General features: G+C 73.9%; 107 protein-coding genes, 2 tRNA genes and 1 other RNA gene (2 of these 110 running past the window's edge). 74 read left to right on the top strand and 36 right to left on the bottom strand.

What is annotated here, in order from left to right; all coding sequences use genetic code 11:
• Positions 1-843: the 5' portion of a trimethylamine methyltransferase family protein gene (locus ACYU8I_RS00850; protein ID WP_460836421.1), read on the bottom strand. The gene continues 618 nt to the left of window position 1, outside the view; the window shows 843 of its 1,461 coding nt (coding positions 1-843); the start codon lies at positions 841-843; its stop codon lies beyond the left edge, outside the window.
• Positions 844-991: 148 nt separating this feature from the next.
• Here ACYU8I_RS00850 and ACYU8I_RS00845 point away from each other — a divergent pair, with 148 nt between their 5' ends.
• From ACYU8I_RS00845 to ACYU8I_RS00810, 8 genes are all read left to right on the top strand, one after another.
• Positions 992-1,798 carry an IclR family transcriptional regulator gene (locus tag ACYU8I_RS00845; RefSeq protein WP_460836420.1) on the top strand — a complete coding sequence of 269 codons (807 nt, stop codon included), beginning with the start codon at positions 992-994 and terminating at the stop codon, positions 1,796-1,798.
• On the top strand, positions 1,795-2,460 hold the full coding sequence (locus tag ACYU8I_RS00840; RefSeq protein ID WP_460836419.1) for a corrinoid protein: 666 nt from the start codon (positions 1,795-1,797) through the stop codon (positions 2,458-2,460). The genes ACYU8I_RS00845 and ACYU8I_RS00840 overlap by 4 nt, the downstream gene beginning before the upstream one ends.
• On the top strand, positions 2,460-3,398 hold the full coding sequence (locus ACYU8I_RS00835; RefSeq protein WP_460836417.1) for a dihydropteroate synthase: 939 nt from the start codon (positions 2,460-2,462) through the stop codon (positions 3,396-3,398). Before ACYU8I_RS00840 ends, ACYU8I_RS00835 begins: the two co-directional genes overlap by 1 nt.
• Positions 3,395-5,401: an ASKHA domain-containing protein gene (locus tag ACYU8I_RS00830; protein WP_460836416.1), complete on the top strand. Its 2,007-nt coding sequence runs from the start codon at positions 3,395-3,397 to the stop codon at positions 5,399-5,401. The genes ACYU8I_RS00835 and ACYU8I_RS00830 overlap by 4 nt, the downstream gene beginning before the upstream one ends.
• 134 nt (positions 5,402-5,535) lie before the next feature.
• Positions 5,536-6,144 (top strand): DUF1638 domain-containing protein, encoded by a 609-nt coding sequence (locus ACYU8I_RS00825; RefSeq protein ID WP_460836415.1) that lies wholly within the window; start codon positions 5,536-5,538, stop codon positions 6,142-6,144.
• On the top strand, positions 6,132-7,019 hold the full coding sequence (locus ACYU8I_RS00820) for a methylenetetrahydrofolate reductase (RefSeq protein ID WP_460836414.1): 888 nt from the start codon (positions 6,132-6,134) through the stop codon (positions 7,017-7,019). Before ACYU8I_RS00825 ends, ACYU8I_RS00820 begins: the two co-directional genes overlap by 13 nt.
• A gap of 150 nt (positions 7,020-7,169) precedes the next feature.
• Positions 7,170-7,775, top strand: a complete 606-nt coding sequence (locus ACYU8I_RS00815) for a class I SAM-dependent methyltransferase (RefSeq protein ID WP_460836413.1) — start codon at positions 7,170-7,172, stop codon at positions 7,773-7,775.
• Positions 7,772-8,428, top strand: coding sequence for a hypothetical protein (locus tag ACYU8I_RS00810; protein ID WP_460836411.1), 657 nt, complete (start codon positions 7,772-7,774; stop codon positions 8,426-8,428). Before ACYU8I_RS00815 ends, ACYU8I_RS00810 begins: the two co-directional genes overlap by 4 nt.
• A gap of 465 nt (positions 8,429-8,893) precedes the next feature.
• Here the strand turns inward: ACYU8I_RS00810 and ACYU8I_RS00805 are convergent, their stop codons facing one another.
• On the bottom strand, positions 8,894-10,816 hold the full coding sequence (locus ACYU8I_RS00805; protein WP_460836596.1) for a M13 family metallopeptidase: 1,923 nt from the start codon (positions 10,814-10,816) through the stop codon (positions 8,894-8,896).
• A 109-nt stretch (positions 10,817-10,925) separates the two neighbouring features.
• Positions 10,926-11,414, bottom strand: coding sequence for a DUF4385 domain-containing protein (locus ACYU8I_RS00800; protein ID WP_460836409.1), 489 nt, complete (start codon positions 11,412-11,414; stop codon positions 10,926-10,928).
• Between the two features lie 232 nt (positions 11,415-11,646).
• Here ACYU8I_RS00800 and ACYU8I_RS00795 point away from each other — a divergent pair, with 232 nt between their 5' ends.
• The 11 genes from ACYU8I_RS00795 to ACYU8I_RS00745 all read left to right on the top strand — a co-directional run bounded on the left by ACYU8I_RS00795 (position 11,647) and on the right by ACYU8I_RS00745 (position 24,523).
• A complete protein-coding gene (locus ACYU8I_RS00795) occupies positions 11,647-12,258 on the top strand; it encodes a hypothetical protein (protein WP_460836408.1) in 612 nt (203 codons plus the stop codon).
• A gap of 140 nt (positions 12,259-12,398) precedes the next feature.
• Complete coding sequence (locus ACYU8I_RS00790) at positions 12,399-13,994, top strand: signal peptidase I (RefSeq protein WP_460836406.1); 1,596 nt, start codon at positions 12,399-12,401, stop codon at positions 13,992-13,994.
• Between the two features lie 51 nt (positions 13,995-14,045).
• Positions 14,046-14,645 carry a TetR/AcrR family transcriptional regulator gene (locus ACYU8I_RS00785; protein WP_460836405.1) on the top strand — a complete coding sequence of 200 codons (600 nt, stop codon included), beginning with the start codon at positions 14,046-14,048 and terminating at the stop codon, positions 14,643-14,645.
• Positions 14,642-15,433, top strand: coding sequence for a TIGR03084 family metal-binding protein (locus tag ACYU8I_RS00780; protein WP_460836404.1), 792 nt, complete (start codon positions 14,642-14,644; stop codon positions 15,431-15,433). Before ACYU8I_RS00785 ends, ACYU8I_RS00780 begins: the two co-directional genes overlap by 4 nt.
• Positions 15,430-17,268, top strand: a complete 1,839-nt coding sequence (locus ACYU8I_RS00775; RefSeq protein ID WP_460836403.1) for an acyclic terpene utilization AtuA family protein — start codon at positions 15,430-15,432, stop codon at positions 17,266-17,268. Before ACYU8I_RS00780 ends, ACYU8I_RS00775 begins: the two co-directional genes overlap by 4 nt.
• Positions 17,265-18,413, top strand: coding sequence for an acyl-CoA dehydrogenase family protein (locus ACYU8I_RS00770; RefSeq protein WP_460836402.1), 1,149 nt, complete (start codon positions 17,265-17,267; stop codon positions 18,411-18,413). Before ACYU8I_RS00775 ends, ACYU8I_RS00770 begins: the two co-directional genes overlap by 4 nt.
• On the top strand, positions 18,410-18,880 hold the full coding sequence (locus ACYU8I_RS00765; protein WP_460836401.1) for an SRPBCC family protein: 471 nt from the start codon (positions 18,410-18,412) through the stop codon (positions 18,878-18,880). The genes ACYU8I_RS00770 and ACYU8I_RS00765 overlap by 4 nt, the downstream gene beginning before the upstream one ends.
• Positions 18,877-20,643, top strand: a complete 1,767-nt coding sequence (locus ACYU8I_RS00760; protein ID WP_460836400.1) for an acyl-CoA carboxylase subunit beta — start codon at positions 18,877-18,879, stop codon at positions 20,641-20,643. Before ACYU8I_RS00765 ends, ACYU8I_RS00760 begins: the two co-directional genes overlap by 4 nt.
• On the top strand, positions 20,640-22,601 hold the full coding sequence (locus ACYU8I_RS00755; RefSeq protein WP_460836399.1) for an ATP-binding protein: 1,962 nt from the start codon (positions 20,640-20,642) through the stop codon (positions 22,599-22,601). Before ACYU8I_RS00760 ends, ACYU8I_RS00755 begins: the two co-directional genes overlap by 4 nt.
• Positions 22,598-23,758, top strand: coding sequence for an acyl-CoA dehydrogenase family protein (locus ACYU8I_RS00750; protein ID WP_460836398.1), 1,161 nt, complete (start codon positions 22,598-22,600; stop codon positions 23,756-23,758). The genes ACYU8I_RS00755 and ACYU8I_RS00750 overlap by 4 nt, the downstream gene beginning before the upstream one ends.
• Before the next feature lie 12 nt (positions 23,759-23,770).
• Positions 23,771-24,523: an enoyl-CoA hydratase family protein gene (locus ACYU8I_RS00745; protein ID WP_460836397.1), complete on the top strand. Its 753-nt coding sequence runs from the start codon at positions 23,771-23,773 to the stop codon at positions 24,521-24,523.
• A gap of 58 nt (positions 24,524-24,581) precedes the next feature.
• Here the strand turns inward: ACYU8I_RS00745 and ACYU8I_RS00740 are convergent, their stop codons facing one another.
• Entirely contained in the window at positions 24,582-26,018 is a 1,437-nt protein-coding gene (locus ACYU8I_RS00740) for an alkaline phosphatase PhoX (protein ID WP_460836395.1), read from the bottom strand.
• 195 nt (positions 26,019-26,213) lie between these two features.
• A complete protein-coding gene (locus ACYU8I_RS00735) occupies positions 26,214-27,386 on the bottom strand; it encodes a pyridoxal phosphate-dependent aminotransferase (protein ID WP_460836394.1) in 1,173 nt (390 codons plus the stop codon).
• A gap of 56 nt (positions 27,387-27,442) precedes the next feature.
• Between ACYU8I_RS00735 and ACYU8I_RS00730 the strand changes: the two genes are divergently transcribed.
• Positions 27,443-27,874 (top strand): hypothetical protein, encoded by a 432-nt coding sequence (locus ACYU8I_RS00730; protein WP_460836393.1) that lies wholly within the window; start codon positions 27,443-27,445, stop codon positions 27,872-27,874.
• A 4-nt stretch (positions 27,875-27,878) separates the two neighbouring features.
• Here ACYU8I_RS00730 and ACYU8I_RS00725 read toward each other — a convergent pair whose 3' ends face one another.
• A complete protein-coding gene (locus ACYU8I_RS00725; RefSeq protein ID WP_460836392.1) occupies positions 27,879-28,946 on the bottom strand; it encodes a GTP-binding protein in 1,068 nt (355 codons plus the stop codon).
• A gap of 59 nt (positions 28,947-29,005) precedes the next feature.
• Here ACYU8I_RS00725 and rpmG point away from each other — a divergent pair, with 59 nt between their 5' ends.
• Positions 29,006-29,170, top strand: a complete 165-nt coding sequence (gene rpmG, locus ACYU8I_RS00720; protein WP_460836390.1) for a 50S ribosomal protein L33 — start codon at positions 29,006-29,008, stop codon at positions 29,168-29,170.
• A gap of 12 nt (positions 29,171-29,182) precedes the next feature.
• Here the strand turns inward: rpmG and ACYU8I_RS00715 are convergent, their stop codons facing one another.
• Complete coding sequence (locus ACYU8I_RS00715) at positions 29,183-30,460, bottom strand: GNAT family N-acetyltransferase (protein ID WP_460836389.1); 1,278 nt, start codon at positions 30,458-30,460, stop codon at positions 29,183-29,185.
• A gap of 160 nt (positions 30,461-30,620) precedes the next feature.
• Between ACYU8I_RS00715 and ACYU8I_RS00710 the strand changes: the two genes are divergently transcribed.
• A complete protein-coding gene (locus ACYU8I_RS00710; protein ID WP_460836387.1) occupies positions 30,621-32,117 on the top strand; it encodes a potassium/proton antiporter in 1,497 nt (498 codons plus the stop codon).
• A 13-nt stretch (positions 32,118-32,130) separates the two neighbouring features.
• Here the strand turns inward: ACYU8I_RS00710 and ACYU8I_RS00705 are convergent, their stop codons facing one another.
• Positions 32,131-32,649, bottom strand: coding sequence for a LytR C-terminal domain-containing protein (locus ACYU8I_RS00705; protein WP_460836386.1), 519 nt, complete (start codon positions 32,647-32,649; stop codon positions 32,131-32,133).
• Positions 32,649-32,945 (bottom strand): type II toxin-antitoxin system VapB family antitoxin, encoded by a 297-nt coding sequence (locus ACYU8I_RS00700; RefSeq protein WP_460836384.1) that lies wholly within the window; start codon positions 32,943-32,945, stop codon positions 32,649-32,651. The genes ACYU8I_RS00705 and ACYU8I_RS00700 overlap by 1 nt, the downstream gene beginning before the upstream one ends.
• Before the next feature lie 43 nt (positions 32,946-32,988).
• Here ACYU8I_RS00700 and ACYU8I_RS00695 point away from each other — a divergent pair, with 43 nt between their 5' ends.
• Complete coding sequence (locus ACYU8I_RS00695) at positions 32,989-34,569, top strand: helicase HerA-like domain-containing protein (RefSeq protein ID WP_460836383.1); 1,581 nt, start codon at positions 32,989-32,991, stop codon at positions 34,567-34,569.
• A gap of 179 nt (positions 34,570-34,748) precedes the next feature.
• The gene (locus tag ACYU8I_RS00690; RefSeq protein ID WP_460836382.1) at positions 34,749-35,621 is read left to right on the top strand and encodes an oxygenase MpaB family protein; all 873 of its coding nucleotides are present in this window, start codon (positions 34,749-34,751) and stop codon (positions 35,619-35,621) included.
• A gap of 93 nt (positions 35,622-35,714) precedes the next feature.
• Here the strand turns inward: ACYU8I_RS00690 and ACYU8I_RS00685 are convergent, their stop codons facing one another.
• Entirely contained in the window at positions 35,715-37,220 is a 1,506-nt protein-coding gene (locus ACYU8I_RS00685) for a PucR family transcriptional regulator (protein WP_460836379.1), read from the bottom strand.
• 86 nt (positions 37,221-37,306) lie between these two features.
• Between ACYU8I_RS00685 and ACYU8I_RS00680 the strand changes: the two genes are divergently transcribed.
• Genes ACYU8I_RS00680 through ACYU8I_RS00670 form a run of 3 tightly spaced genes read left to right on the top strand, consistent with a single transcriptional unit; the run spans position 37,307 to position 41,542 of the window.
• The gene (locus ACYU8I_RS00680) at positions 37,307-38,809 is read left to right on the top strand and encodes a CoA-acylating methylmalonate-semialdehyde dehydrogenase (RefSeq protein ID WP_460836378.1); all 1,503 of its coding nucleotides are present in this window, start codon (positions 37,307-37,309) and stop codon (positions 38,807-38,809) included.
• 10 nt (positions 38,810-38,819) lie between these two features.
• On the top strand, positions 38,820-40,118 hold the full coding sequence (locus ACYU8I_RS00675) for an aminotransferase class III-fold pyridoxal phosphate-dependent enzyme (protein ID WP_460836377.1): 1,299 nt from the start codon (positions 38,820-38,822) through the stop codon (positions 40,116-40,118).
• Between the two features lie 47 nt (positions 40,119-40,165).
• Positions 40,166-41,542, top strand: a complete 1,377-nt coding sequence (locus ACYU8I_RS00670; RefSeq protein WP_460836376.1) for an NAD(P)/FAD-dependent oxidoreductase — start codon at positions 40,166-40,168, stop codon at positions 41,540-41,542.
• Positions 41,543-41,847: 305 nt separating this feature from the next.
• Here the strand turns inward: ACYU8I_RS00670 and ACYU8I_RS00665 are convergent, their stop codons facing one another.
• The gene (locus ACYU8I_RS00665; RefSeq protein ID WP_460836375.1) at positions 41,848-42,225 is read right to left on the bottom strand and encodes a DoxX family protein; all 378 of its coding nucleotides are present in this window, start codon (positions 42,223-42,225) and stop codon (positions 41,848-41,850) included.
• Between the two features lie 73 nt (positions 42,226-42,298).
• Between ACYU8I_RS00665 and ACYU8I_RS00660 the strand changes: the two genes are divergently transcribed.
• The 5 genes from ACYU8I_RS00660 (at position 42,299) to ACYU8I_RS00640 (ending at position 47,017) form a co-directional block, all read left to right on the top strand.
• Positions 42,299-42,760, top strand: a complete 462-nt coding sequence (locus tag ACYU8I_RS00660) for a MarR family winged helix-turn-helix transcriptional regulator (protein ID WP_460836374.1) — start codon at positions 42,299-42,301, stop codon at positions 42,758-42,760.
• 125 nt (positions 42,761-42,885) lie between these two features.
• On the top strand, positions 42,886-43,455 hold the full coding sequence (locus tag ACYU8I_RS00655; RefSeq protein ID WP_460836372.1) for a TetR/AcrR family transcriptional regulator: 570 nt from the start codon (positions 42,886-42,888) through the stop codon (positions 43,453-43,455).
• A gap of 4 nt (positions 43,456-43,459) precedes the next feature.
• Positions 43,460-44,950, top strand: a complete 1,491-nt coding sequence (locus tag ACYU8I_RS00650) for an MFS transporter (protein WP_460836370.1) — start codon at positions 43,460-43,462, stop codon at positions 44,948-44,950.
• A gap of 76 nt (positions 44,951-45,026) precedes the next feature.
• Positions 45,027-46,274 carry an ornithine--oxo-acid transaminase gene (gene rocD, locus ACYU8I_RS00645; protein ID WP_460836369.1) on the top strand — a complete coding sequence of 416 codons (1,248 nt, stop codon included), beginning with the start codon at positions 45,027-45,029 and terminating at the stop codon, positions 46,272-46,274.
• Positions 46,271-47,017: a serine aminopeptidase domain-containing protein gene (locus ACYU8I_RS00640; RefSeq protein ID WP_460836368.1), complete on the top strand. Its 747-nt coding sequence runs from the start codon at positions 46,271-46,273 to the stop codon at positions 47,015-47,017. The genes rocD and ACYU8I_RS00640 overlap by 4 nt, the downstream gene beginning before the upstream one ends.
• Positions 47,018-47,085: 68 nt before the next feature.
• On the opposite strand, the gene ACYU8I_RS00635 is transcribed toward ACYU8I_RS00640, so the two are convergent.
• Positions 47,086-47,170, bottom strand: a tRNA-Ser gene (locus ACYU8I_RS00635).
• 59 nt (positions 47,171-47,229) lie between these two features.
• Here ACYU8I_RS00635 and ffs point away from each other — a divergent pair.
• From ffs to ACYU8I_RS00600, 7 genes are all read left to right on the top strand, one after another.
• Positions 47,230-47,319: signal recognition particle sRNA small type (gene ffs, locus ACYU8I_RS00630), an RNA gene on the top strand.
• Between the two features lie 79 nt (positions 47,320-47,398).
• Positions 47,399-49,636, top strand: coding sequence for a DNA polymerase III subunit gamma and tau (locus tag ACYU8I_RS00625; RefSeq protein ID WP_460836367.1), 2,238 nt, complete (start codon positions 47,399-47,401; stop codon positions 49,634-49,636).
• Positions 49,637-49,653: 17 nt separating this feature from the next.
• The gene (locus tag ACYU8I_RS00620) at positions 49,654-50,127 is read left to right on the top strand and encodes a YbaB/EbfC family nucleoid-associated protein (protein ID WP_460836366.1); all 474 of its coding nucleotides are present in this window, start codon (positions 49,654-49,656) and stop codon (positions 50,125-50,127) included.
• An 11-nt stretch (positions 50,128-50,138) separates the two neighbouring features.
• The gene (gene recR, locus ACYU8I_RS00615) at positions 50,139-50,738 is read left to right on the top strand and encodes a recombination mediator RecR (protein WP_460836365.1); all 600 of its coding nucleotides are present in this window, start codon (positions 50,139-50,141) and stop codon (positions 50,736-50,738) included.
• Positions 50,731-51,396: a DUF5063 domain-containing protein gene (locus ACYU8I_RS00610; protein ID WP_460836364.1), complete on the top strand. Its 666-nt coding sequence runs from the start codon at positions 50,731-50,733 to the stop codon at positions 51,394-51,396. The genes recR and ACYU8I_RS00610 overlap by 8 nt, the downstream gene beginning before the upstream one ends.
• A gap of 113 nt (positions 51,397-51,509) precedes the next feature.
• Positions 51,510-52,787, top strand: coding sequence for an aspartate kinase (locus tag ACYU8I_RS00605; RefSeq protein WP_460836594.1), 1,278 nt, complete (start codon positions 51,510-51,512; stop codon positions 52,785-52,787).
• Between the two features lie 24 nt (positions 52,788-52,811).
• Positions 52,812-53,840, top strand: coding sequence for an aspartate-semialdehyde dehydrogenase (locus ACYU8I_RS00600; protein WP_460836363.1), 1,029 nt, complete (start codon positions 52,812-52,814; stop codon positions 53,838-53,840).
• 6 nt (positions 53,841-53,846) lie between these two features.
• On the opposite strand, the gene ACYU8I_RS00595 is transcribed toward ACYU8I_RS00600, so the two are convergent.
• Entirely contained in the window at positions 53,847-54,836 is a 990-nt protein-coding gene (locus ACYU8I_RS00595) for a hypothetical protein (RefSeq protein WP_460836362.1), read from the bottom strand.
• A 207-nt stretch (positions 54,837-55,043) separates the two neighbouring features.
• Between ACYU8I_RS00595 and ACYU8I_RS00590 the strand changes: the two genes are divergently transcribed.
• Positions 55,044-56,429: a sensor histidine kinase gene (locus ACYU8I_RS00590; protein WP_460836360.1), complete on the top strand. Its 1,386-nt coding sequence runs from the start codon at positions 55,044-55,046 to the stop codon at positions 56,427-56,429.
• Positions 56,430-56,472: 43 nt separating this feature from the next.
• A complete protein-coding gene (gene chrA, locus ACYU8I_RS00585) occupies positions 56,473-57,858 on the top strand; it encodes a chromate efflux transporter (protein WP_460836359.1) in 1,386 nt (461 codons plus the stop codon).
• 47 nt (positions 57,859-57,905) lie between these two features.
• Here the strand turns inward: chrA and ACYU8I_RS00580 are convergent.
• Both ACYU8I_RS00580 and ACYU8I_RS00575 read right to left on the bottom strand, forming a co-directional pair.
• Positions 57,906-57,982, bottom strand: a tRNA-Pro gene (locus ACYU8I_RS00580).
• A gap of 32 nt (positions 57,983-58,014) precedes the next feature.
• Positions 58,015-58,968, bottom strand: coding sequence for a metallophosphoesterase (locus tag ACYU8I_RS00575; protein WP_460836358.1), 954 nt, complete (start codon positions 58,966-58,968; stop codon positions 58,015-58,017).
• 17 nt (positions 58,969-58,985) lie between these two features.
• Between ACYU8I_RS00575 and ACYU8I_RS00570 the strand changes: the two genes are divergently transcribed.
• The gene (locus ACYU8I_RS00570; protein WP_460836357.1) at positions 58,986-59,456 is read left to right on the top strand and encodes a GatB/YqeY domain-containing protein; all 471 of its coding nucleotides are present in this window, start codon (positions 58,986-58,988) and stop codon (positions 59,454-59,456) included.
• 307 nt (positions 59,457-59,763) lie between these two features.
• On the opposite strand, the gene ACYU8I_RS00565 is transcribed toward ACYU8I_RS00570, so the two are convergent.
• Positions 59,764-61,995 carry a transglycosylase domain-containing protein gene (locus ACYU8I_RS00565; protein ID WP_460836356.1) on the bottom strand — a complete coding sequence of 744 codons (2,232 nt, stop codon included), beginning with the start codon at positions 61,993-61,995 and terminating at the stop codon, positions 59,764-59,766.
• 194 nt (positions 61,996-62,189) lie between these two features.
• On the opposite strand from ACYU8I_RS00565, the gene ACYU8I_RS00560 reads away from it, so the two are divergent.
• Positions 62,190-62,498, top strand: coding sequence for a WhiB family transcriptional regulator (locus ACYU8I_RS00560; RefSeq protein WP_460836355.1), 309 nt, complete (start codon positions 62,190-62,192; stop codon positions 62,496-62,498).
• Between the two features lie 204 nt (positions 62,499-62,702).
• On the opposite strand, the gene ACYU8I_RS00555 is transcribed toward ACYU8I_RS00560, so the two are convergent.
• Entirely contained in the window at positions 62,703-63,902 is a 1,200-nt protein-coding gene (locus ACYU8I_RS00555; protein ID WP_460836354.1) for an ArsA family ATPase, read from the bottom strand.
• Positions 63,899-64,885, bottom strand: a complete 987-nt coding sequence (locus tag ACYU8I_RS00550; RefSeq protein WP_460836352.1) for an ArsA family ATPase — start codon at positions 64,883-64,885, stop codon at positions 63,899-63,901. The genes ACYU8I_RS00555 and ACYU8I_RS00550 overlap by 4 nt, the downstream gene beginning before the upstream one ends.
• A 138-nt stretch (positions 64,886-65,023) precedes the next feature.
• Between ACYU8I_RS00550 and ACYU8I_RS00545 the strand changes: the two genes are divergently transcribed.
• From ACYU8I_RS00545 to ACYU8I_RS00535, 3 genes are all read left to right on the top strand, one after another.
• Positions 65,024-65,830 (top strand): CoA transferase subunit A, encoded by an 807-nt coding sequence (locus ACYU8I_RS00545; RefSeq protein WP_460836351.1) that lies wholly within the window; start codon positions 65,024-65,026, stop codon positions 65,828-65,830.
• Positions 65,830-66,462, top strand: coding sequence for a CoA transferase subunit B (locus ACYU8I_RS00540; RefSeq protein WP_460836350.1), 633 nt, complete (start codon positions 65,830-65,832; stop codon positions 66,460-66,462). Before ACYU8I_RS00545 ends, ACYU8I_RS00540 begins: the two co-directional genes overlap by 1 nt.
• A 117-nt stretch (positions 66,463-66,579) precedes the next feature.
• Positions 66,580-67,668, top strand: coding sequence for an alkene reductase (locus ACYU8I_RS00535; RefSeq protein ID WP_460836349.1), 1,089 nt, complete (start codon positions 66,580-66,582; stop codon positions 67,666-67,668).
• A gap of 350 nt (positions 67,669-68,018) precedes the next feature.
• Here the strand turns inward: ACYU8I_RS00535 and ACYU8I_RS00530 are convergent, their stop codons facing one another.
• The gene (locus ACYU8I_RS00530) at positions 68,019-68,765 is read right to left on the bottom strand and encodes an alpha/beta hydrolase (RefSeq protein ID WP_460836348.1); all 747 of its coding nucleotides are present in this window, start codon (positions 68,763-68,765) and stop codon (positions 68,019-68,021) included.
• A gap of 19 nt (positions 68,766-68,784) precedes the next feature.
• Between ACYU8I_RS00530 and ACYU8I_RS00525 the strand changes: the two genes are divergently transcribed.
• From ACYU8I_RS00525 to ACYU8I_RS00505, 5 genes are read left to right on the top strand one after another with little or no spacing between them, the layout of a single operon-like run.
• The gene (locus ACYU8I_RS00525; RefSeq protein WP_460836346.1) at positions 68,785-68,940 is read left to right on the top strand and encodes a DUF4177 domain-containing protein; all 156 of its coding nucleotides are present in this window, start codon (positions 68,785-68,787) and stop codon (positions 68,938-68,940) included.
• Positions 68,937-69,401 (top strand): RidA family protein, encoded by a 465-nt coding sequence (locus ACYU8I_RS00520; RefSeq protein WP_460836345.1) that lies wholly within the window; start codon positions 68,937-68,939, stop codon positions 69,399-69,401. The genes ACYU8I_RS00525 and ACYU8I_RS00520 overlap by 4 nt, the downstream gene beginning before the upstream one ends.
• 6 nt (positions 69,402-69,407) lie before the next feature.
• Positions 69,408-70,301, top strand: a complete 894-nt coding sequence (locus ACYU8I_RS00515) for an NUDIX hydrolase (protein WP_460836344.1) — start codon at positions 69,408-69,410, stop codon at positions 70,299-70,301.
• Entirely contained in the window at positions 70,298-71,089 is a 792-nt protein-coding gene (locus ACYU8I_RS00510; RefSeq protein ID WP_460836343.1) for an MBL fold metallo-hydrolase, read from the top strand. Before ACYU8I_RS00515 ends, ACYU8I_RS00510 begins: the two co-directional genes overlap by 4 nt.
• Before the next feature lie 49 nt (positions 71,090-71,138).
• A complete protein-coding gene (locus ACYU8I_RS00505) occupies positions 71,139-72,230 on the top strand; it encodes an endonuclease/exonuclease/phosphatase family protein (RefSeq protein WP_460836342.1) in 1,092 nt (363 codons plus the stop codon).
• Positions 72,231-72,236: 6 nt separating this feature from the next.
• On the opposite strand, the gene ACYU8I_RS00500 is transcribed toward ACYU8I_RS00505, so the two are convergent.
• Positions 72,237-72,914, bottom strand: coding sequence for a Crp/Fnr family transcriptional regulator (locus tag ACYU8I_RS00500; RefSeq protein WP_460836341.1), 678 nt, complete (start codon positions 72,912-72,914; stop codon positions 72,237-72,239).
• 172 nt (positions 72,915-73,086) lie between these two features.
• Here ACYU8I_RS00500 and nth point away from each other — a divergent pair, with 172 nt between their 5' ends.
• From nth to ACYU8I_RS00480, 4 genes are read left to right on the top strand one after another with little or no spacing between them, the layout of a single operon-like run.
• A complete protein-coding gene (nth, locus tag ACYU8I_RS00495) occupies positions 73,087-73,812 on the top strand; it encodes an endonuclease III (protein ID WP_460836340.1) in 726 nt (241 codons plus the stop codon).
• On the top strand, positions 73,809-74,336 hold the full coding sequence (locus ACYU8I_RS00490) for a TlpA family protein disulfide reductase (RefSeq protein WP_460836338.1): 528 nt from the start codon (positions 73,809-73,811) through the stop codon (positions 74,334-74,336). The genes nth and ACYU8I_RS00490 overlap by 4 nt, the downstream gene beginning before the upstream one ends.
• Positions 74,333-75,025 carry an NUDIX hydrolase gene (locus tag ACYU8I_RS00485; protein WP_460836337.1) on the top strand — a complete coding sequence of 231 codons (693 nt, stop codon included), beginning with the start codon at positions 74,333-74,335 and terminating at the stop codon, positions 75,023-75,025. The genes ACYU8I_RS00490 and ACYU8I_RS00485 overlap by 4 nt, the downstream gene beginning before the upstream one ends.
• Positions 75,022-76,194: a MarP family serine protease gene (locus tag ACYU8I_RS00480; protein WP_460836336.1), complete on the top strand. Its 1,173-nt coding sequence runs from the start codon at positions 75,022-75,024 to the stop codon at positions 76,192-76,194. Before ACYU8I_RS00485 ends, ACYU8I_RS00480 begins: the two co-directional genes overlap by 4 nt.
• Before the next feature lie 208 nt (positions 76,195-76,402).
• Here ACYU8I_RS00480 and ACYU8I_RS00475 read toward each other — a convergent pair whose 3' ends face one another.
• Positions 76,403-76,813, bottom strand: coding sequence for a phage holin family protein (locus tag ACYU8I_RS00475; protein WP_460836334.1), 411 nt, complete (start codon positions 76,811-76,813; stop codon positions 76,403-76,405).
• Between the two features lie 306 nt (positions 76,814-77,119).
• Between ACYU8I_RS00475 and ACYU8I_RS00470 the strand changes: the two genes are divergently transcribed.
• Complete coding sequence (locus ACYU8I_RS00470) at positions 77,120-78,184, top strand: TerC family protein (RefSeq protein WP_460836593.1); 1,065 nt, start codon at positions 77,120-77,122, stop codon at positions 78,182-78,184.
• 9 nt (positions 78,185-78,193) lie between these two features.
• Here the strand turns inward: ACYU8I_RS00470 and ACYU8I_RS00465 are convergent, their stop codons facing one another.
• The gene (locus ACYU8I_RS00465; RefSeq protein ID WP_460836330.1) at positions 78,194-78,685 is read right to left on the bottom strand and encodes a MarR family winged helix-turn-helix transcriptional regulator; all 492 of its coding nucleotides are present in this window, start codon (positions 78,683-78,685) and stop codon (positions 78,194-78,196) included.
• Positions 78,686-78,786: 101 nt separating this feature from the next.
• Here ACYU8I_RS00465 and ACYU8I_RS00460 point away from each other — a divergent pair, with 101 nt between their 5' ends.
• A complete protein-coding gene (locus ACYU8I_RS00460) occupies positions 78,787-79,338 on the top strand; it encodes an NADPH-dependent FMN reductase (RefSeq protein WP_460836329.1) in 552 nt (183 codons plus the stop codon).
• Between the two features lie 164 nt (positions 79,339-79,502).
• Here ACYU8I_RS00460 and acs read toward each other — a convergent pair whose 3' ends face one another.
• The 8 genes from acs to ACYU8I_RS00420 form a co-directional block, all read right to left on the bottom strand.
• Positions 79,503-81,497: an acetate--CoA ligase gene (gene acs / locus ACYU8I_RS00455; protein WP_460836328.1), complete on the bottom strand. Its 1,995-nt coding sequence runs from the start codon at positions 81,495-81,497 to the stop codon at positions 79,503-79,505.
• Positions 81,498-81,619: 122 nt separating this feature from the next.
• Positions 81,620-83,218: a solute symporter family protein gene (locus tag ACYU8I_RS00450; RefSeq protein ID WP_460836327.1), complete on the bottom strand. Its 1,599-nt coding sequence runs from the start codon at positions 83,216-83,218 to the stop codon at positions 81,620-81,622.
• Positions 83,215-83,577, bottom strand: coding sequence for a DUF485 domain-containing protein (locus tag ACYU8I_RS00445; protein ID WP_460836326.1), 363 nt, complete (start codon positions 83,575-83,577; stop codon positions 83,215-83,217). Before ACYU8I_RS00445 ends, ACYU8I_RS00450 begins: the two co-directional genes overlap by 4 nt.
• A 441-nt stretch (positions 83,578-84,018) precedes the next feature.
• Positions 84,019-85,539: a sodium/solute symporter gene (locus tag ACYU8I_RS00440; RefSeq protein ID WP_460836325.1), complete on the bottom strand. Its 1,521-nt coding sequence runs from the start codon at positions 85,537-85,539 to the stop codon at positions 84,019-84,021.
• Positions 85,536-85,934 carry a DUF485 domain-containing protein gene (locus tag ACYU8I_RS00435; protein WP_460836324.1) on the bottom strand — a complete coding sequence of 133 codons (399 nt, stop codon included), beginning with the start codon at positions 85,932-85,934 and terminating at the stop codon, positions 85,536-85,538. The genes ACYU8I_RS00440 and ACYU8I_RS00435 overlap by 4 nt, the downstream gene beginning before the upstream one ends.
• Positions 85,931-86,662: a LytR/AlgR family response regulator transcription factor gene (locus ACYU8I_RS00430; protein WP_460836322.1), complete on the bottom strand. Its 732-nt coding sequence runs from the start codon at positions 86,660-86,662 to the stop codon at positions 85,931-85,933. Before ACYU8I_RS00430 ends, ACYU8I_RS00435 begins: the two co-directional genes overlap by 4 nt.
• Positions 86,659-87,819, bottom strand: coding sequence for a sensor histidine kinase (locus tag ACYU8I_RS00425; RefSeq protein WP_460836321.1), 1,161 nt, complete (start codon positions 87,817-87,819; stop codon positions 86,659-86,661). Before ACYU8I_RS00425 ends, ACYU8I_RS00430 begins: the two co-directional genes overlap by 4 nt.
• A 6-nt stretch (positions 87,820-87,825) precedes the next feature.
• Positions 87,826-88,719 carry a class I SAM-dependent methyltransferase gene (locus tag ACYU8I_RS00420; RefSeq protein ID WP_460836320.1) on the bottom strand — a complete coding sequence of 298 codons (894 nt, stop codon included), beginning with the start codon at positions 88,717-88,719 and terminating at the stop codon, positions 87,826-87,828.
• 26 nt (positions 88,720-88,745) lie between these two features.
• Between ACYU8I_RS00420 and ACYU8I_RS00415 the strand changes: the two genes are divergently transcribed.
• On the top strand, positions 88,746-89,459 hold the full coding sequence (locus ACYU8I_RS00415; protein WP_460836319.1) for a Fic family protein: 714 nt from the start codon (positions 88,746-88,748) through the stop codon (positions 89,457-89,459).
• A 293-nt stretch (positions 89,460-89,752) separates the two neighbouring features.
• On the opposite strand, the gene ACYU8I_RS00410 is transcribed toward ACYU8I_RS00415, so the two are convergent.
• On the bottom strand, positions 89,753-90,565 hold the full coding sequence (locus ACYU8I_RS00410) for an HAD family hydrolase (RefSeq protein ID WP_460836318.1): 813 nt from the start codon (positions 90,563-90,565) through the stop codon (positions 89,753-89,755).
• Positions 90,566-90,707: 142 nt separating this feature from the next.
• On the opposite strand from ACYU8I_RS00410, the gene ssd reads away from it, so the two are divergent.
• The 7 genes from ssd (at position 90,708) to ACYU8I_RS00375 (ending at position 95,682) form a co-directional block, all read left to right on the top strand.
• Complete coding sequence (gene ssd, locus ACYU8I_RS00405; protein WP_460836316.1) at positions 90,708-91,793, top strand: septum site-determining protein Ssd; 1,086 nt, start codon at positions 90,708-90,710, stop codon at positions 91,791-91,793.
• Between the two features lie 12 nt (positions 91,794-91,805).
• The gene (locus ACYU8I_RS00400; protein ID WP_460836592.1) at positions 91,806-92,999 is read left to right on the top strand and encodes a TadA family conjugal transfer-associated ATPase; all 1,194 of its coding nucleotides are present in this window, start codon (positions 91,806-91,808) and stop codon (positions 92,997-92,999) included.
• Entirely contained in the window at positions 92,996-93,784 is a 789-nt protein-coding gene (locus ACYU8I_RS00395) for a type II secretion system F family protein (protein ID WP_460836314.1), read from the top strand. The genes ACYU8I_RS00400 and ACYU8I_RS00395 overlap by 4 nt, the downstream gene beginning before the upstream one ends.
• Positions 93,781-94,497, top strand: coding sequence for a type II secretion system F family protein (locus ACYU8I_RS00390; RefSeq protein ID WP_460836313.1), 717 nt, complete (start codon positions 93,781-93,783; stop codon positions 94,495-94,497). The genes ACYU8I_RS00395 and ACYU8I_RS00390 overlap by 4 nt, the downstream gene beginning before the upstream one ends.
• Before the next feature lie 149 nt (positions 94,498-94,646).
• The gene (locus ACYU8I_RS00385; RefSeq protein ID WP_460836310.1) at positions 94,647-94,868 is read left to right on the top strand and encodes a DUF4244 domain-containing protein; all 222 of its coding nucleotides are present in this window, start codon (positions 94,647-94,649) and stop codon (positions 94,866-94,868) included.
• 80 nt (positions 94,869-94,948) lie between these two features.
• On the top strand, positions 94,949-95,317 hold the full coding sequence (locus ACYU8I_RS00380; protein ID WP_460836309.1) for a TadE family type IV pilus minor pilin: 369 nt from the start codon (positions 94,949-94,951) through the stop codon (positions 95,315-95,317).
• Positions 95,314-95,682, top strand: a complete 369-nt coding sequence (locus ACYU8I_RS00375) for an Rv3654c family TadE-like protein (RefSeq protein WP_460836308.1) — start codon at positions 95,314-95,316, stop codon at positions 95,680-95,682. Before ACYU8I_RS00380 ends, ACYU8I_RS00375 begins: the two co-directional genes overlap by 4 nt.
• Positions 95,683-95,806: 124 nt before the next feature.
• Here ACYU8I_RS00375 and ACYU8I_RS00370 read toward each other — a convergent pair whose 3' ends face one another.
• Complete coding sequence (locus tag ACYU8I_RS00370; RefSeq protein WP_460836306.1) at positions 95,807-98,221, bottom strand: DEAD/DEAH box helicase; 2,415 nt, start codon at positions 98,219-98,221, stop codon at positions 95,807-95,809.
• A gap of 123 nt (positions 98,222-98,344) precedes the next feature.
• Here ACYU8I_RS00370 and ACYU8I_RS00365 point away from each other — a divergent pair, with 123 nt between their 5' ends.
• The 6 genes from ACYU8I_RS00365 (at position 98,345) to ACYU8I_RS00340 (ending at position 107,253) form a co-directional block, all read left to right on the top strand.
• On the top strand, positions 98,345-98,680 hold the full coding sequence (locus ACYU8I_RS00365; protein ID WP_460836303.1) for an STAS domain-containing protein: 336 nt from the start codon (positions 98,345-98,347) through the stop codon (positions 98,678-98,680).
• Between the two features lie 125 nt (positions 98,681-98,805).
• Positions 98,806-101,094: a sodium-translocating pyrophosphatase gene (locus tag ACYU8I_RS00360; RefSeq protein ID WP_460836300.1), complete on the top strand. Its 2,289-nt coding sequence runs from the start codon at positions 98,806-98,808 to the stop codon at positions 101,092-101,094.
• Positions 101,095-101,180: 86 nt separating this feature from the next.
• Positions 101,181-102,659, top strand: a complete 1,479-nt coding sequence (locus ACYU8I_RS00355; RefSeq protein WP_460836299.1) for a DUF7059 domain-containing protein — start codon at positions 101,181-101,183, stop codon at positions 102,657-102,659.
• A 469-nt stretch (positions 102,660-103,128) separates the two neighbouring features.
• Entirely contained in the window at positions 103,129-103,731 is a 603-nt protein-coding gene (locus tag ACYU8I_RS00350) for a GNAT family N-acetyltransferase (protein ID WP_460836298.1), read from the top strand.
• Between the two features lie 170 nt (positions 103,732-103,901).
• Positions 103,902-106,637, top strand: a complete 2,736-nt coding sequence (gene topA, locus ACYU8I_RS00345; RefSeq protein WP_460836297.1) for a type I DNA topoisomerase — start codon at positions 103,902-103,904, stop codon at positions 106,635-106,637.
• Positions 106,638-106,671: 34 nt separating this feature from the next.
• Positions 106,672-107,253, top strand: a complete 582-nt coding sequence (locus ACYU8I_RS00340; RefSeq protein ID WP_460836295.1) for a hypothetical protein — start codon at positions 106,672-106,674, stop codon at positions 107,251-107,253.
• On the opposite strand, the gene ACYU8I_RS00335 is transcribed toward ACYU8I_RS00340, so the two are convergent.
• The 4 genes from ACYU8I_RS00335 to ACYU8I_RS00320 are packed head-to-tail and all read right to left on the bottom strand — an operon-like array spanning position 107,250 to position 110,031.
• Positions 107,250-107,651 carry a hypothetical protein gene (locus tag ACYU8I_RS00335; protein WP_460836293.1) on the bottom strand — a complete coding sequence of 134 codons (402 nt, stop codon included), beginning with the start codon at positions 107,649-107,651 and terminating at the stop codon, positions 107,250-107,252. The genes ACYU8I_RS00340 and ACYU8I_RS00335 overlap by 4 nt on opposite strands.
• Entirely contained in the window at positions 107,648-108,112 is a 465-nt protein-coding gene (locus ACYU8I_RS00330) for a hypothetical protein (RefSeq protein WP_460836292.1), read from the bottom strand. Before ACYU8I_RS00330 ends, ACYU8I_RS00335 begins: the two co-directional genes overlap by 4 nt.
• Before the next feature lie 3 nt (positions 108,113-108,115).
• Positions 108,116-109,705, bottom strand: a complete 1,590-nt coding sequence (locus ACYU8I_RS00325) for a hypothetical protein (protein WP_460836291.1) — start codon at positions 109,703-109,705, stop codon at positions 108,116-108,118.
• Positions 109,706-109,713: 8 nt separating this feature from the next.
• Positions 109,714-110,031 (bottom strand): hypothetical protein, encoded by a 318-nt coding sequence (locus ACYU8I_RS00320; RefSeq protein WP_460836290.1) that lies wholly within the window; start codon positions 110,029-110,031, stop codon positions 109,714-109,716.
• 110 nt (positions 110,032-110,141) lie between these two features.
• Here ACYU8I_RS00320 and ACYU8I_RS00315 point away from each other — a divergent pair, with 110 nt between their 5' ends.
• The 3 genes in view from ACYU8I_RS00315 to ACYU8I_RS00305 are tightly spaced (at most 38 nt apart) and all read left to right on the top strand, a layout consistent with a single transcriptional unit that may run on beyond the window.
• A complete protein-coding gene (locus ACYU8I_RS00315) occupies positions 110,142-110,918 on the top strand; it encodes a hypothetical protein (RefSeq protein ID WP_460836288.1) in 777 nt (258 codons plus the stop codon).
• A 38-nt stretch (positions 110,919-110,956) separates the two neighbouring features.
• Positions 110,957-111,604 (top strand): dTMP kinase, encoded by a 648-nt coding sequence (tmk, locus tag ACYU8I_RS00310; protein ID WP_460836287.1) that lies wholly within the window; start codon positions 110,957-110,959, stop codon positions 111,602-111,604.
• Positions 111,601-112,246, top strand: partial view of a DNA polymerase III subunit delta' gene (locus tag ACYU8I_RS00305; protein ID WP_460836286.1) — the 5' portion only. Its footprint extends 506 nt past the window's final position; the window shows 646 of its 1,152 coding nt (coding positions 1-646); its start codon is at positions 111,601-111,603; the stop codon falls past the right edge of the window. Before tmk ends, ACYU8I_RS00305 begins: the two co-directional genes overlap by 4 nt.

The following is a 112,246-nucleotide window of genomic DNA, read 5'->3' as shown; positions in this document are numbered from 1 at the left end:
CGAGCCGAAGACCACCGGGCAGCCGGGACGGATCGTCTGGGCCAGCGCGATGCCGGTGAGGGCCTCCGCGATCTGCTGCACCAGCGCGGCGGGGATGGTCACCGGGCTCATCGCGCCCATGAGGATGAAGGGCGTCAGCACGACGGCCTGGTTGGCCTCGGCGTACTCGAAGAGCGCGTCGAGCATGCGGTCGTCCCACCGCAGCGGCGAGTTGCAGTTGATCAGCGAGATCAGCGCCGGCGTCTGCTCCATGCTCGCGCGGCCCGCCTCGCGGCCCTGGCCACCGCCGAGCAGGATCGAGGTCAGCTCGATGGTGTCGGCGGCGTTGGGGCCGGAGACGACGTTGCCCATGAAGGGCTTGTCGGTGAGCGTCGCCAGCGCGTAGGTCATGTCGAGGTGGCGGCTGTCGAGCGGGGTGTCGTTGGGCTCGCAGATGACACCGCCGGCGGAGTCGAGCACGGGGAAGACCTGCGCGAGCTTGGTGAAGCGCTCGAAGTCGTCCATCGTCGCGTCGCGGCGTACGTCGCCCTCCCGCACGAAGGGCGGGCCGTAGACGGCGCCGAAGGCCATCGCGTCGCCGCCGATGTGCAGGCTGTGCGCGGGGTTGCGCGCCTGCAGGTCGAACTCGCGCGGCGCCTTCGCGACCTGCTCGAGGATCCAGTCGGGGTCGAAGAACACCGTGTCGCCCTCGACCTTCTGGCGGGCGGCCCCGAGGACGTCGAGGGCGCGCTGGCTCATGAACTCGACGCCGAGCTCGCTGACCAGGCGGCGCCAGCCGCGGTCGAGCGTCGCCATCGCGTCCTCCGAGAGGATCTCGTAGCGGGGCATCCGGTTGCGGAACATCGGGGGTCCTCCTGTGGCGCGAGATGGTGTCGCGAGGGTGCTTGACCGCGGCTCCCTGGGAAACCTAGCCTCACGATATGGGCAGTGAGTTCCACATGGTGGGAGCACGTGACGCAACTCTGACCTGCCCCCGGAGGGCTGGTCAAGCATGAGCGGGAGTGTCGGTGCCGCGGGCCCGGAGAAGGCTCCCGAGAGCAGCGGGACGCAGGCGGTCGACCGCGCGGCGTCCCTGCTCACCGCCGTGGTCGAGGCCGACACCCCCGTCACCTTCGGCGACCTCGTCGAGGCCACCGGACTAGCCCGCTCGACCACCTCGCGCATGCTCGCGGCCCTCGAGCGCACCGGCCTGCTGGAGCGCACGGCGCAGGGTGAGTACGTCGGTGGACCGCTGTTCGTGCTGTACGCCGCTCGCCACGACCGCAACTGGCAGCTGGCCAAGCTGGCGCGACCGACCCTCGAGCTCATCGCCGGCGAGACCCGCGAGACGACCCACCTCGGCGTGGCCAACGGTGGCGGGGTCGAGCACGTCGGCCAGGTCGACGGCAGCTACCTGCTCGGTGCGCCCGACTGGAACGACGTCGAGGTGCCGGTGCACTGCTCCGCGCTCGGCAAGGTGCTGCTCGCCCACAAGGCGCTCGACCTGCCCGACGGCCGGCTCTCCACGCCGACCGACCAGGCCTACAGCACCCGCGCCGACCTCGAGGACGAGCTCGCCCAGATCCGCGAGCGCGGCTGGGCGACGACCTTCGACGAGCTCGAGCTCGGCCTCTCGGGCATCGCCGCCCCCATCTTCGGCCCCGACGACGACGTGGTCGCCGCGGTCGGTGTGTCCGGACCCACGACGCGCCTCGAGGCGCGCACCGAGGAGATCGGGCAGTTCATCGCAGACCAGGCGCAGCAGCTCTCCCGCAGGCTGCAGCGCCGTACGACCCTGGAGAAAGGCCCCTCCGCATGACACCCGACGACATCCTGCGTGGTCTCTTCGACGAGACCCTGGTGGGCAACGGCCCCCGGGTGCTCGAGCTGACCCACGAGGCGCTCGCCATGGACATGGAGCCGCAGACGCTGCTCTTCGACTCCCTCATCCCCGCCCTCGAGGAGGTCGGCGCCCGCTTCGAGCGCGGCGACTTCTTCGTGCCCGAGATGCTCATCGCCGGCCGCGCCATGGCCGGCGCCATGGAGGTGCTCCGCCCGCTGCTCGCCGACACCGGCGTCGAGACGGTCGGCAAGTTCCTCATGGGGACGGTCAAGGGCGACGTGCACGACATCGGCAAGAACCTCGTCAACATCATGCTCGAGGGCGCCGGCTTCGAGGTGATCGACCTCGGCGTGCAGGTGGCGCCCGAGACCTTCGTCGCCAAGATCACCGAGCACCAACCCGACATCGTCGGCTTCTCGGCGTTCCTCACCACGACGATGCCGATGTTCAAGGCCAACATCAACGCGCTCGAGAAGGCCGGCATGCGAGACGACGTCATCGTCATGGTCGGCGGCGCCCCCGTCACCCAGGAGTACGCCGACGCGGTCGGCGCCGACGGCTACGCCGCCGATGCGTCGGGCTGCGTGCGCCGCGCCAAGGCCCTGCTCGACGAGAAGCGTTCGAAGGTGCCCGCCTGATGAGCGCCGCGACCCCGCTGCACACGTCGATCCGCTCGGCGACCAAGGAGGTCGTCATCGGCAGCGACCGCCCCTTCTGCGTCATCGGCGAGCGGCTCAACCCGACCGGCCGCCGGATCTTCCAGGAGCAGGTCAAGGCCGGCGACCTGTCCGCCATCGAGCGCGACGTCAAGGCGCAGGTCGAGGGCGGTGCCGACGTCCTCGACGTCAACATGGGCATCCCGCTCGTCGACGAGGCCGAGCTGCTCGCGAAGGTCATCAAGATGGTGCAGGGCATGACCGACCTGCCGATCTGCATCGACTCCTCGGTCGTCGCGGCGCTCGAGGCCGGCCTGTCGGTCTACCAGGGCCGCGCGCTGGTCAACTCGATCACCGCCGAGGACGAGCGCATGGAGCAGATCCTGCCGCTGGTCAAGAAGTACGGCGCCGCCGTGGTCGCGCTGCCCAACGACGTCGACGAGATCCCGATGGAGGCCGAGAAGCGCCTCGAGCTGGTCGAGAAGATCGTGCGGGTCGCGACCGAGGAGTACGGCATCGCGATCGAGGACATCGTCATCGACCCGCTGGCCATGCCCATCGGCGCCGACCAGGCGACCGGTCTCGCGACGCTCGAGACGATGCGCGGCATCCGCGACCGCTGGGGCATGAACATGACCTGCGGCGCCTCCAACGTCTCCTTCGGCATGCCCGGTCGCCACGAGCTCAACGGTGCGTGGCTGGCGATGGCGATGACCGCGGGGCTCTCCAGCGCGATCATGGACGCCCGCACGCCCAGCGTGGTCGGCGCCGTGCGCGCCGCCGACCTCCTGCTGGGCCACGACGAGTGGGGCATGACCTGGATCTCGCGGGCGCGGCAGATCGCGGCGCGCGAGAAGGCGGCCCAGGAGGCAGCGGCCCAGGAGGCAGCGGCGCAGGCCGAGGCGGTCCCAGCGACGTGACCCCACCACCCCTCGGAGGCCGCACGGGCGACGCCCTCGCGGAGGAGCAGCTCGAGCTGGCGCAGGAGCTCCCGCTCGAGCAGTTCCCCCGCGAGGCGCTGCTGCCCGCGCCGGGGGCGCCGCTGCCGCAGCACGACGGCAGCGGCCGGGTGCACCTGGCCTTCACGGTGGTCAACAAGGACGCGCCGTCGCAGGAGCGGTCGGTGCGGGTGCCCCCGGGCGTCACCGTCTTCGACGCGGCGTCGTGGAACGGCATCGCCGTCGACTCGACCTGTGGCGGCCACGGCACCTGCCACAAGTGCAAGGTCCGGCTCGACGCGCAGACGCCGGTCACCCGCCACGACCGTCGCACCTTCAGCGACGGCGAGCTCGCCGAGGGCTGGCGGCTGGCGTGCCTGGTCTCGGCGACGCAGGACCTCGCCGTCGAGGTGCCGCCGCTGACCACCCGGCCCAAGGCCGCCACGGTGGGGGTCGGGCGCCAGGTGATCCTGCGCCCGGCCGTGCAGAAGCGCTACGTCGAGCTCGACGAGCCGACCCTGGCCGACCAGCGCACCGACCTCGTGCGGCTGCAGGACGCCGTGCAGGACTTCGAGCTCAAGGTCGGTCTGGCGGTCCTGCGCGAGCTTCCCGGCCTGCTGCGCTTCGCCGACTGGAAGGTCACCGCGGTCGTCGTCGACGACGAGCTCGTCGCCGTCGAGCCGGGCGACACGACCGCGACGCGCTACGCCGTGGCGTACGACCTCGGCACCACCACCGTCGTCGCGACCCTGCTCGACCTCGCCACCGGCACGCCCGTCGCCGTGGCCTCGCGGCTCAACAAGCAGCAGCCCTTCGGCGGCGACGTCATCACCCGCATCAGCGCCACGATGATGGACGGCGAGGCGCTCGGCCGGCTGCAGGCGCTGGCGGGCGAGACGCTCGACGAGCTGGCCCAGCAGGTGTGCGCCGAGGGCGGCGTCGAGCCGCACCACGTCTACGAGGTCGCCGTCGCCGGCAACGCCACCATGACCGCGCTCCTGCTCGGCATCGACCCCGAGCCGCTCGGCGTCGCGCCCTTCGTGATGAGCAGCGCGCACGTGCCCACGGTCCCGGCCGGCGAGCTGGGGCTCTCGCTGCACCCCCGTGCCCAGGCCGTGCTCTTCCCCTCGCTCGGGGCGTACGTCGGCGGCGACATCGTCGCGGGCATGCTCGCGACCGGCATGGACCGCGACAAGCGCACCCGCCTCTTCATCGACGTCGGCACCAACTGCGAGATCGTGCTCAGCAACGGCGACACCGTCGTGTCGACCGCTGCGCCGGCCGGCCCGGCGTTCGAGGGCGGCGCGATCCGCTGCGGCATGCGCGCCGCCGACGGAGCGATCGAGGTGATCAAGCTCGATGTCGACGGCACCGTCGACCTCGGCGTCATCGGCGACGTCGAGCCGCGCGGGCTGTGCGGCTCCGGGCTGGTCGACGCCGTCGCCGAGCTCGTCAAGGTCGGGCTGCTCGACGGCTCCGGCCGCCTCGTCACCGACGAGCGGGCCGCCGAGATCTCGCCCGGCCTCGCGCCGCGACTGGCCAAGGTCGGCGAGGAACGCGTCTTCGTGCTGCACCGGCCCGCGGCCGACACCCCGGTCGAGGAGTGCGTCTACCTCTCGCAGCGCGACGTGCGCGAGCTGCAGTTCGCCAAGGGCGCGATCGCGACCGGGTGGACGCTGCTGCTCGAGGAGCTCGGCCTGGCGCACGGTGACGTGCAGCAGGTGCTGCTCGCCGGCTCCTTCGGCTCCTACCTCTCCCCGGCCTCGGCCGTGCGGATCGGGCTGGTGCCGACCCTGCCGGTGCTGCGGATCGTCTCCGCCGGCAACGTCGCCGGCGAGGGCGCGAAGATGGTGCTGCTCTCGCAGCGCGAGCGCGCCGGCGCCGACGCCCTGCTCGAGTCGGTCGAGTACGTCGAGCTGTCCGACCGCGCCGACTTCAACGACCGCTTCGTCGAGCAGCTCGCCTTCCCGGGGGCGTCGTCGTGACCGCGGCGGTCGAGCAGGCATCGTCGGTCGAGCCGCTCTCGTCGGTCGAGCTTGTCGAGACCATCGGATGGTCTCGACGAGCTCGACCAGCGGGTGGTGCTCGACCAGCGCAGGGCGCTCGACCGGCGAAGCGGGTGGCGCTGGTGGCGTGCGGGGCGCTGGCGCAGCCCGCGGGGCGGGTGGCGGCGGCGTACGGCTGGGAGCTCGACGTGCACCCGCTGCCGCCGCTGCTGCACAACCGGCCGCAGCGCATCGCGGGCGAGGTCGAGCGGCTGGCGGGCGAGCTGGCCGCGTCGTACGACCACGTGGTGGTGGGCTACGCCGACTGCGGCACCTACGGCGCCCTCGACGAGGTGTGCGACCGGCTGGGGCTGCGCCGGCTCCCGGGGCTGCACTGCTACGACGTCTTCGCCGGCGCTGACCGGGTCGAGGCGATGACGGAGGCCGAGCCGGGCACCTACCTGCTCACCGACTTCCTGGTGCGCTCGTTCGCGCGCACCGTCGAGCAGGAGCTGGGGCTCGACCGCTACCCCGAGCTGCTGGACGACTACTTCCGGCACTACACCCGCGTCGTGTGGCTCGCGCAGAGCGACGACGCGGTCGAGCTGGCCGAGCTGCGGCCGCTCGCCCAGGACGCCGCGGACCGGCTCGGGCTGCCGCTGCACGTCGTACCCACCGGGACCGCCGGGCTCGCCGACGCCCTCCGGTCGCTGCTCCCCGAGGAGGCCACGTGTCCACCCTGAAGTCCTCTCCGCTGGCCCGCCGCGGCCAGCGCGCCGGTCGTGCCGGTCGCGACGCGGCGATGAAGCGACTGCTGCAGCACACCCGCTACGAGGTGCTGCCGACCGCGACGACCGAGGAGAAGGTCGTCACCTCGGTGCCGACCGACGTCGCCGTCACCGTCACCGCCTCGCCCGGCAAGGGCCTCGAGGCGACCCTCGAGCTCAGCGAGGCGCTGGGTCGGCAGGGGTACGACGTCGTGCCCCACCTCGCGGCCCGCATGGTGCGTGACCGCGCCGAGCTCGTCGACATCCGCGCCCGGCTGCGCGCGGCCGGCATCTCGTCGGTGTTCGTGCCCGGCGGCGACGCCGAGCCCGCCGGTGACTACGTCGACGCGTTCAGCCTGCTCGAGGACCTCGCGACGCTCGAGGACCCCTTCACCCACGTCGGTATCACCGGCTACCCCGAGAGCCACCCCACCATCACCGACGACCTGACGGTGCAAGCGATGTGGGACAAGCGGCGCCACGCCACCCACGTCGTCAGCAACCTGACCTTCGACCCGGCCACGATCCGTGACTGGGTCGCCCGGATGCGGCTGCGCGGCATCACGATGCCGCTGTTGCTGGGCATGCCCGGCCCGATCGACCGGGCCAAGCTGCTGACGATGGCCACCAAGATCGGCGTGGGCGAGTCGACCCGGTTCCTGGCCAAGCACAAGGGCACCTTCGCCCGCCTCGCCGCCCCCGGCGGCTTCACCGGCGAGCGCTTCCTGCGCGACTGCGCGACGGTGGCCGCCCAGCCCACCGCCGGCATCGAGGGCCTCCACGTCTTCACCTTCAACCAGGTCGCCCAGACCGAGGCCTGGCGTCAGGAGCTGCTGTCCGAGCTGGGCTGAGGGGCGGCGCAGGCCGTCAGCGCGGTGCTGTGGTGTCACCAGGTGACAGCGCAGCACCGCACTGGTGCGGAACCCTGCGCCGGGCCGCTGTGGGCTGAGCTGCCCGTCGCTCGACGAGCCGTCCACCGACCGGGTGGCAGGCTCGGCGGCATGGGTGACTCCGACCGGTTCGACGAGAGCCCCGATGCCGAGTTCTACCGGTTCCCGCGGTTCGTGACCCACATCGACGACGCGGCGATCGCGGCGGTCACGGCGCTGTACGACGAGCTCGGCGTCGGCGGGCACGTGCTCGACCTGATGTCGTCGTGGGTCTCGCACCTGCGGCAGGCGCCGGAGCGACTGACGGTGCTGGGGCTCAACGCCGAGGAGCTCGACGCCAACCCGATGGCGACCGACCGGGTGGTGCACGACCTCAACGCCGACCCGAGGCTGCCGTTCGCGGACGCGTCGTACGACGCGGCGCTGTGCTGCGTGTCGATCGACTACCTCGTCGACCCGGTCGCCGTGCTGGCCGAGGTCGCCCGAGTGCTGCGACCGGGGGCGCCGGTGGTCATCACCTTCTCGAACCGCTGCTTCCCGACCAAGGCGGTGCGGGCGTGGGTGGCCACCGACGACGCCGGACGGTGCGACCTCGTGGTCGACCACCTCGCCCGGGCCGGAGGCTTCGAGCCGGCGACGGTCGAGCGGCGCACGCCCGGTGGGACGTACCTCGGCGACCCGCTCCTCGCGGTCGTCGCACGCCGGGCGGAGCCGTGAGCGACGTCGAGCGCACCGCACTGGTCGGGCGCGTGGTCGAGGTGGTGCGGGGCCGTGGCCCGGTCGCCGTCGTCGGCCACCCGTGCCCGTGGCGCGACGACCTCGTCGACGTGCTCGCCGAGCGGCTCGACCACCCCGTCACGGCGTACGACGCCGTCCCCGACGACGTCGGTGCGGTCGCGTGGCTGGAGCTGTCGGCGGGTGAGGCGTGGCTGATGCGCGCCGAGGTCGAGTGGGTGGCCAGCGGACGCCGCGCCCGCGGCGCGCCGCTCGTGCCCGGTGCTCGCTGGGTCGCGAGCCCCGGCGGCGACCACCCGGACGACATCGACGACGTGATGACGGCCCCGGACGGGAGCGACGTCGTCTTCGTCCCGGTGAGCGGCGTACGGCCGCCTCGGCGCCTCAGGCTGTTCTACGACTGGTGCGACCACGTGCTCTGGGACGAGGGGTACGCCCACCTCGGCGAGCTCGAGACGTTGCTCCCCCTGTCGCCGCAGCTGCGGGACCGGCTGGCCGCCTTCGTCGCGACCGTCGACGCGTCGGTCGACCGCCGCACGTCGGACATCCGCTACGCCGGGATGCAGGAGGACGAGCGCTCCCTGGCGCGTGCCGTGGCCGACGAGCTGGAGGGGGAGTTCGTCGTGGAGACGTGAGGGCTGCCGACGCGGCTGTCGCTCCCTGAGGAGCCCGCGAGGGACGAGCGGGCGTCGCGAAGGGGCGCTCTCCCTTCGTGGCTCGACCTCGAGAGGGTCGCAGAGCGACCTCCTCGGCCCGGCGGCTGCGCTCGCACCTCAGGGAGCGGGTCCGGTCTCGCTCCCTGAGGAGCCCGCGAGGGACGAGCGGGTGTCACGAAGGGGGCCGCCCCTTCGTGGCTCGACCTCGAGACGGTCGCAGAGCGACCTCCTCGGCCCGGCGGCTGCGCTTGCACCTCAGGGAGCGGGTCCGGTCTCGCTCCCCGAGGAGCCCGCGAGGGACGAGCGGGTGTCACGAAGGGGGCCGCCCCTTCGTGGCTCGACCGCGAGAGGGTCGCAGAGCGACCTCCTCGGCCCGGCGGCTTCGCTCGCACCCCAGGGAGCGGATGCGTTCTCGCTCCCTGAGGAGCCCGCGAGGGGTCGCGGCTACCAGATGCGGACGCGGTCGGCGGGGTCGAGCCAGAGGCCGTCGCCGGGCTGGACGTCGAAGGCCTCGACGAACTCGGTGAGGTTGCGGGCGATGTTGGCGCGGAACTCCGGCGGGGAGTGGGGGTCGGTGGCGAGGTAGGTCTGGGCCAGCTCCGTGCGGCGCTTGGTGCGCCAGCAGAAGGCCCAGTTCATGAACAGGCGCTGCTCGCCGGTGCGGCCGTCGACCACCGGGGGCTCCTCGCCGTCGAGGGCGATCCGGTAGGCCTTGAGGCCGATGGTGAGGCCGCCGAGGTCGCCGATGTTCTCGCCGACGGTGAGCGAGCCGTTGACGGTCTCGCCGGGCAGGTCGCGCGGCTCGTAGCCGTCGTACTGCTCGACCAGGGCCTTGCTGCGCTGCTCGAAGGCCGACTTGTCGTCGGCGGTCCACCAGTCGTTGAGGTTGCCGGAGCCGTCGTACTGCGCGCCCTGGTCGTCGAAACCGTGGCCGATCTCGTGGCCGATCACGGCGCCGATGCCGCCGTAGTTCTCCGCGGCGTCGGCGTCGGCGTCGAAGAACGGCCGCTGCAGGATGCCGGCCGGGAAGCAGATCTCGTTGGTGCCGGGGTTGTAGTAGGCGTTGACGGTCTGCGGGAGCATGAACCACTCGTCGCGGTCGACCGGGCTGCCGATCTTGCGCAGCTCGCGGTCGGTCTCGTAGGCGGTCGAGGCGAGCACGTTGCCCAGCAGGTCGTCGGCGCTGATCTCGAGGGGCGAGTAGTCGCGCCACTTCACCGGGTAGCCGATCTTGGGCAGGAAGGTGTCGAGCTTGTCGTGCGCCCGCTTCTTGGTCTCCTCGGTCATCCAGTCGAGGTCGGTGATGGACTGCCGGTACGCCTCGATGAGGTTGGCCACCAGCTCGTCCATCAGCTCCTTGCTGCGCGGCGGGAAGTGGCGGGCGACGTACTCGCGGCCCACGGCCTCGCCGAGCGCCCCCTCGACGAGCGCGACGCCGCGCTTCCAGCGGGCGCGCAGCTCGGGGGTGCCCGACAGGGTGCGGCCGTAGAAGTCGAAGTTGGCCTCCACGAAGGCGCTCGAGAGGTACGCCGCCGCCGTGCGGATGGCGCGCACCGACAGGAAGGCCTTCCAGTCGTCGAGGTCGGTCTCGGCGAGCACCTGCTCGAGGTGGGTGAAGAACGAGGGCTGGCGGACGACCATCTCGGCGACGGTCGCCTCGGTGCCGCCGAGGCCCTGCACCCAGGCGCGGAGGTCGAAGCTCGGCAGGTCGGCCTGCAGCTCGGCCAGCGTGCGCAGGTTGTAGGTCTTGATGACGTCGCGGGTCTCGGCGCGCTCCCAGTGACCCCGGGCGATGCGGGTCTCGAGGTCGAGCACGCGCCGGGCGGTGCCGGCGGGGTCGGGGCGCTCGGCCAGGCCCAGGATGCGCTCGAGGTAGGCGACGTACTTGTCGCGCACCTCGGCGTGCTTGTCCTCGCGGTAGTAGCTCTCGTCGGGCAGGCCGATGCCGCCCTGGCCGACCTGCACGAGGTAGCGGTCGGACTGCCGGTCGTCGGTGTCGACGAAGGAGCCGAACAGGCCGCTGCCGCCGCGCCGCTCGAAGCTGCCGACGAAGGCGGCCAGCCCGGCGAGGTCGGTGATGGCGTCGACCCGCTCGAGGAGCGGGACGATGGGGGAGTGGCCGAGCCGCTCGACGCGCTCCTCGTCCATGAACGAGGCGAAGAGGTCGCCGATCTTGCGGGCGTCGTCGCCCTCGACCTCGCCGGCCGCGCAGTCCTCGATGATCGCGCGCACGTGCTGCTCGGCCTGGTCGGCCAGGGCGACGAACGGGCCCCACGAGGACCGGTCGTCGGGGATCTGCGTCGTCTCCAGCCAGCGGCCGTTGACGTGGCCGAAGAGGTCGTCCTGGGGGCGGACGTCGGGGTCCATGCCCTCGCGGGCGTCGTCGAGGATCGTCACGCGCCCGAACATACCCCCGGGGCACGACGCTCCGTCCGCCTGGTGAGAACCGTTGTCAGGGCAGTGCCGGCCACCCGCCTCAGCCGTGCCGGCGCCGGTGCTCGGCGCGCAGGGCGACGTACTCCTCGACCTGCTCGACGGCGTCCCAGGCGGCCTTGAAGACCCGGGCGCTCTCGGCCTTGACGGGGTCCTCCGGGCCGCGCGGCAGCTCGCGCCGGCCGTGCGAGCCGCTCTGCCCCCGCTTGCCGGCCGGGACCGGGCCGTCGTACTTCGTGCCGCCGGGGTGGTTGGCGTAGCGCCGCGATCGCGTGTAGCCCATCTGCAGGAACTTCCGCGCCATGTCGGCGCCCACCAGGTCGCCCTCGGCGAGGTAGGCGTGGAACCGCTCGGTGATCGCCGCGGCGCTCTCGCGGGCCAGGTCGGGCGTCCTGAACCGCCACAGCGGCAGCAGCTCGGACTTGTACGGCTCGACCGTCAGCACCCCCCGCTCCCCCCGCGCCACCCGGTAGGTCTCGGGGTGCGCGCGGGCGTCGGGGCGGGTCTCGCGAGCGGCGTCGTCGCTGGTCACAAAGGTGGTCGTACCCGAAGGGCAAGGCAGGGTCGCACAGTGGTGCCCGTTTGTCATAGGAATCGCGACATGTCAGGTGATTGCAGGTTGAACTACCGGACCGGTCTACTCCGATTAGCCCACTTCGGCCTGGATGTCCGCTTTCGGCTGGATCCGCGATCGGTTGATCGGTCAACCTCGTGTCACCGGTTCGAACCCCGGACCGGCCGCAGACACCAACGGGGAGACCACCATGACCATCCGATCGATCGTCACGAGCAAGCGCTTCGTCGCCGCCGCCACCATCCCGGCCACCGTCCTCGCCAGCGGCGCGCTGGTGATGGCCTCGTCCTACTCCGCCTTCTCGGCGAAGACCGACAACCCGGTGAGCAACTGGGCCGCCGGCACCGTCAACCTGACCGACGACGACAACGGCGCGGCGCTGTTCACCACCGGCACCAACGCCGGCAACCTCAAGCCCGGCGCGTCCGGCACGAAGTGCATCGTCGTGACCTCGAGCGGCTCGCTCGCGTCCACGGTGAAGCTCTACGCCAAGACCGGCAGCTACACCCAGTCCAAGGGCCTGGGCGACAACATCAACCTCAAGGTCGAGGAGGGCACCGGCGGGTCGTTCAACGACTGCACCGGGTTCACCGCGCAGGGCGCCGCGATCGTCGACTCCTCGCTCACGGCCTTCTCGAACACCAAGCAGGACTTCTCCACCGGCGCCGGCGCCTGGGCCCCGAACGGCGGCAACGCCACCAAGACCTACCGGGTCACCTACAAGCTCGCCGACAACACCCCGGACACCGCCCAGGGCGGCACTGCCTCGATCGCGCTGGTCTGGGAGGCGCAGAACAGCTGATCCACCCCGCCCGGTCTGCGCCCGGGCCCCGCGGGACGACCGGTCGTCGCCGCCGCGGGGCCCGGGGACCCGGGCACAGCAGCACCAGCACCACGAGCAGCACGTCATCAGCAGGGCCGACGAGACCGGGAGGGGGAACCATGGCCGAGCAGCAGCAGTCGCAGCGCCACTCGCACGTCGACCGGGTCCCCGGTCAGCGGACCGAGCTCGCCACCGGGCCCGCCACCGGGGTCCGGATCCCCGGTCAGCGCCTCGAGAGCCCCGCCGGTCCGGCCGCCACGCCGGTCGTCGAGCGGACCGTCGCCGCGGCGCCCGACGCCGGCTGGGAGGCGCTTCCCTGGCGCACCGTCGCCCGGGTCTCGGCCTGCCGGAGCCTGCTCACCCTCGTCCTCACCATGCTCGTCCTCGCCGTCCTGCCGCTGGCCGTCGGCTGGACCCCGCGCGTGATCATGTCGGGCTCGATGGAGCCCAGCATCCACACCGGCGACGTCGTCGTCACCCGACCCGTCGACGGCTCCGAGATCGGCCGGGGCACGGTCCTCACCTCCGTCGACCCCGACAAGCCCGGCAAGACCCGCACCCACCGCATGGTGGAGCGCGACGAGGACGGCATGGTCGTCACGAAGGGCGACGCCAACCCGGACGCCGACTCCAGCCCGGTGCCCGACAGCGACGTGCTCGGCGCCGGCGTCCTGCGCGTCCCCTACGTCGGCCTGCCCGCCCACTGGCTCTCCGTCGGCCAGCTGGCCCCGGTCGGCCTCGCTCTCGTCGTCCTGACCGGGGCGGTCCTGGGGTCGTTCCGGCCCCGGACCCCGCGCACCATGGACGACTCCCGTCGTGGCGGCGGCACCGGCACCAGCGCAGGGGGCCCTCACCGCCCCGCGCGCCGTGTCCGTGCCCGGGGCCGGCGCGCACGCCGCGCCGGTGCCGCCGTCACCCTCACCATGGCGACCGCCCTGGTCGTCACCGCGGTCCCGGGGTCGTACGCCGCCTTCTCGGCGAAGCCCGCGACCCCCGCGAGCTCGTTCTCCGCGGGCGGGCAGTTCTACCCCTATCGCGACGCCGTCCTCGGCGACGCGCCGTCGTTCTTCTGGCGGCTCAACGAGGCGGCGGGCGGGTTCGTAGCCGACGCCTCGGGCAACAACCGCAATGCGACCGCCGACGGCGGCGTGGTCTTCGGTCGCGACGGCGCCCTGGTCGGCGAGCCCGGCGCCACCGCCGCGGGCTTCGAGGGTGGCGTCGTGCTGTCGTCCGGCTCCGTGGCCAGCGTCAGCGCGAACTTCAGCGTCGAGACCTGGGTGCGCACCACCAGCACGGCCGGGGGGCCACTCGTGGCCCTCACCTCGGCGGCCAACACCGGCGTCATCGACCGGGCGCTCTACCTCGGGACCGACGGCGCCGTCCGGTTCGGCCGGCAAGGGTCGCTGCGCGTCGCCGGCCCCCGGGTCAACGACGGCCAGTGGCACCACGTCGTCTACACCAACTCCAGCACCGGCAACCCCAGCAACCAGCGCGCCCGGCTCTACGTCGACGGCCAGCTCGTCGCCACGAGCTCTGCCGTCACCGGCAGCACCACCGGCTACTGGGACGCCGGCCGCTCCACCTTCGCCATCCCGCTGCTGTGGAACGGCAACCCCGACAACACCTTCCGCGGCGACCTCGACGAGATCGCCGTCTACACCGACGTGCTCACCGCTGCCGAGGTCCAAGACCACTACGTCGCGTCCGGCCGCTGAAACTTACAAGCAGGCTTGACTGTTTGTAAGTCACTGGGACACGATCACCGCGTGACGGCGATCCGGGTGCCCCAGGAGGAGCGCACCCGCGCCATGCGCCAGCGGCTCCTCGAGGCCACGGTCGAGTGCCTGGTCGAGCGGGGCTGGAGCGGCACGTCGACCACGCTGGTCTCGCAGCGCGCCGGGGTGAGCCGCGGCGCTCAGCTGCACCACTTCCCGACCAAGAACGACCTGGTCCTCGCCGCCGTCGCCCACCTCAGCGAGGTGCGCGGCGACGAGCTGCGCCGGGCCGCCGAGCGGCTGCCGCGAGGCAAGCGTCGTACGCGGGCGGTGCTCGACATGCTCGCCGAGCACTTCACCTCGCCGGTCTTCGCGGCCGCGCTGGAGCTGTGGGTCGCGGCCCGCACCGATCCCGAGCTGCACGCCGCTGTCGCGCCGCTGGAGCAGCGCGTCGGCCGCGACACCCACCGGATCGCGGTCGAGGCGCTCGGCGTCGACGAGTCGCGCGCCCGGGTGCGCGAGCTCGTGCAGGCCACGCTCGACCTCGTGCGCGGGCTCGGCCTCGCCGCGACGCTGACCGACGACACCGCCCGCCGCCGTCGCATCCTCGCGGCGTGGGCGCACACCCTCGACGAGGAGCTCGCGGCATGAGCACGCTCGACACCGTCCTGGCCGACCTCGACGCCGAGTCCGCGTGGCTCGAGGGCGCGGTGGCCGGTGCCGACCTGCGTACGCCGACCCCGGCCGCCGGGTGGGACGTCGGCGCCCAGGTGGCCCACCTCGCCTGGACCGACACCGCCGCGACGTATGCCGCCCAGGCGGCCGGCGGCGACAAGGCCGCGTGGGACGACCTCGTGCTGCAGGCGATCGCCGACCCCGACGGGTTCGTCGACCGGCTCGCCCGCGAGGGCTCCTCCGACCCCGACCTGCTCGAGCGCTGGTCGCGGGGCCGCGTCAGGCTGGCCGACGCGCTCCGGGCGGTGCCGGAGGGCGAGCGGCTGCCGTGGTTCGGCCCGCCGATGAGCCCGACGTCGATGGCGACCGCGCGGTTCATGGAGACCTGGGCCCACGGCGTCGACGTCGCCGAGGCGCTGGGCGTGACCGTCGAGCCGACCGACCGGATCCGCCACGTGGCCCACATCGGGGTGCGCACCCGGGGCTTCGCCTTCTCCGCGCACGGCCTGGAGAAGCCTGCGGCCGAGCCGCGGGTCGAGCTCGTCGCGCCGTCGGGCGAGACCTGGACCTGGGGCCCTGACGACGCGACGGAGCGGGTGAGCGGGCCGGCGTACGACTTCTGCCTGCGCGTCACCCAGCGTCGCCACCGCGACGACCTCGACCTCGTCGCCGAGGGCGAGGGTGCCGACCGCTGGCTCGACCTGGCGCAGTGCTTCGCCGGCCCGCCCGGCGAGGGCCGCGCTCCGGTGGGGGGACGGCCGTGACGGCGGGGCCCTTCGAGACGTCCGCAGAGCGACCTCCTCAGCGAGCGTCCCTCCGCGTCGGCAACTGCTCCGGCTTCTACGGCGACCGGCTCTCGGCACTGCGCGAGGTGGTCACGGGCGGGCCGCTCGACGTCGTCACGGGCGACTACCTCGCCGAGCTGACCATGCTCATCCTGGGCAAGGACCGCATGCGCGACACCGCGCTCGGCTACGCCCGCACCCACCTGCGCCAGCTCGAGGACTGCCTCGGCGAGGTGCTCGAGCGCGGGGTGCGAGTGGTCACGAACGCCGGCGGCCTCAACCCCGGCGGGCTCGTCGACGCCCTCGGCGAGGTCGCCCGCGGGCTGGGGCTCGACCCCGCGGTCGCCTGGGTCGACGGCGACGACCTGCAGCCGCGCGCGGCCGAGCTCGGCTGGGACGGCGCCCTCACCGCCAACGCCTACCTCGGCGGCTTCGGCATCGCCCGGGCCCTCGGCGCGGGTGCCGACGTGGTCGTCACCGGCCGCGTCACCGACGCCTCGCTCGTGGTCGGCGCTGCCGCCTGGCACCACGGCTGGCAGCCCGGCGACCACGACGCCCTCGCCGGCGCGATGGTCGCGGGCCACGTCGTCGAGTGCGGCACCCAGGCCACCGGCGGCAACTTCTCCGGCTTCCTCGACCTGCCGTGCGCTGCGCAGCCGCTGGGCTTCCCCGTCGCCGAGGTCGCGGCCGACGGCTCGTCGGTCATCACCAAGCACGACGGCACCGGCGGCGCGGTCACCGTCGACACCGTCACCGCGCAGCTGCTCTACGAGGTGCAGTCGGCCGTCTACCTCGGCCCCGACGCCTCGGTCGACCTCGACTCGGTGCGGCTCTCCCAGCAGGGCCCCGACCGGGTGGCGATCGCCCCCGTGCGTGGTCTCGCGCCCCCCGAGCAGCTGAAGGTCTGCGTCAACGAGCTGGGCGGCTGGCGCAACAGCGTCGAGCTCGTGCTGACCGGTCTCGACGTGCCCGAGAAGGCGGCGTGGGTCCGTGAGCAGCTCACCCCCCGGTTGCGCGCGTCGTCGGTCACCTGGTCGCCGGTCTCCGCGCCCGCTGCCGACGCCGCCACCGAGGAGTCGGCGTCGGTGCTGCTGCGCTGCACCGTCAAGGACGCCGACCAGGCCGTCGTCGACCGCGCGTTCTCCGGCGCCGTCGTCGAGCTCGCCCTCGGCTCCTACCCCGGCTTCACCATGACCGCCCCGCCCGGCCGCGCCACGCCGTACGGCGTCTACCGCGCGGCGTACGTCGACCGGTCGCTCGTCACCCACACCGTCCACCTGCCCGACGGGTCGGTGGAGGTGGTGGCGGACCCGCCCTTCGTGACGCCTCGTTCCTCGGCTCCTCAGGGAGCGGGGGAGGCCGGTGACCGCTCTCGGGCCCCCTTCGTGACGCCTCGTCCCTCGGCTCCTCAGGGAGCGGGGGAGGCCGGTGACCGCTCTCGGGCCCAGGGGCCCTCGCACCTCGACCAGCCCGCAGTCGGGTCCACCCGCCGAGCCCCGCTCGGGCTGGTCGCGCACGCGCGGTCGGGCGACAAGGGGGGCGACGCCAACGTGGGCGTGTGGGCGCGGCGGCCGGAGGCGACCGACTGGCTGCTCGGCCTCCTCACCCCCGACCGGGTGCGCGAGCTGCTGCCCGAGGCGGCCGACCTCGAGGTCGAGGTGCACCACCTGCCCCACCTGCACGGCCTCAACGTCGTGCTGCACGGCCTGCTCGGCGACGGCGTCGCGGCGGGCACGAGGTTCGACCCGCAGGCCAAGGGCCTCGGCGAGTGGCTGCGGTCGAGGTACGTCGACGTCCCCGAGGAGCTCCTGTGACGCAGACCGGCTGGACCCCCGAGCAGCTCGCGCTGCAGGACGCGACCCGGGCCTTCGTGGCCCGCGAGGTCGCGCCCCACCTGCAGGAGTGGGAGGACGCGGGCGAGATCCCGCGCGAGCTCCACCTCGCCGCGGCCAAGGCCGGGCTGCTGGGCCTCGGGTTCGCCGAGGAGGTCGGCGGGCAGGGCGGCACGCTCCTCGACTCCGTGGCGATGCAGGAGGCGTTCTTCGAGGCGGGCGGCTCGTCGGGGCTGGCCGCCGGGTTGTTCACCAGCGGCATCGCGCTGCCCCACCTCGCCGCCCGCGGTACGCCCGACCAGGTCGACACCTTCGTGCGGCCCGCGCTGGCGGGGGAGAAGATCGGCTCGCTCGCGGTCACCGAGCCCGGCGGCGGCTCGGACGTCGCCGGCATCACGACCCGCGCGGTCAGGGACGGTGACCACTACGTCGTCGACGGCGCCAAGACCTACATCACCAGCGGCGTGCGGGCCGACTTCGTCACCACCGCCGTCCGCACCGGCGGGCCCGGCCACGGCGGCGTCAGCCTGCTGGTCGTCGAGAAGGGCACGCCCGGCTTCACCGTCGACCGCTCGCTGCGCAAGCTGGGCTGGCACTGCTCCGACACCGCCGAGCTCGGCTACGACGGCGTGCGGGTGCCGGTCGCGAACCTCGTCGGCGAGGAGGGCTCGGGCTTCTACCAGATCGCCCAGCAGTTCGTCGTCGAGCGCGTCGCCCTCGCGGTGCACGCCTACGGCATCGCGGCCCGCTCGCTCGCGCTCGCAGCGGCGTACGCGAAGGAGCGCCAGACCTTCGGCCGGCCGCTCGCCAGCCGCCAGGTGGTGCAGCACCAGCTGGTCGAGATGCACCGGCAGGTCGACGTCGCCCGCACCTACACCCGCGACGTCGCCCGCCGCCACGACGGCGGCGAGGAGGTCATCGCCCTCGCGTGCCTGGCCAAGCAGACCGCGGTCGAGGCCTGTGACCACGTCGTCGACCGCGCGGTGCAGCTCTTCGGCGGGGCCGGCTACATGCACGGCACAGAGGTCGAGCGGCACTACCGCGACTCCCGCATCCTCGGCATCGGCGGCGGCGCCACCGAGGTGCTCACCGACCTGTCCGCCAAGCTGTTGGGGTACACCGCATGAGCCTGCTGCCCGACCCGTCCGACTCCGTCTCGCTGGCCGTCAACGCACCGCCCGCCGAGGTGTGGGCGCTGGTCAGCGACGTCACCCGCATCGGGGAGTTCTCCCCCGAGACCTTCGAGGCACGCTGGACCCGCGGCTCGACCGGGCCCGAGGTCGGCGCGACCTTCAAGGGCCACGTCAAGCGCAACGGCGTGGGTCCGACGTACTGGACCGGGTGCACCGTCACGGTGTGCGAGCCCGAGCGGCACTTCGAGTTCCGCGTCGGCACCGACAGCGTGACCGTCAACAACTGGGGCTACCGGCTCGAGCCGGAGGGGTCGGGCACGCGGGTCACGGAGTACTTCCGGATGGAGCCGCTGCTGCCGTTCCGGCTCTACTGGCTGGTGCTCGGCCGCCTGCGCGGCCGCACCAACCGGCGCGGCATGCGTACGACGCTGGAGCGGATGAAGGCGGTGCTCGAGAAGTGACCGCGGTCTCGACAGGCTCGACCGACGAGAAGGTCGGCAACCGCGAGGCGGCGCTGGAGAAGATCGCCGCCCTCGACGCCGAGCACGCCAAGGCGGTGGCCGGCGGCGGGGAGAAGTACGTCGCCCGCCACCACGACCGCGGCAAGCTGCTCCCGCGCGAGCGCATCGAGCTGCTCGTCGACCCCGGCTCGGCCTTCCTCGAGCTGAGCCCGCTCGCCGGGTGGGGCTCCGACTTCACCGTCGGCGCCAGCATCGTCACCGGCATCGGCGTGGTCGAGGGCGTCGAGTGCGTCATCACCGCCAACGACCCGACGGTCAAGGGCGGCGCCAGCAACCCCTGGACGGTCAAGAAGGCGTTCCGAGCGGGGCAGATCGCCGAGGAGAACGACCTGCCGACCATCGCGCTGGTCGAGTCGGGTGGGGCCGACCTGCCGACCCAGAAGGAGATCTTCATCCCCGGCGGCAGGACCTTCCGCGACATCACCCGCGCCAGCGCGCGCAAGCAGCCGACGATCGCGCTGGTCTTCGGCAACTCCACGGCCGGTGGTGCCTACATCCCCGGCATGAGCGACTACACGGTGATGGTCAAGGAGCAGGCCAAGGTCTTCCTCGGCGGCCCGCCCCTGGTCAAGATGGCGACCGGCGAGGAGTCCGACGACGAGTCGCTCGGCGGTGCCGAGATGCACGCCCGGGTCTCCGGCCTCGCCGACCACCTCGCCGTCGACGAGCACGACGCCATCCGGATCGGCCGGCGCATCGTGGCCCGGCTCAACCGCGAGCGGCGCCCTTCGAGGCTCGCTGCGCTCGCACCTCAGGGAGCGGGGGGCAGCACGCTCGCACCTCAGGGAGCGGGGGGCAGCACGCTCGCACGTCAGGGAGCGGGGGGCAGCACGCTCGCACCTCAGGAGGCTAGCGGGCTGACGCGGTCGTCGGTCGAGCGTGTCGAGACCAGGAGCCGGCAGGCGTACGCCGAGCCGGCCGGCGACCCGGAGGCGCTGCTCGACCTGGTGCCGCAGGACCTCAAGGAGCCGTTCGACCCGCGCGAGGTCATCGAGCTGGTCGTCGACGGGGTGAGCGAGGGCAACGGCGTGCCGTTCGACGAGTTCAAGCCGCTCTACGGCTCCTCGCTCGTCACCGGCTGGGCCCGGCTGCACGGCCACCCGATCGGCATCCTCGCCAACGCCCAGGGCGTGCTGTTCAGCGAGGAGGCGCAGAAGGCCACGCAGTTCATCCAGCTCGCCAACCAGGTCGACACACCGCTGCTGTTCCTGCACAACACCACCGGCTTCATGGTCGGCGCGGAGTACGAGCAGGGCGGCATCATCAAGCACGGCGCGCAGATGATCAACGCCGTCTCCAACTCCTCCGTGCCCCACCTGACGGTGATCCTGGGGGCGTCCTACGGCGCCGGCAACTACGGCATGAACGGCCGCGCCTTCGACCCCCGCTATCTGTTCACCTGGCCCAGCGCCAAGAGCGCCGTGATGGGTCCCGCGCAGCTCGCCGGCGTGCTCAGCATCGTCGCCCGGGCCGCCGCCGAGGCCAAGGGAGCGGCGTACGACGAGGAGGGCGACAAGGGCATGCGCGAGCTCGTCGAGCAGATGGTGGAGGAGCAGTCGTTGCCGTACTTCCTGTCGGGGATGCTCTACGACGACGGCGTCATCGACCCCCGCGACACCCGCACCGTGCTCGGCATCTGCCTGTCGGTGATCAGCCGCTCGACCTGGTCGGGCGCCCGGGGATACGGGGTGTTCCGGCCGTGATCGCACGACTGCTCGTCGCCAACCGCGCCGAGATCGCGGGCCGGGTGTTCCGCACCTGCCGCGACCTGGGCATCGGCACCGTCGCCGTGCACTCCGACGCCGACGCGGGCCTGCCGTACGTCGCCGAGGCCGACGTCGCGGTGCGGCTGCCCGGCGTGACGCCGGCCGAGACCTACCTGCGGGCCGACCTCGTCGTCGAGGCGGCGCTCGCCGCGGGGGCCGACGCGGTGCACCCGGGCTACGGCTTCCTCTCCGAGAGCGCCGACTTCGCGCGCGCCGTCGAGGCCGCCGGGCTGACCTGGGTCGGCCCGACGCCGGGGTCCATCGAGCAGATGGGCTCCAAGGTCGAGGCCAAGAAGCTCATGGAGGCCGCCGGCGTCCCCGTGCTGACCAACCTCGACCCCTCGACCGTCACCGAGTCCGACCTGCCGGTGCTGGTGAAGGCGAGCGCCGGGGGCGGCGGGCGCGGGATGCGCGTCGTACGCACCCTCGGGCAGCTGGCCGACGCGGTGGCCGGCGCGGAGGCCGAGGCGGCGTCGGCGTTCGGCGACGGCACCGTCTTCGTGGAGACCTACGTCGAGCGCGGCCGGCACGTCGAGGTGCAGGTCGTCGGCACCACCGTGGTCGGTGACCGCGACTGCTCGCTGCAGCGGCGCCACCAGAAGGTGGTCGAGGAGGCGCCCGCGCCGGGCCTGCCCGACGGCGTGCGCGCGGCGCTGCACGAGGCGGCGGAGTCCGCCGCCGCGGCGATCGACTACCGCGGCGCGGGCACCGTCGAGTTCCTCTACGACGAGGCGTCCGAGCGGTTCTTCTTCCTCGAGATGAACACCCGGCTCCAGGTCGAGCACCCCGTCACCGAGGCCGTCCACGGGGTCGACCTCGTGGCGGCGCAGCTCGCCGCGGCCGAGGGCACCCCGGTGGCTGTCGCCACCCCGGCGCGCGGCCACGCGATCGAGGTGCGGCTCTACGCCGAGGACCCGGCGGCCGACTACCAGCCGCAGTCGGGGCTGCTGACCCGCTTCGAGGTGCCGGCGGGCGACGGGGTCCGGGTCGACGCGGGCTTCGTCAGCGGCACCGAGGTCTCGACCCACTACGACGCCATGCTCGCCAAGGTCGTCGCGCACGCCCCGACCCGCGAGCAGGCGGCCCGACGACTGGCCGGCGTGCTCTCCCGGGCCCGGATCCACGGGCTGACGACCAACCGCGACCAGCTGCTCGCGGTGCTGCGTCACCCGGCCTTCCTGGCCGGGGAGGTCAGCACGGCCTTCCTGGCCGAGCACGACCTCGACCTCGGGGCGCTGCCGGGCACCGCCGTCGAGCAGGGCCTCGGGCTCTTCGCGGCCGCCGTCGCCGTCACCGAGCGGGCTGCGTCGCTGCGGCCGGTGCAGCCCGGCGTGCCGACGGGGTGGCGCAACGTGGTCTCGGCGCCGCAGACGACGTCGTTCGAGGTCGCCGGCACCCGGGTCGACGTCGACTGGCTCGGTGGTCGCGACGGCTCGACGTCGGCCGACCGGCACGGCGAGGTCGACGGTGCCCGGGCGGTCGCGGTCGAGGGGGGCCCGGACGACTGGGTCGTCACCGTCGACCACGCCGGCCGGCGACGCCGCTTCGCGGTGGCCACGGCGGGCGACCGGGTCGACGTCGACTCCGGCGCCGGCCACCTGGCGCTGCGGCTGCTGCCGCGCTTCACCGACCCGGCCGACGCCGTCGCGGAGGGCTCGCTGCTCGCCCCGATGCCCGGCACCGTCGTCGCCGTGCCCGTCGCCGACGGCGCGACGGTCGCGGCCGGCGACCCCGTCGTCGTCCTGGAGGCGATGAAGATGCAGCACACCATCCGCGCCCCCGGCGACGGCACGGTCGGTGACCTCGCCGCCGTCGGCACCCAGGTGGCCGCCGGCGACGTGCTCGCCGTGGTCTCGACAGGCTCGACCAGCGACGACGAAGGAGAACCCGCATGACCACCTACACCGAGTCCGAGGAGCGCCAGGCGCTGCGGCGCGAGGTCGCCAAGCTGGCGTCGGCGTACGGGCGGGAGTACTTCACCGAGAAGGCCCGCGCCGGCGAGAAGACCACCGAGCTGTGGCTCGAGATCGGCAAGCAGGGCTTCCTCGGCACCAACGTCCCGGAGGAGTACGGCGGCGGGGGCGGCGGCATCGGCGACACCGCGGCCGTCTGCGAGGAGCTGGCCGCCCAGGGCTGCCCGCTGCTGCTCATGGTCGTCAGCCCGGCGATCTGCGGCACCATCATCAGCCGCTACGGCACCGAGACCCAGAAGCAGACGTGGCTGCCCGGCATCTGCGACGGCACCGGCACCATGGCCTTCGCCATCACCGAGCCCGACGCCGGCACCAACACCCACAAGATCACCACCACCGGCCGCAAGGACGGCGACGAGTGGGTGCTCAACGGCCGCAAGGTCTGGATCTCCGGCATCGACGAGGCCGACCACGTCCTGGTCGTCGCCCGGGTCACCGACGACGGCAGCGGCCGGGTCAAGCCGGTGCTCTTCGTCGTGCCGACCGACGCGCCGGGCTTCGAGGCCCACCCGATCCCGATGGAGATCGTCAGCCCGGAGCGGCAGTTCCAGGTCTACCTCGACGACGTCCGGCTGCCCGCCGACGCGGTCGTCGGCAACGAGGACGGCGGGCTCGAGCAGCTCTTCGCCGGGCTCAACCCCGAGCGCATCATGGCGGCCTCGTTCTCGACCGGCCTCGCGCGCTTCGCCCTCGACAAGGCGGCGGCCTACGTCAAGGAGCGCGAGATCTGGGGCGTCCCCATCGGCACCCACCAGGGCCTCGCCCACCCGCTCGCGCAGAGCAAGATCGAGATCGAGCTGGCCCGGCTGATGACGCAGAAGGCCGCAGCCCTCTACGACGCCGGGCTCGACGCCGAGGCGGGCGAGGCCGCGAACATGGCCAAGTACGCCGCCGCCGAGGCCGCCTGCGACGCCGCCGACCGCGCCGTCCAGGCCCACGGCGGCAACGGCATCACCCAGGAGTACGGCGTCGCCGGCCTCCTCGTCGCCGCCCGCGCCGGCCGCATCGCCCCCGTCTCCCGCGAGATGATCCTCAACTACGTCGGCATGCACTCCCTCGGCCTGCCGAAGTCGTACTGAGGGCCCAGCCTGATGACCGACGAGCTCGTCAGGTACGCCGCCGAGGGCGACGTCGTGACCGTCACCCTCGACTCGCCGCACAACCGCAACGCCCTGTCGCGGGCGCTGGTGACCCAGCTGCTCGACGCCCTCGAGCGAGCCGACGGCGAGGCGGCCAAGGTGGTGGTGCTGCGCAGCGCCGACCGGGTGTTCTGCTCGGGCGCCGACCTCAAGGAGGCCGGCGCCGGGGGGATGGCCGAGGGCACCACCGCGCTGGTCGAGCTGCAGCGGCGCATCGTCGCCCACCGCAAGCCGGTCGTCGTACGGCTCGGGGGGCCGGTGCGGGCCGGGGGTCTCGGCATCGTCGCGGCCGCCGACGTGGTGGTGTGCGGCGACGACGTGACCTTCGCCTTCACCGAGAGCCGGCTCGGCCTGGCGCCCGCGGTCATCAGCCTCACCGTGCTGCCGCGGCTGACCAGCCGCGCGGCGTACGACACCTTCCTGACCGGCCGCACCTTCGGTGCCGACGAGGCGGTGGCGATGGGCCTGGTCACCCGCGCCGTCCCCGCTGCCGACCTCGACGCCGAGGTGACGCGGACCTGCGACGACCTCGCCCAGGCGCACCCGCAGGGGCTCGCCGAGACCAAGGCGCTGCTCGCCCGGCCGCTGCTGGCCCGCATCGACGAGCAGGCCGCCGAGATGAGCGACCTCAGCGCGCGGCTGTTCGCCTCCGACGGCGCCCGGGAGGCGATGACGGCGTTCCTGGAGCGCCGGTCGCGGGGGTAGTCCCGGACGCGCCACCGCCCCACCCGACGGGCGCGGGTGGGGCGGTGCGACGAGCGGGTCAGCGCCTCCCGCGGCGGCGTCCGCCGCGGCGGCGCCAGGGGCCGGTGACGGCGAAGGTGGTGCCGGGGTCGTAGACGTTGAAGAACATCACCCGGCCGTCGGGTGAGAACGAGACGCCCGACAGCTCGCCGGTGTTGCCCGGCGTGGTCGTCTGCCGGTTGCGGGCGAAGACGAACGGCTCGCCCCTGGCGGTGGTGCCGAGCATGTAGTTCTCGCCGTCGGAGTCCTCGCAGATCATCAGGCCGCCGTACGGCGAGACGCAGATGTTGTCGGGGCACTCGTAGACGTCGTCGGCGTCGGTGCCGACGAAGATCAGCTCCAGCGTCAGGGTGTTGCGCCGGGTGTCGTAGCGCCACACCTGGCCGTCGTGGCTGTCGGCCGAGCCGTCCTTCGGGCGGGCGAAGCTCGACACGAAGTAGGCGGAGGCGTCGGCCGCCCCCCACCACGCGCCCTCGAGCTTCTGCCCGCGGGTGATCGGCTTGGGGTAGTCCTGGGCGCGCGTCGGGTCGGTCGCCGCCGTCGGGTCGGGCACGTCGAGCCACCGGATGCCGCGGAACGTCGTGCCGGCCGTGCGGACGGTGCTGAGGTCCTCCAGCCCCGGGACGTGGAGCGCCTGCAGCGTGCCACCGGCGCGCAGCGACCCGTAGCCGCCCCTGGGCTTGCGGGGCAGGAAGCGGTAGTAGCTGCCGAGCGGGGCTCCCGAGAAGGCGTCCTCGGTCTCGTAGGCGATGCCCGTGCGCGGGTCGATCGCGACCGCCTCGTGCATGAAGCGGCCCATGTCGGTCAGCGGCACCGGGTCGGCGTTGCGCCGGTTGTCGTAGGGGTCGACCTCGAAGATCCAGCCGTGGTCCTTGGTGTAGCCGTTGGTGCCGGTGCGGTCCTCGGTCTCCTCGCAGGTCAGCCACGTGCCCCACGGGGTGATGCCGCCGGAGCAGTTGATGGCCGTGCCGCCGAGGCTGACGTACTCCTCGCGCACCGTCAGGTCGCTCCTCAGCGCGAGGTTGGTGGTGCCGCCGCCGGCGCCCGGGTCGTAGGTCGTCCTCAGCCCGGCCGTCGGCACGCGGAACTCCGCGTCGGGGTAGACCTCGTGGTTGCGCACCAGCCGGAAGCCGCCGCCCCGCTTGTTCTCGAAGCTGCCCATGCCGTCGTGGTTGCTGGGCACGGGGCCGCCGCCCGAGCGCATCGGCCGGCCCTCGCGCGACAGGATGCGGTAGGAGAAGCCGCGCGGCAGGTCGAGGATGCCGCGGGGGTCGCGCACGAGCGGGCCGTAGCCCTTGGTGGGGCCACGACGTCCGGCGGCGGGCATCGCCGTGTAGAGGGCGTCGGCGCGTCCCGACAGGCCGATGGCCAGGCCGGCCGAGCCGGTGCCGAGCAGCATGGCGCGACGGCTGAGGGCGGCCGCGCGGGACGCGTCGTGGGTGGGGGCGTCGGTCATGGGTGTGTCTCCTCCGAGTAGGCCTGTGACGCTAGTCACTGCCCCCGACAGGCGTCTACGCCCCCCGGACCTGCGGATCGTCCCCGAGGCCGACTCGTGCGCCTGGCACGGCGACCGTGCCGCCCAGCCCCGTGACGCTCGCCGCCACGACCGGATGGTGGCCGAGGGCTGGTGCACGCATCGGGGACCGCCCGGTCACCCCAACCAGGCCTCGAGCCGGTCGAGGCCCTCGACGAGGGAGTCGTGGGAGCCGGCGAAGGAGAGGCGCACGAAGTCGCGGCCGCGCCGCGTGTCGAAGTCGATGCCGGGCGCGGTCGCGACGCCGGTCTCGTCGAGCAGCCGGTGGCACCAGCCGTGGGAGTCGTCGGTGAGGTGGCCGACGTCGGCGTAGACGTAGAACGCGCCGTCGGCGGGGGCCAGCCGGTCGATCCCCATCGCCGGCAGGCGGTCGAGGAGCAGCGCGCGGTTGGCGGCGTAGCGGGCGACGTGGCCGTCGAGCTCGGCGTAGGACTCCGGGGTGAAGGCGGCGACCGCGGCGCGCTGCGAGAGCACCGGTGGGCAGATCGTGAAGTTGCCGGTGAGCACCTCGACAGGACGGCGGAGGTCCTCCGGCACCAGCATCCAGCCGAGCCGCCAGCCGGTCATGGAGAAGTACTTGCTGAACGAGCCGAAGACGATCCCCGTGCGCGAGGTCTGCCAGGCGCTGGAGGTCGGCTGGCCGTAGGTGATGCCGTGGTAGATCTCGTCGCTGACCAGTCGCACGCCGTGCTCCTCGCACCAGCGGGCGAGCCGGGCCAGCTCGTCGGGCGGCAGCATCGTGCCGGTCGGGTTGGCCGGGGAGGCGACCACCAGCCCGTGCACCGGGCCCTCCACCTGCTCGAGCACCTCGACGGTCGGCTGGAACCGGGTCTCGGGCCCGCAGTCGACCTCCACCACCTCGACCCCGAGCGCGGCCAGCACGTTGCGGTAGCAGGGGTAGCCGGGGCGGGCCATGACCACGCGGTCGCCGGGCTCGAAGGAGGCGAGGAAGGCCAGCAGGAAGCCGCCGCTCGACCCGGTCGTGCCGACCACGTCGTCGGGGCCGACGTCGATGCCGCTCGCGCGACGGTGGTGCTCGGCGACGGCGGCGCGCAGCTTGGGCACCCCCGTGGCGACGGTGTAGCCGAGCCGGTCCTCGTCGAGCAGCCGCTTGGCCTCCTCGCGCACCGCCCGGGGGGCGGGCGTCGACGGCTGGCCGGCCACGCAGTCGACGAGGTCGCCGTGGGTCTGCTGTCGCCGCTGGGCGGCGGCGAGCAGGTCCATGACGAAGAACGGCGGCACGTCGGCGCGACGGGCGACCTGCATCCGGGACACGGCGTCGGTGCTCACCGCTCCAGCCTAGGCAGCGGCGGCGGTCGTCACCGGGGTGCGCCTAGGTTGTCCCGGTGACCGACGCACCGGACCGTCCGCTCGAGCTGCTGGCGATGGCCGCCACGACCGCGGCCTGGACGGCGGTGCCCGACTACGTCTCCGGTCGCACCGGGCAGCGCCTGGCGCGCGCCGGGGTGGCAGCCGCGAGCGCGGCCGCCCTCTGGGCCACGCGCGAGTCGCGGCGCCCCGCGTGGGAGCACGCCTCCGACGACACCGGAGCCCACCTCGGCGACGCCGCCACCGCCGTAGGCCCGGCCGCGGTGGCCGCCTCGGTGCTCGCCCTGCCCGCCGCCGTCGTCGGCGGCAAGCGGCTCGAGGAGTGGGCGGTCGCGGCGCTGGAGCGGCGCGGCGTACGGCGGCCGCGCACCGTGGTCGCGCTGGCCTGGGGCGTCGCCGCGGTTGCCCGACCCGCCGCCGCGCTGGTGCGGGGCCGAGCCGCTCGCTGACGGCTCAGCCGGCGCGCTCGGGCAGCGGGCCGAGCCAGGGCTCGAGGCCGTCGACGGGCGTCGACCACGACAGCCGCAGCTCGTCGGGGCGCAGCAGCATCGAGCGGAACGCGTCGGCCAGGGCGTACGGCGGGTCGCCCAGGCCGACGACCACCACGCGGGTCTGCGGCGTACGGCGCCCCCAGGCCTCGGTGTCGCCGATGCTGAGCTGGCCGCCGCAGCCGTCCCAGGTGCAGACGCGGCCGGGCCGGGTCGGCAGCCAGAAGCACCCGCGCGAGCGGTGCGGGCCGCCGCCGACCGCGGCGAGGTCGGCCAGCAGCCGGTCGGGGTGGAAGGGCAGGGCCGAGACGAGGTCGAGGCGCCAGACGTGCTCGAACCGCGCGCGGGGCAGCGGCGTACGACGCACGGGGGCCACCCAGTCGAGCGTGCGGTCGTGCTGGTGCAGCCCGCGCACCAGGGTGGCGCCGTCGACCCGGGCGACCCCGGCCGCGACCTCGACGCCGGGGCGGGCGAGCGCCTGCAGCAGCTCGGTGCCCGCGGGCCCGGCGTCGCCGTGCACGACGACGAGGTCCGCGTGCTCGACCTGGGCGGCCTCGACCTCGCCGACGCCGCGGCGGTCGTCGTCGGAGCTGTGCAGCCCGCGCTCGGCGAGCAGGTCGTCGCCGAGCAGGTCGGCCTCGACCGAGGCGCCCGCGACGGCGACGACCGCGGCGACGCGCAGCCGCCGCGCGAGGACGGTGTCGTGGGCCAGGACGTGGCAGACCTGCCGGGCCTCGGCGCCGACGGGGAGGTGGGCCACGATGCTGCGCCACCGGCCGGAGGCCGCCAGCCGCTCCAGCGTGGGCAGCACGTCCTGGCGCAGGGCGCAGCTCACGCACGCGTGCTCGAGGTCGATCTCCTCGACCTCGACGACGCCGTCGAGGTCGCTGACGACGCGGCGCAGCGTGCTGCTCCCGACATCGATGTGGTGCTGGACGGCGACAGCGTCCGGCAGGTCGAACTGCAGCCCGACCATCGTGGAGGCCATCGCCTCGGGGTCGACGCCGGTGACCAGGACGACGGGAATGCGCACGGGGGTCCTCTCGTTCCTATGATGACAATCATTGTCATCCTGCCTGAGGAGAGGTCCCCATGTCACGCAACGACGTCCGCCCGGTCGTGAAGCTCCGCTCCACCGCCGGCACCGGCCACACCTACGTCACCCGCAAGAACAGCCGCAACGACCCCGACCGGCTCGTGGTGCGCAAGTACGACCCGGTCGTGCGTCGCCACGTGGAGTTCCGCGAGGAGCGCTGATCCTCACGCCGCTCAGAAGGAGTCGGGTCCCCAGGGGGCGCGGTGCCACGACAGCGCGGCGGAGGCGGCGGCGACGGCGCCCGGCGTGTGCTCGGCGACGCGGCCGGCGCGGTGCAGGTCGACCAGCGAGGTGCCGGCGAGGTACGCCGCCCCCAGCGCGAGCACGTCGAGCCCGAGGTCGGCCGGGTCGTCGGTGCGCTCGACCGTGGTCGACGCCGCCGGGCCGTCGGTGCGCAGCCGCCAGCGTCCGGCGTTGTCGGGCAGCACGGCGTCGCTGACCTCGACGACGACGTCGACGGGGGCGGCGTACGCCCGCAGCCGCAGCGCGGCGGGCACGTCGACGACGCGGAGGTAGATGCCGTCGAGCACCTCGGTGCGCACCGCGTCGTGGTCGCCGACCATGAGCCGCAGCGGCTCGTCGGCGGCCGCGTTGCGCCACCGGAACCGGCGCGCGAGGTCGATGTCGCACAGGTAGCGCCACAGCGAGGCGTACGCCGCGCCCTCCGCCCACAGGCCGACGACGCGCACCTCGCCGTCGGGCAGCCCGGCGGCGTCGTGGTCGTCCTTGAAGCGGTACGACGCGAACCCGTCGGGCTCGCCCGCGTCGTCGTAGTGCACGACGAACCGGAGGTGGTCGGCGCCGGCCCGGGCGTCCTCGGCGTCGTAGGTGTCGATCGCCCAGCCGTTGTCGGCGGCGCGCGACATCGTGCCGGGCCGCTCGGCGGCCAGGACGGGGTGCAGCCGGCGCGCGACCGCCTCGTACTGCTCGCGGTCGAGCTCGGCGACCGAGCCGCTGGTGCGGACGTCGGGCAGGAAGCCGAGGTCGCGGGTGCGTCCCTGCAGCCCGCGCCGCGGGATCGCCGGCGCGAAGCCGAAGCGGCCGTAGATGACGGCCTCCGAGGCCCACAGGGTGGCCACGGGCTCGCCGCGGCGCACGCAGTCGTCGAGCTGGCGGCGCATCATCCGGCTCAGCAGCCCGCGCCGCCGGTAGGGGGTGTGCACGGTGACGGTGGTGACGGCGGCGTGCGACACCTCGGCCCCGCCCGGCAGCCGCAGGTCGCGGGTCAGGGCCGCGAAGGTGGCCACCCAGCGCTCGCCGACGCGGAACCCGAACGCCCGGTCGGGCTCGATCACCGCCCGGTCGATCGCGAGCTGCTCGTCGGAGGTCGTCTCCTGGAAGCCGCGCCCCACGGCCCGGATCCAGGCGTCGAGGTCGTCGGGGTCGACGTCCGCGAGGGTCGGCTCCGTCAGGTGCGGCGCCGGCGGCAGGGTGAGGTCGTGGGCGGCCATGCGCCCATCCCAGCGCACCCCGGGGGGTGGTCGCCAGCGGGTTTCGACGGTGACCTGTCGGCCCGCGGTCCCAGCAGCGCAGCAGCGCGCCCGCGCTGGTCGCGGCGACCCCGCCACGCCCTAGACTTCGTCTCCCGACGACCGCCGAGGTGCCGCGCCCGTGACCTTCGACGTCCACGACCTCGACCGGCTGCTGCTGGTGGGCTCCGGGGTGCTCCTGCTCTGCATCCTGGCGGTGCGGCTCAGCGTGCGGGCCGGGCTCCCCAGCCTGCTCGTCTACCTCGGCATCGGCCTGCTGCTGGGCGAGTCGGGGCTGGGGGTGGAGTTCGAGGCGGCCGAGGTCGCGCTCGCGCTCGGCTTCGCGGCGCTCGTGCTGATCCTGGCCGAGGGCGGGCTGACGACGCCGTGGCAGGAGATCCGGCCGGTGCTGCGCATCGGGGTCGCCCTGGCCACGCTCGGGGTGGCGACGAGCGTGCTCGTCCTGGCGCTCTTCGCGCACCTCGTGCTCGGGCTCGACTGGCAGCTGGCGGTGCTGCTCGGCGCCGTGCTGTCGCCGACCGACGCCGCCGCGGTCTTCTCGGTGCTGCGTCGGGTGCCGCTGCCCCGGCGCATCACCGGTGCGCTGGAGGCGGAGTCGGGCTTCAACGACGCGCCGACCATCGTGCTGGTGACGCTGGTCAGCGCGGGCGGCCACGGGGCGCTGGGGTTCGCCGTCGACTTCGTCTACCAGCTCGGCGTGGGCGTGCTGGCGGGCGCCGCCGTCGGCTGGCTGGGCGCCTGGGTGCTGCGCCGGTCCGCACTTCCCGCCTCCGGGCTGTACCCGCTCGCGATCCTGTCGCTGTGCGCCCTCGCGTACGCCGCGACCGCGACGGCGCACGCCTCGGGCTTCGCCGCCGTCTACGTCGCCGCGCTGGTGCTCGGCAACGCCGAGCTGCCTCACCGGGCGGCGACCCGGTCGTTCGCCGAGGGCCTGGCGTGGCTCGCGCAGATCGGGCTGTTCGTCATGCTCGGCCTGCTCGCCTCGCCGGGACGCATCAGCCTCGAGACGGTCGCGCTCGCCGTCGTCGTGGGGGTGGTGCTGTCGCTCGTGGCGCGGCCCGTGTCGGTGCTGGCCTCGTCGGTGGTGCAGCCGCTGCCGCCGCGCGAGGGCCTGTTCCTCGCGTGGGCGGGGCTGCGCGGGGCGGTGCCGATCGTCTTCACCACGATCCCCTTGGCGCAGGGGGTGCCCGGGGCCGAGCGGCTCTTCGACATCGTCTTCGTGGTGGTCGTGCTCGACACCCTCGTCACCGCCACGACGCTGCCGTGGGCGGCTCGGGTGCTGCGCGTCGTACGCCGCAGCGAGCCGCGCGACCTCGAGGTCGAGGCCGCACCCCTCGAGCGGATCGCCGCCGACCTGCTCCAGGTGACGATCTCCCCGGCGTCGCGGCTGCACGGCGTCGAGGTCGCCGAGCTGCGGCTGCCGCCGGGGGCGTCGGTGTCGCTCGTGGTGCGCGACGGACGGACGATCGTGCCCGACGGTCGCACCGTGCTGCGGCAGGGCGACGACCTGCTCGTGGTGACGGCCCGGCAGGTGCGCGAGGAGACGGCCCAGCGGCTGCGTGCGGTCTCGCTCGGCGGTCGCCTCGCCCAGTGGCTCGGCACCCGACCGCCGACCTAGCGCGTCGCGCCGGTCAGTCGACCTGGATGCACTGCTCGATCGGCTCGGCCAGTCGCAGCCGCTCGGGGGCGCTCCGGCCGAAGCGGTCGCCGAGCCGGTTGCCGACGACGACGTCGACCCCGGGGCCGAGGTCCTGCGAGGTGACCTCGATCCGCGTGCCCTGCCCGAGGGTGCGGGCCACGAGCCGCGCCGCGGTGTCGTCGGGCTGCGTGGTGCGGACGAGCGCACGGCGGACGTCGACCCGCGGCGGGGCGTTGCCGACCTCGCCGGGGACGAACCCGAGCGCCTCGAAGCGGTCGATCGTGCGCCCCGCGAGGCCCGAGGTGGTGCCGGCGTTGAGCACGGTGACCTGCACGTCGCCGCGCCCGATGAACCGCTGCACCTGGCGCTCGTCCTCGGAGCACTCCTCGCCGTTCGACGACGACGCCCCGAAGGGTGCCGTGGCAGCGCGGTAGCCGTAGAACGCCATGCCCGCCAGCACCACGAGCAGCACCGTCAGCGTGGCCCCCGAGACCACCGTGCGGCGCCGCATCAGGCCGCCACCACGTGCACCCGTGCGTGGAGCACGTGACGCTGCTGGAGCGCCGCGCGCAGCGCGCGGTGCAGGCCGTCCTCGAGGTAGAGCTCGTCGTGCCACTGCACGACGTGGGCGAAGAGATCGCCGAAGAAGGTGGAGTCCTCGTCGAGCAGCGCCGCCAGCTGGAGGGTGTCCTTGGTGGTCACCAGCTGGTCGAGACGCACCTGCTGGGGCGGCAGCTGCGCCCAGTCGCGGGGCTCGAGACCGTGCGCAGGGTAGGGCCGTCCCTCGCCCACGCGCTTGAAGATCACGCGGTCACTATAGGGAGACGCGCGAGACGCCTATGGTCTCGCCATGAGCGAGAGCATCGTCGGGACGATCGCCCCGGGCTACGTCTTCGAGGGCCCCGTCATCGAGCTGGGGGCGCTGATGACCGACGCGCAGACGGTCACCGACGTGCCCATCCGGGTGCCCCTGGCGATGCTCAACCGCCACGGGCTGGTGGCCGGCGCGACCGGCACCGGCAAGACCAAGACCCTGCAGCTGCTGGCCGAGCAGCTCTCGACCGCCGGCGTCCCGGTCTTCGCCGCCGACGTCAAGGGCGACCTGTCGGGGCTCGCGGCCCCGGGCGAGGGGGGCGAGAAGCTGCTCGCCCGCACCGCCTCGGTCGGGCAGCAGTGGCAGGCCCGCGGGTTCCCCGTCGACTACCTCGCCATCGGCGGCGTCGGCACCGGCGTGCCGCTGCGCGTCACGATGAGCGCGTTCGGCCCGACCCTGCTGGCCAAGGTGCTCGGGCTCAACGACACCCAGGAGTCGTCGCTGGGCCTCGTCTTCCACTACGCCGACCAGGCCGGGCTGCCGCTGCTCGACCTCGCCGACCTCCGCGAGGTCGTCAAGCACCTGGTCTCCGACGAGGGCAAGGCCGAGCTCAAGCAGCTCGGCGGGCTGTCGCCGGCCACCGCGGGCGTCATCCTGCGCGAGCTGATCGCCTTCTCCGACCAGGGGGCCGACGCCTTCTTCGGCGAGCCCGAGCTCGAGACCGGCGACCTGCTGCGGCTCGCCGACGACGGCCGCGGCGTGATCTCGCTCGTCGAGCTGCCGCAGCTCGCCGACCGGCCGCTCGTCTTCTCGACCTTCCTGATGTGGCTGCTGGCCGACCTCTTCCACGACCTGCCCGAGGTCGGCGACGTCGACAAGCCCCGGCTCGTCTTCTTCTTCGACGAGGCCCACCTGCTCTTCGACGACGCCTCCGAGGCGTTCCTCGACCAGGTCGCCCAGACGGTGCGGCTGATCAGGTCGAAGGGGGTCGGCGTCTTCTTCGTGACCCAGCAGCCGACCGACGTGCCCGACGAGGTGCTCGCCCAGCTCGGCTCCCGCATCCAGCACCAGCTCCGCGCGGCCACGCCGAAGGACGCCAAGGCGCTGAAGCAGACCGTCGAGACCTACCCCTTCCCCGCCTACGACGACCTCGGCCGGGTCTTCCTCGGCCTCGGCATCGGCGAGGCGGTGGTGACCGTGATGGACGAGCGCGGCGCCCCCACCCCCGTCGCCTGGACCCGGCTGCGCGCGCCCGAGTCGCTGATGGGCCCCGTGCCGCCCGAGCAGATGCAGGCGGCCGTCACCGCCTCCCCGCTGCACGACAAGTACGCCGAGCCCGTCGACCGCGAGTCGGCCCGCGAGATCCTCGCCGGTCGGCTCGAGCGGGGGGCCGAGAAGGCGGCCGCCGAGCAGCCCGCGCCCGCCGACACCGTCGAGGACCGGCTGCGTCGCGAGGGCGAGCAGGCCACGCGCGGCTCCCGCCGGCCGTCGCGGCGTACGACGTCCCGGCCGCGCGGCACCGTCGACGACGTCGTCGGCTCCCCGCTGTTCAAGAGCCTCGCCCGCACCGCCGTCCGCGAGATCGCGCGGGGGATGTTCCGGACGGGGCGCCGCTGACCCGCTTTTCGAACGAAACGGCCCCGACACGCCGGGGCGGCAGGTGCTGATCGGTCGGATCTCTCGCGACGAGGAGCGTTTCGTTCGAAAAGTCGACGACGGCGACGTGGCGGTCTGACCCGGCGCCCGCCCGGCCGAGCGCGGGGTCCGCCTCCCGCGGGCTGGGTACCGTCGAGGAGGTGGACCTCCTCAGCCCCATGCAGCGGCGGCTCGGCCTCGCGCTGCGCTCGCGCGTCGCGGGTGACGACGCCCCGGAGAAGGCGCGGGCGATCTGGGAGGCCGAGGGAGAGCGGTGGTTCACCGCCGACGACCCCGTGTGGCGGGTCAACGCCGACGCCGCGATGTTCCCCGGCGGGATCGCCGCACTGCTGCTGCAGTCGCTGCACCCGAGCGCGATGGCGGGCGTCGCCGGCCACTCCGGCTACCGCGGCGACCCGTGGGGCCGGCTGCAGCGCACCAGCCTCTACCTCGCCACCACCACCTTCGGCACCGTCGAGGCGGCCGAACAGTCCATCGCCGTCGTCCGGTCGGTGCACCGCCGGGTGCGCGGGGTCGACGAGCGCGGCGTCCCGTACGCCGCCGACGACCCCCACCTGCTGCGCTGGGTGCACGTCGCCGAGGTCTGGTCGTTCCTGCGGGCCTACCAGGCGTACGCCGCGACGCCCCTGACCGACGACGAGGCCGACCTCTTCGTGCGGCAGACCAACGTCGCGGCCTCCCGGCTCGGGGCCACCGACCTGCCAGACGACGTCGCGTCGCTGGAGGCCTGCCTGGAGGCCTACCGGCCCGAGCTGCGCCTCACCAAGGCCGCCCGCGAGGCCTCGCGCTTCATGCTGCTCAACCCGCCCGTGCCGGTGCTCGCCCGCCCCGGCTACGCCCTGATCGCGGCCGGCGGCATCGCGCTGCTGCCGGCCTGGGCCCGGCGCCAGCTGCTGCTGCCCGTCCACGGCCCGGCGGTGCCGGTCGCCTCGGGCGCCGGTGCCGTCGCGACCGGTCTCGTCCGCTGGGGCATGGCCGGCCTCACCGACCGCCGCCCCGGCGACCGCGCCTGACCCCTGCCCGCCGGACGCGCCAACGGGCGCGGCGCGGCACGTGACACCCCGTCGCGAGGATCGTGCAGCCGTCCTGGGGACCACTCGGTGGCGTCACGTGCGGCCCCGCCGACGCCCCCCACCCGCCCGGCCGAGGTCGTGGGCGAGCAGCGCGACGGCGAGGGAGGTGCGCGAGGCGGGGGAGTCGAGGGGGTGGCCGACGACCTCGGCGAGCCGGTCGAGGGCGGGGTAGAGCGACGAGCGGTTGCGGTGGGTCGCGCGGGCCAGGGCGGTGACGTTGCCGCCGGCGTCGAGGTGGGCGCGCAGCAGCCCCAGCAGGTCGGTGCCGTGGCGGGCGTCGTGGGCGAGCACCCGGCCGAGCTCGGCGTCGACGAAGGCCGACAGCGCGGGCGTGTCACCCAGCGCGGCGAGCAGGCCGTGCAGCCGTACGTCGGCGTGGCGCACGACGCCCGGGCGCGGCGGCAGGTCGACGGCCACGTCGGCGACCGTGCGGGCGGCGCGCAGCGAGCCGGGCACGTCGACGAGCCGGTCGACCACCTCGCCGGCCGCGACGACCCCGTCGGTGCGCACCCGGTCGAGGGCGTCGAGCGACCCGAGCGGCACGAGCGCCCCGACGCGGCCGTCGTCGAGCTCGGCGGCCAGGACGTCGAGGCCGGCCGTCCGCAGCGCGCGCCGGAGCCCGTCGACGCCGCCGACGGCGACCAGGCCGACGTACGCCGCTGCGGGCCGCAGGCCGACGGCGCGGAGCCCGGCCAGCGCGTCGGCCTCGGTCGCCAGCCGTCCGACGAGCAGGTCGGCGAGCAGGCTGCCGTGCAGCCGGAGCTCGGTGGCGACGTCGTCGCGCTCGATCATGCGGCCGAGCTCGAGCGCCTGCGCTGCGCGCTCGAGCACCACCGCGGCCCGCCTGTCGCGATCGCGGGGGGCGACCAGCCGGGCCCAGACCCGCCCCTGCACGCCGACGACCGTGGTGGTCCACGACTCCGGGCCGACGACGGCCGTGCCGCCGCGCCACGTGGCGAGCCGGGAGCGCCGCTCCCAGTCGTCGAGCAGCGTGGCGGAGGAGCCGCCGGCGGCGAGCACGCGGCGCCGCTGGTCCTCCAGCACCACGGGGGAGCCGAGCAGGTCGGCGGCGGCGTCGACCACCGCGGCCCGGTCGGAGCGGCGCAGGGCCAGCGCGGTGAAGGTGGTGTGGACGTCGGCCGCGAACGCCACCCCGGCGAGCTCGGAGGCGACCCGGTCGCGGTGCACCAGCTCGGTCACCTCCACGAAGCGGGTGCGACCGTGCAGCACCATCAGCGGCCAGCCCCGGTCCCGGGCACGTCGTACGACGTCAGGGCGCAGCGAGCGGCCGCCCAGCTCGACCACGACCCCGGCGGCGCCGCCGTCGACGAGCCGGTCGAGCTCGGCCTCGGCGTGCGGGGCGTGCAGGAAGCCCCCAGTCGTCAGCAGCAGCTCGCCCCCGTCGAGCAGGCCGGCCACGTCGGGCAGGTCGCTCACGTGCACCCACCGCACCTCGACGTCGAGGGCGTCCTGGCCCGCCAGCACCTCGGGCTCGGCGCGCGCGACCGGCTCGGCGGCCAGCACCTGCGCGACGGTCATCACCACGACAGTCTGTCGTACGGATGCCGTGGAGAGCGACGGTCCGTCCCTGGCGCGAGGCGCAGGGCGCGCCGCAGGCTCGCGCCATGACGACGAGCATCGGGCACTGGATCGACGGCCGGCCGACGGACGGCAGCGGCCGCACCGCCGAGGTCACCAACCCCGCGACGGGCGAGGTCAGCGCGCAGGTGGCGCTGGCCGACGCCGCCGAGGTCGGGACGGCGGTGGCCGCGGCCGAGGCGGCGTACCGGGGCTGGCGCGACACCTCCCTGGCCGCCCGCACGCAGGTCGTCTTCCGCTTCCGCGAGCTGCTCAACGCCCGTAGCGACGAGCTCGCCGCGATCATCACCGCCGAGCACGGCAAGGTGCTCTCCGACGCCCAGGGCGAGGTGGCGCGCGGCCGCGAGGTCGTCGAGTTCGCCTGCGGCATGCCGCACCTGCTCAAGGGCGGCTTCACCGAGAACGCCTCGACCGGCGTCGACACCCACTCCGTGCGCCAGCCGCTGGGGCCGGTGGCGATCATCAGTCCGTTCAACTTCCCGGCCATGGTGCCGATGTGGTTCTTCCCGGTCGCGATCGCCGCGGGCAACACCGTGGTGCTCAAGCCCAGCGAGAAGGTGCCGAGCGCGGCGCTGTGGCTGGCGGAGCTGTGGCGCGAGGCAGGCCTGCCCGACGGCGTCTTCAACGTCGTCAACGGTGACAAGGAGGCCGTCGACGCGCTGCTCGAGCACCCCGGCATCACGAGCGTCAGCTTCGTCGGCTCGACCCCGATCGCGCGCTACGTCTACGAGACCGGCACCCGCCACGGCAAGCGCGTGCAGGCACTCGGCGGCGCCAAGAACCACATGGTCGTGCTGCCCGACGCCGACCTCGACCTCGCCGCCGACCAAGCCGTCAACGCCGGCTACGGCTCGGCGGGCGAGCGCTGCATGGCGATCTCGGCGCTCGTCGCCGTCGGCGGGATCGGCGACACGCTCGTCGACAAGATCCGCGAGCGGACCGAGGCGCTGCGCACGGGTGACGGCACCCGCGGCTGCGACATGGGCCCGCTGGTGACCCGCGCGGCGCAGGAGCGCGTGTCGTCGTACGTCGAGGCGGGCGAGGCGGCCGGCGCCAAGGTCGTGGTCGACGGCCGCGACGTGCAGGCCGACGCCGACGGGGCGGGGTTCTTCGTCGGCCCGACGCTGCTCGACCAGGTCACCCCCGACATGAGCGTCTACGCCGACGAGATCTTCGGGCCGGTGCTCAGCGTGCTGCGCGTCGAGACGTACGACGAGGCGCTCGCGCTGGTCAACGCCAACCCCTACGGCAACGGCACCGCGATCTTCACCAACGACGGCGGGGCCGCCCGACGGTTCGCGAACGAGGTCGAGGTCGGCATGGTCGGCGTCAACGTGCCGGTCCCGGTGCCGATGGCCTACTACTCCTTCGGCGGCTGGAAGCACAGCCTCTTCGGCGACTCGCACGCCCACGGCACCGAGGGCGTCCACTTCTTCACCCGGGGCAAGGTCGTGACAGCGCGGTGGCTCGACCCCCGTGGTCGAAGCAGCCACGGCGGCGTCGACCTCGGCTTCCCGACCAACGCCTGAGGAGGCGGCCATGACCACGCGCGCCCACGAGCTCGACCGCAAGCACGTCTTCCACTCCTGGTCAGCCCAGGCCGAGATCTCGCCGATGGAGATCACCTCGGCCGAGGGCTCGACCGTCTGGGACGCCGAGGGACGCTCCTACCTCGACTTCTCCTCCCAGCTCGTCTTCACCAACCTCGGCCACCAGCACCCGCGGGTGGTCGAGGCGATCCAGCGGCAGGCGGCCACGCTGTGCACGGTGGCGCCCGCCCACGTCAACGCCGCCCGGTCCGAGGCGGCGCGGCTGATCGCTGAGCGCATGCCCGACGGCATCGAGAAGGTCTTCCTCACCAACGGCGGCGCCGACGCCAACGAGCACGCCGTCCGGATGGCGCGCCTGGCGACGGGCCGGCCGAAGGTGCTGACGGCGTACCGCAGCTACCACGGCGGCACCCAGACCGCGATCAACCTCACCGGCGACCCGCGACGCTTCCCCAACGACCAGGGTGCGGCGGGCATCTCGCGGTTCTTCGGACCGTTCCTCTACCGCTCGGAGTTCCACGCCGAGACCGAGGCCGAGGAGGAGGAGCGCGCGCTGCAGCACCTGCGCCGCACGCTCGAGGCCGAGGGCCCGTCGACGGTGGCCGCGATCCTGCTCGAGACGGTGCCGGGCACCGCGGGCGTGATGGTGCCGCCGCCGGGCTACCTCGCCGGCGTGCGCCGCCTCTGCGACGAGCACGGCGTGCTGCTCGTGCTCGACGAGGTGATGGCCGGCTTCGGCCGCACCGGCGCCTGGCTGGCCCTCGACCACTGGGGCGTGCGTCCCGACCTGGTCACCTTCGCCAAGGGCGTCAACTCCGGCTACGTGCCGATGGGCGGCGTCGCGATCGCCGACCACGTCGCCGCGGTCTTCGACCACCGCGCCTACCCCGGCGGGCTGACGTACTCCGGCCACCCGCTCGCCGCGGCCGCCGCCGTGGCGACGCTCGAGGCGATGGCCGACGACGGCGTCGTCGAGCACGCGGCGGCCCTCGGCGCCGACGTCATCGGCCCCGGGCTGGCCGCCATCGCCGAGCGCCACCCGTGCGTCGGCGAGGTACGCGGGCTGGGGGTGTTCTGGGCCGTCGAGCTCGTCCACGACCGCGGCACCAAGGCGCCGATGGACATGGGCCCGGTGATGGCGGCCTGCAAGAGCCTCGGCCTGCTGCCCTTCGCCACGGCGAACCGGATCCACCTGGTGCCGCCGTGCACCACCACCGCCGCCGAGGCGCAGGAGGGCCTCGACATCCTCGACCGCGCCCTCAAGGCCGGCGACGAGCTGCTCGGCTGAGTCGGTCGGGGTCGGTCGGGGTGCGCAACGGGGAGGTCTCCCACTGGATGGCCCGTGCCCTCCCGGTCCCTGAGGAGCGCGAGGAACGAGCGCGTCACGAAGGGCCGAGGACCGACCTGCCCGACCAGGCCGACCTGGTCGTGGTCGGGGGCGGGCTCAGCGGGCTGTGGACGGCGTACCACGCGTTGTCGCAGGACCCCTCCACGAGCGTGCTGGTGCTGGAGGCCGAGCACGTCGGGTACGGCGCGTCCGGCCGCAACGGCGGCTGGCTCTCGACGCTCGTGCCGGGCAACCGCGAGGTCTACGCCCGTCGCGCCGGGGTCGGCCCGGTGCGCTCGCTGCAGCGCGCGCTGGTCGACGCCGTCGGCGAGGTGCTCGACGTGCTCGACCGGGAGGGTGTCGAGGCGGGGCAGGTGCGGGGTGGGCAGCTGCAGGTCGCCCGCACCGGCGCCCAGCTCGCCCGGCTCCGCGCCGGGCACGCGGCACACCTGCGCTTCGGGATGCGCGACGACGAGGTGCACCTGCTGGGGCCGGCCGAGACCCGCGAGCGCGTGGCCGTTGACGGGCTTGCCGGGGGGCTCCTGGTCCCGGCCACCGCGCGCGTCGACCCCGCTCGCATGGTGCAGGGGCTGGCCGCCGTCGTACGCCGCCTCGGCGCCCAGGTCGTCGAGCACACCCGCGTGACCTCCGTGGCGCCCGGCGTCGTCATCACGACGCGCGGACCGGTGACGGCGCGCGACGTGCTCGTGTGCACCGAGGCCTACTCCGCGGCCCTCCTCGGCGGCCGGTCGCTGGTGCCGGTGAGCTCGTCGATGGTCGTGACCGAGCCGCTGCCCGTCGCGACCTGGGACCGGATCGGCTGGGCCGGCCGCGAGTGCGTCTCCGACGCCGCGCACGTCTTCGTCTACGCCCAGCGCACCGACGACGACCGCATCGCGATCGGCGGCCGCGGCACGCCGTACGCGTTCGGCTCGGGGCTGCCGGGCGAGGGCCGGGTCGACGACCGCACCGTCGCGGTGCTGCGTGACCGGCTGGCGTCGTTCTTCCCCGGGCTCGACCTGCCGCTCGCCCACGCCTGGCGCGGCGCGATCGGCGTCACCCGCGACTGGTGCGCCAGCGTGCGCTTCGACCCGGTCACCCGGGTCGGCGGCGTCCAGGGGTACGCCGGCCACGGCGTCACCGCCACCCACCTCGCCGCCCGCACCCTCGTCGACCGCCTCCACGGGCGCCGTACGCCGCTCACCGCGCTGCCGTGGAACGACCACGTCGCCCGCGACTGGGAGCCCGAGCCGCTGCGCTGGCTGGGCATCCACGGGATGTACCGCCTCTTCGCCGCCGCCGACCGCTGGGAGGAGTCGCGCGGCTCCACCCGCACCGCCCTCCCCGCCCGCCTCGGCTCCCGCCTCGCCGGCCTGCACGAGTAGACCCCTCGCGAGCTGGTCGAGGTGCGAGCCCCGAGAGCCGGGGAGGTGGGCGCCGCTCTCGAGCCAGTCCGGTCCACGTCTCGCACGTGGATCGGGTCCGTGATCCTGCGAGACGTGGACCGTCGGAGCGGGTTGCGGGGCCGTCTCGCTCCCGGGTCAGGGCTGGTCGAGGTGCGAGGGCCGCCGGGCCCGAGCCTCGAGACCCGGGGAGGTGGGCGCCGCGACCGGGTCACCGGGTCTCGCGGCGCCTCGCCCAGGGGCTCGGTGCACCTCGACCAGCCCTGGGTGGCCAGGGGATGCGGCGCTCAGCCGAACGGATAGGGGCCGAACCGGCCGATGGCGACGACGGCTGCGAGCACGCCGAGCACGACCGGCGGGACGAGGGCGTTGGTCTCGCCGCGGCGGACGTGGACGACCACCGCTCCGACCATCGTCACGAGCAGGCCGAGGGCGGCGAGCGGGGCGAGCCACTCGGCGACACCGACGAGCGGCGGCACCACCAGGCCGACAGCACCCAGCACCTCGAGGGCGCCGATGGTCTTGACCGCGCCGGGCGAGAAGTCGTCGACGTACCCCATGCCGGCCTCGCGCAGCTGGTCGCGTGAGCGAGCGAGCTTCATGCCGCCGGCGCCGAGCATGGCGACGGCGAGGACGGCGGCGACGATCCACAGGACGGTGTTCACGGGTGCTCCTCAATTTTGGTTGACACAGAAAGTGAATCGCAGGAAAGTTTCTGCGTCAAGTAACGTAGGGGCCGTGAGCGACCCCCGCTGGCTCGACGACGACGAGCGCGACGCCTGGATCACGCTGCTCAAGGTGGCGACCTGGCTCCCGCAGCGGCTCGACGGCCAGCTGCAGCGCGACGCGGGCGTGAGCCTCGCCGAGTGGCAGGTGCTCTCCTGGCTGTCGATGGCGCCGGAGCGGACGGCCCGGTTGAGCCTGCTCGGCAGCCGGGCGAGCGTGTCGTTGTCGCACCTCTCGCGTGTGGTGTCGCGGCTCGAGCGCGCCGGGTGGGTCCAGCGCCGACCCGACCCCGACGACGGCCGCGCCACGCTCGCGGTCCTGACGAGCGCCGGCTGGGACAAGGTCTTCGCGACCGCTCCCGGTCACGTCGCCGAGGCCCGTCGTGTCGTCGTGGACCGACTGTCGCGCGAGCAGGTCGTCCAGCTGCGCGAGATCGGTGCGGCCCTCGAGGGCGGCCTCGCCCCCGGGTGCTGAGTCGTGTGCCTGAGAGGGCGCTGGGGCGCCCCCTCAGGCACACGACTCGACGCGAGTCCGGCGCGGGTTGAGACATCACTGTCCCGCATGAGACATTGATGTCTCGTTCGAGACGGAGGTGTCGCATGTCGAGGCGCGAGGAGATCCTGGCCGCTGCCCAGCGGCGGCTGAACTTCGACCCGACCAGCTCGATGGCCGACGTCGCGGCCGCGGCCGGGATCGGACGGGCGACGCTGCACCGCCACTTCTCGGGCCGCGAGGACCTGCTGACCGAGATCGGCACCCGCTCGCTCGACCGCTGGGAGCAGCGGCTCGACGCTGCCCGGATCGAGGACGTCTGCAGCAGCGACGACCCCGACCGGCTGCGCGGCACGCTCGTGACGCTGCTGGGCCAGTACCTCGAGGACTCCGACGACTTCGGCTTCGGGCTGACCGACCAGTTCATGCTCACCGAGCCGGGTCTCGTCAGGCGCGGCGAGGCGCTCGCCGAGCGCGAGATCGAGCTCTTCGCCTCCCTGCAGTCGGCGGGCGTGCTGCGCGACGACGTCAGCCCCCGCTGGTTGTCGCAGGCCTGCTACGGCCTGCTGGTCGCCGCGCGCGACGCCCTGCGCGCGGGCGACGTACCCCGACGCGACCTCGACGCCGTCGTCTCCTCCTTCTTCCTCGACGGAGCCGCTGCTCCGGGAAAGCCGTGACACCGTGACCGCCACACCCCTCACCCGCACCCCCGCTCCGACGGGGCACCCCCGCCGCTGGGCGGGCCTGGCCGTGCTCGCCGCGAGCCTGCTGGTCGTCGTGATGGACATGACGATCCTCAACGTCGCGCTGCCCGAGCTGTCGGCCGAGACCGGCGCGACCGCGCTGCAGCAGCTGTGGGTCGTCGACGCCTACCCGCTCGTGCTCGCGGGCCTGCTGGTGCCGGTCACCGCGCTCGCCGACCGGGTGGGGCGCAAGCGGATGCTGCTCACCGGCTTCGCGATCTTCGCCGTCGCCTCGACCGTCGTGCTGTGGGTCGACTCGGCCGCCACCGTCATCGCGCTGCGCGTCGCCCTGGGCCTGGGCGGGGCGATGATCATGCCGTCGACGCTGTCGCTCATCCGCACGCTCTTCACCGACCCCCAGGAGCGGGCGTACGCCCTCGGCATCTGGGCCGCGATGGCCTCGGTCGGCGCGGCTGTCGGCCCGGTCGTCGGGGGTGCGCTGCTCGAGGTCTGGAGCTGGCACGCGGCGTTCCTCGTCAACGTGCCGCTGATGGTGGTCGCGATCGCGACCGGCCTGGTGCTGCTGCCGGAGAGCCGCTCCGACCGCTCGGGCCGCATCGACCCCGCCGGCGTCGTGCTGTCGGTCGGCGGCATGGTCGCGCTCGTCTTCGGCATCAAGGAGGTCGGCAAGCACGGCGTCGACCTGCTGGCGATCGGCTGCCTGGTCGCCGGCGCCGCGCTGCTGACCGCGTTCGTACGCCGCAGCCTGCGGCAGCGCGACCCCATGCTGGCCGTCTCGCTGTTCGAGCACCCGCTCTTCCGCGCCGGTGTCGTGGCGGCGCTGGCGTCCAGCATCACCATGATGGCGCTGCTGTTCGTCGGCTCGCAGTGGCTCCAGCTCGTCGAGGGCTTCGGTCCGCTGCTGGCGGGCGTCGCGCTGCTGCCCCTGGCGGTCGCCGGCCTCGTCGCGTCGCCGCTGGCCCCCGCGCTCGCCACGCGCATCGGCGGTCGTGGGGCGGTCGTGCTCGGCCTGCTGCTGCTCGCCGCCGGTCCGCTGCTGCTGTTCTTCCTGCCGCGGCCGATGCCGTACTGGATGGTCGGCGTCGCCCTCGGCCTGGTCGGTCTCGGCACCGGCGCGCTCGCGCTGGCCTCGGCGCTCATCATGGGCAGCGCGCCCCGCCACCAGGTCGGCTCCGCGGCCGCGGTCGAGGAGATCTGCTACGAGCTCGGTGCCGTCATCAGCATCAGCGTGCTGGGCGGGCTGAGCGCCGCGCTCTACCGCGCCCACCTGCCCGAGTCGGCGTCACCCGCCGCGCGGGAGTCGCTCGCGCTCGCGCTGGACACCCCGGTCGCGGCCGCGGCCCAGGCGGCGTACACCGACGCCTTCGCCTGGGTCGGCCTCGCCGGCGGCCTGCTGATGCTCGTGGCGGCGTACGTCGTGCGGCGGCTGCTGCCCGCCGACCTCGACCTGGCCGAGCTCGAGCACTGAGCGGTCGACGGGTTTGCGCCGCCCCGTCGCGCGGCCACACTGGGGGAGACCCCTGTCGAACACACGGAGGAGCCGCATGACCACCGACGTCTGCCCCGACACCACCTCGCTGCAGGCGACGCCCTCGCAGCTCGAGGACGTGCACGGAGCCCGCAACTACCACCCGCTGGCCGTCGAGGTCAGCCACGGTGAGGGCGCCTGGGTGAGCGACGACGAGGGCCGCCGCTGGCTCGACTTCCTGGCGGCGTACTCCGCGCTCAACTTCGGCCACCGCCACCCCGACCTGGTGCAGGCCGCCAAGGACCAGCTCGACCGGCTCACGCTGACCAGCCGGGCCTTCCACCACGACCTGCTGGGCCCGTTCTGCGCCGAGCTCTCGGAGCTGACCGGCAAGGACCTCGTGCTGCCGATGAACTCCGGCGCCGAGGGCGTCGAGACCGCGCTCAAGGTCGCGCGCCGCTGGGGCTACGAGGTCAAGGGCGTGCCCGACGAGCAGGCCACGATCATCGTGATGGACGGCAACTTCCACGGCCGCACGATCAGCATCGTCTCCTTCTCCGGCGACCACGCCGCGCGCAACTACTACGGCCCCTACACGCCCGGCTTCAGGGCCGTGCCGTACGGCGACGCGGCCGCGCTCGAGGCCGCCATCGACGACACCGTCGTCGCGGTGCTCGTCGAGCCGGTGCAGGGCGAGGCCGGCGTGGTCGTGCCGCCGACCGGCTACCTGCAGGAGGTGCGTCGCGTCTGCAACGAGCGCGAGGTGCTGATGATCGCCGACGAGATCCAGTCGGGCCTCGGCCGCACCGGCCGCACCTTCGCCTGCGACCACGAGGACGTCGTGCCCGACATGTACATCCTCGGCAAGGCCCTCGGCGGCGGCATCGTCGCCCTCTCGGCGGTCGCCGCCGACCGCGACGTGCTCGGCGTGCTGACGCCGGGCAGCCACGGCAGCACCTTCGGCGGCAACGCGCTCGCCGTCGCCGTCGGTCGCGCCGTGCTCGGCCTGCTGCACAGCGGAGAGCCGCAGGCGCGTGCCGCCGAGCTCGAGGCCGTGCTGCGCGAGGAGCTCGAGCCGCTGGTCGGCGAGGGGCTCGTGGGCCTGCGGGTGCACGGCCTGTGGGCCGGGCTCGACGTCGACCCTGCGCTCGGCACCGGCCGCGACCTGTGCGAGGCGCTCGCCGAGCGCGGCGTCCTCGTCAAGGACACCCACGGCTCGACCATCCGCATCTCGCCGCCGCTGACCATCGAGCGCGACGACCTCGTCTGGGGGCTGACGCAGGTGCGCGAGGTCGTCGCCGACCTGCGCTCGCGCCTGGGGTGAGCGCGCCGCTCGTCCTCGTCGCGCCGGCGATGGCGGTCGGCTCGCGCTACTACCGGCCGGTGCTCGAGGCGTTCCGTGAGCACGGCTGGGAGGCGTCGGCCCTGCCCCGACGGGGCTTCGAGCCCGGTCAGCCGCGCGCGAGCCGGCGGCACGACTGGTCGTACGCCGACGAGGTCGCCGTCGTCACCGAGGCCGTCGGCGCCGCACGCACCGAGGACCCCGACCGCCCGGTCGTGCTCCTCGGGCACAGCCTGGGCGGCCAGCTGTCGCTAGCCCACCAGCTCGGTGCGACGCCGGCCGACGGCCTCGTCACGGTCGGTGGCTGCCTGCCGCACCACGTGCTGTGGCCGTGGCGCGGCCCACAGATTGCCCTCATGGGGGGTGTCGCCGTGCCGGTGCTCACCGCGGTGCGCGGCTACCTCCCGCCGCCCGCCTTCGGGGCCCCGGGCGCCCGCACCCTGATGCGCGAGTGGGGCCGCATGGCCGTGACCGGCCGCACGCCGTTCCCCTCCGACGGGCGCGTCGCCGCGCCGTCGCTGCTGGTCAGCCTCGAGGACGACGGACTCGCCCCGCGACGGGCCGTCGATGCCTTCGCCGACCGCTTCTTCGAGCCGGCGTACGTCACCCGCTGGCACCGCCGCCACGCCGAGGTGCCCACCGGCGCCAGCAACGACCACCTCGCCTGGGCCCGCTCGCCCGCCTCGGTCGTCGACCGGGTGGTGGCGTGGTGGGACGGCGCCTGAGACACCGCGCGACGAGCAACGGGGAGGACCGCCGGCACCTGGTGCGGACGATCCTCCCCGATCAGCGGCGGAGGATAGGGGATTCGAACCCCTGAGGGCGTTAACCCAACCCGCTTTCCAAGCGAGCGCCATAGGCCACTAGGCGAATCCTCCGCGGGAGAGGTTACCGGTCCGGGTTCGCGTCGTCACAACGGACCTCATATGGTTCTCCCAACCCCCCGTGCGGCGGCATCTCACTGAATCCCCCAGGGCCGGAAGGCAGCAAGGGCAGGTGGGCTCTACCGGGTGCGCGGGGGGCCTTTGCATGCCCGGGCCCCGACGACAGCCGGGTCTGCTCCCGGGCCGGTCGGGACTGTCGGCGGCGCTGGTTAGGGTGGCCGCGTGCAGGCCTCCCTCGCCCTCTACCGCCGCTACCGGCCGGAGACCTTCGCCGAGGTGATCGGGCAGGACCACGTGACCGCGCCGCTGCGCCAGGCGCTGGCCAACAACCGGGTCAACCACGCCTACCTCTTCTCGGGCCCCCGCGGGTGCGGCAAGACGACGAGCGCGCGCATCCTGGCGCGCGCGCTCAACTGCGAGCAGGCGCCGATCTCCGACCCGTGCGGCGAGTGCCAGAGCTGCCGCGACCTCGCGCGGGGCGGCCCCGGCTCGGTCGACGTCATCGAGATCGACGCGGCCAGCCACGGCGGCGTCGACGACGCCCGCGACCTGCGCGAGCGGGCGTTCTTCTCGCCGGTCAGCAGCCGCTACAAGGTCTACATCATCGACGAGGCCCACATGGTGTCCTCGCAGGGCTTCAACGCGCTGCTCAAGCTGGTCGAGGAGCCGCCGGAGCACCTGAAGTTCATCTTCGCCACCACCGAGCCCGAGAAGGTCATCGCGACCATCCGCTCGCGCACCCACCACTACCCGTTCCGGCTGATCCCGCCCAAGGTGCTCTCCGACCACCTCGCCGACCTGTGCCAGCGCGAGGGCGTGCCGATCGACGCGGCGGCGCTGCCGCTCGTCGTCCGCGCGGGCGCCGGCTCCGCGCGCGACTCGCTGTCGGTGCTCGACCAGCTGCTCGGCGGCGCGGGGCCCGACGGGGTGACGTACGACGTCGCCACCTCGCTGCTCGGCTACACCCCCGACAACCTGCTCGACGAGGTCGTCGACGCCTTCGCGGCCCACGACGGGGCCGGTGTCTTCGGGGTCGTCGACAAGGTCATCGAGACCGGTCAGGACCCCCGCCGCTTCACCGAGGACGTGCTGCGCCGGCTCCGCGACCTCGTCATCGTCAGCGCCGTGCCCGGCGCCCACGCCTCGGGCCTGGTCGACGCGCCCGACGAGCAGGCCGAGCGGCTGGTCGCCCAGGCGGCGCGGTTCGGCCGCGCCGGGCTGGTGCGGGCGGCCGACCTCGTGGCCGCCGGCCTGACCGAGATGCGCGGCGCCACCACGCCCCGGCTGCTGCTCGAGCTGCTCTGCGCGCGGGTGCTGCTCCCCGGTGCCGACGCCGGTGAGCTCGGCCTCGCGGCGCGGCTCGAGAAGGTCGAGCGCCGTCTCGACGTGAGCGGGGGAGGCGCGGCTGCCGCTGCTGCTCCCGTCCGGGCCGAGCCGCCACCGACAGCCGATCCGCGCGAGGCGGCCCGGGAGGCAGCCCGGGGGGCGGCGCAGGCCCCTGCCACCTCGTCGCCCGAGCCCGTCGAGGCCACCCGGTCGGAGCCGGAGGGGGCGCCCTTCGAGACGCCTGCTCGTCCCTCGCAGGCTCCTCAGGGAGCGGAGGGGGCGCCTGCTCGTCCCTCGCAGGCTCCTCAGGGAGCGGAGGGAGCGCCGGCGGCCCGTTCGTCGGTCGAGCCTGTCGAGACCACGCAGGCCGAGCCGGGGGCGCCCTTCGAGACGCCTGCTCGTCCCTCGCAAGCTCCTCAGGGAGCGGAGGGGACGACTGCTCGTCCCTCGCAGGCTCCTCAGGGAGCGGAGGCGCCTGCCGCCCGTTCGTCGGTCGAGCCTGTCGAGACCAGCCGGTCGGAGGCGCCTGCGGCCCCCTCGTCGGTCGAGCTTGTCGAGGCCACGGAGACCCAGGGCCCGGGGCGGCTGGGGCTGGCCGAGGTGCGGCGGTTGTGGCCCGACCTGCTCGAGCAGGTCAAGACGATGCGGCGCTTCACGTGGATCCTGCTCAGCCAGAACGCCCAGGTGCTGTCGGTCGACGCGAGCACCCTGACCATCGGCTTCAAGAACGCCGGCGCGCGTGAGTCGTTCCTCGGCGGCGGCAGCGAGGAGATCCTGCGGCAGGCGGCCATCGAGGTGGTCGGGGCCGACTGGCGGATCGAGACGGCGGTCGACCCGTCGACCGAGCCGGGCGGGCAGCCGCGGGTGACGCGACCCGCCGTACCCCCTCCGCCGGAGGCCCCCGTCGACGAGGTGCCCGCGCCCCGACCGGTCCGGCCCGCCGCGGCCGAGGAGGCCCGTGCCTCGCTGGCCCGCGCCGCCGAGCGCCCGGTCGGCGAGGCCCCACCCCCGGGGCCCGACCTCGACGCCGACGCCGACCGTGACGACCCGACGTCCGCCGACGACGGCCTCGACTCCGCCGAGCTGCTGCAGCGCGAGCTCGGAGCGACCGTCATCGACGAGACCCCCCACTGACCCGGAGACTGACTGACATGACGCAGACCCCCGACGAGCACCCCGACCGCGCGCAGACCCCTGAGCCCCTCCCGGGCGACCAGGGGGGCGACCAGGGCGGCAACCCCTTCGGCGGCTTCGACCTCGGCGCGGTGCTGGAGCAGGCGCAGGCCATGCAGAGCCAGCTGGTGCAGGCGCAGCAGGAGCTCGCCGAGACGACCGTGCAGGGCAGCGCGGGTGGCGTCACGGTCACCCTCGACGGCACCGGCACCCTCACCGCGGTCGACATCACCCCCGGCGCCGCGCAGGCCGACGACGACGAGTCCTGGACCGACCTCGGCGACCTCGTCGTGGCCGCCTACCGCGACGCCAAGGGCCGGGTGGACGACCTCGCGGCCCAGGCGCTCGGCCCCTTCGCCGGCGGCGACGCGACCGGCGGCGGAGGTGGGTTCGACCTCGGCGGCCTCTTCGGTGGCGGCGGCGACGAGCCGCGACGCCCGATGGGCTTCTAGGCGGCCCACGCGTGTACGAAGGCGTCCTGCAGGACCTCATCGACGAGCTGGCCCGGCTCCCCGGCGTCGGGCCCAAGGGCGCGCAGCGCATCGCCTTCCACCTGCTCGCGGCCGACCCCGACGACGTCCGGCGGCTGGCGACGACGATGCAGGAGATGAAGGCCAAGGCCACCTTCTGCCTCACCTGCGGCAACGTCTCGCAGTCCGAGCGCTGCCGCATCTGCACCGACCCACGGCGCGACCCGACGCTGATCTGCGTGGTCGAGGAGCCCAAGGACGTCGTCGCGATCGAGCGCACCCGCGAGTTCCGCGGCCGCTACCACGTGCTCGGGGGTGCGATCTCGCCGCTGGCGGGCATCGGGCCCGACCAGCTGCGCATCCGCGAGCTGCTCGGCCGGCTGGCCGACGGCGAGGTGACCGAGGTGATACTCGCCATGGACCCCAACATCGAGGGCGACGCCACGGCGGCGTACCTCTCCCGGCTGCTGCGCACGCTCGAGCTGCAGGTGACCCGGCTGGCCAGTGGCCTGCCGGTCGGCGGCGACCTCGAGTACGCCGACGAGGTGACGCTCGGCCGGGCGTTCGCAGGAAGGAGATCGACCGGTGACTGAGCACTCCGGCACCACCAGCGAGACCACCAAGAGCGGCGGACCGACGCCGTACGACGAGACCGTCGGCGACCTCGCCCAGCAGGTCGCCGACGCCGTCGAGGCGTTCCTCGTCGGGGTGCGCGCCATCTCGCACGGCGAGGCCGAGGGCGCGGCCGTGCCCCTGCTGCTGCTCGAGGTCAGCCAGCTGCTGCTGGCGGGCGCGCGGCTGGGGGTGCAGGTCGACTTCACCCCCGAGCAGCAGTACCAGCCCGACGTCGGTCCCGACCCCGACCTCGACGCCATGCGCCTGCGCCTGGCCGACGAGCTCGGGGGCATCGACACCTACGCGCTCAACTTCGAGCCCTACGACCCCGAGACGGTGCCCAGCCAGATCTCCGACGACGTCACGGCGATCGCGGCCGAGGTCGCCAACGGCCTGCGCCACTTCCGGCAGGGCGACGTGCTCGAGGCGCTGTGGTGGTGGCAGTACTCCTACCTCGCGTCGTGGGGCACCGCGGCCTGCGGCGTGCAGTCGGCACTGCACTCGGTGGTCGCCCACAGCCGGCTCGACCGCGACGTGGTCGGCGAGAGCGAGCAGCTGCAGGTCGCCGACGCCCTCGAGGCCGGCGAGCTCGACGCGCAGCTGGGGTCGGAGGTCGTGGACACCGGTCGGGGCTGACGCCGCGCGCCCGTAGACTCCGGGGTGGTCCGTCCGGCGGACCGTCCGTCCAGCAGTCGAGCCATCGAGGTCCTCCCGTGGTCGCCACGTCCACCGCCGAGCAGCGGCGGCCCATCGTCGTGCAGAAGTACGGCGGCTCCTCGCTCTCCGACGCCGCCGCCATCAAGCGGGTGGCGCGACGCATCGTCGAGGCGAAGAAGCAGGGCAACGACGTCGTCGTCGCGGTCTCCGCCATGGGTGACACCACCGACGACCTCCTCGACCGCGCCAACCAGGTCAGCCCGGTGCCGCCGGCCCGCGAGCTCGACATGCTGCTGACCGCGGGCGAGCGCATCTCGATGGCGCTGGTCGCCATGGCGATCTCCGACCTCGGCTTCACCGCCCAGTCGTTCACCGGCTCGCAGGCCGGCGTCATCACCGACTCGGTGCACGGCAAGGCCAAGATCATCGACGTCACCCCGGGTCGCATCACCCACGCGCTCGAGGACGGCCACATCGTGATCGTGGCGGGCTTCCAGGGCGTCAGCCAGGACACCAAGGAGATCACCACCCTGGGTCGCGGCGGCACCGACACCACCGCGGTCGCGCTGGCCGCGGCGCTGCACGCCGACGTCTGCGAGATCTACACCGACGTCGACGGCGTCTTCACCGCCGACCCCCGCATCGTGCCGACCGCCAAGAAGCTCGACCGCGTCACCTACGAGGAGATGCTCGAGCTCGCGGCCTGCGGCGCGAAGATCCTGCACCTGCGCTGCGTCGAGTACGCCCGCCGCTACGACATCCCGATCCACGTCCGGTCGTCCTTCAGCCAGCTCCACGGCACCGTCGTGGCCGGCAGCATCGAGGACGAGCACCACCAGGAGGCCACCATGGAGCAGGCGATCATCGCCGGCGTCGCCCACGACCGCAGCGAGGCCAAGATCACGGTCGTCGGCGTGCCCGACAAGGTCGGCGAGGCCGCGCGCATCTTCGACGCCTTGTCCCGCGCGCAGATCAACCTCGACATGATCGTGCAGAACGTCTCGGCGGCGGCCACCAACCTCACCGACATCTCCTTCACCCTGCCGCGCACCGACGGGCAGACCGCGATGCAGGCGCTGCACGCGCTCAAGGGCACCATCGGCTTCGACTCGCTGATCTACGACGACAAGATCGGCAAGGTCTCGCTCATCGGGGCCGGCATGCGCTCCCACCCGGGCGTCACCGCCAAGTTCTTCAACTGCCTGGCCGAGGCCGGGGTCAACATCGGCATGATCTCCACCTCCGAGATCCGCATCTCCGTGGTCGTCGACGAGGGCGACGTCGACGCGGCCGTCGCCGCGACGCACACCGCCTTCGAGCTCGACGCCGACGAGGTCGAGGCCGTCGTCTACGGCGGCACCGGCCGCTAGCGCCACCGAAGGGAACCCACAGACATGGCTCGCATCGGCATCGTCGGCGCCACCGGACAGGTGGGCGTCGCCATGCGCCAGATCCTCCTCGAGCGGGGCTTCCCCGCCGAGGAGGTCCGCTTCTTCGCCTCCGCCCGCTCGGCGGGCACCGTGCTGCCCTTTGGTGACCGCGAGGTCACCGTCGAGGACGTCGCCACCGCCGACCCCACCGGCCTCGACGTCGCGTTGTTCTCGGCCGGCGCCACCACGTCCCGGGCCCAGGCGCCGCGCTTCGCCGACGCCGGCGTGACCGTGGTCGACAACTCCTCGGCCTTCCGCCGCGACGCCGACGTGCCCCTCGTCGTGAGCGAGGTCAACCCCGACGCGCTGTCGTCGATCCCGCGCGGCATCGTCGCCAACCCCAACTGCACCACCATGGCCGCGATGCCGGTGCTCAAGCCGCTGCACGACGAGGCCGGGCTGACCCGCCTCATCGCGTCGACCTACCAGGCGGTCTCCGGCTCGGGGGTCAAGGGCGTCGAGGAGCTCGCCTCCCAGGTCGAGGCGGCCGGCGACAAGGCCCGCGAGCTCGCCTACGACGGCGAGGCGGTCGCCTTCCCGGCCCCGTCGACGTACGCCCGCACCATCGCCTACAACGTGCTGCCCTTCGCGGGCTCGCTCGTGCGCGATGGTCTCTCCGAGACCGACGAGGAGCAGAAGCTGCGCCACGAGTCGCGCAAGATCCTCGGCCTGCCCGAGCTGCTCGTCTCCGGCATCTGCGTGCGCGTGCCCGTGTTCACCGGCCACTCGCTGGCGATCAACGCCGAGTTCGCCTCGGCCCTGCCGGTGGAGCGCGCCCAGGAGCTGCTCCGCGGCGCCCCCGGCGTCGAGCTGACCGACATCCCGACCCCGCTGCTCGCCGCGGGCAAGGACCCGTCGTACGTCGGCCGCATCCGTCAGGACGAGGGCGTGCCCGGCGACCGTGGCCTCGCGCTGTTCGTCAGCAACGACAACCTCCGCAAGGGGGCCGCGCTCAACACCGTGCAGATCGCCGAGCTGCTCGTCGCGCGCTGAGCCGCGCTACGACGAGCCGGTCAGGCGTCCGCTCGTGACGCCCTCGGCCAGCACGAACGCGACCGGGGTGACCACGAGCAGGCCCACGCTCAGCCACAGGCCGGGCAGGCTGGCGTAGAGCAGCAGCATCGCGACGAACGACGCGATGCCGACCCCCAGCACGGCGGTGCTGCGCTGCTGGGCGACCCCGAGCACGCCGAGCAGGATGGTGCCGACGGCGCCCTGCGCGACGAGCGTCAGCACGATGGCGAGCAGGCCGATGCCCCCGCACGAGCTCACGCCGCGCACGGTGGTGCAGGCCTGCAGCGACAGCCACACCAGGACGATGCCGGTCAGCGCGACGGCGACGCCGACGACGGCGGCGGCGAGCCGCGGCGAGAGCGCGGGGACGCGGAGGTCGATCGAGGGCAGCGAGGGCCGTGGCAGCCGACGTCCGGTGCCCACGGACTCGTCCTCGGGCTGCTCGGCCCTGGTGGGGCCGGGCGCCTCGGCGACCGCGACCCGGCCCGGGGCCTCGGTGGTCTCCGCGGCGGGCGTCGGCTCGGAGCGGGGCTCCGTCCACGTCATGTCCGGGCCGCGGCGGCGCGGGGCCGGCGGCGGACCGGTGGGCCGCGGCGGCCGGGACGGGGGCGTCTCCTCGGCCACGGGCTGCTCGGTCGCAGGAGGCTCGGGCTCGGGCCCCTGCTCGGGCTGGGGGTCGCGTGACGTGGGTGGGGCGGGTGGCGCGGCGGGGGGTGGCCGTCGGGTGGCCCCCGGGACGGGACGCAGCGGCTGGGTGGGGGCATCGGCACCCACGGGGGCCGCGGTGACGGGCAGCTCCTCGGTGGCCTCGGTCGTGGCCGGGTCCTCGGCGACGGGTGCGTCGCTCGTGCCGCCAGCGGGCTGCTGGCCGCCGCGACGACCCCGCTTGTCCTTGCGACGGCGGAACAGCGACGGCAGCTCGAGGTCGGGTCCTGCGGTGTCCCGCCCCGGGGTGTCCTCGTCGCCGTCGGCCATGGCCGCATGGTGCCACGCTGGTCGGTGCGACCGCAGGAAGTCCGGCGTCGTGAGCACCCGAAGTCGTGTCGAAACGTACGGATTGGCAGCGGTCTGGTCCAGGCGTCCGAGCACCCCTGTTCACCGGACGGCCCCCAGCAGGGTCCCTAGGGTGAGCGACGCGAGCTCCGGGGCCGCGTCCCAGTCACTGATGGTCGAGGAGGGCCCGTGGCCCAGGCGAGCGCTGCCCAGGCGCCGGTGGTACGTCGGCTGCTCGAGCTGTTGCCGCGGGGCGGGGCGCTCCCGGAGGAGTCCTGGCGGACCCGCCACCACGGCATCGTGCTGCTCGCCGCGCTCCACGTCCCGGTGCTGGTCGCCGTGGCGCTGTGGCAGCGGCCCGACCTCACGTCGTTCGCCGGCACGGCCGGGGTCGCGCTGCTCACGCTCGCGGCCTGGCGGCTGCCGGTGCGGCGCACGGCGCTCGCCTCGCTGGCCACCGCGGCACTGCTGCTGAGCACGGCGATCTCCATCCACGTCTTCGACGGGCTCATCGAGCTGCACTTCCACTTCTTCGTGGTCATCGCCGTGGTGTCGGTCTACCAGCTCTGGACGCCGTACCTGCTCGCCATGGGCTTCGTGCTCGCGCACCACGCCGTCATGGGCCTGCTCATGCCCATGCACGTCTACAACCACTCGGCCGCCATGGCGCACCCGGTGTGGTTCGCGCTGATCCACGGCGCCTTCGTGCTGGCCGAGTCGATCGCCTGCCTGACCTACTGGAGGTTCACCGAGCAGGCCCTCGACCGCGAGCGCGACGAGCGGGCGCGGGCCGAGGCGAGCAACGAGGCGCTGGCCCAGGCCCACCGCGAGATCTCCGACCTCATGGCCATGGTCTCGCACGACCTCCGCGCGCCGCTCACCGTCATCACCGGTCACGTCGAGCTCACCCTCGACGCCTGGGACGACCTCGACGACCCCGACCGCCGCGACCTCGTGCGCCGCATCGGCGTCGCCGGGCAGTCGCTGGAGGAGATGCTCTCGGGCACCCTCACCATGTCCGCCCTCGACGCCGACGGGCTGCAGCCGCGTCCCGTCGTCGTGCGCCTCGACGAGCTGGTGCGGGGGGTGCTCGGCTCCCTCGCCGACCCGCTGGCGGTGGTCGACCTGACCGGGCTGGAGCCGGTCCTCGCTGTCGCCGACCGGCAGCACGTGCAGCAGGTGGTGACCAACCTGGTCTCCAACGCGGCGAAGTACGGCGAGGCGCCGTACGTGATCAGCTCGCGCAGCGACGACGAGACCGTCGAGCTGCTCATCGAGGACTCCGGGACCGGCGTGCCCGAGGAGTTCGTGCCGCGGCTGTTCGACCGCTACTCACGCTCCGAGGACGCCCGCCGCGGGCGGCAGCGCGGCACCGGGCTCGGCCTCTACATCGTCAAGACGCTCGTCGAGGCCAACGCCGGTGTGATCAGCTACCGCGCCCGGTCCGGGGGAGGCGGTCGCTTCAGCGTCCGGTTTCCCCGCGGTCCCCGGGTCCTCGCCGGCGGCACCGGCGAGCGACGCGCGGACACCCCGCCGTACGCGTCCGCGACGGAGCAGGGCGTGACCACGGCCTGAGCGGGACCCACCGGGGCGCCCGCCGCGTGGTTCGATGCCTGCCGTGGCGACCGACGACTCCGCGACGTACCACCCGACCGGCGGCGACGTCGTGCCGCTGCGCGAGGCGACGCGGGCGTGGTTCGCGATCTCGCTGCAGACCTTCGGCGGCCCGGCCGGGCAGATCGCGGTCATGCAGCACCACCTCGTCGACCGGCGCCGCTGGATCGGACAGCGCCGCTTCCTGCACGCGCTGAACTACTGCATGCTGCTGCCCGGTCCCGAGGCCCAGCAGCTCGCCATCTACACCGGGTGGTTGCTCAACGGCACCCGGGGCGGGCTGGTCGCCGGGGGGTTGTTCGTGCTCCCCGGGGCGCTGGCGCTGCTCGTGCTCTCCGCCGTCTACGTGCGCTTCGGCGAGAGCGCGGTGGTGGGTGCGCTGTTCGCCGGGGTCGCCCCGGCGGTCATCGCGATCGTCGTGCAGGCGGTGCACCGGGTCGCGAAGCGGGCGCTCGACCACCGCGCGCTGGTCGGCCTCGCAGTGGCGGCCTTCGTCGCGCTGACGGTGCTCGCGGTGCCGTTCCCGGTGGTCGTCCTGGCGGCCGGCGTGGCCGGCTGGTTCCTCGGCCGACGCGTCCCGGGTCTGGGTGACCCGAAGCCCCACGGCGACGCCGGCGACGGCCCGCCCCCGATCATCAGCGACGACGCGCTGCACCACGCGCTGCCCTCGGGGCGCCGCTCGCTCGGCGTGGCCGGGGTCGGGGTCGTGCTGTGGTTCGCCCCCGTGCTCGCGTTCGCGCTGCTCGTCGACTCCACCCCGGTCTTCGTCGACCAGGGACTGTTCTTCTCGGGCGCCGCGGTGGTCACCTTCGGCGGCGCCTACGCCGTGCTGGCGTACGTCGCCCAGCAGGCGGTCAGTGTCTACGGCTGGCTCGCGCCCGGCGAGATGGTGCGCGGTCTCGCCCTCGCCGAGACCACGCCGGGGCCGCTGATCATGGTCGTGCAGTTCGTCGCGTTCGTCGGCGCCCACCGCCAGCCCGGCAGCCTCGACCCCTGGGTCGCGGCGGTGCTGGCCTCGCTGCTCGTCACCTGGGTGACCTTCGTGCCGTGCTTCCTCTTCGTGCTGCTGGGCGCGCCGTACGTCGAGCGGCTGCGCGGCAACCGCGCCGTCTCGACCGCGCTGACCGGCATCACGGCCGCGGTCGTCGGCGTGATCGCCAACCTCGCGGTGTTCTTCGCGCTGCACACGCTCTTCGACGACACCTCCGTGGTGGGTGCGGGGCCGGTGCGCCTCGAGGTGCCGGTGCTCGGCTCCGCCGACCCGGTCGCCTTCGCCATCACCGCCGTAGCGCTGCTGGTGATGTTCGCGCGGGGCTGGAGCCCGCTGCGGACCCTCGGCCTGTGCGCCGCGCTGGGCCTCGCCGTGCTGGGCGTGCAGCTGCCGGTCTGAACGCACGAGCTCCCCGCCAGGGTCTGGCGGGGAGCTCGGTGCTGCACTGGTCGGGGTGACAGGATTTGAACCTGCGGCCTCGTCGTCCCGAACGACGCGCGCTACCAAGCTGCGCCACACCCCGAAGGCCTCCGGAATCCTAGCCGAGGCCCCCGGTCACGCCGAATCCGGGCGTGCGGTGAGCGTCAGCAGCGTCGCCTCGGGCCGGCAGCACAGCCGCACCGGGGCGTACGGCGAGGTGCCCGCGCCCGCGCAGACGTGCAGCCACGACGACCCCGGAGCGCCCGGCACGGCGTCGGCCGGGTGCCGGTGCAGGCCCTTGGCGCGGGCGGGCTCGAGGTCGCAGTTGGTGACCAGTGCGCCCGTGAACGGCAGGCACACCTGGCCGCCGTGGGTGTGGCCCGCGAGCACCAGCTCGTAGCCGTCGGCGGCGTACTGGTCGAGCACTCGCAGGTACGGCGCGTGCGTGACACCCATCCGCAGGTCGGCGTCGGTGGGGGCGGGCCCGGCGACGGCGGCCAGGTCGTCGTAGCCGAGGTGCGGGTCGTCGACGCCGACGAAGGCGATCGAGGTGCCGCCGACGCTCAACCGGCCCGAGGTGTTGGTCAGGTCGAGCCAGCCGCGGTCGCGGAAGCCGCGTCGCAGGTCGTCCGACGGGAGCCGCGGCGTGTGGGTGCTGCGCGTGCCGTCGTCGGGCAGCAGGTACCACAGCGGGTTCTTCAGCGTCGGGGCGAAGTAGTCGTTGGACCCCATGACGAAGACCCCCGGCACGTCGAGCAGCGGCCCGAACCCCTCGAGCACCGGCGCCACCGAGTCGGGGTGGGCCAGGTTGTCGCCGGTGTTGACGACCAGGTCGGGCTGCAGGTCGGCCAGGGACGCGAGCCACGCGCGCTTGCGACCCTGCGACGGCACCAGGTGCAGGTCGCTGACGTGCAGCACCTTGAGCGGCGGGTGCCCGGGGGGCAGCACGGGAGCGCTGAAGCGGCGTACGACGAAGCTGCGGACCTCGATGCCGGCCGCCCATCCCAGGGTCGCGGCGCCGAGGAGGGCGCCCGCCCCGACGGTCAGGCCGGCGGCCCGCAGGACGGGAGAAACTGCCTGGGGCCTCATGCGGCCAGGCTGCCACAATGGCGTGCATGAGCCTCAAGGAGCAGCTGCGCACCGACCTGACCGCCGCCATGAAGGCGCGCGACGAGGTCCGCTCCTCGACGCTGCGGATGGTCCTCACGGCCGTCACCAACGCCGAGGTCGCGGGCAAGGAGGCCCGGGTGCTCAGCGAAGACGACGTCCTCGGGGTGCTGACGAGCGAGGCCAAGAAGCGTCGCGAGGCCGCCGAGGCCTTCGCCGACGCCGGCCGCGACGAGCAGGCCGCCAAGGAGCAGGCGGAGGCCGCCGTCATCGCGGGCTACCTGCCCGAGCAGCTCGGCGAGGCCGAGATCACCGCTCTCGTCACCGAGACCATCGACGAGCTCGGCGTCCGCGCCGACGGCATGCGCGCCATGGGCCGCGTCATGGGCGTCCTCACCCCCCGCACCAAGGGCCGCGCCGACGGTGGCGTCGTCGCCGCCGAGGTCAAGAAGCAGCTCGCCGCCGGCTGATGGACAGCTCGCCCGTCCTTCGAGACGCCCTGCTCGTCCCTCGCAGGGCTCCTCAGGAACCATCTTTCGAGGCGCTTTGCTCGTCCCTCGCAGGGCTCCTCAGGAACCGTCCCTCGCGAGTCCGGGGCCCGTCCCGTCGACGCTCGCCCCGGGAGTCCCCGCTCCCTGAGGTGCGAGCGCAGCGAGCCACGAAGGGCGCTGCCGGGTGCGGGCCTGGGCTGGTCGAGGTGTGAGGGCCGCCAGGCCCGAGCCGCGAGACCCGGTGACGCCGCGCCACCGCGACCACCACTGGCCGTAGACGTCGACGTCAGCTGGTGCGCACGGTGATGGTGCTGCCGCGGGTGAGGCCGTCGCCGGGGGAGGTGGAGAGCTCGCGGGCGCGCCTGCCGTCGCCCTCGACGCTGACCTGGAAGCCGAGGTCGGCCAGGGCCGCGACGGCGCGGTCGGTGCGCTCGCCGACGACGTCGGGCACGGGGACCTCGATGGGTGCGTCGCCGAAGGTGGGCGAGGTGAAGTCCTCGTAGGGCAGCAGGTACTGGATGCCGCGCATGGCGTCGGCCCACATCGGCCCGGCGACCTGGGAGCCGGTGGCGGTGCCGATGTAGCTGCCGCCGACGTACTTGTTGTTGAGGGTGACCCAGTTGCCGTTGGCGTCGGCGCCCGCGACCATCGACGCGGTGGCCATGGTCGGGGTGTAGCCGGCGAACCACACGGAGTACTGGCTGTTGGTCGTGCCGGTCTTGCCGGCCGCGGGCTTGTCGAGCGCGAGGGCCGAGCCGAAGCCGCCCTCGATGACGCCGCGCAGGATGGAGTTGACCTCGTCGGCGGTCGACTGCCGGATCACCTGCTGGCAGGCCGCGTCGTACTTCTTGAAGACCTCGCCGTCGGCGTTGAGGATCTCGGTGACCGGCCGGCTCTCGCAGTGGCGGCCTCGCGCGGCGAAGGTGGCGTACGCCTCGGCGACCTCGAGCGGGCTGGTGTCGGCGACGCCGAGCACGAACGACGGCACCCGCTGGTCGACGGAGTCGGTCAGGTCGATGCCCATCGCCTTGGCGAGCGCGAAGGGCTCGCACAGGCCGGTGCGCTGCTCGAGCTGGGCGAAGAAGGTGTTGACCGACTCGCGCGTGCCGGTGACCAGGCTCTTGCGGCCGCTGGTGGTGCTGTTGGGGACGTTCCAGGTGGAGGTCGAGGCGTAGGGCCCGGTGCAGTCCATGAAGGACCCCTCGGACAGCGCCAGCTCCGGCGGCGAGCTGAAGGTGGTGCCGGAGGAGATCCCCTGCTCGAGCGCGGCGGCGAGCACGAAGGCCTTGAAGGTCGAGCCGGCCTGGAAGCCGTTGGCGTCGCCGTAGCGGGTGGGCACGGCGTAGTTGAGGTAGGTCTCGCCGCGGTCCTTGCGCTCGCCCACGGGCCGCGACTGCGAGATCGCGAAGACCTCGCCGGTGCCGGGCTGCACCATCGCGAGGCTGCCGATGGCCTCGTCGGTGGGGTCGACGCGGTTGGCGGTCGCCGCGTCGGCCGACTCCTGGTAGCGCAGGTCGAGCGTGGTCTTGATGGTCAGGCCACCCTCGTTGAGCAGCTGCTCACGGTCTTCCCTGGTCTCGCCGAGCGAGGGGTCGGAGACGAGGTAGCGCAGCACGTAGTCGCAGAAGAAGGGCGCCGCGGTGCTGGTGCAGCCCTTGCGGGTGGGGGTGATCTTGAGCCCGAGCGGGAGGTCGGTGAGCTTGTCGGCGCGGGCCTGGGGGATCTCGTCGAGCTCGGCCATCCGGTTGAGCACGACGTTGCGGCGGGCCTCGGCGCGCGCGGGGAAGCGGCTGGGGTCGAAGCCGACGGGGTTCTTCACCAGGCCCGCCAGCGTGGCCGACTGCTTGAGGTTGAGGTCGGCCGCGTCGACGCTGAAGTAGTGGCGTGCGGCGGCCTGGATGCCGTAGGCGCCGTCGCCGAAGTAGGCGAGGTTGAGGTAGCGCTCGAGGATCCAGTCCTTGGAGTAGTTCTCCTCGAAGGCGATCGCGTGCCGGAGCTCCTGCAGCTTGCGCTGGTAGGTGTTCTCGGTCGCGGCCGCCCGCTCCTCGTCGGTGTCGGCCTGCGTGACCAGCGTCAGCTTGGCCATCTGCTGGGTGATCGACGACCCGCCCTGGGTGCTCCCGGCGCCGGTCTGGTTGTTGACGAAGGCACGCAGCGTGCCGCGCAGGTCGAGCGCGCCGTGCTGGTAGAAGCGGTAGTCCTCGATCGCGACGATCGCGCGCTGCATCACCGGAGCCACGCGCTTCAGCGGCACGTTGACGCGGTTCTCGTCGTAGAGGGTCGCGAGCAGGTTGCCCTCGCGGTCGAGCACGCGCGAGCGCTGGGCCAGCGGCTCGGCCTCGAGCTCCTCGGGCAGCGCGTCCATCGACTGCTCGGCCGCGCGGGCGCCGTACCCCAGCGCCCCGACGACGGGGACGGCGAGCCCGGCGACCAGGACCCCGAGCACGGCGGAGACGACGACGATCACCCCGAGGTGCGACAGGGCCGATCCGAACGAGACGTGACGACGGCGCGGCATACCACAACCTTACGGAAGCGGTCCCGAAACCCGGCCAGGTGTCTCAGGTGATCTAGTCCGAAGGGACTATGCGACTTTGAACCCTCTGTGTCTGTTTTGAGCCGCCTCGCCTCCTTAATCTGATTCTGGGTCGAAACGGACGTATTGGGACGAGCCGTGGAGTACGACCCGGGACTTGGACTTTGGAGGGGATCATGTCCTGGAACGAGATGTGGGCGAACGCCGCGCTGTGCCAGACCGCCGCACCCGACGAGCTCTTCGTGCGTGGTGCCGAGCAGCACAAGGCCAAGGTGGTGTGCGGGGCGTGCCCCGTGCGCGCCGAGTGCCTCGCGGAGGCCCTCGACAACGAGATCGAGTGGGGCGTCTGGGGCGGCCTGACCGAGCGCGAGCGCCGCGCCCTGCTGCGCAAGCGGCCCAACGTCACCTCGTGGCGGGCCCTGCTCGAGACGGCCAAGGCCGCCCACGAGCGCGACGTCGAGACCGCTCGCGTCGCCAGCGCCTGAGTCACCTGCACCACCGCCTGACCGACCGCACCGCGACCACCGGCCGTCCCCCGGCTGCCGGACGTCGCCGGACCACGCCCCGCCCCCCGTACGGCGGCGTTCCCGGCGCCCGTGGGTCGCGGACAGGTCGCCGGGCGCACGACCGGACGCGGGCTGGTCGCCGCTGGAGCGGGAGGGCTCCGGCGGCGACGGCCCCGGGTCTGGTCAGACGGTCTGGGTCCCGGTGAGCAGCTCGCCGACGTGCCGCAGGCCGTCGAGGTCGTGCACGTCGCTCGCCAGTGCCGGCACCACCGCCGTCGCCACGTCGGGGTGGCTGGCCGCGAACCGGTCGGTCAGCCGCCGCTCGCGCTCCACGACCGTCAGCCGGTCGGCGTGCAGCCGCAGCAGGCCGGCGGCCAGCTCGACCGCGTGGTCGTCGGCTGCCGGGGCCTCGCCGGCCCGCAGCCGCTCCGAGGCCGCCCGGGCCGCTGACGTCGTCATCGACTCCGTCGGCGCGGCGCTCGCCCGGTTGACCACCAGGCCGGCCAGCGGCATCGCCTCGGCGCGCAGCCGCTCGACGAAGTACGCCGCCTCGCGCAGGGCGTCGGGCTCCGGGGCCGCGACCACGACGAAGGCCGTACGACGGTCCTGCAGCAGCTCGTAGGTGGCGGTGGCCCGCGACCGGAACCCGCCGAAGAGCGTGTCGAAGGCCGCGACGAAGGCACGCACGTCCTGCAGCACCTGTGCGCCCACGATCCTGGTCACCGCGTTGGTCACCAGGCCGACGCCGGCGGTCATGAACCGCGCCGGGCCGCGCGCCGGCGCGAGCAGCAGCCTCATGAAGCGGCCGTCGAGGAAGCTGGAGAGCCGCTCGGGGGCGTCGAGGAAGTCGAGGGCGCTGCGCGACGGCGGGGTGTCGACGACGATGAGGTCGTGGCGACCGGTGCGGCGGGCGTCGGCGTCGAGCTGGCCGAGCTTCTCCATCGCCATGTACTCCTGCGTGCCGGCGAAGGAGCTGGAGACCGCGACGTAGAACGGGTTGGCCAGGATCTGCTCGGCCTTCTCGGGGCTGGCCTGGCTCTGCACCACCTCGTCGAAGGTGCGCTTCATGTCGAGCATCATCGCGTCGAGCGACCCGCCGCCCTGGACCCCCGGCACGGGGCGGGGGGTGTTGTCGAGCTCCTCGATGCCCATCGACTGCGCGAGGCGCCGGGCGGGGTCGATGGTGAGCACGCAGACCTTGCGTCCGCGCTCCGCGGCGCGCAGCGCGAGCGCCGCGGAGGTGGTCGTCTTGCCGACGCCGCCGGACCCGCAGCACACGATGATGTGGCGCTCGGGGTCGTCGAGGAGCGCATCGACGTCGAGCACGGGTGCGTCGCCGCGACGGGCGACGAGGGGGCCGACACGGGCGTCGCGGCGGCTCATGCCAGCCCCTGCGCGCACAGCTGGTCGGCCAGCTCGTAGAGCCCGCCGAGGTCGATGCCGCCGGCCAGCTGGGTCAGCTCGACGACCGGGACCCCGAGGCGCCCGACCACGTCGCGCTGGTCGTCCTCGAGCCGGCGGCGCTCGGCGTGGTGGCGCCCCTCGGCGAGCAGGCCGTCGACCAGCCCGGGGGAGGTCGGCACGCCGACGCCCGCCAGCGCCTCCTCGAGGGCGGTGGCGTCGACGGTGTCGGCGAGCAGCGCCTCGCGGTCGTCGGGCGCGATCTCCTGCGGCCGCACCAGGTTGACCACGACCGCGCCGACGGGCAGGTCGGCGCGCTGCAGCTCGGCGATGCCGTCACCGGTCTCCTGCACGGGCATCTCCTCGAGCACGGTGACCAGGTGGATGCGCGCCTCGGCCCGCAGCAGCGAGGTGACGTTCTCGGCCTGGCTCTTGATGGGGCCGACCTTCGCGAGGCCGGCGAGCTCGTCGTTGACCCCGAGGAACTGGGCGATCCGCCCGGTCGGCGGGGCGTCGAGCACGATCGCGTCGTAGTGGCGGGCGCCCTTGTTGCGCTTGTTGCGGCGCGCCGCCTCGTAGACCTTCCCGGTGAGCAGCACGTCGCGCACGCCCGGGGCGATCGTGGTGGCGAACTCGACGACGCCGAAGCGGTCCAGCGCCTTCCCGGCGCGACCGAGCCGGTAGTACATGTCGAGATACTCCAGCAGCGACGACTCCGGGTCGATGGCGAGGGCGTAGACCTCGCCGGGCCCCGACTCCGCCTTGACGAGCAGCCGCTCCTCGTAGGGCAGCGGGGCGACGTCGAAGAGCTGCGCGACCCCCTGGCGGCCCTCCACCTCGCACAGCAGCACCGAGCCGCCGCGCGAGGCGATGGCCAGGGCGAGCGCCCCGGCCACGGTCGACTTGCCGGTGCCGCCCTTGCCCGTCACCACGTGGACGCGCGCGTCGGGGAACAACGAGGCCATGCTCCCGAGCGTAGGGGCACCACCCGGCCGACCGGGGCGGATGTGGCAGGGCACACCCGCGGCCGGCGACGGTGGTCAACGCGCACATGTGACGCCCGCCTCACCTCTGGCAGGATCGCCGTCGGAGGTGGTCCTGACGTGGACAAGGTGGTCGAGAGCGCGGCGGCGGCGGTGGCCGACATCCCCGACGGCGCGACGTTGGCGGTCGGTGGGTTCGGGTTGTGCGGCATCCCGTCGGTGCTGATCGAGGCGCTGCTCGAGGCGGGCACGACCGACCTCGAGGCGGTGTCCAACAACTGCGGCGTCGACGAGTGGGGGCTCGGGCGGCTGCTGGCCGCCAAGCGCCTGCGCCGGATGGTGTCGTCGTACGTCGGGGAGAACAAGGAGTTCGCCCGGCAGTACCTCTCCGGGGAGCTCGAGGTCGAGCTGACCCCGCAGGGCACGCTGGCCGAGCGGATGCGTGCCGGTGGCTGCGGCATCCCGGCGTTCTTCACCGCCACCGGCGGCGGCACCCAGGTCGCCGAGGGCGGCCTGCCGTGGCGCTACGACAGCGACGGCAACGTCGTCGTGGCCTCGCCCGCGAAGGAGACGCGCGACTTCGGGGGGCGTGAGTACGTCCTCGAGGAGGCGATCGTGGCCGACTTCGGGCTGGTGCGGGCGTGGCGGGGCGACCGTCACGGCAACCTCGTCTTCCGCGACTCCGCGCGCAACTTCAACCCGCTCGCCGCGATGTGCGGGCGTACGACGGTCGCGGAGGTCGAGGAGCTCGTCGAGCCCGGCGACCTCGATCCCAACCAGGTGCACGTGCCCGGCGTCTACGTGCAGCGCGTGGTCGCGCTGACGCCCGAGCAGGCGGCTGACAAGCGCATCGAGAGGACCACCACCCGACCCCGACCCGGCGGAGCCTCGGCGGTCGAGCCTGTCGAGACCGAAGGAGCCGCCTGATGCCGTGGAGCCGTGAGGAGATGGCCGCGCGGGCGGCCTCCGAGCTGAGCGACGGGTCCTACGTCAACCTCGGGATCGGGCTGCCGACGCTGGTGCCGAACTACGTCGACGACGACGTCGAGCTGGTGCTGCAGAGCGAGAACGGCATCCTCGGCGTCGGGGCCTACCCCTACGAGGGTGACGAGGACCCCGATCTCATCAACGCGGGCAAGGAGACCGTCACCGTGCGGCGCGGGGCGTCGTACTTCGACTCCGCGACGTCGTTCGGGATGATCCGCGGCGGCAAGATCGACGCTGCGATCCTCGGTGCGATGCAGGTCTCGGCCGGCGGCGACATCGCCAACTGGATGATCCCCGGCAAGATGGTCAAGGGCATGGGCGGGGCCATGGACCTCGTCCACGGCGCCAAGCGGGTCATCGTGCTGATGGAGCACGTGGCGCGCGACGGGTCGTACAAGATCGTCGAGGAGTGCTCGCTGCCCTACACCGGCCGCGCGGTGGTGCAGCGCATCATCACCGACCTCGGCGTCCTCGACGTCACCGAGCAGGGCCTGCGGCTCGTCGAGCTCGCCCCCGGCGTGACGCTGGAGGAGCTCCGCGAGAAGACCGAGCCCGGGGTGCTGGCCGACTGACCCGGGGTGAGTCAGCGGTGTGACTCGTCAGACAGTGCGTGCGGGACGCATCGACGGGCACCCGGTGGTTGAGATGTGAAGCATCCCTTTCCTCGACCACCGGAGGTCCGACCGACCATGTCCCGCGCTTTCGAGCCTGTCCGCATCGGCCGCTGGGAGCTGCCCCAGTCGTTCGTGATGGCGCCGCTGACCCGCAACCGCGCCGGCGAGGGCCACGCCCCGACCGAGCTCAACGCGGAGTACTACGGGCAGCGCGCCGGCGCCGGCCTCATCGTCACCGAGGGCATTGCCCCGAGCCAGGTCGGCCAGGGCTACCTCGACGTGCCCGGCCTCTACACCGCCGACCAGACGGCCGGCTGGCGCCGCGTCGCCACCGAGGTCCACCGTCGCGGCGGTGTCGTCGTGGCGCAGCTGATGCACGCAGGTCGCATCGCGCACGCCGACAACAAGGCCGGTGCCGAGACCGTCGCGCCGAGCGCCGTGCAGGCCCCGGGCGAGATGGTCACCGCCGACGGCCCGAAGCCCCACGACGTGCCGCGCGCCATCGAGACCGACGAGGTCGCCCAGGTCGTGCGCGAGTACGTCGACGCCGCCCGCCGCGCCGTCGACGCCGGTCTCGACGGCGTCGAGGTCCACGCCGCCAACGGCTACCTGCTGCACCAGTTCCTCGACCCGACCGTCAACCTCCGCGACGACCAGTACGGCGGCTCGCCCGAGGCCCGCGCCCGCGTGGTCGTCGAGGTGGTCACCGCGGTCGCCGCGGAGATCGGTGCCGAGCACGTCGGCCTGCGGCTCTCGCCCGGCCACCAGTTCAACGGCATCGGCGAGGAGCTCGGCTCCGACCTGACTGCGACCTACCGCGCCGTCGTCGACGGCGTCGCCCGCCTCGGCATCGCCTACCTCAGCCTGCTGGCCAGCCCGCTCGAGCCGCTGGAGTCCCTCGTGCGCGACCTGCGCGAGCGCTTCGGCGGTGCGGTGCTGCTCAACAGCGGCTTCGGCGACGTCACGTCGCTCGACTCCGTCGAGGAGCTGCTGGCGACCGGCCTCGCCGACGCGGTCGTCGTCGGTCGGCCCTTCCTGGCCAACCCCGACCTGCCCGAGCGCTGGCGCCGGGGTGCCGAGCTCAACGAGCCCGACCCCGACACCTTCTACGGCGGCGGCGCCGAGGGATACACCGACTACCCCACCCTGGAGCAGGCCTCCTGACCCTCGCTCCCTCTCGACCCCGTCGGCCCCGGCAACCCCCCTTCGCCGGGGCCGGCGGCCTGTTCGGAGGGTGGTGACAGCCGTCAAAGTCACTGGTTGACCAGTGACTTTGACGCTGAGCCACGAAAGCTTGCCGCGCTCAGCGTCAGACTTCGTGGCTCAGTGGCGCCCTGAGGGCATGCCCTGGCTCCTCGAGAAGATGTCGGGCTTCGCGTGAGGACCTGCCCGGGGAGCAGCAGAGTCACTGGTTAACCAGTGACTTTGTCGCTGAGCCACGAAGTCTGCGGCTCGCAGCCTCGACCAGACCCGCTCGACCGAGGCCGACCAGGCGCCGGCCAGGCTCACCGCGCTCAGCCTCGTACGGCGGCGACCACGTGCGGCCAGGCGGCGGACGAGGGGTCGACCAGCGACATGTGGTCGGAGTCGATCTCGTCGTAGCCGACCCACGGGTGCCGCTCGACGAGACCACGGGAGAGGTCGACCGGGACGGGCTCGTCCTGGCGGCCGTGCACCACGACGACCGGGCCCGCGGGCCGGTCGGTGAGCAGGGTCATCGGGTCGGCCGCGGCGGGGTCGAGGCCGCCGAGCAGCCGGGCCGCGGCGCCGCCGCCGAGGTCGCGGCGTACCGCCTCGGCCAGGTCGCAGACCGGGGCCAGTGCGACCGTGCGTGCGACGGGAGCGCCCGTCGCGGCGAGCCAGAGGACGAGGTGGCCGCCGGCCGAGTGGCCGACCGCCGTCACGGGTCCGGTCGGAACGCCGGCCCCGGCGAGCAGGCGGGGGGTGGCGTCGAGCGCGGCGCGGACGTCGTCCCCCGTGGTCGGCCAGCCCCCGCCGCCGGCCCGCGGGTGCAGCGCGCGCGAGGCCAGCGACTCGGGCACGCGGCGGTACTCCGGCGTCACCACCGTGTGGCCGAGGTCGGCCAGCGCCCGGGCCTGGGGCCGGGTGTGCTCACGGTCGATCGAGGCCTTCCAGAAGCCGCCGTGGACCACGAGCACCACGCGGCCCGACGGCTCGCCCGCCGGCAGGTGCACGTCGAGCTGGCCGCACGCGTGGGCGGCGTACCGCAGGGTCAGGTCAGGCTCGTTGCCGTCCGGCATGCACCCTAGGGTGGCAGGCATGCAGAAGTGGGAATACCTGACCGCGCCCGTGCTGGTGCACTCGACCAAGGCCATCCTCGACAACTTCGGCGCCGACGGCTGGGAGCTGGTGCAGGTCGTGCCGGGCATGAACCCGGAGAACCTCGTCGCCTACTTCAAGCGGCCGCTCGCATGAGCACGGGCACGCCGGAGGAGCGGCTCGCCGAGCTGGGCCTCGAAGTGCCCGAGGTCGCGAAGCCGGTGGCGGCGTACGTCCCCGCCGTGCGCAGCGGCGACCACGTCTTCACCTCCGGCCAGCTGCCGGTGCACCAGGGCACCCTGATCCACGTCGGCAAGGTCGGTGCGTCGGTGACGCCCGAGCAGGCCAAGGAGGCCGCGCAGCAGTGCGCGCTCAACGCGCTGGCTGCGGTGCGCTCGCTCGTCGGCGAGCTGTCCGCGGTCAAGCGGGTGGTCAAGGTGACGGCCTTCGTCGCCTCGGTGCCCGACTTCACCGGCCAGCCACAGGTCGCCAACGGCGCCTCCGAGCTGCTGGGCCAGGTCTTCGGCGACGCGGGCGTGCACGTGCGCTCGGCCGTGGGCGTGCCGGTGCTGCCGCTCGACGCCCCCGTCGAGGTCGAGCTCGTCGTCGAGGTCTGACCCGAGGTGAGCACGCCGCCCGAGCCCGTCGACAGCCACCGCGTCGCACTGCCCGAAGCCTTCGTCGAGTCCGTACGTCGCTTCCGCGCCGAGGGCCTCGAACCGGCCGAGCCGCGCGACGCGGCCACCGTGCTGCTGCTGCGCCCCGGGGCCGACGGTGCTCCGGAGCTGTTCTTGATGCGGCGGCAGACCTCGATGGCCTTCGCCGGGGGCATGTACGTCTTCCCGGGCGGCGGCGTCGACCGGCGTGACTCCGACGCCGAGGTCCGGTGGGCCGGCCCGTCGCCGGCGCGGTGGGCCGAGCGGCTCGGCACCGACGAGGCGCGGGCCCGGGCGCTGGTGTGCGCGGCGGTGCGCGAGACCTTCGAGGAGTCGGGCGTGCTGCTGGCCGGGTCGGAGGAGGGCGTCGTCTCCGACACCTCGGGCGACGACTGGCAGCGTGACCGGGCGGCGCTGGAGGACCGCGAGCTCGCCTTCAGCGACTTCCTGCAGCAGCGCGGCCTGGTGCTGCGCACCGACCTGCTCGCCGCCTTCCGGGGCTGGCTGACCCCGGAGTTCGAGCCCCGGCGCTACCGCACCTGGTTCTTCGCCGCCGCGCTGCCGCAGGGCCAGCGCACCGGCGACCCGTCGCGCGAGTCCGATCGCGTCGCCTGGGTGCCGGCGCGCCGGGCCGTCGAGCAGGCCGAGGCCGGCGAGGCGGCGATGCTGCCGCCGACCTACCAGAGCTGCCTCGAGGTGGCGCAGCACCCGACCCCCGAGGCGGTGCTGGCCGCAGCGGCCGACCGCACCGTCGAGATGTTCACCCCCGACCTCGTCGACGACGACGACGGTGAGCCCTGGATGACCTCGCCGGCGTGGATGCAGCAGCTGCTGAGCGAGCGGGCGGAGGTCCCGCGGTGAGCGGGGCCTGGACCGGCGGCGAGGTGTCGTCGCGAGCGCGCTGCGTGCTGGCGCCCAACGCCGACCACATGACGCTCGACGGCACCAACACCTGGGTGCTGCGCGAGCCCGGCGCGCGCCGCTCGGTCGTGATCGACCCCGGGCCGCCCGACGCGGGCCACCTCGACGCGGTGGCCGAGGCTGCCGGCGAGGTGGGGGTCGTGCTGCTGACCCACCACCACCTCGACCACTCCGAGGCCGCCAAGGACTTCGCGGCGCGGATGGGCTGCGGCGTGCGCGCGCTCGACCCGGCGTACCGGCTCGGCGGCGAGGGACTCGGTGAGGGCGACGTCGTCGACGTCGACGGTCTCGAGCTCCACGTCGTCGCCACCCCGGGTCACACCGCCGACTCGCTGTCCTTCGTGCTGCCCGCCGAGCGGGCGGTGCTCACCGGCGACACCGTGCTCGGTCGGGGCACGACCGTGGTGGCCCACCCCGACGGCGAGCTGGGCGCCTACCTCGGCTCGCTGCGCCGGCTGCACGCCCTCGCGGAGGCCGAGGAGCTGACGTGGGTGTGGCCGGGCCACGGGCCGGTGATCGACGAGGCCCTGCCCGCCCTCGACCACTACCTCGCCCACCGGCGCCAGCGGCTCGAGCAGGTCGAGGCCGCGATGGCGCAGCTCGCCGAGGTGCCGGCCGACGAGCTGCCGCGCCGCGTCGTCGAGGTCGTGTACGCCGACGTCGACCCGACGCTGTGGGGCGCGGCGGAGCTCTCGGTGCGGGCGCAGCTGGCCTACCTCGGTCGCTAGGTCGTGGACTCCCCGGCGCGGCCGGGGACCCCGGGGTTACCCTCGCGCCGTGCGCGGGAAGCTGGGGATGGCCGTCGCGGTCGTGCTCGTGCTGGCCGTGTGGGTGACGGGGTTCTTCTGGCAGCGCGGCGACATCAGCCTCGGCACCGCCTCCGCGCCCACGTCCGGCTCCGCCAGGCCGTCGGCGTCGGCGTCGCCCTCCGCCCCGGCCGACGACGCCACCACCCCCTCGGAGCCCGGCGCCACGCTGAGCGGGAGCCCGTCGCGCGACCGGCAGTCGCGCGACCGGCAGGGCAGGCCGAAGGTCGACCGCGAGCTCCTGGCGGCGCTGCGCGACGGCTCGCTGACGGCCCCCGAGGTCGACCTGCGGGTGGCCAGCCTCAACATCCTGGGCTCGAGCCACACCCGGGGTCCGGGCGGGCGGCCGGGCCAGCTGTCGGGCTTCGCCCCCGGCACGCGGCGCGCCGGCACCGTGCTCGGCCTGCTCGACCGCGAGCGCGTCTCGCTGGCCGGGCTGCAGGAGGTGCAGGGCGACCAGGCCCGCGTGCTCGCGGGCGCACCGGGGTGGCAGATGCACCCCGACGTCGGCGGCATCCCCGCGGCGGGCCAGAACGCCGTCATGTGGCGCACCGCGGAGTGGGAGCTCGTCGAGCCGGGGTCGGTGGCGATCCCGTACTTCCACGGCAACGTCAAGCAGATGCCCTACGTGCTGCTGCGGCACCGCGAGACCGGGCTCGAGACCTACCTCTCGACCTTCCACAACCCGGCCAGCACCCGCCGGGTCGGGCCGCAGGGGCGCTGGCGCGCCGAGGCGACGCGGCGCCAGGTCGGCTTCGTGCGCCAGCTGGCGACGACCGGCCGGCCCCACCTGATGACCGGCGACTTCAACGAGCGGGGCAGCTACTTCTGCGCCCTCGCCGGAGCCACGGGGGTCACGACCCCCGCCGGTGGCTCGGCGGGCGGGGGCTGCCAGCCACCCGCCGGTGCGCTCATCGACTGGGTCTTCGGTGACGCGGCCATCACCTGGAGCGGCTACGACGTCGTGCGCGACGGGGTCGTGCGGAGCACCACCGACCACCCCATGGTCGTGGCGGGCGCCCGCATCGACGGCGCCGACTTCCCCGACGCCTGGGGCCGCTGAGCGGGCTCAGCGGGCCCGGCGGCGCATCCGCTCGACGTCGTGGATGACCACTGAGCGGGGCTCCAGCCGCAGCCAACCGCGGGAGGCGAAGTCGGCCAGCGCCTTGTTGACCGTCTCGCGCGAGGCCCCGACCAGCTGCGCGAGCTCCTCCTGGGTGAGCTCGTGGTGCACGTGGACGCCGTCGTCGGCGGTGCGGCCGAAGCGGTCGGCGAGGTCGAGCAGCGCCTTGGCCACACGCCCCGGGACGTCGGAGAAGACCAGGTCGGCGACGACCTCGTTGGTCTTGCGCAGCCGCCCGGCGAGCTGGGAGAGCAGGCCGAGGGCGACGCCGGGGCGACCCTCGAGCCAGCGCAGCAGGTCGTCGTGCGACAGCGACAGGAAGGTCGACTCGGTGACCGCCGTGACGGTGGCCGAGCGCGGGCCGGGGTCGAAGAGCGACAGCTCGCCGAACATCTGGCCCGGGCCCAGGATCGCGAGGAGGTTCTCGCGGCCGTCGGAGGAGGTGCGGCCGAGCTTCACCTTGCCGTCGGTGACGATGTAGAGCTTGTCGCCCGGGTCGCCCTCGTGGAAGAGCACGTCGCCGCGGCGCAGTCGGCTCTCGCCCATCGACGAGCGCAGCGCCGAGGCCGCCTCGTCGTCGAGCGCGCTGAACAGTGGCGCCTGGCGCAGTACGTCGTTGGTCACCCGGAGGTCCCTTCGGTGCGCGCCCGTCGTCGGAGCGGGCGTGTGTCGGCTCACAGTCTGGACCATGGTGCCCCCGCGCGCCACGCGACGGGCCCGGGTGCGCCCGGTGTGGCGCTCCGAGGGCCGGGACTGCGGCGGTGCGCTGTCGGTGCCGGTCCGTACCCTGGGCCGCGTGCCAGCCCCCCGTGCGACCCCGGCAGCGGACCGTCCCGACACCGCGCTGGTGCGCCGCGCGCGCAAGACCGACCGCGTGCTGGCCGACACCTATCCCGACGCCCGCTGCGAGCTCGACTTCGACAACCCCTTCGAGCTGCTCGTCGTGACGGTGCTGTCGGCGCAGACGACCGACCGGCGCGTCAACGCCGTGCGCCCCACCCTCTTCGCCGCCTACCCCGACGCCCGGGCGATGGCGCAGGCCCCGCGCGACGACCTGGAGCGCATCGTCGGCCCGCTGGGCTTCTTCCGCGCCAAGACCGAGTCGCTGCTCAAGCTCTCCGCCGCCCTCGTCGCCGACCACGACGGTGAGGTGCCGCCCCGCCTCGACGACCTCGTGAAGCTCCCGGGCGTCGGCCGCAAGACCGCCAACGTCGTGCTCGGCAACGCCTTCGACGTCCCGGGCATCACCGTCGACACCCACTTCGGGCGCCTCGCCCGACGCCTGGGCTGGACCGACGAGACCGACCCGGTGAAGGCCGAGCACGCCGTCGGGGCGCTCTTCCCCAAGCGCGACTGGACGATGCTCAGCCACCACCTCATCTGGCACGGCCGCCGTGTCTGCCACGCCAAGGTGCCCGCCTGCGGTGCGTGCACGGTGGCGCGCTGGTGCCCGTCGTACGGCGTCGGCCCGACCGAGGCCGAGGCGGCGCAGAAGCTGGTCAAGACCCAGGGCCCCGCGTGAGGCTCCGCGCGGTGGCGGCGGCCGTCGTGCTCGCCCTCGCGCTCGGCGGCTGCGGCGGCGGGGAGCCGGCCGGCGACGTGTCCCGCGACCTCACCGCCCCGACCTCCGGCGGTCGCCTGCCCGACGTGCGCCTCGCCTCCCTCGACGGCGACGACGCCCCGGCGCTCGACCTCGCCTCGCTGCGCGGGCCCGTCGTCGTCAACCTCTGGGCGAGCTGGTGCGGGCCGTGCAAGGCCGAGCTGCCGATCTACGCCGACTTCGCCGAGCGGCACGGCGACCGGGTCGCGGTCGTCGGCGTCGACTACGAGGAGACCTCCGTCGACGCCGCCCGCGCCCTGGCCGAGCGCTCCGGCGTGACCTACCCGCTCTACGCCGACCCCGACGGCGAGCTGCGCGCGGTCGCGCTGCCCAAGCTGCTGCTCGTCGACGAGGGCGGCGAGGTGGCGCTCGAGCAGTACGTCGAGATCACCAGCCGCCGGCAGCTCGAGGACCTCGTGGGCGAGCACCTCGGGGTGCGGCTGTGAGCGGCGCGCGGGAGCGGTCGGCCGGGCTGCCCGACTGGCTGGTGCCCCTGCGCGACGGCGCCCAGGAGATCACCGCCGCCGAGCTCAGCCGGTTCGTGCCGCCCGAGGACGCCGACGCGCGCCAGGGTGCGGTGCTGATGCTGTTCGGGGAGGGGCCCGACGGGCCCGACCTGCTGCTGACCGAGCGCTCCCACGCGCTGCGCTCGCACCCGGGGCAGATCTCCTTCCCCGGCGGCAGCGTCGACCCGACCGACGACGGCCCGGTCGCCGCGGCCCTGCGCGAGGCCGAGGAGGAGACCGGGCTCGACCCGGCCGGCGTCGAGGTGCTCGCCACCGTGCCCGAGCTGTGGCTGCCGCCCAGCAACTTCGCCGTCACCACCGTGCTGGGCTGGTGGCGCGTGCCCAGCCCGGTGGGCGTGGTCGACCCGGGCGAGGTCGCGCAGGTGCTGCGGGTGCCGGTCGACGAGCTGCTCGACCCCGCACACCGCTTCACCGTCGTGCACCCCATGGGCTACCGCGGGCCGGGCTTCGCGATCGGTCCGCGCAAGGACCTGCTGCTGTGGGGCTTCACGGCCGGCCTGGTCAGCCGGCTCTTCGACTTCGTGGGGCTGACGCGTGACTGGGACGAGACCGTCGAGCGTCGGCTCCCCGACCGGATGCTGCGCGTGCGCCAGGATGGGCCGCGATGAACGTCCTCGACTGGGTGCTGGTCGCCCTCGTGCTCGCCTACGCCGTCTCCGGCTACTGGCAGGGCTTCGTGACCGGCGCGTTCAGCACCGTGGGTCTGCTGCTCGGCGGGCTCGGCGGCATCTGGCTCGCCCCGGTCCTCCTCGGCGACGCCGCCCCGTCGCTGTGGGTGTCGCTGGGGGCCCTCGTGGTGGTGCTGGTGGCGGCGTCCGTCGGCCAGGCCGTGCTGCAGCTCTTCGGTGCCCGCATCCGCGACGCCATCACCTGGCAGCCGGTCCGCGCCGTCGACGCGATCGGGGGAGCGGCGCTGAGCATGGCCGCGGTGCTGCTCGTCTCCTGGATGCTGGGCGTCGCGATCAGCGGTTCGCGCATCCCCGGCATCGGCCCCCAGGCGCGCGACAGCGAGGTGCTCTCCCGGGTCAACGCGGTGATGCCGGCGCAGGCGCAGGAGGTGCTGCGCGCCTTCGACTCCGTGGTCGGCTCCAGCTTCTTCCCGCGCTACCTCGAGCCCTTCGCCCGCGAGCGCATCGTCGAGGTCGGCCCGGCCGACCGCCGCGTGCTGCGCGACCCCGAGGTCGTCGCCGCCGCCGACAGCGTGCTCAAGGTGCGCTCGGCCAACCGGTGCGGCAGCGGGGTCGAGGGCACCGGCTTCGTCTACGCCCCCGGGCGCGTCATGACCAACGCCCACGTCGTCGCCGGCGTCGACGAGCCCCGCGTCATGGTCGACGGGCAGCCCACCGCCGCCCGGCTCGTCCACTACGACCCCCGCGTCGACGTCGCCGTGCTCGAGGTGCCGGGCCTCGAGGCCCCCAGCCTGCGTTTCGGGCTCGGCGGCGAGGCCCGCCAGCAGGGTGCGGTGCTCGGCTTCCCGCAGGACGGCCCGTACGACGCCCAGGCCGTCCGGGTCCGCGACCAGCAGCGCCTGCGCAGCCCCGACATCTACGGCCGCGGGGCGGTCACCCGTGAGGTCTTCTCGCTGCGCGGCCTGGTTCGACCCGGCAACTCCGGCGGCCCGGTCGTGTCCACCGCGGGCCGCGTCATCGGCGTGGTGTTCGCCGCGTCGGTCAGCGACCCCGACACCGGCTACGCCCTGACCGCCCGGCAGGTCTCCGAGGCGGCGGCCCAGGGCCTCGACGCCTCCACGACCGTCAGCTCGGGCGACTGCGCCTGACGCAGGGGTCGAGCCGGCATCCGTCGGTCGAGCCTGTCGCGACCCTCGCGGTCGGCTCACCGGGTCCTTCGAGACGGTCGCTGCGCGACCTCCTCAGGAACCATCTCGAGGCTCCCCGTCCGGTCCCTCCTCCGTCGGGTCCGGACGACTCGCACCTCGACCTCCCAGCGCTGCCGCCGCTTCGTTCCTCAGCGGCGGGCGCTGTGACTCAGCGGCGGGTGGACTGACCCTTCAGGGCAGCGGGGATCTGCTTGCCCTGCTCGATCGCGCGCTTGGGGGGGCCGACCTTGCGGATCTTGGTGTAGCCGACGAAGCCGAGCACGCCGGCCAGGACGACGTACAGCGCGAAGACGATGAGGAAGCCCCACGCCAGGTCGAGGCCGGTGAAGGAGATGAAGTGGGCGATCGCCACCGAGAGCATGATGATTGCGAGCAGGCCGAGGAAGGCCGCGACCGCGAACAGGGCGATCGAGATGCCGCCGGCGCGCACCGAGACCTTGAGCTCCGACTTGGCCAGGGCGATCTCGGAGCGGATCAGGCCCGAGACGTCACGGCTGGCGTCGACGACGAGCTTGCCGATGGTGGGTTCGTCGGGGACGACGGGCTCGCGGTGTGCCATCAGGTGCCTTCTCGCATGGGTTCAGGGACGAGGGAACCTTACCCAGGTGTCCACCCCGGGTGCCGCGTTGGCCACCAGTCGTCGACAGGTGCGAGACTCGACGTCCGGGAGGGGAGTATTCCCGGCAGCGACGCGTTCGTCATCACGGTCAGGCAGCCCTGACCCGGACGCGCCGGCCACCGCGAGGTGGTGGAAGAGACCTCCGGACCTCGCCTGCGCACTCGCAGGCGATCGCGAAAGGCACGCTCCTTGGACCTCCACACCCTGTTGCCCCTGGCCACCGAGGCCGCCGGCTCCACCGAGCGGATGGACGTCTCCACCCTCGTGTGGACGGTGACCGTCGGCGTCACGGTGGCGGTGCTGCTGTTCGACATCGTCGTGATCGGCCGCCGCCCGCACGAGCCCTCGCGGCGCGAGGTCTCCGTCGCGCTGGGCATCTACCTCTCGCTGGCCGTGCTGTTCGGGATCTTCGTGTGGGTCTCCTACGGCCACCAGTTCGGCACGCAGTTCTTCGCCGGGTGGTTGACGGAGTACTCGCTGTCGATCGACAACCTCTTCGTCTTCATCATCATCATGGCGAAGTTCAACGTGCCGAGGCAGTACCAGCAGACCGCGCTGATGGTCGGCATCGTGATCGCGCTGGTGATGCGCGCGATCTTCATCGCCGTCGGTGCAGCCGCCATCGAGCGGTTCTCGTGGGTCTTCTACCTGTTCGGCGCGTTCCTCATCTACACCGCCATCAACCTGGTGCGCGAGGCGCTCAGCGACGAGGACGACGACGAGCTGCCCAAGGTCGTCACGTGGGTGCAGAAGAAGCTGCCGGCGACCGAGGAGTGGCACGGCACCAGCCTGTTCGCCCGCATCGACGGCAAGCGGCTGATCACCCCGATGTTCCTCGTCATCATCGCGCTCGGCATGACCGACCTGTTGTTCGCGCTCGACTCGATCCCGGCCATCTACGGCCTGACCCAGGAGCCGTTCCTGGTCCTGACGGCCAACATCTTCGCCCTGATGGGCCTGCGGCAGCTCTACTTCCTCATCGGCGGGCTGCTCAAGCGGCTGGTCTACCTCTCCTACGGCCTGTCGGTGCTGCTCGCGTTCATCGGCGTCAAGCTGATCTTCCACGCGCTGCACGAGAACGAGCTGCCGTTCCTCAACGGCGGCGAGCCCTTCCCGCAGCCCTGGCTCGAGATCCCGACCCTGGTCTCGCTCGGTGCCATCATCGGCATCCTCGTCGTCACCGCGGTGGCCTCGCTGGCCAAGACCGGCCTGCGGGGCGCGCCCGACGGCGAGGGCACCGCCCCGACCGACGACGCCGACGCGACGCCCGACTCGACGTCCGACTCGACGCCCGGTTCCGAGCGCCGCTGACGACGTGGCTCAGCTGCGGCGCGGGGCGTCGCAGCTGGGCCGCTCGCCGGCGCCGTGGACGACGGCGGTGAGCACGCGGCGCACGTCGGCCAGGTCGCCGTGGGCGGTCGCCCAGTCGGCCTCGATCTCGGTGAACAACCGCACCACGACGCACTGGGCGCGGCGACCCTGCTCGGTCAGGGCCACCACCCGGGCCCGCTGGTCGGTCGGGTCGGGCGAGACCTCGAGGTAGCCCGCTCGCTCGAGGTGGGCGACCTGCTGGCTCACGGCCTGCTTGCTGACCCCGCAGCGGTCGACGAGCTGGCTCGCCCGGGCGGGGCCGTCGGCGAGGTGGCGCAGCACGTTGCGGGCGTGCGCCAGCGAGAGGGTGGGGAACCCGGCCGCCGCGACGCGGTGGTCGAACTCGCGCTCGTAGACCGCCTCGGCCTGCCCGAGCAGCGCGACGAGCGGCACGGAGCCGGTCAGCAGCGGTGCCTCGGACGGGGTGGTGGCGGTGGTCACAGCACCATCGTACGCCCCGCTTGGTCAACGAGTTGACTTTCGCCTGGCGGCGGAGCAGAGTGATGGTCAACGACTTGACCAACTCTCGCGAGGAGCTTCCTGTGCACGTCCTCACCCTCGTCGGCAGCCTGCGCTCCGGCTCGTGGACCGCCGCCGTCACCGACCACCTGCTCGGACGCCTGCCGCAGTCGGTCACCCGCACCGACGTCGCCCTCGGCGACCTGCCGCACTACTCCGAGGACCTCGACACCGACGAGGCGCTCCCCGAGGCCGTGCGCGCGCTGCGCGCCGAGCTCGAGCGCGCCGACGTCGTCCTCGTCGCGACCCCGGAGTACAACGGCTCGCTGCCGGGCGCGCTCAAGAACGCGCTCGACTGGGCCTCCCGCCCGCGGGGCGCCGCAGCGCTCGCCGGCAAGCCCACCGCCGTGCTCTCCGTCAGCCCCTCGCCGCGCGGCGCCCAGTGGGCCCGCGAGGACGCCGTCAAGGTGCTCGGCGTCGCCGGGGCCGAGGTGCTCGCCACCGCCGTCGGCGTGCCCAACGTCAACCGTGCCCTCGAGGAGGACCTCGTCGTCGACGAGCAGGTCGACGCCGACCTCGACGCCCTCGTCTCCACCCTGCTCGACGCCGGCCGGCAGGCGCGCTCCGCCGCCTGAGCGGGCCGGGGCCCGTCGTACGACGCAGCACGGCCCGCCATCCCCAGTGGATGGCGGGCCGTGGTGGTCTCGACAGGCTCGACCGGCGAAGGGGCTCGACCGGCGACAGGCTCGACCGGCGAAGGGGCTCGACCGGCGAACGGACTCGACCGGGGAGGGGGCGGTCAGCCCTCGTCCTTGCCGCCCTTCATGCCCTGGCCGATGAGGTCCATGACGGTGGAGTCGGCGAGGGTGGTGACGTCGCCGACCTCGCGGTTCTCGGCGACGTCGCGGAGCAGGCGGCGCATGATCTTGCCGGAGCGGGTCTTGGGCAGCTCGGGCACGACCATCACCTGGCGCGGCTTGGCGATGGCGCCGATCTCCTTCTGCACGTGGCTGCGCAGCTCCTGGATCAGCGAGTCGGGGGCCTCCTCGCCGTCCTCCAGCGCCGACTCGCGCAGGATCACGAACGCGCAGACGGCCTGGCCGGTGGTCTCGTCGGTGGCGCCCACGACCGCGGCCTCGGCGACCTTGGGGTGCGAGACCAGGGCCGACTCGATCTCGGTGGTCGAGAGCCGGTGGCCGGAGACGTTCATGACGTCGTCGACCCGGCCGAGCACCCAGACGTCGCCGTCGTCGTCCTTCTTGGCGCCGTCGCCGGCGAAGTAGTAGCCCTGCTCGGCAAAGCGTGACCAGTAGGTGTCCTTGAACCGCTCGTCGTCGCCCCACAGCGTGCGGAGCATCGAGGGCCAGGGCTCCTTGACGACCAGCAGGCCGCCGGAGCCGTCGGGCACCGACTGGCCCTCGTCGTCGACGACGTCGGCGACGATGCCGGGGATGGCCTTCATCGCCGAGCCGGGCTTGGCGTGGGTGACGCCCGGGAGCGGCGAGATCATGATCGAGCCGGTCTCGGTCTGCCACCAGGTGTCGACGACCGGGGTGCGCGAGCCGCCGATGGTCTCGCGGTACCAGACGTAGGCCTCGGGGTTGATCGGCTCGCCGACCGAGCCGAGCAGCCGCAGCTTCGAGAGGTCGTACTCGGCGGGGACCTCGTCGCCCCACTTCATGAAGGTCCGGATCGCGGTGGGCGCGGTGTAGAAGATGGTCACGCCGTACTGCTGGCAGATCTCCCACCAGCGGCCCTTGTGGGGGCTGTCGGGCGTGCCCTCGTACATCACCGAGGTCGCGCCGTTGGCGAGCGGGCCGTAGACCATGTAGCTGTGGCCGGTGACCCAGCCGATGTCGGCGGTGCACCAGTAGACGTCGGTGTCGGGCTTGAGGTCGAAGACGCCCCAGTGGGTGTACGCCGACCCCACGAGGTAGCCGCCCGTGGTGTGCAGGATGCCCTTCGGCTTGCCGGTCGTGCCGGAGGTGTACATGACGTAGAGCGGGTGCTCGCTGTCGAAGGCCTCGGCCTCGTGCTCGGTCGACTGCGAGTCGACGAGCTCGTGCCACCAGACGTCGCGGCCCCCCTCCGACGCAGGGTTCCAGTCGACGTCCTCACCGGTGCGGCGTACGACGAGCACCGTGCGGACGTTGCCCGCCTTGTCGGCCGCCTCGTCGACGGCGGGCTTGAGCGCAGAGGGCTTGCCGCGGCGGTAGCCGCCGTCGGCGGTGACGACGACCTGGGCGTCGCAGTCGACGAGCCGGTTGGCCAGGGCGTCGGAGGAGAAGCCGCCGAAGACGACGGTGTGGGGGGCGCCGAGGCGGGCGCAGGCGAGCATCGCGATGACGGTCTCGGGGATCATCGGCATGTAGATCGCGACCCGGTCGCCGGTCTGCACGCCCAGCTCGACGAGGGCGTTGGCGACCTTGCTCACCTCGTCCTTGAGCTCGGCGTAGGTGATGTCGCGGGTGTCGTCCTCGGGCTCGCCGACCCAGTGGAAGGCGACCTTGTCGCCGCGGCCGGCCTCGACGTGCCGGTCGACGCAGTTGTGCGCCGCGTTGAGCTTGCCGCCGACGAACCACTTCGCGAACGGCGGGTTGCTCCAGTCGAGCACCTCGCTCCACGGCTCGGCCCAGTCGAGTCGCTCGGCCTGCTTCTCCCAGAACCCGAGCCGGTCGGACTCGGCCGCGTCGTAGTCGGCCTGGGTGAGGTTGGCCTGCTCGGCGAGCTCGGCCGGCGGCTCGAAGCGGCGCTCCTCGTGCGAGAGGTTGGCCAGGGTCTGGTTGTCGGGCATGTGGTCTCAGCTCTCCTCGTGCGGGTGGCAGGTGACACGGCTCACGCCGCTGTCGAACGTACTAGCAGCGGCGCCCGCCGACGACCCCTCCTCGGGGGTCGTCGACGGGCGTCGTCGGTGGGTCAGTGCGACACCGCCCCCTCGGCGCCGGCGCCGGTGAGCGCCCGCACCTCGAGCTCGGTGAAGCGGTCCTCGGCGGCCGGCTCCCGCGAGCTGATGGTGCCGAGGAAGCCGAGCAGGAAGCCGAGCGGGATCGAGACGATGCCCGGGTTGTTGAGCGGGAAGATCGCCCAGTCGCTGTTCGGGAACAGCGACGTCTCGGCGCCCGAGGTGACCGGCGACAGCAGCACCAGGCCGACGGCGGCGACCAGGCCGCCGTAGATGCTCCACGTGGCGCCGCGGGTGTTGAAGCGCCGCCAGAACATGTTGTAGAGGATCGCCGGCAGGTTGGCCGAGGCCGCGACCGCGAAGGCCAGGGCCACCAGGAACGCGATGTTGAGGCGCTGCGCCGGGATGGCCAGCACGATCGCGATGGCGCCGATGACGATGGCCGCGATCTTGGCGACCCGTACCTCGGCCTTCTCGTCGACCTTCTGGTCCTTCTTGAACACGCCCTTGTAGAGGTCGTGGGCCACCGACGACGACGAGGCGAGCGTCAGGCCCGCGACGACGGCGAGGATGGTCGCGAAGGCCACCGCCGAGATCAGCGCCAGCAGGATGGCGCCGCCCAGCGAGCCCGCACCGCCACCCACCTCTCGCGCGAGCAGCGGCGAGGCGAGGTTGCCCGTCGCGCCGGCCTCGGTGATGTCGGGCAGCAGCGCCGCGGCGCCGAAGCCGAGCACCAGCGTCATCAGGTAGAAGGCGCCGATCAGGCCGATCGCCCACAGCACCGACTTCCGCGCGTCCTGCGCCGTCGGCACGGTGTAGAAGCGGATCAGGATGTGCGGCAGGCCGGCCGTGCCGAGCACCAGCGCGAGACCCAGCGACAGGAAGTCGATCTGCGAGGTCAGCGTGGCGCCGTACTGCAGGCCGGGTTGCAAGAAGGCCTCGCCCTTGCCGGACTTGTCGGCAGCGTCGCCCAGCAGCGCGGAGAGGTTGAACTTGTACTCCAGCAGCACCAGGAACACGATCAGCGCCGATCCGGCCATGAGCAGGACGGCCTTGATGATCTGGACGTAGGTCGTGCCCTTCATGCCGCCGACGGTGACGTAGAAGATCATCAGTGCGCCGACGCCGACGATGACGATGTTCTTGATGACGGCGCTCTCGACGCCGAGCAGCAGCGCGACGAGCGTGCCCGCGCCGACCATCTGCGCCAGCAGGTAGAAGATCGACACGACGACGGTCGAGGTCGCCGCCGCGGTGCGCACCTTGCGCTGGTCCATGCGGAACGCCAGCTGGTCGGCCATCGTGTAGCGGCCGGCGTTGCGGAGCATCTCCGCCACCAGCAGCAGCGCGACGAGCCAGGCGACGAGGAAGCCGATGGAGTACAGGAAGCCGTCGTAGCCGTAGAGCGCGATGGCGCCCGAGATGCCGAGGAACGACGCCGCCGACATGTAGTCGCCGCCGATGGCCAGGCCGTTCTGGAAGCCCGAGAACGACCGGCCGCCGGAGTAGAAGTCGGTGGCGGTCTGGGTCTGGCGGCTCGCCCAGATGGTGACGCCGATGGTGACGCCGACGACCGCGAGGAACAGGACGGTGGTGATGACCTGCTGGTTCATCGACGGGCCTCCTTGGCGTACTCCTGCTCGAGGCCGCGGGCCAGCGGGTCGAGGTTCTTGCGCGAGAACCGCGCGTAGACGAAGGCGATGGCGAAGGTCGTCGCGAACTGCAGCAGCCCGAAGACGAGCGCGACGTTGATGTTGCCCACGAGCTCGATGTCCATCAGCCCGCCGCCCCAGTTGGAGAGCACGACGTAGAGCAGGTACCAGACGAGGAAGGCGATCGTCGCCGGGAACACGAACCCGCGGTAGCGCTTGCGCAGCTCCGCGAACTCCGCGGTCTCCGACAGTCGGTCGTAAACGGGGTGGTGCCGGGCGGCCTGGTCGGGCGCGCCGTCGGGCGGGGTCTCGGTGGCCATGGGCTTTCACGCTCCTCGGGGTGGTGCGGGCAGGCGTGTGACGCCCGTCACCGTGCCAGCGTCGTACGCCGCCTGGCGAGGCCCGCGCGCCCGTCGCTCGGTGGACGGCCCCACCTCGTCGCCGAGCGGTCGTTCCCGCACGACGAGCGGTCGGCTCGCCGCGCCCCTCGTGACGCCCGCTCGTCCCTCGCGGGCTCCTCGGGGACCGGCACGTCGGGGGGCCGAGACCCGCCCCCCGAAGAGGGTGCGCAGCAACCGCCCTGCTCCCTGAGGAGGGTGCGCCGCAACCGCCCTGCTCCCTGAGGTGCGAGCGGAGCGAGCCACGAAGGGGCGGCCCTTCGAGACAGGACTTCGTCCTTCCTCAGGGACCAAGGCCGAGGGACTTCGTCCTTCCTCAGGGACCAAGGCCGAGGGACCTCGTCCGTCCTCGGGGACCAGGGGTCAGCCGCGGTCGAGGGCGACGGTCTCGGGGGTGTGGAGGCGGACGAGGAAGCGGGTGGCGTGGGTGGGGACGCGGTGGCGGGTGGCGCGGGAGACGACGACCATCGTGAGGAAGGCGAGCGGCACGGCCCAGGCGGCGGGCTGGGCGACGGCGGAGGCGAACCACCCGGTCGTCCGGTCGGTGAGCAGGTTGTCGAGGACGGCGGCGCCGGTGAGCAGGCCGCCGACGGCCATGCCGGCGAGCGCGCCGCGGTCGGTCAGGCCGCGCCACCAGATGCCGAGCAGCAGCAGCGGGCAGAAGGTCGCCGCGGCCATCGCGAACGCCAGCCCGACCACGGTCGCGACGCTGGCCTCCCGGGTCAGCAGCGACACGGCGAAGGGCACCACCACCGCGAACACCGCGGCCACCCGGAAGGCGGTGACGCCGGAGAAGCGCCGCGAGGTGACGTCCTGCGTGACCACGCCGGCGACGGCGACGGTCAGTCCCGACGACGTCGCGAGGAAGGCCGCGAAGGCCCCGCCCGTGAGCAGCGCCAGCAGCAGGTCGCCGCCGACGCCGCCCACCATCCGCTCGGGCAGCGCGAGCACCACGCTGTCGGCGTCGCCGCCGACGAGGTCGGGGGCGTAGAGGCGGCCGAGGGCGCCGTACACCGGGGGCAGCACGTAGAAGCAGCCGAGCAGTGCGAGCACCGCGAGCGTCGTACGACGCGCGGCCCCGCCGTCGGGGTTGGTGTAGAAGCGCACGACGACGTGGGGCAGGCCCATGGTGCCGAGGAAGGTCGCGACCATGAGGGAGTACGTCGAGTAGAGCGGGTGGCCGGTGGCGGAGTCGATCGGGTCGGCCCACTGCACGCCGGTGACCCCGGCGACGTCGACCGAGGCCGGCGAGGTGCCGCCGTCACCGAGCCAGACCAGGACGAGGAAGGCGAGCGGGACGATCAGCGCGGCGAGCTTGAGCCAGTACTGGAAGGCCTGCACGAAGGTGACCGAGCGCATGCCGCCGGCGAGCACGTTGAGCAGCACGACCACGGCGACCACGAGGCCGCCGGACCACTCGGGCAGCCCGGTGGCGGCGCCGAGCGCGACGCCGGCGCCCTGGAACTGGGGCAGCAGGTAGAGCCAGCCGATCGCCACCACGAGCAGCGACGAGGCGCGTCGTACGGCGCGGGAGTCGAGCCGGGCCTCGGCGAAGTCGGGCAGCGTGTAGGCGCCCGAGCGACGCAGCGGGGCGGCGACGAGGCAGAGGAGCACGAGGTAGCCGGCGGTCCAGCCGACCGGGTACCACAGCATCTCGGCGCCGTAGGCGAGCACGAGCCCGGCGACGCCGAGGAAGGAGGCGCCCGAGAGGTACTCGCCGCTGATGGCGAAGGCGTTGAGCCGCGGGCGCACCGAGCGCGAGGCGACGAAGAAGTCGGACGTCGTGCGCGAGAGCCGCAGCCCCCAGGTGCCGATCGCCAGCGTCGCGGCCGTCACGAGAACGAGGCCGACGAGGCCGGGCACCAGGTCGCCGCCCACGCTCACGCCTCGTCGCGGGGGTCGGCCGGGCGCTGCAGCACGCGGGCGAAGGCGCGCTCGTTGCGCTCGGCCACGCGCACGTAGCGCCAGGCCAGCAGCACCAGCACCGGGTAGCAGCCGAAGGCCAGCAGGCCCCAGCTCACCGGCATCCCGAGCAGCTGCCAGCGGGTCAGGGCGGGCACGAGCGCGAACAGCAGCGGCAGCGCGCCGACCGAGACCACGAGCAGGGCGAGCACCCTCAGGCCCGCGCGCAGCTGGGCGCGGAGCAGCGCCTGCAGGTAGATCTCGCCCACGTCGCTCTGGGCGTCGATCTCCGAGGCGGCCGTACGACGCTTCGCCGTGCGGGGCCGCTCGGTCCAGGGGCTGGTGACCCGCACCCGGGGCGGGGTCGGCCCGGTCACGAGCGCCGCCCGACGAGCAGGGCGCGCAGGTCGCGGGCGTGGCGGCGGCTGACGGTGAGGTCGCGACCGTCGACCACCACGACGGTGCGGCCGGCGTCGCTGCGCAGCTCCTCGACGTAGGCCAGGGCGATGAGCAGCGAGCGGTGCACCCGGACGAAGCCGGCGGCCGCCCAGTCCTGCTCGAGCTGCGTGAGCGGGACGCGCACGAGGTGGCTCTCGTCGGCGGTGTGCAGCCGGGCGTAGTCGCCCTCGGCCTCGACGTAGCGGATCTCGCCGCGGGGCACGAAGCGGGTGACGCCGCCACGCTCGACCGCGACCTGGTCGTCGGCCTCCTCGGCGGGGCGCGGCGGCGGGGGAGCGACCTGGGCGAGCACGCGGCGTACCGCCTCGGCCAGGCGCGCCTCGCGCACCGGCTTGAGCACGTAGTCGACGGCGTCGAGGTCGAAGGCCGCGACCGCGTGCTCGTCGTGGGCGGTGACGAAGACCAGCGCCGGTGGGGTGCGGAACTGCGCGAGCACCTCGGCCAGCTCGATGCCGGACAGCCCGGGCATCTGGACGTCGAGGAAGACGGCGTCGACCTCGCGCTGGCGCAGCACCCGCAGCGCCTCGGTCGGGGAGTCGGTGCCGTGGACCTCGCCGACCCGTTCGTCGCGACCGAGCAGGAACTGCAGCTCGTCGAGCGCGGGTGCCTCGTCGTCGACCACGAGGACGCGCAGGAGCGCGGTCACGACGCCACCCCCGGTGCGAACTTCGGCACCCGCAGCGTGACCCGGGTGCCGGCGCCCGGGGCGGTCTCGACGACGAGCCCGTGGGCGTCGCCGAAGGTCGCGCGGAGCCGCTCGTCGACGTTGGCGAGCCCGACCGAGTCGCCGGTGTGCTCGCCGGCCAGGACCCGGCGGATCCGCTCGGGGTCCTGCCCGGCCCCGTCGTCCTCGACGCTGATGACGCACTCGCGGTCGACGTCGCGGGCCTCGATGCTCACCAGCCCGGCTCCGGCGCGCGACTCCAGGCCGTGCCGCACGGCGTTCTCGACGAGCGGCTGCAGGCACAGGAACGGGATGCTCACGCCGAGCACCTCGGGGGCGACCTGCAGCCGGACCTGCAGGCGGTCTCCGAAGCGGGCCTGCTCCAGCAGCAGGTAGCGCTCGATCGAGCGCAGCTCCTCGGCGAGCGTCGTGAACTCGCCGTGCCGGCGGAAGGAGTAGCGGGTGAAGTCGGCGAACTCGAGCAGCAGCTCCCGCGCACGGTCGGGGTCGGTGCGCACGAAGGAGGCGATCGCCCCGAGGGAGTTGTAGATGAAGTGCGGGCTGATCTGCGCGCGCAGCGCCCGCAGCTCGGCCTGGGCGAGCCGGTGGCGCTGGTCGTCGAGCTCGGCGAGCGCGACCTGCCCCGCGACCCAGTCGGCGACCTCGTCCACCGCGCGCAGCAGGGGGGCGCCGAGGTCGTCGGTGAGCGCGACGAGCGCACCGGCCGTGTGGTCCTCGACCACCAGGGGGCTCGCGACGGCCTGCCGCACCAGGCAGCCCTCGTGGTCGCAGGCGACCTCGTCGCGGGTCGCGACCACGGTGGCGCCCGTGCGCACCGCCCGCAGCGCCAGCGCCTCCGCCTGGTCGGCGTGGTGCTCGCTGACCAGCCCCGCGTAGCCGAGCAGCCGGTCGCCGTCGGCGATCGCGACGGCAGCCGTGCCGAGCAGGCTGCGCAGGTGGGGCAGGGCGCGCCCGACGGTGCCCGGGGCGAGCCCGGCACGCAGCGCGGGCGACGCGAGCGAGGCGGTGTGCAGCGTGCGGAAGGTCGCCTGGTCGGCGTCGCTGGCCAGGCTCCGCGCCCCCGCGCGCTGCCGGCCCACCCCCGGGAGCAGCCGGCGGCGCCGGGCGTCGTCGACCACCGCGACCTACCGGAAGTCGATCAGCTGCAGGCCGGGGTCCTCCGGCGGGCGACGGTCCTCGACGGGGGCGACGGGGCCGGTGTCCTCGGTGGCAGCGTCGTGCTGCGGCTGCTGCGGTCGGGCCTCGGGCACCGGGGGCGCGTCCTCCTGGTGGCGGACGTGGGCCTGGAAGCAGTGCGTCAGCCACGGCAGCTGCATCCCGTCGGGGCCGCGACCGTAGTCGTCGTACAGCGCCCGGAGCCGGGCCAGCAGGTCGTCGCGCTCGGCCTCCGGCAGCGTGGCGACGTACGACGTGGAGCGGGCGTAGTCGGCGAGCGAGGCGGCGGTGTGCGGCTGCCAGGAGCGGAAGCGCCGGCTGTCGACGAAGCCGAAGTGGGGCGTCTCCATCAGCGGCGCCACCGGCAGCTGGGCCGGGCCGTCGGGCCGCTCCGGGTCGAGGATCCGGGCCAGACGGCGCACCCACGGCACCGAGACGTCGTGGTCGTTCCACAGCAGCGCCAGCACCCCGCCCGGCCGCAGCACCCGCGCGAGCTCGCGCAGCGCCACGTCGGCGTCGAACCAGTGGAAGGACTGCCCGCACACCACGACGTCGACCGAGCGTGACGGCACCGGCAGCTCCTCGGCCCGCCCCTGCACGTGGGGCACCGGGGTGCGTCGCGCCAGCTGCCGCAGCATCGGGGCGAGCGGCTCGACGGCCAGCACGTCGTGACCGGCGGCGTGCAGCACCTCGGTGAGCTTGCCGGTGCCGGCCCCCACGTCGAGCACGCGCGCGGGGGAGCGGCCGACCAGCCAGTCGACGGCGTCGCGGGGGTACGACGGACGGGCGCGGTCGTAGGCCTCGGCGACGTCGCCGAACGACTGCGCGCGCTGCTGGTGGCGCTGGGGGCTGACCTCGCTCATGCTGCGCCGAAGATACCCTCCGGGACGTGTCGTCCCCTCCCTCGAGCGACCCGCTCGCCCGTCTCGAGCGTCTCGAGGGCGTGCCGTCGTCGTACGCCGCCGCCCGTGACGGCATCGACGTGCTGCTGCGCGACCGCGGGCTGCGCCGTACCACCCCCGAGCAGACCACCGAGTCGCTGCTGCGCGGCGCCCACGCCAGCGCGGTGCTCGCCGGGTCGACGGCCTCGCTCGGGGACGCCCGGTCGGGCGCGGGCGACGACCTCCTGCAGGCGGCGCTGCGCGTCAGCTCCGAGCTGCTCGGCCAGGTGCCGGTGCTCGCCCGCGCGCCCGTGCAGGCCCTCGCCCGGCTCCACGCCCTGACCGGCGGCGCACAGCCCGGCCAACCGGTCTCGCCCGACGCCGCGGCCCGGCTGCAGCAGCTCGGACGCACCGTGCTCGCGACCCGCGCCCCGGCGCTGCTCGTGGCCGCGCTGGTGCACGCCGAGGTCGTCGCGGCGGCACCCTTCGCCGACCGCAACGACCTCGTGGCCCGGGCCGCCGAGCGGCTCGTGCTGGTGCAGCGCGGCCTCGACCCGGCCTCGCTGCTGGTGCCCGAGGCCGGCCACCTCGCGCTGCGTGCGGAGTACGAGTCGAACCTCCGCGCCTACGCGAGCGGTGGCGCCACGGGCGTCCAGGCCTGGCTGCTGTACGCCGCCGAGGCCTACGCCCGCGCGGCGGAGGCCAGCCCGCTCGTCTCCTGACGCCGGACCTCCACGAGGAGAGCGGCACCGGGAGGCGCGCAGCGGAGCCTTCGCCCTCTCGGTGCCGCTCGACACACGACGCCTGGCTACCAAGCGTGCACTCATCAGTTGTGGTCCCCGGAGTCTCCGGATGGCCAGCGCCCTGTCGGAAGGGTGGATCGCCGCGTGGGTACCTGCGTCGTGTGAGTCCTCGTGGAGTTGTGACGCCATGGTGGACCCGTGACCCACGTCACATCAAGGCTTGACTTCCCACCTCGGCCCGGAGTCGGGCGTGGCGGCAGCGGGTCGGTCGCTCAGGCGGCGCCGCGGCGCCGTCGCAGCCGCAGCCACATCGCCGCAGCGACCGCGGACAGGCCGCCGACGGTCAGCACCGCGGCGGTCTGCTTGGCCGGGGGGAGCCGCACCCGGCTGCGCAGGGCGACGGGGTCCTCGAAGACCAGCACGGGCCAGCCGCGCTCCTTCGCCAGGCGGCGCAGCTCGCGGTCGGGGTTGACCGCGAACGGGTGGCCGACCGCCTCCAGCATCGGCACGTCGGTGACGGAGTCGCTGTAGGCGTAACAGTGCTCGAGGTCGTAGCCGTGCTCGTCGGCGAGCCGGCGCATCGCGACGGCCTTGTTCTCGCCGTAGGCGTAGAAGGTGATGTCGCCGGTGTAGCGGCCGTCGACCACCTCCAGCGCCGTCGCGACCACCTGGTCGGCCCCGAGCAGCTCGCCGATCGGCTCGACGACCTCGGTGCCGCTCGCAGAGACGATGATGACGTCGCGCCCGGCCGCGTGGTGGTCCTCGATGAGGCCGACGGCCTCGTCGTAGACCAGCGGGTCGACGACGTTGTGCAGCGTGTCGGCGACGATCTCGGTGACCGTCTCGACCGGCCACCCCGCGCACAGCTGCGACATGAACTGCCGCAGCTTCTCCATCTGGTCGTGGTCGGCCCCGCCGCTGAGGAAGAGGAGCTGGGCGTACGCCGAGCGGAGCACCGCCGTGCGTGAGATGAGCCCGCCGGCCTGGAACTCGCGGCTGAAGGCCAGCGTGCTCGACTTCGCGATGATCGTCTTGTCGAGGTCGAAGAACGCCGCCGTCCGAGCCGCCTGCTGCGGACCCGTCATGCGCCGAGTGTAGGGGTCGACGTCCGTTGTGGGGCGGTTCGTGGGCACGTCGGGCGTCCACAGGGCCCCGAGCGGCGTACGTCGTCCACAGGCGCCGGGTCGTCGCTGGCGGTGGCGGCGCGCCCTGGTCAGGCTCGCCGGCATGCCTGCTGCCCCTCTCGTGGTGACCGGAGACCCCCTGCTCAGCGCCGACGTGCAGCGCCTGGCGGCCGCCGCCGGCGTGGTGCCCGAGGTGGTGCACGACTCCGCGGCGGCCCTCCGGGGCTGGGCCCGCGCCCCGCTGGTGCTGGTCGGCGCCGACTGCGCGGCGGGTCTCGCCGGGTGCCGGCCGCCGCGCCGACCCGGTGTGCACCTGCTGGTGCACGCACCCGTCCCCGACACGTGCTTCCGCGACGGCGTGGGGCTCGGGGTGGAGTCGGTGGCCGGGTTGCCCGACTCCGAGGCCTGGCTGGTCGAGCTGCTGACCGACGCCGGCGACGGCGCGACCGGGTCGGGCGCGCTGGTCGGTGTGCTGGGCGGCTCCGGTGGTGCCGGGGCCACCGTCTTCGCCGCGGCCCTGGCGCAGGTCGCGTCGGCGTCGCACGCGACGCTGCTCGTCGACGCCGACCCGCTCGGGCCCGGGGCCGACCGGGTGCTGGGCCTCGAGCGCCGCGCCGGCGTCCGGTGGGACGCCCTGGCCCGCACCACGGGCCGGCTGAGCTCGCGCTCCCTGCGCGAGGCGCTCCCCGGGGCCGACGGGCTCGCTGTGCTGACCTGGCCCGCCGACCAGGCGGCTGCGCTGCAGCCGTTCGCGGTGCGCGAGGTGCTCTCGGCCGGGGTGAGGGGCCACGACCTCGTCGTCGTCGACCTCCCGCGCCACCCCGACGCCGTGGTCGAGGAGGTGCTGGCCCGGTGCGACCACGTGCTCGTGCTCGCCCAGCTCACGGTGCCCGGCGTGACCGGGGCGGCCCGGCTGGTGCGTCGCCTGCCCGACGACGGCCCGGCGCTGCACCTCGTCGCGCGGCGCGGGCGGGGCGGGGTCGACGCTGCCACCGCGTCGCAGGTGCTGCGGCTCCCGCTGCTGGCCGAGATGAGCGACCAGCGCGGCCTCGACGAGGCGGTCGACCTCGGCGTCGGCCCCGCCCGGGCTCGACGCGGACCACTCGCGCGTGCCGCGCAGCGGGTCGTCGACGCCCTCGACCTCCCGACCACCGCGTCCGCCGCGGCAGACGCCGCCGGGGCGGCCTGAGCCGTGGCCGACCTGACGTCCGTGCCCGCCCGTGCCGACGTCGGCGGGGGCGGTGACGTCCGTGAGCTCGTCGACCTCGTCCGCGACCGGCTGGCGCGCGACGCGGCCCCGCTCACCCCGCGGCTCGTCGCCGACGCGCTGCGCGAGCGGGGCGGTCCGGTCGGTGACGCCACCGTGCTCGCGGTGCACGACGCGCTGCGTCGCGACGTCGTCGGCGCCGGCGCCCTGGAGCCGCTGCTGCGCCTCGACGGGGTCACCGACGTGCTGGTCAACGGCCCCGACCAGGTCTACCTCGACCGCGGCCGCGGCCTCGAGCGCACCGGCACCACCTTCCCCGACGACCAGGCCGTACGCCGGCTCGCCCAGCGCCTCGCCGCGCTCGGGGGGCGCCGCCTCGACGACGCGGCGCCGTACGTCGACCTCCGGCTGCCCGACGGCACCCGGTTCCACGCGGTGCTCGCCCCCCTCGCCCGGCCCGGCACCACCTTGTCGCTGCGGGTGCCACGACGCCGGGTCTTCACCCTCGACGAGCTCGTCGCCGCCCAGGTGGTGCCCCCGGCCGGTGCCGCGCTGCTGGCCGAGCTGGTCGCGTCGCGGCTGGCCTTCCTCGTCACCGGCGGCACCGGCACGGGCAAGACGACGGTCCTCAACGCGCTGCTCAGCCTCGTGCCCGCCGACGAGCGGATCGTGCTCGTGGAGGACGCCTCCGAGCTCCGTCCCGACCACCCGCACGTCGTCGGGCTGGAGGCCCGCCCGGCCAACCTCGAGGGCGCCGGCCAGGTGACGCTGCAGACCCTCGTGCGCCAGGCGCTGCGGATGCGCCCCGACCGGCTGGTGGTCGGCGAGGTGCGTGGAGGAGAGGTGGTCGACCTCCTGGCCGCCCTCAACACCGGCCACGACGGCGGCTGCGCGACGCTGCACGCCAACGGCGCCGCCGAGGCCCCCGCCCGTCTCGAGGGCCTCGGGCTCGCCGCCGGGCTCCCGCGCGAGGCGGTGCACCGCCAGCTGCGCTCGGGGCTCCACGTCGTGCTGCACCTGGTGCGCGATCACGGCGGGCGCCGTCGGGTGCGGGAGGTCGGCGTGGTCTCCGGCGAGCGCGAGGCCGACGTGGTGCCGGCGGTGGTCGTGACCGCCGACGGCGGCCTGCGCGACGGCCCCGGCCGACCGCTGCTCGACCGGCTGCTGGCCGCCCGGCGCTCCTCGTGACCGTGACCGCGGCGCTGGCCGCCGCGCTCGTGGTGGTGGCGGTGCTGCTGGCCCGGCCCCGCCGGCGTCGGCTCGGGGTGCCGCGGCCGGCCCGCCACGTGCCCGCGCTCGTGGCCGGCGGCTCGCTGGCCGGAGGGCTGGTCGTCGCGACCGCCCTCCTGGCGGGTGCCCACCGGGCCTTGCTCGCCGCCGTCGTGGCCGCCGTCGGCATCGCCCTGGCCCACGCCGCGCGTCGTCGGGCCGAGCGGCGCGAGGCCGACGCACGACGGGGCCGGCTGCTCGTGGCCTGCGAGGGCCTGGTGGCCGACCTCCGCGCCGGGCAGCCACCGCTGCGGGCGCTCGAGCGGGCGGCCCGCACCTGGCCCGAGCTCGACCGGGTCGCGGTCGCCGGGCAGGTCGACGCCGACGTGCCCGACGCGATGCGCACCCTGGCGACCGCACCGGGAGCCGGCGAGCTGCGGGCCGTCGCGGCGGCGTGGCAGGTCGCCCACGAGAGCGGCTCCGGACTCGCCCAGGCGCTCGCGACGACCGTCGAGTCGTTGCGGCAGCGGCGCCGCACGGCCCGGCTCGTCGGCACCGAGGTCGCCGCCGCCCGGGCCACCGCGCGGCTGCTGGCCGCGATGCCGTTCGGCGTGCTCGCGCTGGGCGGCGCCCTCGGCGGCGAGCCGTTCGGGTTCCTGCTCGACACCGTGCCGGGCCTGGCCTGCCTCGTGGTCGGCCTCGGCCTCACCGGCCTCGGCTGGTGGTGGCTCGAGCGGATCGCCGAGGGGGTGCTCGACACGTGAGCCTGCTCGCCGCCGCGCTCGCCACCCTGGCGGTCTGGTGGGCCCGACCGGGCCGCAGCCACCGGGTCCGCACGCCGCCGCGTTCGCCCGGGCCCGCCGCCCGCGGCGAGCGGAGCGGCGTACGGCTCCTGGGGGCGGCCGGCTGCGGGGCCGCCGCGTGGGTCTTCGTGGGCGGGCCGGCCGGGCCGCTGGCCGGGCTGGTCGCCTCCGTGGTCGTGCACCGCGTGCTGGGCCGCGTCGAGCCGCGGTCGGTCGTCCGCCGCCGCGAGCGGCTCGAGCGTGAGCTGCCCACCGCCGTCGACCTGCTCGCCGCCTGCCTGCGCGCCGGCGCCGCCCCGGGAGCGGCGATGCGCACGGTCGGGCGGGCGGTCGGGGGACCGGTCCGCGAGGAGCTCGACGCCGTCGCCCACCGCCTCGACCTCGGCGCCGACCCCGTCGCGGTCTGGTCGCAGGTCGCCGAGCACCCCACCCTCGGACCGCTGGGTCGCGCCCTTGAGCGCGCCCACGAGTCGGGGTCGTCGGTCACCGACGCCGTCGAGCAGCTCGCCGAGGACCTCCGCGCCGAGGCCCGCACGCGCGTGGAGGAGCGGGCCCGCACCCTCGAGGTGAAGGTCGCGGCCCCGCTCGGGCTGTGCCTGCTGCCGGCCTTCGTGGTGCTCGGGATCGTGCCGCTGGTCGCGGGCATCGTCGGCGCGCTGAGCCTGCGGCCGTGACCACTTCGCGTCCACAGGCCCGTCGCGGACCGGGTTGTCCACCGGTCCGCGACGACGTCCCCCACGGGCTCCCCGTGACGAGCACCGTCCTCCCCGACACACCCCAGCGGTGCCGCACCAGGCGGCCCGCCGACCGAGGAGACACCGCCATGACCCCCACCACCCTGCTCCGCCGCCGCCCCGACCTGCTCCGCGCCACCTCGACGGACCGCACCCGCGACGAGGCCGGCGCGACCACCGCCGAGTACGCCACCGTGACCGGCGCCGCCGTCGGCTTCGGCGCGCTGCTGTGGAAGCTCATCACCAGCGAGCTCGGGCAGAAGCTCATCGAGATGTTCTTCACCTGGATCATGTCGCTGATCCCGGGGTGACCGGCCCGTCGGGCCGGGGGACCGCCACCCCCGGCCCGGCGCCTCGCCGCTCCCGCCCGCACGTCCCCCCGGAGGTCCCCGTGAACCGTCCCGCCACGCGCCGCGACGAGGCCGGCGCCGCCACCGCCGAGCTCGGCGTCGTGCTGCCGACCGTCGTCCTGCTGGCCCTCGCGCTCGCCTGGCTGGTCTCGCTCGGCGTCACCCAGGTGCGGGTCGTCGACGCCGCCCGCGAGACCGCCCGAGCCGCGGCCCGGTCCGACTCCGACGCGACCGCCGTGGGCCTCGGCCGCCGGGTGGCCCCCACCGGGTCGTCGGTCTCGGTCAGCCGGTCGGCCGACCTCGTCACCGTGCGGGTCAGTGCGCCCGTGCGGGGCCCGGTCGGCGTGTTCGGTGCCCTCGGCACCACCGTCAGCAGCGAGGCCGTCGCCGCCGTGGAGCCGACGTGGTGACGCGGCTCGTGCCTCGGCGCGACGAGCGGGGTGCGGGCAGCGTCCTCGGCCTGCTCGTCTCTGCCGTGCTCGTCGTGGTCGCCCTCACCGCGGCCGGCCTGACCTCCGTGATCCTGACCCACCGCGTCGCCCAGGCCGGCGCCGACCTCGCCGCCCTTGCGGCGGCGACGGCCGCCCAGGACGGCCGCGACCCGTGCACCGCCGCCGCCCGCGTCGCCACCGCCAACCGCACGGAGCTGCGCCAGTGCCTGGTCTCGGGCTTCGAGGTCACCGTCGGCGTCACCGCCCGCACCGGTCGCCTCCCCGGCGGCCCCCACGACCTCCCCGCCCGCGCCAGGGCCGGCCCCGTCGCCTCCCTCGGCTGACGGTCGGCCGCTGCTGCTCCCCCACGGAGTCCGGTGCTTCCCCATGCCCGTGGTCGTGGGTGAGCACCCGAGTCACTGGTGGACCAGTGACTCCGGAGGCAACGACGAGAACTCCTGGGACCCCTCAGCTGGCCCGGTCGACCGAGGCGGGCGAGGCGGTGAGCGGGGCGGGAGCCACCAGGTCGTCGGGGCGGGCGGCGGCGAGCAGCAGGTCGAGCAGGCGTACGGCGCCCGCCTTGTCGAGCGGGTTGTTCTGGTTGCCGCACTTGGGCGACTGCACGCACGACGGGCAGCCGGCGGCACAGGCGCACGCGGCGATGGCGTCGCGGGTGGCGCGCAGCCAGCGCGGCGCGGAGCGGAAGCCGCGCTCGGCGAAGCCGGCACCACCGGGGTGGCCGTCGTGCACGAAGACGGTGAGCATGCCGGTGTCGGCGTGGAGCGCGGTCGAGACGCCGCCGAGGTCCCACCGGTCGCACGTCGCGAAGAGGGGCAGCAGGCCGATCGAGGCGTGCTCGGCGGCGTGGGCGGCGCCCGGCAGGTCGCGCTCGTCGACGCCGCAGCCGGCCAGCACGTCGGGCGGGAGCGTCCACCAGACGGCGGTGGTGCGCAGCGTGCGGGGCGGCAGGTCGAGCAGCTCCTCGGCGATCACCTCGCCCCACGGCACCCGCCGCTTGAGGAAGGACACGACCTGGTGGGTCACCTCGACCTCGCCGAGCGAGAGCGTGGCGCGACCCCAGGTCTCGTGCTCGCGCTCGCTGACGATCGTGATGTCGGTGGTCTCGCGGGCCGAGGTCGAGTAGCCCGGGTCGTCGCGCGTCAGGGTGGCCACGGACTGCTCGAGGTCGAGGTCGTCGACGACCCACGTCTCGCCCTGGTGCACGTAGACCGCGCCGGCGTGCGCCGAGCCGTGGGCGGCGCCGCCGTCGACGGTGCCGAGCACCCGGCCGGTGCGGCCCTCGACGAGCTGCACGGGGGAGCCGCCGCTGGAGCGGATGTCGGCGAGGTCGCAGGCGCGACGGCGGTCGGTCCAGAACCACCCGTGGGGACGCCGCCGCAGCAGCCCGCCGGCGGTGAGCGCGTCGACCGCCTCGCGGGCGGTGGGCCCGAACAGGTCGAGCTCGTCGTGGCGCAGCGGCGCCTCGGCCGCGGCCGCGCACAGGTGGGGGCCCAGCACGTAGGGGTTGCCGGGGTCGAAGACGTTGGCCTCGACGGGCGGACCGACCAGCAGCTCGGGGTGGTGCACGAGGTAGGTGTCGAGCGGGTCGTCACGGGCCACCAGCACGGCGAGGGCGTCGCCACCCGAGCGACCGGCGCGGCCGATCTGCTGCCAGGTCGCCGCGCGGGTGCCGGGGTAGCCGGCGAGCAGCACGGCGTCGAGGCCGCTGACGTCGATGCCGAGCTCGAGGGCGTTGGTCGCCGCCAGGCCGGTCAGCCGCCCCGCTCGCAGCGACCGCTCCAGGGCGCGGCGCTCCTCGGGCAGGTAGCCGCCGCGGTACGCCGCCACCTGCTCGCGCAGCGAGGGATCGACCTCGCCCAGCAGCCGGCGAGTCGACGAGGCCACGCTCTCGACGCCCTTGCGCGAGCGCACGAACGCCAGCGTGCGGACGCCCTCGACCACGAGGTCGGTCAGCAGGTCGGCCACCTCGGCGGTCGCGGAGCGACGACCCGACGAGCCGCCGGGGACGAGATCGACGTCGTCGTCGGCCGTGGGGGACCCGACGGCGGGCGGCGGCTCGTACATCGCCAGCGCAGTGCGTCCCCGCGGCGAGCCGTCGTCGGTCACGGGCACGACGTCGAGGCCGGTGAGCGAGGCGCCGAGCACGGCCGGCTCGGCCACCGTGGCCGAGGCGAGCACGAAGGTGGGGGAGGCCCCGTGGAGCGCGGCCACCCGGCGCAGCCGCCGCAGCACGTGGGCGACGTGGGCGCCGAAGACGCCGCGGTAGTGGTGGCACTCGTCGATCACGACGTAGCGCAGCGACGCCCAGAAGCGGGTCCAGCCGGAGTGCCCCGGCAGCATCGAGCGGTGGAGCATGTCGGGGTTGGTCAGGACGTACTCGGCGTGGTCACGGACCCACGCCCGCTCCTCCGGCGTCGAGTCGCCGTCGTGGGTCGCGGCGCGGACCGGCAGGCCGAGGCGGCGTACGGCGGCGAGCTGGTCCTGGGCGAGGGCCTTGGTCGGGGAGAGGTAGAGGACGCCGGCGCCGCGCTGGCCCTTGGGGCCGCGGGCGGTCTCGACGGCGTGCAGGGCGGGGAGCAGGTAGCAGGCTGACTTGCCCGAGGCCGTGCCCGTCGCGACGAGCACGTGCTCGCCGGCGTGGGCGAGGTCGGCGGCGCGCCGCTGGTGGACGTACGGCGCCCCCAGGCCGGCCGCGACCATCGCCTCCCGGACCGCCGGCGCGAGCCACTCCGGCCAGTCGGCGCAGCGCGCGTCACGCGGCGGCAGCACCTCGACATGGGTCAGGCCCGGGGCGCGCGAGGGCCGGCCGAGCAGCCGCTCGACCCGGGACTCCACCGCCTCGGTGCCGTCCTTCCCACGCACCGACTCATCCTCTCAGCGGGCCCCGACGTATGAGCAACCCCCGCGGGGTACGGCGTGGTTGAATGCCGCTGCAAGCTCGGACGAAAGGGCTGGGGGCCAGTCCCTCGCCCGGAGGTGAGACCTGTGGACCTGACGCTGCGGACCCGCGAGGCCGCCGATCGCACCATCGTGGCGGTCGGCGGTGAGATCGACGTCTACACCGCTCCCAAGCTGCGCGACAAGATCTCGGAGCTGGTCGGCGAGGGTCACCACGACCTGCTCATCGACATGGAGGGCGTCGACTTCCTCGACTCCACCGGGCTCGGCGTGCTGGTCGGCGGCCTGAAGAAGGTCCGCGCCCACGACGGCTCCATGGAGCTGATCTGCTCGCAGGACCGGCTGCTCAAGATCTTCCGGATCACCGGTCTGGCCAAGGTGTTCACCATCCACGACACCGAGGCGCAGGCGCTCGGCGCCTGACCCACCACCGCCGCGCGCTCGCCGCGGCACAACTCCCCCGCGTGGCGGGTGAGCCGCGTCACACCTGACCTCCTACTCGTGCGTATTGTCAGCGCGGTCAGCACCGGCACACCCCGAGGAGAGTCATGAGCGGGCCCGTCCCCCTTGCCGCCGCGTCAGCCGTCGAGCTGTCCGGCGGCAACCTCGTCCTGGTCGTCGTCGTCCTGGTCATCGCGCTCGGATGTCTCGGCATGGCCGTGATGTTCCGCCGCGAGGTCATGTCGGCGGCCGAGGGCACCGAGAACATGAAGAACATCGCCCACGCGGTGCAGGAGGGCGCCGACGCCTACCTGCGTCGCCAGTTCCGCACGCTCGGCATCTTCGCCGCGGTCGCGTTCGTCGCGCTGCTGGTGCTGCCGGCCGAGACGCTCGGCGTGCGCATCGGTCGCTCGGTGTTCTTCGTGCTCGGCGCGGGCTTCTCCGCCGCCATCGGCTACCTCGGCATGGCGCTGGCCGTGCGCGCCAACCTCCGCGTCGCCGCCGCGGCCAACACCGTGGGCCGCGACCCGGCGATGAAGGTCGGCTTCCGCACCGGCGCCTTCGTCGGCATGGCCACCGTCGGCCTCGGCCTGCTGGGTGCGAGCCTCGTGGTGCTGCTCTTCCAGGACACCGCCCCCACCGTGCTCGAGGGCTTCGGCTTCGGCGCCGCGCTGCTCGCCATGTTCATGCGCGTCGGCGGCGGCATCTTCACCAAGGCCGCCGACGTCGGCGCCGACCTCGTCGGCAAGGTCGAGAACAACATCCCCGAGGACGACCCGCGCAACGCCGCCACCATCGCCGACAACGTGGGCGACAACGTGGGTGACTGCGCCGGCATGGCCGCCGACCTGTTCGAGTCGTACGCCGTCACCCTGGTCGCCGCGCTCATCCTCGGCTCCGCGGTCTTCGGCAACGACGGCCTGGTCTTCCCGCTGGTCGTCCCGGCCATCGGCGCCCTGACCGCCGTGCTCGGCATCTACATCACCAAGCCCCGCGCCGGCGAGAACGGCCTGGTCACCATCAACCGGGCCTTCTACATCTCGGCCGCGGTCGGTGCGGTCGCCTCGGTGCTCGCCGCGTTCGTCTACCTGCCGGGCAGCTTCGCCGAGTTCGAGAACCTCGGCGACGGCATGGCCGCCGCGGAGGGCGACCCGCGCGTCATCGCGTCGGTAGCGGTCGTGCTCGGCATCGTCATGGCCGCCGGCATCCTGTCGCTCACCGGCTACTACACCGGCACCGAGTTCCGTCCGACCAAGGACGTCGCCGGCACCTCGGTGACCGGCCCCGCGACCGTCATCCTCTCCGGCCTCTCGGTCGGCTTCGAGTCGGCCGTCTACACGACCCTGGTCATCGGCGCGGCCGTCTTCGGCGCCTTCCTGCTGGGCGGCGCGACCCTCACCGTGTCGTTGTTCGCCGTCGCGCTCGCCGGCTGCGGCCTGCTGACCACCGTCGGTGTCATCGTCGCGATGGACACCTTCGGACCGGTCTCCGACAACGCCCAGGGCATCGCCGAGATGTCGGGCGACGTCAGTGAGGAGGGCGCGCAGATCCTCACCGAGCTCGACGCCGTCGGCAACACCACCAAGGCCATCACCAAGGGCATCGCGATCGCCACGGCTGTGCTCGCGGCGACGGCGCTGTTCGGCTCCTACGCCACCTCGGTGGCCGAGGCCTACGTCGAGTCCGGCTCGCAGGAGTTCCTGAACTTCGAGGTCTTCAACCCGGCGGTCCTCGTCGGCGTGCTGCTCGGCGCGGCGGTGGTGTTCCTCTTCTCCGGCCTGGCGATCAACGCCGTCGGCCGGGCCGCGGGCGCCGTGGTGATGGAGGTGCGCCGCCAGTTCCGCGACATCCCCGGGATCATGGAGGGCACCGGTCGTCCCGAGTACGGCCGCGTGGTCGACATCGTCACCCGCGACTCGCTGCGCGAGCTGGTCACCCCGGGCGTGCTCGCGGTGCTGGCCCCGATCGCCGTGGGCTTCGGCCTCGGCGTCACCGCCCTGGCGGGCTTCCTCGCCGGTGCGATCGGCGCGGGCACGCTGATGGCGGTCTTCCTGGCCAACGCCGGCGGCGCGTGGGACAACGCCAAGAAGCTCGTCGAGGACGGCTACCACGGCGGCAAGGGCTCGGAGGCCCACGCCGCCACCGTCATCGGCGACACCGTCGGCGACCCCTTCAAGGACACCGCCGGCCCGGCCATCAACCCGCTCATCAAGGTGATGAACCTCGTCGCCCTGCTCATCGCCGGCGCGGTGGTCTCGCTCAGCCTCGGTGACGACGCCAACACCCCGCTGCGCCTCGCCATCGCGTTCCTCGCGCTCGCCGGCATCGTGGTCGCGGTCGTCATCTCCAAGCGCCGCACGTCGGTGATCTCCGACGAGGCACCCGCCTCGGTGTAGCACCGCACGACCCACGACGGGCGTCGCTCCCCACACGGGGGCGGCGCCCGTCGTCGTACGTCGACCCCACGACTAGCGTGGCGCGCGTGGAGTGGGTCACCGAGCTGCGGGAGCGGCTGACGTCCGTCGAGTTCACCTACGACCGGGTCTCCGGGGTGCTGGGCTCCGAGGCCCACACCGCGCTCGGCCGCAACGAGACGCTGCCGGGGCTGCGCGCGACGTCGGGCGGCTCCCCGCTGGAGACGCTGACGCGGCTGTTCCTGCTGCAGGCGCCCGTGTCGTCGTACGCCGTGGAGCAGGCGCTGCCCGGCCTGGTCGACCGGTTGTGCGTCGCAGGCGTGCTCGAGCAGTCGGTCTCCGAGGTGCGCGCCCGCCTCGACTGCCGGCCGTACGCCGCCGACGACCGCGACCTGTGGGTGCTCAGCGACCTCACCCCGGGCCTGGACGGCCAGGCGACCCACGTCGGGCCCGACCACGTGCTGGGCATCTCCTCGGCTGCCACCTCGCTGGCCCAGCTCACCACCCGCGAGCCGGTGGGCCGCGCGCTCGACCTCGGCACCGGCTGCGGCGTGCAGGCGCTGCACCTCGCCGCCCACGCCGACCACGTCGTGGCCACCGACGTCAACGAGCGGGCGCTGTGGCTGACCGGCCTCAACGCCGCGCTCAACGGGGTCGAGGTCGAGGCCCGCTCCGGCAGCTTCTTCGAGCCGGTCGCCGACGGCGGCTTCGACCTCGTCACCACCAACCCGCCCTTCGTCATCTCGCCGGCCACGGGGGAGCGGCTGGTCTACCGCGACTCCGGCCTCCCGGGCGACCAGGTGGTCGAGCACATCGTGCGGGGCGTGCCGGGCGTGCTCGCCGAGGGCGGCACCGGGCAGGTGCTGGCCAACTGGGTGGTGCGGCACGACACCCCGTGGGACGAGCGGCTCGCCGGCTGGCTCGACCCCACCTGCGACGCTTTCGTGGTGCAGCGCGAGCTCGTCGACCTGCCGACGTACGTCGAGCTGTGGCTGAAGGACGCCGGCCAGCACCCGGCGACCGGCCGCACTGCAGTCGAGGACTACCACCGCCGCTACGACACCTGGCTCTCCTGGCTCGTCGAGCAGGGGGCCGAGGCGGTCGGCTTCGGCTGGATCACGCTGCGCCGCGGCGGCGCCGGCGCGCACCGGCTCGAGGAGTGGCCGTACGACGTGGAGCAGCCCATCGCACCCGACCTCGTCGGCCTGCTCGACCGCACCGCCGCGCTGCGCGACCTCGACGACGCGGCGCTGCTCGCGTCGCGGCCGGCGACCCGGGTCGACGTGCGGCAGGAGACGTACGGCGCCCCGGGTGCGGAGGACCCCGAGGAGATCGTGCTGCGCCAGCAGCGGCTGCTGCGGCGCGCCCGCCAGGCCGACACGGTCGAGGCGGCGCTGGTCGGCGCCCTCGACGGCGAGCTCACCGTCGGCCAGGTGCTCGACGCCCTCGCCCAGCTGCTCGACCGCGACCCCGCCGACCTGCGGGCGGCCTACCTCCCGGCCGTGCGCGAGCTCGTGACCGAGGGCTTCCTGGCGCTGGAGGCCTGAGCCCGCCCCTTCGTGGCTCGCTCCGCTCGCACCTCAGGGAGCGGGAGACCCCGCTCCGCTCGCACCTCAGGGAGCGGAGCGAGTGCCGATCCCTGAGGTGCGAGGGCCGCCAGGCCCGAGCCGCGAAGGGCGGCGTGGTCTCGACAGGCTGGACCAGCGGGGCGCGGCGTTCCGTTCCCTGAGGTGCGAGGGCCGCCAGGCCCGAGCCGCGAAGGGGCGGCGTGGTCTCGACAGGCTCGACCAGCGGGGTGCGAGGTTCCGCTCCCTGAGGTGCGAGGGCCGCCAGGCCCGAGCCGCGAAGGGGCGGCGTGGTCTCGACAGGCTCGACCAGCGGGGGGCGACGATCCGCTCCCCGAGCCGCGAAGGGGCGGCATGGTCTCGACAGGCTCAACCAGCGGGGCGCGACGTTGCGCTCCCTGAGGCCCGAGCCACGAAGGGGCGCCCAGGACCGGGCGGGGAACATGGGGGCATGACGACCCCGGAGGACTGGCTGGTCAAGCCGACGATCGTCGGCGAGCGGGTGCGGCTGCGGCCCTTCGGCGAGGGCGACGCGGAGCGGATGCACGCGTGCCTCGACGTGGAGGCGGTCCGGCTGACCGGCTCGGCCCACTCGACCGAGGAGGCCGAGCGGATCGCCGCCGAGCCGCTCGACGACGTGGTGCGCGACTGGTACGCCTCCCGCAACCAGATGGACGACCGGCTCGACCTGGTGGTCGAGGACCGCGAGGGCCGCTTCGCGGGCGAGGTCGTGCTCAACGAGTGGCGACCCGACGACGAGTGCGCCAACTTCCGGATCCTGCTCGGACCCGACGGTCGCGGCCGGGGGCTCGGCATGGAGGCGACGCGGCTCGTGCTGCAGTACGCGTTCGGGATGCTCGGGCTGCACCGCGTCGAGCTCGGCTACTACTCCTCCAACCCGCGGGCCGGGGCGGCGTACCTCGCGGCGGGCTTCCGGGTGGAGGGGCGCCGGCGCGAGGCCTTCCGCTTCGACGACGAGCGGCACGACGAGGTGCTGATGTCGGCGCTCGCCACCGAGTGGTCATGGGCCGACCGGGCTGGACCAGCGGCGTGAGGTGGGTCTCGCCGGCGGGCCCCCGGAGGGGGCGAGCCGCGGTCGACGGGGTACGACGGTGTGGCGCCGCCGCCGGGACGTCGCCTGCCGGTTGACGCCAGGCGTTACGGTGACGCCGCATCCGCAACCTGACCCCGACATGACGCAGCGATAGGACCAGGCACACCCTCGTGGCACACAAGCTCGTGATCGTCGAGTCCCCGACGAAGGCCCGCAAGATCGGCGGCTTCCTCGGCAAGGACTACGTCGTCGAGTCCTCGCTCGGTCACATCCGCGACCTCCCGCAGAGCGCGGCCGACATCCCGGCCAAGCTCAAGAGCGAGCCCTGGGCGCGCCTCGGCGTCGACGTCGACCACGACTTCGAGCCGCACTACGTCGTCAGCCGCGACAAGAAGCAGCACATGACCAAGCTCAAGGGCCTGCTCAAGGACGCCGACGAGCTCTTCCTCGCCACCGACGACGACCGCGAGGGCGAGGCGATCGCCTGGCACCTGTTCGACGAGCTGAAGCCCAAGGTGCCGGTCAAGCGGATGGTCTTCCACGAGATCACGCCGCAGGCGATCAACGCCGCCGTCGACGGCTCCCGCGACATCGACATGGACCTCGTCGAGGCGCAGGAGGCCCGTCGGATCCTCGACCGCCTCTACGGCTACGAGGTCAGCCCGGTGCTGTGGCGCAAGGTGATGTCGGGCCTGTCGGCCGGCCGCGTGCAGTCGGTCGCCACCCGGCTCGTGGTCGACAAGGAGCGCGAGCGCATCGCGTTCCGCGCGGCGTCGTACTGGGACCTCGAGGGCACCTTCGACGCGGGCCAGAAGCACGAGCAGCGCATGTTCCCGGCGCGGCTGCACTCCCTCGACGACGTGCGGGTGGCGCGCGGCAGCGACTTCGCCGACGACGGCGAGCTCAAGCAGGGCCTGCGCGGCGAGCGCGTCCACCTCGACAAGACCCGCGCCGAGGAGCTCGTCGGCGCGCTGCGCGACACCACCTTCGAGGTGCGCTCGGTCGAGGCGCGTCCCTACACCCGCAAGCCCTACGCGCCGTTCCGCACGACCACGCTGCAGCAGGAGGCCAGCCGCAAGCTCGGCTTCGGTGCCTCCCGCACCATGTCGGTGGCCCAGCGGCTCTACGAGAACGGCCACATCACCTACATGCGCACCGACTCCACGACGCTGTCGGAGACGGCGATCTCGGCGGCGCGGGCGCAGGCGCGCGAGCTGTACGGCGGGGAGTACGTCCCGGAGGCGCCGCGCCTCTACACCTCGAAGGTCAAGAACGCCCAGGAGGCCCACGAGGCGATCCGACCGGCCGGTGACCGGTTCGCGACGCCGGCGCAGACGGGGCTGACCGGCGACGAGTTCCGGCTCTACGAGCTGGTCTGGATGCGCACCATCGCCTCGCAGATGCGCGACGCGCAGGGCGAGTCGGTCAGCGTGCGCCTCGGTGGCCGCAGTGACGACGGTCTCGACGTCGTGTTCGCCGCCAGCGGGCGCACCATCACCTTCCACGGCTTCCTCAAGGCCTACGTCGAGGGTCGCGACGACGAGAGCGCCAGCGACGACAAGGAGACCCGCCTGCCCTCCCTCGAGCAGGGCGACGGCGTCAGCGCCGCGCGGCTCGCGGCCGAGGGCCACTCCACCAAGCCGCCGGCCCGCTACACCGAGGCCACGCTCGTCAAGGAGCTCGAGGAGCGCGAGATCGGGCGGCCGTCGACGTACGCCTCGATCATCGGCACCATCCTGGGCCGCGGCTACGTCTACAAGAAGGGCACCGCGCTGGTACCGTCGTGGCTGGCCTTCAGCGTCGTGCGGCTGCTCGAGGACCACTTCGCCAACCTGATCAGCTACGAGTTCACCGCCTCGATGGAGGACGTGCTCGACGACATCGCCGGCGGTCGCAAGGATCGTGTCACCGAGCTCGCCGCCTTCTACTTCGGCACCTCCGAGCCCGACGCCGTCACCCCGGGCACCGAGGGCCTGCAGCGCCTGGTCAACGAGCTGGGTGACATCGACGCCAAGGAGCTGGCGACCTTCCCGGTCAAGGGCGCCGAGGACGAGATCCACCTGCGGGTCGGCCGCTACGGCCCCTACGTCGAGGGCCCCGACGACGACGGCACCGCCTTCGCGCGCCGCGCCAACGTGCCCGACGACCTGCCGCCCGACGAGCTCACGGCGGCCAGGGCACGCGAGCTGCTCGCCAACCCCGCCGGCGAGGAGGTCCGCCTCGGCGAGCACCCCGAGACCGGGCTGCAGGTGGTGGCCAAGAACGGCCGTTACGGCCCCTACGTCACCGAGCTGCTGCCCGACGACGCGCCCAAGAAGGCCAAGCCGCGCACGTCGTCGCTGTTTAAGGACATGTCGCTCGACACGATGGACCTGCAGACGGCCGTGATGCTGCTGTCGCTGCCCCGCGTGGTCGGCACCGACGCCGAGGGCGTCGAGATCACCGCCCAGAACGGCCGCTACGGGCCGTACCTGAAGAAGGGCACCGACTCGCGCTCGCTGCAGACCGAGCAGCAGCTCTTCGACATCACCCTCGACGAGGCGCTCGCGATCTACGCCCAGCCCAAGCAGCGTGGCCGCGCCGCCGCGGCGCCACCGCTCAAGGAGCTGGGCCCCGACCCGGTCTCGGGCGCGCCGATGGTCGTCAAGGCCGGACGGTTCGGTGAGTACGTCACCGACGGCGAGTACAACGCCACGCTGCGCAAGGACGACACCGTCGCCGACCTGACCGCCGAGCGTGCGGCCGAGCTGCTCGCCGAGCGCCGCGCCAAGGGCCCGGCCAAGAAGGGCGCGAAGAAGGCGGCCAAGAAGTCGACGGCCAAGAAGAGCACCGCGAAGAAGAGCACCGCGAAGAAGTCGACGGCGAAGAAGAGCAACGCGAGGAAGTCGGCGAGCAAGAAGTCCTGAGCCCGCCGGTCGCTGCCTGGATAGCATCGCCGGCATGACTCGCTTCCCCCTCGCCCTGGCGGCCTGCGCGCTGCTGCTGACGACGGCTGCGTGCGGCGGTGGCGACGAGTCCTCGGGGTCGGGTGGGGAGTCGCCGTCGGCCTCCGCTGCGGAGTCCAGCGGGTCGGGGTCGACCGGGTCGGCGGCCGGCGGCGCCGAGTGCACGGGCGAGACCCAGGAGCTCCAGGGCGCCGACGGCGTCACGCTGACGGTGCCGGCCGACTGGACCGTGGAGAGCCTCGGCGACGGCGAGGACACCCGCTTCACCTCCGCCGACGGCGACTCGCTCGAGGGCCAGCTCGTGGTCCAGGCCAACGGCCAGACCATCGACGAGGGCGTGTCCGACGTCGAGCGGCTCAACTCCGCCACGCAGAAGGACAGCGAGGAGGAGATCGACCTGCCCGGCTTCGACGACGCCCGGGTGCTGCAGTTCAGCGGCGAGGAGACCGGCTCGACCGGGTCGTTCGTGGTCGGCGTCGGCGGTGGCGTGCGCGCGATCGCCTACGTCATCGCGGAGGGTGACCCGACCGACGAGACGGCGACCGCCTTCGACTGCATGCTCACGATGCAGCGCTAACCAGCGTCGGCGGGCCTGCTCGTCGGCTCTGCCTCCTGGATGGCGCCCCCGGTGATCGACTCCTGGCCGCACCGGTTGCTGCGGAGGTTGACGACGAACTCGCGGGGCTCCTGCGGGTTGACGCAGGCGGTGAGGTCGAGGCTGGGGTCCCAGTAGTCGGCGTCGAGGTCGTCGTCGGAGCCGTACCACTGGCCGTCGACCTCGTAGGCCAGGTCGACGCGGTACTCCGTGCCGGTGGTCGAGTCGCGCGACTTCTCGACGTTGCTCAGCACCAGGTCGACCTCGCGGGTCAGCGCGCTCTGGTCGTCGTCACCGCGACCGATGACGAGGACGACGACGGCGAAGAAGCCGCCGACGACGACGGCGACGACCAGGGCGAAGACCGCCAGTGCCTTCACCCGTCGCCACCGGGCCGGACCACGAGGCTGGACAGCACCCGCTCCGCGGTGTCGGTGCCGGCAGCGTTGTCGGGCACGACCAGGCGCATCACGTGCTGCACGCTGCCGTCGGTGGTGACGACGATGCGGTGGCGCACGTCGTGCCCGCAGACCTGCCCGGTCACGTCGGCCGCGGCGGAGGCCGTCGCGCCGTCCACCATGACCATCAGCTCGCGGACGTCGGGGGCCTCCGCCCCGTCAGCGGGCTCGGGCTGCAGCTGCCGGACCTCCCAGCCGAGGTGGTCGCGCGTGCCGTGGGCGTTGCCCAGCCGGGTCTCACGCACCGCCACCGCGAGGGTGAACAGCTCGCTGCCGTCGCCCACCCACTGCCACATCTGGCCGTAGGTGCCGCGCAGCGACCGCGGCGGCTCGTCGGGGGCGAGCAGGGTGACGGGTCCGAGGTCGATCGTCTCGAGGGTCATGGGTCACCTTCCGGTGTAGGCCGGCAGCCGGGTCGGGTCGATCTCGACGACCTCGCTGCGTCCGGGCTCGCGGTGCCAGATCTGCGTGGCGGTCTCGGCGTCGGCGCCGTAGTTGACCTCCACGCCGCCGACCGGTCCGGCGTCGATCTCGATCTCGTCGGAGGCGATGCTCTCGGTCACGGTCGTGCGGGCGGTCATCTCGCCGTACTGGAAGGCGAGATCCTTGGCGCGGTCGATGTCGCCGTCGGTCAGGGCGCCCTCGATCTCGTCGTAGTGCGGGTTGTTCTTGTCGATGAGGAGCTCGACGTCGACCCCCATGCCCGAGCTCGATCCCGGCGGCGCGGTGATGCCGAGGTTCTCGTTGGCCGCCGTGGCGTCCAGCTCGCCACGCAGCTTGAGGGCGTCGAAGTCGCCGTCCTTGGTGATGGTCAGCTCGCCCTCCAGGCCCGCCGCGACGCCGTACCCGGTGCCCTGCTGGCCCTCGTCGACCTGGCCCACGTCGGCCTCGCCGGAGACGCCGATCTTGAGGCCGTACTTCTCCTCCGCCCAGTCGTAGTAGGCGTCGACGCGGCCCTCGAGGGCACCGCGGGCCAGCGGGGTCTCGAACTCGAACTCCCCCTGGCCGTAGATGCCGGTCTTGAAGCTCGAGACGTCCTGCTCCATGACGTACTCGGCCACGTTGGTCGCCACCGCGGCCGGGGCGTTGAACCCGTCGCGCCAGCCGAGGTCGAACGCCGCGTCGTCGAGGCCGTCGAGGAACTCCTGCGCCTCCTCGGGGCTGTCGAAGGTCAGCTCGAGCTCGGTGGTGCCGCCGCCGCTGACGTCGGCCGAGCCGCCGCCGACGCTGATCTCGCGACCGAGGCCGGCCTCGAGCGCGAGCTTCATCTTCACGGTGCCGTCGGCCATGACGGTGTACTCGGCCTCGGCCTTGCCCTCGAGCTCCCAGGTCGCGAGCTCGAGCTCGGCCTCGAGGTAGGCCGAGATGGTGTGGAGGGCGACGTCGCCGCCCAGCATCTCGGCGAGCTCCTCGTCGGACATCTGGTCCATGCGCTCGGTGGTCTGCACGGCGGCGTCGGCGAGGCTGCCGGTGCCGCCGTCGGTCTCCCCCTTCACCGCCGAGTTGAGCGCGGCGGCCAGGTCGAGGTCGGCCTCCCCGGCCGCCTGCAGCGCCGCGTCGATGTCGGCGGCGACCGCGCTCACGTCCATCCGCGAGGTGTAGGCCTCGGTCGGGTCGAGGTCCTCCCGCGGGTCCTCGACGCGGCCGGTGGTGCGGTTGACCGTGAACCCCTTGGTCTGCGCGACCAGCATCGCCTCCTCGAGGCTCTGCTTGGCCGTCGTGATGCGCACCTGGGCGTCGTCCAGGTTGACCGCGACGTCGGAGACCTCGGCGACGAGGTCGTTCAACCGGTCTCGGAGCCTGCCGTGCGTGGTGTGCGCGCCCCCGGCCGACCCGGCGACCCACGTGCTCGGCGGCTCGCCGCCATCGATCTCGTCCTGCAGCTGCATGAGCTTCAACCGCTTGCGGACCAGGGTGTCGGCGACCTCTCCGAGGGTCTCCGGCTTCCACTGCAGGAGCTCGGCGATGCTGACCATGACTCTCCCTACTCGGCCGTCAGGCCCATCCGGTGCGAGCGCTGCCGCATCCGGACGTCGGCCAGGTAGTCGGAGTTGTCGTACTCGTTGGCCGAGTCGCGCAGCCGCTGCGCCTGGTCGCCGGCGTCGTCCGCCCAGCCCTGAAAGCGCGTGCGCCACTTGTCGACCAGGTTGCCGGCGGCCGTGGCGCTGTCGCTCCCGGGCAGGGCCGTCTTGACGTCGCCGATGCGACCGCTCGGGTCGGCGCCCTTGACGCCCTCCCCGGCTGCCTCGATCTGGCCGGCGGCATCGCGGATGTCGGACGCCACCGCTTCGAATCCGGACATGTGTCTACCAATCCCCCCTGACAGGCCAGGACGACCGTAGGTCATCGGGACGACCCGTGTCATCGGCTTCGCCGAACTGCGGGACCCTCGCTGCGGGCTAGGGTCGCACCGTGCCGCTCCCCGCGATCATCTTCGGGTCCCTCTTCGCGCTGCTCCTGGTCGCCGTCGTGCTGGTCGTCCTCAACGCCGTGCGCCGCAGCCGCCGGGGCGACGACCGCATCCAGCTGCAGGGGTGGCAGCGGCTGGCCGACGGGTCCGACGTGATGGCGGGCTGGGACGGCTGGCCCTTCCTGATCGCGCTCGAGGCCGGCAAGGTCAGCGACATCGTGGTCGGCGAGCTCGAGGGCGTCGAGTTCATGAGCCTGCGCTGGAGCCAGCTCGAGCCGCCCCACGGTGGTGGGCCCGCGGGCGACGTCGAGCGCTACAACATGGTCGCGGTGCGCTGCGAGACGCCGGTGCCGCCGTTCTCGGTCGTCCGCGGCGAGCACAAGGTCAAGACGTGGGAGCGTCACGAGCAGGCGCAGGCCTTCGAGGTGGGGGAGTCGCGCTTCGACCGCCGCTGGCAGACGCTCGGCGACGCCGGGGCCGGCCGCGCGCTCCTGGTGCCGGAGGCCCGGGCCGTGGTGGACGAGGTCGACCTGGGGGCGTGGGTCTTCCAGCCGGGCTGGGCGGTGCGAGTGATCCCCTGGACCTTCTGGGGCGGCGAGGACCGCATGGTCGAGGAGGTGCACCGCGCCGTGGCGCCGTGGCGTCACGTGCCGGCCGAGACCTGGGCGGCGTACGGCGGGCCGCCGCGGTTCGTGACCACCTCGCTCGGCGAGGGTCCCGGCGGTGGTCCTGCGGCCGGTGGCAGCCCCGAGACCGGACCCGGTCGCGGCTGGGACTGAGCGCCCGGCTGTCACCGCTGCCGCCTAGGGTGGCGCCCGTGGAGCAGCATCCGGGGGTCCTGGCCGAGACCGGGCTCTTCGTGTGCCTCGAGGGCGGCGAGGGCGCCGGCAAGTCGACCCAGGCGCGGCTGCTGGTCGAGCGGCTCGGGGCCGCGGGCCACACCGTCGTCCTGACCAGGGAGCCCGGTGACACCCTCGTCGGGGCGCGGGTGCGCGAGCTGCTGCTCGACCCGGCGACGGGCGAGATGGCCGACCGCACCGAGGCGCTGCTCTACGCCGCCGACAAGGCCGAGCACGTCGAGCGGGTGGTGCGTCCGGCGCTCGCCCGGGGCGAGGTCGTGGTGACCGACCGCTACGTCGACTCGACGCTGGCCTACCAGGGCGCGGGCAGGTCGCTCGACCCCGACGAGCTGGCCTGGGTGGCGCGCTGGGCCACCGGCGACCTGCGGCCCCACCTCACGGTGCTGCTCGACCTCGATCCCGCCTCCGGGTTCGGCCGCTTCGCCGGGCGCGACCGCATCGAGAGCGCGGGCGACGACTTCCACCGCCGGGTGCGCGCGGAGTTCCAGCGGCTCGCGGCCGCCGACCCCGACCGCTACGCCGTGGTCGACGCGGGGCAGTCGCCCGACGCCGTCGCCGACGTGGTCTGGAGCCGCGTCGCGCCGCTGCTGGTGGGCGTCGCGTGAGCGCGCAGGTCACCGGCGGTGTCTGGGAGCAGCTGGTCGGCCAGGCGCCGGTCGTCACCCAGCTGCGCCGCGCGGTCGACGGCGACATGACCCACGCCTGGCTCTTCACCGGGCCGCCCGGCTCCGGCCGCTCCAACGCCGCCCTCGCGTTCGCGGCGGCGCTGCAGTGCCCGACCGGCGGCTGCGGCCACTGCGACTCGTGCCACCAGGTCGAGGTCGGCTCCCACGCCGACGTGCGGGTCACCCGCACCGAGAAGCTCTCCATCGGCGTCGACGAGGTGCGCGAGCTGGTGCGCGTCTCCGCGCTCGCGCCCGTCGGCGAGCGCTGGCAGGTGATGGTCGTCGAGGACGCCGACCGGCTGACCGACCAGGCCGCCAACGGCCTGCTCAAGGCGATCGAGGAGCCGACCGAGCGCACGGTGTGGCTGCTGTGCGCGCCCACGGCCGAGGACGTCCTGCCCACCATCCGCTCCCGCACCCGGCCCGTGGTGCTCTCGACGCCGTCGACGCGCGAGGTCGCCGACTTCCTGGTGCGGCGTGACGGCGTGCCGCCGGAGGCTGCGTCGTACGCCGCCCGCGCCAGCCAGGGCCACATCGGCCGGGCCCGGGCGCTCGCCTGCGACGAGGACACCCGACGCCGCC

The organism is Nocardioides marmoraquaticus, from assembly GCF_054777915.1.
The sequence above is the reverse complement of the archived record's forward strand: the minus strand, read 5'-3'. Positions and strand labels throughout refer to the sequence as shown.

What these genes read in the sequence shown, in the direction of transcription:
- ACYU8I_RS00845 (WP_460836420.1), top strand. Translation starts at nt 992, where the DNA reads ATGAGCGGGAGTGTCGGTGCCGCGGGCCCGGAGAAGGCTCCCGAGAGC.
- ACYU8I_RS00840 (WP_460836419.1), top strand. Translation starts at nt 1,795, where the DNA reads ATGACACCCGACGACATCCTGCGTGGTCTCTTCGACGAGACCCTGGTG.
- ACYU8I_RS00835 (WP_460836417.1), top strand. Translation starts at nt 2,460, where the DNA reads ATGAGCGCCGCGACCCCGCTGCACACGTCGATCCGCTCGGCGACCAAG.
- ACYU8I_RS00815 (WP_460836413.1), top strand. Translation starts at nt 7,170, where the DNA reads ATGGGTGACTCCGACCGGTTCGACGAGAGCCCCGATGCCGAGTTCTAC.
- ACYU8I_RS00805 (WP_460836596.1), bottom strand. Translation starts at nt 10,816, where the DNA reads ATGGACCCCGACGTCCGCCCCCAGGACGACCTCTTCGGCCACGTCAAC.
- ACYU8I_RS00795 (WP_460836408.1), top strand. Translation starts at nt 11,647, where the DNA reads ATGACCATCCGATCGATCGTCACGAGCAAGCGCTTCGTCGCCGCCGCC.
- ACYU8I_RS00790 (WP_460836406.1), top strand. Translation starts at nt 12,399, where the DNA reads ATGGCCGAGCAGCAGCAGTCGCAGCGCCACTCGCACGTCGACCGGGTC.
- ACYU8I_RS00780 (WP_460836404.1), top strand. Translation starts at nt 14,642, where the DNA reads ATGAGCACGCTCGACACCGTCCTGGCCGACCTCGACGCCGAGTCCGCG.
- ACYU8I_RS00765 (WP_460836401.1), top strand. Translation starts at nt 18,410, where the DNA reads ATGAGCCTGCTGCCCGACCCGTCCGACTCCGTCTCGCTGGCCGTCAAC.
- ACYU8I_RS00750 (WP_460836398.1), top strand. Translation starts at nt 22,598, where the DNA reads ATGACCACCTACACCGAGTCCGAGGAGCGCCAGGCGCTGCGGCGCGAG.
- ACYU8I_RS00745 (WP_460836397.1), top strand. Translation starts at nt 23,771, where the DNA reads ATGACCGACGAGCTCGTCAGGTACGCCGCCGAGGGCGACGTCGTGACC.
- ACYU8I_RS00740 (WP_460836395.1), bottom strand. Translation starts at nt 26,018, where the DNA reads ATGACCGACGCCCCCACCCACGACGCGTCCCGCGCGGCCGCCCTCAGC.
- rpmG (WP_460836390.1), top strand. Translation starts at nt 29,006, where the DNA reads ATGTCACGCAACGACGTCCGCCCGGTCGTGAAGCTCCGCTCCACCGCC.
- ACYU8I_RS00715 (WP_460836389.1), bottom strand. Translation starts at nt 30,460, where the DNA reads ATGGCCGCCCACGACCTCACCCTGCCGCCGGCGCCGCACCTGACGGAG.
- ACYU8I_RS00705 (WP_460836386.1), bottom strand. Translation starts at nt 32,649, where the DNA reads ATGCGGCGCCGCACGGTGGTCTCGGGGGCCACGCTGACGGTGCTGCTC.
- ACYU8I_RS00695 (WP_460836383.1), top strand. Translation starts at nt 32,989, where the DNA reads ATGAGCGAGAGCATCGTCGGGACGATCGCCCCGGGCTACGTCTTCGAG.
- ACYU8I_RS00685 (WP_460836379.1), bottom strand. Translation starts at nt 37,220, where the DNA reads ATGACCGTCGCGCAGGTGCTGGCCGCCGAGCCGGTCGCGCGCGCCGAG.
- ACYU8I_RS00680 (WP_460836378.1), top strand. Translation starts at nt 37,307, where the DNA reads ATGACGACGAGCATCGGGCACTGGATCGACGGCCGGCCGACGGACGGC.
- ACYU8I_RS00675 (WP_460836377.1), top strand. Translation starts at nt 38,820, where the DNA reads ATGACCACGCGCGCCCACGAGCTCGACCGCAAGCACGTCTTCCACTCC.
- ACYU8I_RS00670 (WP_460836376.1), top strand. Translation starts at nt 40,166, where the DNA reads ATGGCCCGTGCCCTCCCGGTCCCTGAGGAGCGCGAGGAACGAGCGCGT.
- ACYU8I_RS00655 (WP_460836372.1), top strand. Translation starts at nt 42,886, where the DNA reads ATGTCGAGGCGCGAGGAGATCCTGGCCGCTGCCCAGCGGCGGCTGAAC.
- rocD (WP_460836369.1), top strand. Translation starts at nt 45,027, where the DNA reads ATGACCACCGACGTCTGCCCCGACACCACCTCGCTGCAGGCGACGCCC.
- ACYU8I_RS00620 (WP_460836366.1), top strand. Translation starts at nt 49,654, where the DNA reads ATGACGCAGACCCCCGACGAGCACCCCGACCGCGCGCAGACCCCTGAG.
- ACYU8I_RS00600 (WP_460836363.1), top strand. Translation starts at nt 52,812, where the DNA reads ATGGCTCGCATCGGCATCGTCGGCGCCACCGGACAGGTGGGCGTCGCC.
- ACYU8I_RS00595 (WP_460836362.1), bottom strand. Translation starts at nt 54,836, where the DNA reads ATGGCCGACGGCGACGAGGACACCCCGGGGCGGGACACCGCAGGACCC.
- ACYU8I_RS00575 (WP_460836358.1), bottom strand. Translation starts at nt 58,968, where the DNA reads ATGAGGCCCCAGGCAGTTTCTCCCGTCCTGCGGGCCGCCGGCCTGACC.
- ACYU8I_RS00570 (WP_460836357.1), top strand. Translation starts at nt 58,986, where the DNA reads ATGGCGTGCATGAGCCTCAAGGAGCAGCTGCGCACCGACCTGACCGCC.
- ACYU8I_RS00565 (WP_460836356.1), bottom strand. Translation starts at nt 61,995, where the DNA reads ATGCCGCGCCGTCGTCACGTCTCGTTCGGATCGGCCCTGTCGCACCTC.
- ACYU8I_RS00560 (WP_460836355.1), top strand. Translation starts at nt 62,190, where the DNA reads ATGTCCTGGAACGAGATGTGGGCGAACGCCGCGCTGTGCCAGACCGCC.
- ACYU8I_RS00555 (WP_460836354.1), bottom strand. Translation starts at nt 63,902, where the DNA reads ATGAGCCGCCGCGACGCCCGTGTCGGCCCCCTCGTCGCCCGTCGCGGC.
- ACYU8I_RS00550 (WP_460836352.1), bottom strand. Translation starts at nt 64,885, where the DNA reads ATGGCCTCGTTGTTCCCCGACGCGCGCGTCCACGTGGTGACGGGCAAG.
- ACYU8I_RS00540 (WP_460836350.1), top strand. Translation starts at nt 65,830, where the DNA reads ATGCCGTGGAGCCGTGAGGAGATGGCCGCGCGGGCGGCCTCCGAGCTG.
- ACYU8I_RS00535 (WP_460836349.1), top strand. Translation starts at nt 66,580, where the DNA reads ATGTCCCGCGCTTTCGAGCCTGTCCGCATCGGCCGCTGGGAGCTGCCC.
- ACYU8I_RS00530 (WP_460836348.1), bottom strand. Translation starts at nt 68,765, where the DNA reads ATGCCGGACGGCAACGAGCCTGACCTGACCCTGCGGTACGCCGCCCAC.
- ACYU8I_RS00525 (WP_460836346.1), top strand. Translation starts at nt 68,785, where the DNA reads ATGCAGAAGTGGGAATACCTGACCGCGCCCGTGCTGGTGCACTCGACC.
- ACYU8I_RS00520 (WP_460836345.1), top strand. Translation starts at nt 68,937, where the DNA reads ATGAGCACGGGCACGCCGGAGGAGCGGCTCGCCGAGCTGGGCCTCGAA.
- ACYU8I_RS00480 (WP_460836336.1), top strand. Translation starts at nt 75,022, where the DNA reads ATGAACGTCCTCGACTGGGTGCTGGTCGCCCTCGTGCTCGCCTACGCC.
- ACYU8I_RS00475 (WP_460836334.1), bottom strand. Translation starts at nt 76,813, where the DNA reads ATGGCACACCGCGAGCCCGTCGTCCCCGACGAACCCACCATCGGCAAG.
- ACYU8I_RS00470 (WP_460836593.1), top strand. Translation starts at nt 77,120, where the DNA reads ATGGACGTCTCCACCCTCGTGTGGACGGTGACCGTCGGCGTCACGGTG.
- acs (WP_460836328.1), bottom strand. Translation starts at nt 81,497, where the DNA reads ATGCCCGACAACCAGACCCTGGCCAACCTCTCGCACGAGGAGCGCCGC.
- ACYU8I_RS00450 (WP_460836327.1), bottom strand. Translation starts at nt 83,218, where the DNA reads ATGAACCAGCAGGTCATCACCACCGTCCTGTTCCTCGCGGTCGTCGGC.
- ACYU8I_RS00445 (WP_460836326.1), bottom strand. Translation starts at nt 83,577, where the DNA reads ATGGCCACCGAGACCCCGCCCGACGGCGCGCCCGACCAGGCCGCCCGG.
- ACYU8I_RS00420 (WP_460836320.1), bottom strand. Translation starts at nt 88,719, where the DNA reads ATGAGCGAGGTCAGCCCCCAGCGCCACCAGCAGCGCGCGCAGTCGTTC.
- ACYU8I_RS00410 (WP_460836318.1), bottom strand. Translation starts at nt 90,565, where the DNA reads ATGACGGGTCCGCAGCAGGCGGCTCGGACGGCGGCGTTCTTCGACCTC.
- ssd (WP_460836316.1), top strand. Translation starts at nt 90,708, where the DNA reads ATGCCTGCTGCCCCTCTCGTGGTGACCGGAGACCCCCTGCTCAGCGCC.
- ACYU8I_RS00385 (WP_460836310.1), top strand. Translation starts at nt 94,647, where the DNA reads ATGACCCCCACCACCCTGCTCCGCCGCCGCCCCGACCTGCTCCGCGCC.
- ACYU8I_RS00360 (WP_460836300.1), top strand. Translation starts at nt 98,806, where the DNA reads ATGAGCGGGCCCGTCCCCCTTGCCGCCGCGTCAGCCGTCGAGCTGTCC.
- ACYU8I_RS00350 (WP_460836298.1), top strand. Translation starts at nt 103,129, where the DNA reads ATGACGACCCCGGAGGACTGGCTGGTCAAGCCGACGATCGTCGGCGAG.
- ACYU8I_RS00340 (WP_460836295.1), top strand. Translation starts at nt 106,672, where the DNA reads ATGACTCGCTTCCCCCTCGCCCTGGCGGCCTGCGCGCTGCTGCTGACG.
- ACYU8I_RS00330 (WP_460836292.1), bottom strand. Translation starts at nt 108,112, where the DNA reads ATGACCCTCGAGACGATCGACCTCGGACCCGTCACCCTGCTCGCCCCC.
- ACYU8I_RS00325 (WP_460836291.1), bottom strand. Translation starts at nt 109,705, where the DNA reads ATGGTCAGCATCGCCGAGCTCCTGCAGTGGAAGCCGGAGACCCTCGGA.
- ACYU8I_RS00320 (WP_460836290.1), bottom strand. Translation starts at nt 110,031, where the DNA reads ATGTCCGGATTCGAAGCGGTGGCGTCCGACATCCGCGATGCCGCCGGC.